We start from the raw sequence: 96,042 nt of genomic DNA, 5'->3' as shown, positions 1-96,042 counted from the left end.
CCGCGGCGGCGCCGTAACGGCCCCCCCGCCCCTTCGGTAGTGCCGGCCGCTGGCCGGCAACCCGATCACCATCGTGATCACGCGCAGCCGGCCAGCGGCCGGCTCTACCACCGGCGGGTCAACCGCCTCTGCTTCGGTAGTGCCGGCCGCTGGCCGGCAACCCCATCACCCATCGTGATCACGCACAGCCGGCCAGCGGCCTCTGCTTCGGTAGTGCCGGCCGCTGGCCGGCAACCCGATCACCATCGTGATCACGCGCAGCCGGCCAGCGGCCGGCTCTACCACCGACGGGTCAACCGCCTCTGCTTCGGTAGTGCCGGCCGCTGGCCGGCAACCCGATCATCCATCGTGATCACGCACAGCCGGCCGGCGGCCTCTGCTTCGGTAGTGCCGGCCGCTGGCCGGCAACCCCATCACCCATCGTGATCACGCACAGCCGGCCGGCGGCCTCTGCTTCGGTAGTGCCGGCCGCTGGCCGGCAACCCCATCACCCATCGTGATCACGCACAGCCGGCCAGCGGCCGGCTCTACCACCGGCGGGTCAGATGTCGGTGTGGTGATGCGGCACGGCGGCAGGCAGCGGGTCATGCCCACCCACGAAGTGACGCACCACGGGGGCACGCTCACCGCGATGCAGCTCCCGCAACACTTCCTGGATGGCCTTGTCATCAGCGGTGATGCGTTCGTGCTGGCGCAGGTGCTCCAGCCACGACGGGGTCACGAAATACTCCAGGTGGATGCCTGGACTGGCCACGTCCTCGACCACGCCCCAGACCACCGCGCCATCGCGGCGGCGGATCGTGCCCAGCGCGCGCATCTGCGACTGGAACGCGGCACGATCAGCACCGTCGATGCGGTACTCGATGGTGACCAGCACCGGGCCGCGATCGTTCGACACCGGCACCGACAGCTCGGGCGCGGGCCAGTGCCCGGCCGGACGCAGGTTCAGATCCTCGGTGCCAGCAATCCGCACGCGCCACACCAGCAGTCCGCCGATCACCGCACCTGCGGCAGCCACCAGCAACGCCTGCTCCGGCGAGGTGCGCTGTGCCAGCGCGCCCCAGCTCAGGCCACCGGCCGCCATGCCGGCCGAGAACACCATGATGTACAGCGCCAGCGCACGCGCGCGTACCCATGCCGGCACCGCCGTCTGCGCGGCGATCTGCAGCGACGACAGCACGGTGATCCAGGCGAAGCCATTGACCAGCATCACAACCGGAAGCACGTACCAGCTGCGGGTCAGCGCCAGCCCGACCAGGCTGAGCGCCAGCGACAGCGTGGCCAGCAGCACCAGCAGGTCGCGATCCAGCTGCGCGCGCAGCTTCGGCAGCAGCAAGGCCCCGCCCACTGCACCGATACCGATGCAACCCAGCAGCATGCCGTACTGCCCCGCCCCACCCTGCATCTGGCCGCGCACCACCACCGGCAGCAGTGCATTCATCGCCGCAGCAAAGAAGAAGAAGCCCACCGACTTGATCAGCACGGCCTGCAGGCGTCCAGCGCGGCTGGCATAGCGCAGGCCCGCCTTCAAGCCGGCACCGAAACCTTCCGGCGGAAGGCTGGATTGCTTGGGATCACGCTTCCAGCCCCACACCACGAACAGCATCGCGGCAAAGGTGATGGCATTGAAGCCGAATGCCCACACCGCACCCAGCTGCGCCACGATCACGCCACCAATGGCTGGGCCGATCGAGCGGGCGATGTTGATGCCGATCGAGTTCAGCGCCACCGCCGAGGCCAGCATCGGCTGCGGCACCAGCTCGGACACGATCGCGGCCTGCGCCGGCATTGCCATCGCTGCACCGCAACCCATGCAGAAGGTCAGCAGTACCAGCAGCTGCGGAGTCAGCATGTCCATCGCAGTCAGCGCCGCCATCACGGCCGCGACCAGCAGCATCCAGCCCTGGGTCGCCAACAGGTACCTGCGGCGATCGACGATGTCGGCCAGCGTTCCGGCGGCGAGTGCCAGCAGCACGATCGGCACCGTGGTGGCCGACTGCACCAGCGCCACCATCAACGGCGAACCGGTACGTTCGGCCATGACCCAGGCGGCCGCCACGTCATTGACCCAGGTGCCGATGTTGCTGGCCAGGATCGCCAGCCAGATCGAGCGGAACATCTGGATCTTCAGCGGGGACCAGGCACCTGCGGCCTGTGCGGAGGGTTGCGACGCGTTTGCGTTCACCATTGCCATGCTCCAACGATCGAGGCGAACAGCGTGTCCTGGCCGCCGGCCTGCTTCAGTGCAGGACCGGCATCGACCCAGGCCAGCTGCAGCTGCCATTGCCAGTGTTCGCTGGCCTGCCAGCGGGTTTCGGATTTGTATTGATTACCGATGCGGCGCGCGCCACCGGCACTGCCTGGCAACGCCACCAGCGGCGCCGGCGTGGTGTAGACCGCATCGGCGCGACGATGCTTCCAGGCCATCTGTACGCCCAGCTCCGTCGTCACCGCGTCGTGCAGGCGCAGGGTCAGGGTCGGCTGCACGTCCATCAGATTGGCCGGGGCCAGCAGGCTGGCCTCGCTGAAGTAGGCCGATTTCGGGAACAGCGCATTGAAGGTCCCCAGGCGGCCGTCACGCGGATTGCCATCGCCACTGGCGATGTCGGCCTTCAGCCCCAGACGCGGCTGCAGCGGCAGCTCCGCCCAGCGCCAACCGGTATCGGTAGCCAGCGTCCAGGTGCGAATGTCGAGGTTGCCGGTCGCGGTGCGCAGTTCACCGCCCTGCGCCACCAGCTCGCTGTTCCAGTCCAGTGCACCGGCCTGGCCGAACCAGCGCGCACCCAAGGTCTGCCGCCGCTCGATGCCGGAACCCGCCGCGAAGCGTGCGCCTTCGCGGCGGTAGTCCAGCAGATACAGATCCCACTGCCCCGCGCCCTGCCCGCGTGCCGTGGTGGCATAGGCACCCCACAGGTGGGCACCGTGCTCCCCGCGATCATCAAAGGCACCCGGCCGGTTCTCCACCGGTCGCAGTGCCATCAGATCAAGCGTGCCGAGGCGGCCCTTCCAGCCCAGGCGCGCACCATCGAAGGCCAGGCGGATGTTCGGCCCATCGCGCACCGACAACAGTCGTGAGCTTCCGTAGCCGGCTTCCTGCCGACCGAGTTGCAGGTGGAAGCCGCCGCGCTGCCAGCGCCAATACGCCTGCTGCACGTCCAACGCGCTGCGGTCGGTGCGGCCGGGTCCGCCGGCCCTGCCATTCTCAGCATGCACGCCCAGCTGCAGCTTTGCCTGCCAGCGGTCCTCCACATAGGTGGCCGAGGCCAGCGCACGCAGCAGGCCATGGCCATCTTCGCTGCCACCAATACCGAACCGGGTCGGGTCGTAGTACAGGCCACGCACGCGCAGTGAGGCATCCCACTGCAATTGGCCGTCACCGGCGTCAGTGCAGTGGCCACCCTCGCAGGCCAGCGCCAGCGATGGCACGGCCAGCAGCGCCAGGCTCAGAACGCGAAGCACGAGCATCCCATCGCGCCCCAGAACGCGGTCAGGTCATTGGTCGGCGCCGCGTGCTGCGCGGCATGCCCGTGCGCACCGTGGGTACTGCAGGCCACGCCGTGATGGCGGCGATGGGTGGTGGCCAACCCGGTGGCCGCACCGCCGACGTGGTAGCCACCGAACCGGTTGACCGGCGACCAGTCCGGCATCGCCGGCGGCAGCTGCGGCGCCAGCCCTGCATAGTCGGCATCTGCATGCACGATGCGTCCGCCGACCACGGTCAGCACGCTGGTGATGTCGGCGATCTGCGCGTCATCCACGCGGAAGAAGTCGGCCGAGAGCAGGATGAAATCAGCCAGCTGACCGGCTTTCAGCGTGCCCTTCACCGCTTCGTCGCCGGAGAACCAGGCGCTGCCCTGGGTCCACAGGCGCAGCGCCTGCTCGCGTTCGAGCAGGTTCTCATCGCCATACAGGGCCAGACCGCCCACGGTGCGCCCGGTCACCAGCCAGGACAACGCCACCCACGGGTTGTAGCTGGCCACGCGGGTGGCGTCGGTACCGGCACCGACCGGTACGCCTTCGGCCAGCATGCGCTTGACCGGCGGTGTATGCCGCGCGGCCTGCACGCCATAGCGCTCGACGAAGGCTTCGCCCTGGTAGGCCATGCGGTGCTGCACGGCAATGCCGCCACCCAGCGCACGGATGCGTTCGATGTTGCGCGGGGTGATGGTCTCGGCGTGGTCGATGAACCAGTGCAGGCCATCGAACGGCACCTCGCGGTTGACCTGTTCGTACACATCCAGGATGCGGGTGATGCTCTCGTCGTAGGTGGCGTGGATGCGGAACGGCCAGCGCTTCTCGACCAGCAGCTTCACCACGTCGTGCAGTTCCGGCTCAAGCTCCGGCGGCAGTTCCGGGCGGGGCTCGTTGAACAGTTCGAAGTCGGCGGCGGAGAACACCAGCATCTCGCCGGCACCGTTGTGGCGCAGCAGGTCATCGCCCTGGCGCGGCTGCAGGATCTCGCTCCAGCCACGGAAGTCATCCACTTCCCTGCCCTTGTTCTGGGTGAACAGGTTGTAGGCAATGCGCACCGTCAACTGATCATCGCGGTGCAGCTGCTCGATGACCTGGTAATCCTCGGGATAGTTCTGGAAGCCACCGCCGGCGTCGATCACCGAGGTGATGCCAAGCCGGTTCAGTTCGCGCATGAAGTGGCGCGTCGAGTTCGCCTGGTACTCGATCGGCAGGCGCGGTCCCTTGGCCAGCGTCGCGTACAGGATCAACGCATTCGGCTTGGCCAGCAGCAGCCCGGTCGGGTTGCCCAGCGAATCGCGCACGATCTGCCCGCCCGGCGGATCCGGCGTGTCCTTGGTGTAGCCGCAGGCGCGCAGCGCGGCACGGTTGAGGAGTGCGCGGTCATACAGGTGCAGCAGGAACACGGGTGTATCCGGCGCGATGTCGTTGAGCTCCTGCAGGGTCGGCAAGCGCTTCTCGTTGAACTGCGCGGCAGTGAAGCCACCGACCACGCGTACCCACTGCGGCGCGGGCGTGCGGTCGACCTGGGCTTTCAGCATGTCCAGGGCGTCGCCCAGCGAGCGCAGGCCGTCCCAGCGCAGTTCCAGGTTGTAGTTCAGGCCACCGCGGATCAGGTGGGTGTGGCTGTCGTTGAGGCCGGGCAGCAGGCGCCGGCCCTGAGCATCGATCAAGGTCGCTTCATTGCCCCAGCCACGCATGATCTCCTCGTCGCTGCCGACGGCGACGATGCGGCCTTCCTGCACGGCCAGGGCCTGCGCATGCGGCTGCTGCGGGTCGAGGGTGGTGATGCGGGCATTGCGGATGACCAGCGTGCTCATGCGACGCTCCTTGGAAGTGGAATCGAGTGCGGCACCGGCACGACCGGCCAGGCCCAGCGCAACAGCGGCGCCGCTGGCCAGCAGCACGTTGCGGCGGCCGTGATCGAGGGGACCGTGACTCATGCGAGGTCTCCCGGAAGGCGATGGACGTCCAGTGCCCAGGTGCCGGGCCCGGCCAACGCGATGGCCAGCAGTACCGTGGTCCACATCAACGGGTACTCACTGCCACCGCGCATCCAGAACCAGCCCCTGGGCAGGGCCAACAGGACGGTGAAGCCGATGAAAGCAGCCGCTGCAAGCGCGGCGATGCGGGTCTGCCATCCCAGCAGCACGGCCAGCCCGGACAGCACCTGCAGCAGGGCCAGCAACAGCGGCAACGGTGCCACCGCTGGCAGCCCGAAGCCGCGCAGCTCGGTAGCGAAGCCGGACAGCCCCGGTCCACCGAACCAGCCGAACAGCTTGCCCAATGCGTGCGGCAGCAGGAAGCCTCCTGCCGCCACGCGCAGCATCAGCAGGGCCAGGTCGAGGCCATGGCCAGCCAGCATGCTCAGTGCCCGCCTTCCTGCGCGCCGAACATGCGCTTGGCGTACTGGATGCCGATGCCGTAGCCGCCGGCATGGTCGCGGGCAATGCCGGTGGTCAGGTCGTAGGTTTCACCGCGTGCCCAGTCGCGCTGCAGTTCAAGCAGGTACTGCACGCTGGTCATCGGCACCGCGCCGGCCTGCACCATGCGGGTGATCGCACGCTCGTGCGCTTCTTCGCTGACATCGCCGCAGGCATCGGTGATCACGTAGACCTCGAAACCCTGCGCCAGCGCCGACAGCGCCGGCCCGACGATGCAGACGCTGGTCCAGAGGCCCGCAAGCACCAGGCGGCGCTTGCCGATGCGGTTGATCTCATCGATCACCGGCTGGTCTTCCCAGGTATTCATCGAGGTGCGGTCGAACACCGGCTGGCCAGGGAAGATCTGCGGCAGTTCCGGGAACATCGGGCCGGAGAACGACGCTTCTGCGACCGTGGTCAGCACCACCGGCACATTGAAGCCCTTGGCCCCCTTGCTGATCAACGACACGTTGTTGCGCAGCGCGGAGATGTCGATGGTATGGGTAGCGAATGCCATCTGTGACTGGAAGTCGATCAGCACCAGGGCATGGTCGGTGGGCGACAACAGGGCCGGGGCGGGCGTGGCGGTGGCAAGGCTCATGGGTGGACTCCGTTGGAAACACGATCAGGTGGAAGCAACAGGGCTGCATCGCCGGCCAGGTACTGGCCGGGGCTGCAGCCGGTCTCGGCGCGGAAGCTGCGGACGAAATGGCTCTGGTCGAAGAAGCCGAGCTGCTGCGCCAGGCAGGACATCGGCAGGTGCTGGGCCGACAACAGCTCGCGCGCACGTTCGATACGGCGACGGCGTACATAGCGCAGCGGGCTGGCGCCGGTACCGCTGCGGAACAGGCGCACCAGATGGAAGCGACTGACGCAGGCGACGGCCGCCAGTTCGGTGACCCGCAGCGGCTGTGACAGGTGTTCATCGACATAGCGCAATGCACGCTGCAATGCGGCGACCTGCTGCGGCGCCAGTGAAGCGGCGGGCGGATCAGGCGGAAGGATGGTGGCCATGCGGGACGCCGCGAAGGGATGCCCCATGGTGCGTGACCCCTGCGTGATGCCCTACCCCCGTCGGTCGAGGCCAGCACCTACCCGAATGGGGGAGGCCGACGGCCGAGCAGGCGGCGCCCGAACAACCGCGCATCCAGTGAATAGGCGCCAGGCCCCAGCGCCAGCAAAGCCAGCGGCAACACCACCAGTGGCCACGGCAGTGCCTGTGCATACAGGCCCAGTGTTGCCGGCACTACCGCCAGCGGCGTCAATACGCCCAGTGCAAGCATCACCACCGCCAGCAGGCATAGCGCCGACAGCCAGCCCGCGTGCGTGCCCGGCGTGCACAATGCAGCGGCCACGCACAGCCGCAGCCACAGCAGGCCGATACCCGGCCCGCGGTCGGGGAACATCACGAACAGGCGCTGCATGGCCGGACTCCACAGGACATGCCGGCGTGATAGCCGACCACGGCACCAGGCGCCTACCCCGTTCGGGTCACCCGCGGCTGCCCCGCACCTGCCAGAATGCGCGCCATGCATGGCCGCCCCTTCCCGTTCCTGCGTCGCCTGCCGGCGCTGCTGGCGTGCCTGCTGCTGTGGACCGCCCTGCCCGCCCTCGCCGTGCAGCGGCCGGCCGTGAGCAGCGGGTTGCCCGGCTACGAGCACACCGCCTGGCGGGTCGGCCAGGGTGCACCCGGTGACATCTGGGACATCAGCCAGGACCGTGACGGCCTGTTGTGGTTGGCTACCGGTTCAGGCCTGTACCGATTCGACGGACGTCGCTTCGAACGGCAGGCGCCACCGGCTGGCACCCGCTACCCGTCCACCAACATGGTCACGTTGGAACACAGCGCCGATGGCGCACTGTGGATCGGCTACTTCCAGGCAGGCATCAGCCGGTTCGCGCGCGGCCAGCTGTACAACTACGGCCGCGGCCAGGGCGTGCCGGTTGGCGTGGTACCGCACTTCAGCCAGGACCGCGACGGCCGGATGTGGGCAGCCATCAATGGAGGGCTGCGCGAGTTCGATGGCCAGCGCTGGCAGCCGCTGCCCGCAGACACGGGCGTTCCGGAACACCGCGTGCAATGGGTGCTGCACGACAGCCGTGGCACCTTCTGGGTACTGGCCAACCTCAGGATCTGGATGCGTCCTGCAGGCCAACCGCGTTTCGAGGACACCGGCATTGCTGTATCCCAGATGGCGACGCTGACCGAGAGCCCGCAGGGCGAAGTCTGGCTGGCCGACCGTGTGCGCGGCACCTCGCCGCTGGCCAATGCGCAGGGCCTGCTGCCGGACAGCGAACGCGAAGCGCGACGCCTGCCGGACCTGGTCGCCGCACGCCTGCAGTTCACTGCCGACGGCGCGTTATGGGCCACGATGAGTCCGCATGGCGGTGTGGCCCGGGTCACGTTCGACGGCAGCCGCGCCGTGCGCATGGAGCGCTTCGATTCGCCGCACGGGCTGACCGCCACCTCGGCCGTGCCGATCATCGCCGACCGCGAAGGAAATCTCTGGGTCGGCACCAATCTGGGCCTCAACCGCTTCCGCGTGCGCAGCGTGCACACGCTGGCGGTCGGCCCCAGTGATCCCTATCGCTCGCTGGTGCGGGCCAGCGATGGGCGTGTGTACGGCTACGGCGAGGACCTCAAGCCGTACGACCTGCGCCGGCCACTGCTGGAAGGCAGCGCCGCACAACTGCAGGCGGCCGCGCGCCGGGCGCCCACGCCGATCTGGCAGTTCGACTGGGTCAACCTGGCACGCACGGTGGCAGGCCACACCACGCTGATTCCGCTGCCCGAGCCCTTCACCGGGCAACCGCTGCATGCCCTGCTGTTCGCCGATGACGACCAGGCCTGGGTCTGCACCGGTGAACGTGGCGTGCTGCACTATCTGCACGGCCAGTGGCAGCGCGAAACGCGCCTGCCCGAACAGGCCTGCTCATCACTGGCGCTGGATGCCAATGGCCAGCTGCTGCTCGGCTATGCCGACGGTCGGCTGCGCAGCATGGACGCGACCCGCATCGAAACCTTCGATGCCAACCACGGGCTGTTGGTCGGCCCGGTCACCGCGCTGCTGCACCACCAGGACCTGTTGCTGGTGGCCGGTGAGGCCGGGCTGGCCGCCCGCCTCGGCAATGGCCGCTTCATGCCGGTCAACACCGACATGGCCGGCGTGCTGGAGGGCATCACCGGCATGGTTGCCGATGCGCACGGTCACCTGTGGCTCAATGGCAGTCGTGGCCTGGTCCGGTTGGGGAGCGATCAGTTGCGGCGGGCGCTGCGTACCGGGCAGCCGGTGACGCCACGCCTGTTCGATGCGGTGGATGGCATGCCGGGCATCGCCCTGCAGAGCGGACCGATCCCCACCGCCGTGCTGGCCGACGACGGCCTGCTATGGCTGGCCACCAACCAGGGCCTGGCCTGGCTGGACACCACCCGGTCGCACGTCAATGCGATGGCTCCCAGCGTGCGCATCGGCGACGTGCTGCATGGCAGCGAACGGCAACCACTGCGGGACGGCCTGCGCCTGCCGGCCGGCACCAGCCAGCTGCAGATCGACTACGTGGCGCTGTCGCTGGCACGCCCGGAACGCAACCGCTACCGCTATCGCCTGTCCGGCGTTGACGATGGCTGGCAGGACGCGGGCAGCAGCACCCGCGCGTATTACACCAACCTCGCGCCAGGCAACTACCGGTTCGAGGTGGAAGCCGCCAATGAGGACGGCATCTGGAGCACCGCACCGGCCAGCCGCAGCTTCCGCATCGCGCCTACCTTCATCCAGACCGTGTGGTTCAAACTGCTGTGCACCGCCGCCGTGCTCGCACTACTGGTGCTGGCAGTACGCATCCGCAGCGGGCAGCTGGCCGCGCTGTTCCGTGCGCGCCTGCAGGAACGCAATGGCGAACGCGAACGCATCGCGCGCGACCTGCACGACACCCTGCTGCAGGGCAGCCAGGGCCTTATCCTGCGCCTGCATGCGATCAGCCAGTCACCCCAGACCCCCGAGCCGGTGCGCAGCCAGCTGGAGTCGGCGATGCAGCTGGCCGAGCGCAACCTGGCCGAGGGCCGCGAGCGGGTCAATGCGCTGCGCGAGGGGCCGTTCGCGGGTCACGACCTCGCTTCGGCACTGGCCGATGTGCACGCCGAGTATGCCGGGCACGGCACCAATCCGCTGCGCCTGACCGTGGAAGGCCCCCACCCACCGCTGCAGGCCGATGCCGCCGAGGAAGTGTTCCTGATCGGACGCGAGGCGATCCGCAACGCGCTGCGCCATGCCAATGCCAGCGCCATCGAAGTGGAGCTGTCCTACGGCACGCGGTGCTTCCTTCTACACGTACGCGATGATGGCGTGGGCATCGCCGACGAAAATGCCGGCCATGGCCATTGGGGCCTGCAGGGCATGCGCGAGCGCGCGCAGCGCCTTGGCGCGGAACTGCAGCTGTGGACCCGCCCCGGGCTGGGGACCGAAGTCGCGCTGGCAGTTCCCGCCCGGCGCCTGTATCACCACCGCCCATCACGTTGGCGCTGGCCCTGGAGTAGAACGAGCCATGACTGAAACCCCTGCCCCGATCGGCGTACTGGTGGTCGACGACCACCCGCTGCTGCGTGACGGCCTGGCCGCCCTGCTGGGCGCACAACCCGATCTGCGCCTGCTCGGTGAAGCCGCCGACGGCGAGGAAGCCATCGCACACTATCAGCAGCTGCAGCCGGACGTGGTGCTGATGGACCTGCAGATGCCCCGCCTGGATGGTGTGGAGGCCATCGTGCGGATCCGCGCAATGGACCCGCGCGCGCGCATCATCGTGCTGACCACCTACCGCGGTGACGTACGTGCGGTGCGGGCGTTGCAGGCCGGCGCCAGCGCCTACCTGCTGAAGGACATGCTGCGCCACGAGCTGGTCGACACGATCCGCATGGTTGCGGGCGGCCGGCGCGCGCCGATTCCACCAGCGGTGGCGGCGAGCATCGCCGCGCATGTGGTGGAAGACCGGTTGTCGCCGCGCGAGACCGAAGTGCTGCGGCACGTGGCCGGTGGCCTGTCGAACAAGCGCATCGGCGAGCGCATGCAGATTTCAGAGCAGACGGTGAAGGCGCACATGAAGAGCCTGATGGACAAGCTGGGCGTGGGCGATCGCACGCACGCGGTGACCCAGGCGCTGCGGCGCGGCATCATCAGCCTGGACGACAGCGGGCACGATTAAGGGGTTGTTCGGCAGGGCTTGCAGCCCTGCACTCGCGGTAGTGCCGGCCGCTGGCCGGCAACCTCAACAGCAAAATCAAAAGCGGGCTCTCCGTGGGATGGCGCGGCGGTGTCGGAGTGCGGGGACGCTGCAAGTACGTCCCTGTAAGCTTGTCAGCCGCATCCATGCGGCTGACACCCCGCAATCGGTCCCACCCCGCCTGCCTACAGTAAACCCGCTGTTTGTGCTGTTGCCGGCCAGCGGCCGGCACTACCGCGGGTGCAGGGCTGCAAGCCCTGCCAAACACCCCCCTTACTTCAAGCGCAGCAGCAGGCTGCCGCCCGCACACACCACTGCCAGCCAGGCCACGCCGTGCCACCCCCACTGCGCCAGCGCCAGGCTGCCCAGCGCACCGCCGGCGGCCATGCCGATGAACATGCCCGTGAACAGCAGCGCATTGAGGCGGCTGCGGGCCGGCGGCACCAGGCCATAGACCAGCGTCTGGTGCGCCACCAGCGCTGACTGGAAACCGAAGTCGAACAGCAGCGCACTCACCACCAGCAGCGGCAGCAGCGCGGCGGCCGGCAACCAGGCTTCGGCCAGCAGCAGCCCGAAACCCAGCAGCGCCACTGCGATCGCCAGCCGCGCCACGGCATGGCAACCCAGGCGATCGGCGAAACGTCCTGCAAACGGCGCAGCCAATGCGCCGGCCGCACCGGCGATACCGAACGCACCCGCCGCCGCACTGCCCAGGCCCAGGCGGGCATGCAGCATCAGCGCCAGCGTCGACCAGAACGCGCTGAAGCCCACTGCCAGCAACGACTGGCTGGCCACCGCACGGCGCAGCTGCGGCTGCTCGCGCCACAACGCCAGCAATGAACCCAGCAACGCCGGATAGCGCAGCGTGCTGGTCGGTGCGAAACGCGGCAGCGCACGCGCCATCAGCGCGCCCATCGCCGCCACCGATACCGCGGCCAGTACGAACTGCGTGCGCCAACCCCATGCTTCAGCCACCACGCCACTGACCACGCGCGACAGCAGGATGCCGAGCAGCAGGCCGGTCATCACCCGGCCGACGATCTGACCGCGCTGTGCATCCGGCGCCAGCACCGCAGCGGCAGGCACGATGTCCTGCGCCAGCGTGGCCATCAGCCCGACCAGCAGGCTGGCCATCAGCAGCCCCGGCAGGTGCCCGGCCATCGCTGCGGCGCCAAGTGCCAGTGCCAGCAACGCGGACTTCAACAGGATCAGGGTGCGGCGGTCGAAGCGGTCGCCCAGCGGTGCCAGCAGCAGGATGCCCAGTGCATAGCCGAGCTGGGTCAGGGTCGGTACCAGGCCGGCGGCGCGCTCGCCTGCGCCGAGGTCCTGAGCGATCAGGCCCAGCATCGGCTGGCTGTAGTAGAGGGAGGCGACCGAGAAGCCGGCGCCGGCCGCCATTGCCAGCACCAGCGGGGTGGAGGGTGCGGTCACGGGCGCGGCGGCGACGGATAGCGAAGGGGTAGACATGGGGGAGTCCGGTGGAGGAAGTGGACGTATCCTGCCGGTATTCGCCAAACGTCTGTAGTAGGCTTCATTACATATTCTTCATACGCCATACGCATGAATGACCTCGCAACCGGTGCGGATCGCCTGGATCTGCTGCGCACCTTCCTGCGCATCGTCGATGCCGGCAGCTTGTCTGCCGCGGCCGTGCTGCTGGGCACCACCCAGCCGACAGTCAGCCGACGCCTGCAGGCCCTGGAGCGACAGCTCGGCCTGCGCCTGCTGCAGCGCTCCACCCACGGCCTGCAGCTGACCGAGGATGGCCTGCGCTGCCAGCGTCATGCGCAACGCGTGGTCGACGAATGGGAGTCGCTGCAGGCCGAACTGCACGGCGAACCGGAAACGCTGCGCGGACGCCTGCGGGTGATGGTGCCGCACGCGTTCGGCCAGGCACAGCTGCTGCCGACCATGCTGGCATTCCTGGCCCAGCACCCGCAGCTGAGCCTGGAGTGGATCCTGGAAGATAGGCGCCCGGACTTCATCGCAGAAGGCATCGACTGCGCGGTGCGGGTGGGACCGGTCGACGAACCGCGCATGGTCGCACTGCCGCTGGCCGAAGTGCCGCGCATCGTCGTGGCGGCACCGTCGCTGGTGCAGTCCACCGCGATCAGCACACCAGAACAGGCACAGGCACTGCCATGGATCTCACTGGTCACCTACTACCGCGAACGCCTGTTGCTGCATGACGCACAGGGTCGCGCGCATACGCTGTCGATCAGCCCGCGCCTGCTCAGCGACAACCTGTTCGTGGTGCAGCAGGCTGCACGCGCCGGGCTGGGCGCAGCGGTGGTCTCGGCCTGGCTGGTGGCCGACGACCTCGCACAAGGACGTCTGGTGCAGCTGCTGCCGGACTGGCAGGCGCCGGCACTGCCGGTGCATGTCGTGTTTCCTGCTGCGCGCCAGCAGCCGCCGCGGCTGCGCGCCTTCATCGATGCGATGAAGGCCGCACTGCCGCAGCTGCATGGCATGCGGCCGGCACCGCGTTAGGCCAACGGCCGCGTCATCCACGCATGGCGTGGATGCCGTCCAACCCCATAGGGTCGGATCCCTTCCCGCCGGGAAGGGCTCTGACCCTGTCGATCACTGCCTCTTCGCCGCCTCGGCATTCCACGCCGCCACCTTGGCCTTGGTATCAGCCAACATCTTGTCCAGCGCAGCGCGGTCATACACGCTGCCGCGCAGGATCACGCTGTCGATTTTTTCCGTGGCGGCAATGTCCTGCAGCGGGTTGGCGGTCAGCAGCACCAGATCGGCGGCCTTGCCCTGCGTGACACCACCGTAGCGGTCCATCTGGCCGAACCAGGCCGGGCCGGAACGGGTTGCGGCCGACAGCGCCTGCGGTGCGCTCAGGCCCTCCTTCACGAACAGCTGCAGCTCCTGGTGCAGGGCGATGCCCGGGAAGTTGAACGAGTTGAGGAAGCCCGCATCGGTACCGGCGATGATCGTCACGCCCGCCTCCTGCAGCAGCGGCAGCACCGCGGCCAACTGGTGGTACTGCGCGTGGCGCGCTTCAATCTGCGCCGGCGTGGCCTTGGCTGCGCGGTCCACGCGCCACTGGTAGGTCGCGCGCAGGCCAGGGCCGATGTAGGCCAGGTACGGATCGTTGGCGTGGTCATCCTGGTCAAGGAAGTCGAGGATGCGGCCACCGTTGAGGGTCGGGGTCACGAATACGCCGCGCTTTGCGAAATCACGGTAGGCATGCATCGCAGTGTCACGGTCGAAGCTGGCGTCGAGGCGCCGGTTGGCTTCGGCACGGTCGATGCGGCCGGCTCCAAAGTCAGCGGCGATCTGCGCCTCATCCTTGCTGCCGGCCTTGAATGCGTAGTCCAGATGCTCGATCGAAGCCAGGCCGGCATCGACCGCCTGCTCCACGGTCAGTGCCATCGGAATATGTCCCGAGGCTTTGAAGCCGGCCTTTCGCGCAGCGCTGGCCGAGTACAGGAACAGTTCCGGCTTCAGCGTGCTGTCGGTGATCTTCACGAAATCGACCTTGTCGTGCTGCAGGCGGGTGATCGCCTTGTCGACGTCGGCCTTGCTGCCCACTTCGATCGTGCCCTTCCAGACCGGCTTGATGCCTTCGATCTTCGCGCCGGAACTGAGCAGGCGCGGGCCGAACAAGGTGCCCTTGGCGATCTCGCCACGCCACTGCAGCACCTGCTCGGGCAGGTCGCCGGAGCAGTCACGCACGGTGGTGATGCCGTGCGCGATGTACAGCGGCAACAGCGCCTTGTTCTCTTCGATCAGCGCCGGACCACCACCGAAGTGCACGTGCATGTCCCACAGGCCCGGAATCAGGTACTTGCCCTTGGCATCGATCTGGCGGGCCGCACTCCATTGGCTGCGCAGCTGCGCGTCCGGGCCGACGGCGACGATGTCCTCGCCACGGATCACCACGCTCTGCCCGGCCAGGGTGCTGGCGTGCTCGACATCGACCACGGTGGCATTGCGGATCAGCAGGTCGGCGCGCTCGGCGGCAGACGCCGACAGCGGTGCTACCGCAAGGAGGATGGCAAGGGACAACGGACGGGAACGGAACATGGACAGCATCCTGATGGGCACGCCCAGCGTGCGGGTGGAAGGGGTTTGCATTCAACGCACCGCGCCGTGCTGGCGCAGCAGGGTCTCAATTCCGGTATAGCCGCGCTGGCGCGCGTGCGCCAGCGGCGTCACGCCGTCGCCGTCGGCAAGCTCCGGGTCGGCACCGGCCTCCAGCAGCAGCTGCACGATCTGCACCTGGCGCGCACCGCCATCGCCAAGCAGGATCGCTTCCAGCAGCGCGGTCCAGTGCAGCCGGTTGACATGGTCCACCGCCACACCGGCCCGCAGCAGCGTGCGCACAGTGGCGACGTGACCGCGCTCGGCGGCCGGAATCAGCGCGGTACCGCCATAGCGGTTGGTGCTGCGCAGATCGGCGCCATGCGCCAGGGTCATCGCCAGGATCTCGTCCAGGCCGCGCGCACCGGCGTACAGGTAGGCGCTGTCCTGCAACGCGTCCTTGGCGTTGACGTCTGCCCCGGCCTCGATCAGCTCACGCGCGGCATCCACGTTGTTGCCATGCGTGGCCAGCAGCAGCGCGGTGCGGCCCTGGCCATCGCGCGCCTCCAGCGTGGCGCCATCCTCGATCGCCTGTCGCACCGCATCGGCGTCGCCGCGGCTGGCGGCATCCCGCAGGCGCGCGTCTGCGTCGGCCCTGGACGTGGCGGTGCAGGCAGGGGTGACCATGGCCAGCAGGCACAACAGCAGCACGCGCGTGAACGGCGCAGGCCAACCAGCGGAATGATGGACGCGCATGACAGTGTCTCCTCATGTCCGTCGCCACGGAACGCCGTGCGACGGTAGCAACAGCCGGGCATTGCCGGCCCCTGCCCTGCATGGTAGAAGTCGGCCTGGGTATCCAGAAGTGAAATGTTCAAATGCAAGACAGTGCCAAATCGAATAGAACCCTGTTCGAACTGGACCTGCTGCGGGCGCTGGTGATGGTGGCCGACTGCGGCAGCTTCACCACGGCGGCCACGCGCCTGCATTCGACCCAGTCCACGGTCAGCCAGAAGGTGCGCCGGCTGGAGGAACTGGCCGGGCATCGCCTGCTTGAACGCGGCCATCGCGACGTGCACCCCACCGATGCCGGCCACACCCTGCTCGGCTACGCGCGGCGCATGCTCGACCTGAACGAGGAAATGGCGCAGGCGCTGGCCGGTGCGACGGTGGAGACCGCGGTCCGCATCGGCGTGCCCGAGGATTTCGTCAACGCGCAGACCACGCGCATGCTGGCCGCCTTCAGCCGTCGCCACCCGCAGGTGAAGCTGGAGATCAGCAGCGGCCTCAGCCGCGACCTGGCGCAGGGCTTCGACCACGGTGAGCTGGACCTGGTGCTGGTCAAGCAACGCCGCAACAGCCGCCAGGCGGTGCATTGCCGGCGCGAGCCGATGCACTGGATCGACAGCCTGCGCAGCAGCTGCCTGCAGCAGGACCCGCTGCCGCTGGTCACCTTCCCCCCGCGCGGGCTGTACCGCGACGAGATGATCCATGCCGTGGAAGCGCTGGGCCTGCGCTGGCGCATCGCCTTCACCAGCTCGTCGCTGAGCGGCATCCAGGGCGCGGTGGCCGATGGCATCGGCATCAGCCTGCTGCCACGCCGCGCGGTCAGCCGCGAGCACCGCCTCATCGATGGCGAGCGCGAGCTGCCGGTGATCGACAACTACGAGATCGGCCTGCTGCATCGCGCGGACGCCGATGATGCCGTGCGCGCACTGGCCAGCGAGCTGTGGCGGCAGGTGCAGCGCGAACCGGACTGACCACGGTAGATCCACGCCATGCGTGGATGCCTTTCGCGCATCACGCATCGAAACATGGTCACTCCGGCCCTATAGCGGGCAACAATCGCCTCGTAGAGTGCCTGTTGTTTCCGTGCTCCACGGCGCCTGCCATGTCCGATGAAATCCCCACCCGCTTCGATCCGCTGCCTGCGGCGCTGCAGACGCATCTGCAGCACCAGCGCTCGCTGATCGCCGCGCGCGTGGCGGCCGGCTTCCCGACGTTGCCGGTGCAGTGGCCGCTGGCGGCCAGCACACTGCAGCGCGTGGTCGATGCCGAGCTGATCGACCGTGCCGACTGCGATGGCTGGGAAGCGCTGGGCGTGGCGTTCGGTGACACCCTGGCCCAGCGCGTGCCGGGTCTGGCCTGGATGCAGGTCACCGATGCCTGGGGCATCGATGCGGTGCTGCGCTATGCCGACAGCAGCCTGCAGATCGGCGCCAGCACGCTGCTGCTCAAGCGCGTCGAACAGGGCGAAGTCATCGACATCGCCCATCTGCTGGCGTGGCTTGAGGAATTCGTTGCCACCCGCGCCGACGATTACGTCTGAAAGGCCGCCGAGCATGGCTCGGCACTACAGGGGATTGCGTGGCGTGGATCTACAGCCAGCGGCCGTCGACCACCACGCGGCGTTCCATGGGCACCCCAGCCACGGCAGCAGGGCCGTGGTCGGCACGCACCGCCACGAAAGTGGCTGGCTGGCCTTCGGCAATACCATGCTGCGGCAGGCCGATCGCCTGCGCGGCGTGGGTGGTGACCATGTCCAGCGCCAGCATCAGGTCGGCATCGGTGTAGAAGCCGGACCGGTAGCCCAGCAACATCGCCCGCTGCAGCAGGTCGCCGTTACCGTACGGCCACCAGCAGTCACGGATGTTGTCGTTGCCTGCGAACACGCGCACACCGGCATCATGCAGCGCGCGCAGCGGCGGGAACGGATGATCGCCCGGCGCGTTGCTCATGATCGCCACACCCGCCGTGGCCAGTGCTTCGCCCACCTGCAGCGCGCGCGCCAGCGGCACTTCGCCCAGCGAATAGGCATGGCTGACCGCAACCCGCCCCTGCAGGCCGGCGGCCCGCGTCCGCGCTGCGATGCGCAGCAGCTGGGCCAGGCCGGTTTCGCCGGGCTCGTGCAGATGGATGTCCAGCTGCACGCCGTAACGCTCGGCCAGGCCGAACAGCAGCGCCAGCTGGCCTTCGGCATCACCATCGAGCGTGGTCGGGTCGATGCCGCCGAGCACCTCCACGCCCGCGGCAAGCGCCTGCTCCAGTACGGCGGCGGTGCCGGGACAGGACATCACCCCGGCCTGCGGAAACGCCACCAGCTGGATCCGCATGATGTCGGCGCAGCGCAGTGCCGCCTCGCGCACCGCTTCGAGATGGCCGAGACCGGTGCTGCCGTCGATATCGACATGGCAGCGCATCGCCACCGTACCGAAAGCACTGCATTGGCGGATCAGCGCCTCGGCACGGTCCACCATCGCTGCCGCACCCGCCACCGCCGCCTTCTCCACCGCCAGCCGCTCACGCAGGCTGTTCACCGGCTGGTGCGGGTGCCAACGGTCGCCGACGAAGCTCTTGTCGAGGTGAATGTGGCCGTCGATCAGCCCGGGCAGCACCGCGAAGCCCTGCAGGTCGACGCATTCCGCCCCTTCGACCGGCGTGGCCTCGCCATTGAGCCCGCTGATGCGGCCATCACGGACATGGAAATGCAGTGGCGCACCGTCGCGGTCGACACCGCCACGGACGAACTGGAGGGTCATCGGGAACTCCCGGAATGCCAAGAATGGCGCCATCGTGCGCCTCGCCGCAGCCATCGGCCAACGAAATATCTGGATGGCACGCATTCACGAGAACGATGACTGCCCTGCGACAACCGGTCGCAGCCACGCCGTGCACACCCCTGAACGGGTAACATGGGCGCCTGTTTCCGCTGTGATGCCGCATGGGCCCGTCCGACCGCCACGATCGTCTCCGCCGCTGGCAGGCCGCGTCCCTGCTTGCCGCCGCCCCGATCGCCAGCCTGTCCGCCACCGATGCAGCGGCTGCCGCGCCGCTGCAGTCGCCGCCGGGCCAGCAGCGCATTGCCCCGGCTGCACTGGTCGAGCGCCTGCACCAGCGCGTGCTGTCCGGGCAGAGCGCCACTGCCACGCTGGAACACTGGTGCGCCGAGCACGGCCTGGCCGAACAGGCGCGGGTGCGCGCAGTGCGCGTACACGGCCAGGACAAGCCCGCGCCCGCCGACGTGCTGCAGGCGCTGGGCGTGAAGCCGGGTGCCGACCTGCGCTATCGCCGTGTGCAGCTGGTCTGCGGCAGCCGCGTACTGTCCGAGGCCGACAACTGGTACCTGCCTGGCCACCTCAGCCCGGCCATGAACCAGGTGCTGGACAGCACCGATGAACCGTTCGGTCGCGTGGTCGGCCCGCTCGGTTTCCAGCGCCAGACCTTGGCCGACCAGACGTTCTGGCCGCCGCGGGGCGAAGGCGACCGCGGCGTGATCCTGGAGGTGCGTGCCCTGCTGCGCGACCGCCAGCAGCAGCCTTTCAGCTACGTCATCGAGTCATACCTGCTGCAGGCGCTTCCGTAACGCGCCGTGGCGCCGGTCATCCGCCGGTGCTACGGGCCCGCGATGCCGTTGGCGGCCGGGTCCACCGAGAACACGAAACGCCCACCGCGCTGGTCCCTGCCCCATGTCATCGGCGCGGTGGTAAGGCTGTAGACCGGGGCCGCCTTGTCCATGCCGATCGCCTCGGACCAGGCACTGAAATCCTCGTCGGTACGGCTTCGGATCTCGCCAACACACAGGCTGTAGCCACAGGCGAAAGACACCAGCGTGCCGTCGTTGCCGATGCGCCGGGTCGCGGCCGTCCTGTAGAGCCGGGTCAGGTCCTGCACTTCCGGGTGACCGGCTGCATCGCGCTCGAACTGGCTGATCACCTGCGCGAAGGCCTTGTCGGAACCCAGCACCGCCTCGCTCTTCTGTGCGGACACCGCACCCTCGTTCAGCAGCATGCGCTCGCCCTCGAGGAAGTGACCTTCCGGTTGCGCGAGCCCAGGGGCAGCCGTCGTGGTACTCGATGCCGTTGGCACGCGCGCTGATACAGCATCGGTCGCGGGGTTGGAACGGGACGGCGCAGGCGCGGCATTGGCCACCTCCGCGGCATCCTCCACGCTGGCCGCCTGCCTGCCACTGCAACCTGCAATGGCCAGCACGGCAATCACGCTCCACCCCCTGACATCCATGCGCATCCTCCTCCGTGTATCGCCACAGCATGCCACGTGCGCGACGGCAGCACGGATGCACTGCACAAAGAAAAGCCCGGCAATGCCGGGCCTTTCGTTCGCCTGCCGGATCAGCGGAACCGGTAGTCCAGCTGCACCCAGTACTGGCGGCCATACGGGTCGTAGTTGCCGACCGGGTAGAACGGCCAGCCGCCACCGTTCTTGTCCGCCGGCGGGCGGCTGTCACGCAGGTTGTTGACGATCACGCCCACCGACAGGTTCTCGCCGAACTGGCGGAACACGCTGGCGTTGTAGGTCATGTACGGCGCGATGCGGCCACTGCCATCGGTCTTCGGCAGCGAGCCGAAGCGGTTGCCGTACAGCGTGGTGGTCCAGTCACCCTGGTTCCAGGTGATGCTGCCGTTGGCCTTGCTGCGCCACTGGTAGTCATCCAGCGAATTGCGGATGTCACGCTCCGGATCATCGGAGAACTGCCGGTATTTGTGCTCCAGCACCACGGTGTAGGCCAGGCGCGTGGTGAAGCGGCCATAGCGACCGGCATCGAAACGCCAGTTGCCCTTCAGGTCCAGGCCGCGAACCGATTCAGAGGCGGCGTTGATCGGGTTGATCAGCACACGGGTCACCTGGTCCGGCTGCACGGTTGCATTGGACGGGTTGCGGATCACACGCGACAGCGCGTCCCGGCACAGCGGTGAGCCGATGTCACGCGCTTCGCCACCCAGCGTCTTGCCCAACCGGCAATCGGCCTCGTCGCGCAGGATGCGGCTGGTATCGAGGCTGGTCACCTCGTTGTCGATGCGGATGTCGTAGTAATCGGCACTGAAATCCAGGCCAGCCAGCGGCGACCAGACCACGCCGAAGCCATACGACTTGGCCGATTCCGGCTGCAGCTGCGGGTTGGCACGGTTGCTGTAATCGATCGACAGGCCGTTGTAGTCGCAGTTGTCATACGACTGGCCTGCGGTGCGGCAGCGCCAGTAATCAGTCATGCCCGGGTTGTAACCACGCGTCTCGGTCGCGAACACGTAGTTCATGTCCGGCGCCCGGAAGCTGGTGGCAGCGGTACCACGGATCAGCAGGCTCTCGATCGGGCGGAACTCGACGCCGAAGCTCCAGGTCGCCTTGCCGATGTGCTCACCACCGGCACGGTACTGGTCATAGCGCCCGGCCAGGGTAGTGGTCAGCGACTGCAGCAGCGGCAGCTGCAGCTCCACGCCGGCAGCATAGCGGTCGCGCTCGCCACCGGCACCAATACCGGCGCTGGTGTTCCAGAACTCGCCGGTGCCCAGGCGCGGGTCCGGTCGATTGCGATAGCCCTGGCTGCCAGCCTCGACCACCGCGGCCAGCGCCGCGTCGCCACCGGGCAGTGCGAACAGCCGGCCGTTGACGCTGGCGCTGAAGGTCTGCAGCCACGCCGCGTTGCGGCTCTCCTGGTAGCCGGACAGGCTCTGGTACTCGTTCGGGCTCAGCGGCTGGAACAGGCGCGCGGGATCCGGCGCATAGACCTCTACGCCATTGCGCACGCCCAGCTTCGGGCCCAGCAGGTATTCGTTGATACCGGCCAGCAGCACCGGGCGGCGGGTGCGGTTCTCGTAACGCGAACGGCTGTAGACCGCCTCATAGTCCCAGCCACTGTCGCCGATCTGGCCGCGCGCGCCGACGTTGAATGACCACGAATTTTCCAGGAAGCGGTTGGCATTGCGCGGCAGGCCACCGATTTCCTCGGGCGCAAACCGGCGGTACCAGCTTTCCAGGTTGCCGGTGGTCTGGTTGTAGAAGTAGTTGCGGGCCGAGGTCCAGGTGGGCGCACGGGTGTTGTTGGTGATGCGTGCGCTGCCCACGGCCAGATCGGCGAACAGGTCGGTGGTCTCGTTGACGTGGAAGGTCAGCAGGCCGTAGCCGTTGAGGTTGCGCTTCTCGGTCTGCACCGTCCAGTAGCTGGCGGCGGCCTCGTTGCTGCCGCAATACCAGCCCTGGCGCGGGTTGAAGGCACGGAACACGCTGCCGCCATAGATATCCGACGCCGCGTCGCAGCCATTGGCGCCCGGATCGATGTTGCGACCGGTAGCGGCGTTGCGGCGATACGCGATCGCGGTCGCCTGCGGCGCCTTGCCGGCGGGGTCATCATCCAGCGAGTCCATGAAATCGCGCTGGCGCGCATGGATCGCCTTGCGCACGTCGAACTCGAAGCCGAACAGGGCATCCCAGCGCTCGCCGGAACTGCCACCGACGACCTGCGCGCGCTGGTTGTCGCCACCGCCCTGCTGGGTGCCGCCGGCCCGCACGTTCACGTCCACACCCTCAAAGCGGTCCTTGAGGATGATGTTGACCACACCGGCGATGGCGTCGGAGCCATACACCGCCGACGCACCGGCCGCCAAGACCTCGATGCGCTCGATCAGCGCACTGGGAATGTTGGCCAGGTTGACCACGTTCACCGAGCCCTCGTAGGCCAGCGGGTAGTCGGCCTGGCGGCGGCCGTTGACCAGCACCAGCGTGCGGTTGGGGCCAAGGCCGCGCAGGTTGATGGTGTTGGCCGCCGGAGTGAAGGTGTTGCCGAAGTCCTCACCCTGCACGTTGCCGGTGTTTTCAGTCAGGGCGCTCAGCGCGTCGAACGCGTTGCGGTAGCCCTGCGCGTCGATCTGCTCGCGGCTGATCACGGTCACCGGCGACGGCCCTTCGACACTGGCGCGCGGAATGCGCGAGCCGGTGACCTTCACTTCCTGCAATGAGGTGGGTGCGCTTTCCTGCGCGAAGGCCGGCGACGACACCAGCATCAGGGACGACAGCGCGAGCACCAGCGGACGCGGGCGCAGCGCCTTGTGGGAGGCAGACATGGGCTTCCTGGGGGAGTTGGACGGGTGGTATGGGACCGGAGGCCTGCGCGGCGCATAACGATCCCGTAACGAAAGTGTCCTGAATGGATGGTTTCAACGGAAATGACCAGCCCTGATGGACTTATGCCTGAACCGAATCAGGCTCCGCCCGGTGATCGTCGCGTTTTTGCAATCTTTTGAATGGTCTGGCGAACCGGGCATTGCCATCGTTCCGGGGATGATGACCCCGTACCCCACATCCCTCCTCCCCCCGCTGCGCCCTGTGTCGCGCCGCCATCTGCTGCAGCTGCAGGTGGCACCGGTCACCCTGCGCCCGTTCCAGCGGGCCGATCTGCCGGCCTGGCGCCTGTTCGATGACCGCCGCCGGCGCGGCCGCCGCCATCCGGCCGGTATCGACGAAGAAGCCCGCTTCCTTGCCCACATGCATCGCTCGCGGCTGGAGCAGGACAACGACCAGCTGCTGCTGGGTGTTTTCGATGACGAGCACGGCACTGTCCTGGACCAGCTGCATGTCCGCCTGCAGTCCCTGCATACGCGCTGCGCCGAGCTTCTGTCGCTGCAGCACTGGCACCCGCACGTGGATGCAGCGCTGCGCGCGCTGTGCCCGTTCCTGTTCGAGGATGTGGGCGTGCACCGCCTGTTCGTGATGCTGCCACCGGACTGCAGTGACCCGTTCGCCACTGCGCTGCACGCCTTCGGCTTCGAGCACGAAGGCCTGTTGCGCGACCATCATCTGGATCTGGATGGCTGGCAGGACCGCCAGCTGCTGGCGCTGACTGCACCGGTCTGGCGCAGCCGCCAGCAGCCACCGGGTTAGCGGACCCGCTCCAACGCGTCGCCTGCGCCGGTCAGCACCGAGCAGGCGTGGTCCTGCAGTTCTTCGGCGCTGGCCTCGTTGCCGGTGCCGGCGTCCACCCGGGTCGCCAGCAGGATGAAGCCCGGGGCGCCCTGCACGGCGTCCCGGCCGGCCACGACCAGGCTCCACTGACCAACATCGTCCACGCCTGCGAGGTCGTAAGCCAGCAGATTGAGCGGATTGGCGGTCAGTTCCGCGCCCGCCAGCAAGCGTGCCTGGTATTGATGGCCGCGCAGCAGGACCGGCAGCGGTGCCCAGCGGCTGCCGAGGGCGGCAGCATGCGTGTCCAGCGCCTGCAGCACGTCGGCACGCAGGCAATCCACGTGGATATGCAGCTGGTGCTGCGAGCGGCCGTGCGGCGAGTTCAACGCCAGGCTGGCGACGTTGCGCGGCAGCGGTTGCCGCAAGGCCTGTTCGGTGTGGCTGCGCGCCTGCCAGGCGGCAGCGAAGTAGTTCGGTGCACCACGCTGGTACAGGCTGCGGCTCTCGATACCGCTGACCTTGTCCAGCGGCATCAGCAGGAACTGGTAGTCGCCGTGCGCATCCTTGACCAGCACATCGCGGCGGTCTGCGGCCGTCTCCACGCGCAGGCAGTCGCCGCGTGGACCTTCGGCGCCCCGGCAGTCACGTTCGATCAATCGCCACAATGCATCGGAATGGGCCGGCGGCGGCGGCGCACTGGCACAGGCGGACAACAGCAGCAGGGACGACAGCAGGAAGGGGCGCAGGGACACGGCAACGACTCACGGAGCAGGCACGGCAGACAGCGCCGCGCTGCATTCTAGCCAGTGCGAAGCTGCAATCAGTAGGTGCCGAACGGCACTTCAACCACGATCGGGGCGGCACCCTCGCCGGCCTGCAGGCTGTAGCGGTCCAGCGCCCCATCGTCATCGGCGTGCGGCTGGCGCTGGAAATGCAGCGGGTAGCGGGTGTCCCCCAGGCGCACGGCGCTGCCGTCGGCCTCCAGCGCGGCACCTTCCGGAATCAGCAGCCCGCCCAGGTCACTGTACGCGCCAGGCACATCGGCGAAGCTGTAGTCGGCCAGCTCGTCAACCCGCTGCATCGCATAGACGTGCGGCACATAGGGACGTGCGGAGCTGCGGCCATTGCTCAGGTCGGTCACCCAGGCCTGCGGCAGGTGGTACTGCTCGCGCAGCGCGGCCACGCCCAGCGAGGGGCTGGCCACCTGCAGGCAGCACACCGTGCGCTTGCCCTCACGGTCAAGAATGGCGAAACGGTCACCGCGGGTGGCCGCCTGCGGCAGCATGGCGAAGGCCAGGTTACGCTGGGCCGGCGCGTAGCCGGATTCGGTCTGCAGGTTGCGCCAGGCACCGAATACCGGGGTTTCGATCGGCGCGGGTTCCGGATCGGCAGCGGAGGCGGCAAACGCTACGCCCAGCAACGACAACACCAGCGCCGTCATCGTCTTGTCCTTGCCGCGGAAACTGCCTGCCGTCATACCGTATCCAACACCTGCGCCGGAAAGGCCCGGCCTGCCCGCTGGCGTATTGCCAGCCATTGCTCCCACTATGCAATGACCACGCTGTGCCGGCAATGACCGGGGTGCTGACGCCTTTCGCACGCTCGGTGCTATCGTTCCCGCCATCTTCCCCTGCGCAGGAGCGCTCGCATGTCTGCATTCCGTCTATCCCTGTTGCTGCCGGCCTCTGCCCTGCTGCTGTCGGCCTGCGTCAGCACCCCTGGCCCGGAAGTCAAAGGCAGCGGCCGCTGCGACGCCAGCCAGCTGGGCTGGGCGATCGGCCAGCCGGCCAACGAGCCCAACATCCGCCGCCTGTCCCGCGAGAGTGGTGCCGGCCTGGTCAACCCGATCGGCCCCAGCACCATCACCACCAAGGACATCCGCCAGGACCGCCTGCGCGTGTTCGTGGACAAGGACAACATCATCACGTCCACCCGCTGCGAGTAAGCGCCGCCACAGGCTTCTGTAGAGCCGAGCCCACGCTCGGCTGCTCTCTGGTCGGGCCACGCGAGAACCCGAGTCGAGCATGGCTCGACGCTACATTTCAGGGTCCGGTATAGCCGGCACAGTCCGGCAGTGCCTGGTCCGGGTGGAACATCCCCGCCCCGAAGCGGAACAGCCGCGTGTAGGTACACGCCGGGTCCTGTTCGATGCGCAGATCCTGCTTCTTCAGCGGCCCCCTGGCCAGCGAATCGTCGAAGCGCGAAACACCGGCCGGGTACCGGGTCGCCACGGTCTGGTAGCGCAGCACTGGCATGCCCTCGGCAACCGTATCCAGCGCCAGCTTCGCCGAGAACCCGTATTCGTCGTGGCAGGCACCGGCGCGCTGCTTGATGTCCTGCTCGCTGAAACAGGCGCGGATCATCGCATTGCCCAGCCATGGCACGGTCAGCACGTCGTCGTCCACCTGGATGTCGTCCTGCAGGTGACGCACGCGTGCCAGCTGCAGCGTGGACGCGTCGGCACCTCCACCGGAGTACATGGTGCTGAACTTGACGATGCCACCCACCAGCACATTCTGGCGGGCGCGCTGCTGCGGGTCGGTCACCGGTTCATCGCTGCCCACGCCAGGGGCCAGCCTCACGATCCATGGCCACAGCGACAGCTCGCTTTCCTGCGGCACGTCGATGCTGACGTGGTAGGTGTGCGGCTTGCCCTGGCCCGGTGCCTTCTCAAGCACTTCCAGCACGGTCGGCCGGTTACCCTCCTCGGCAACCGGCTGCACGCGTACGCACCAGTTGCCGTCCCGCGTGCAGTCATAAAGCCCCGACGGTCCAGTCTCTCTCGCGATCAGTACCTGTCCCAGCGGCTCCATCACGTTGCCGGCGGCATCGCGCTGCTGCGGCAGGATCGCGCTCTGGGCCAGCGCCAGCAGCGGGGTCGCCAGCAATGCAGTGCACAGGGTGGCGCAGACGGCGGCGGTGGGCATGGATGGCTCCTGCGGATGGGCTTCCGATGGTAACCGTTGCCCGGGCGGCGTCGAGCCATGCTCGTCTGCTGTCTGTCGGCAGGAGCAGCCGAGCATAGGGTCGGCTCTACATCATCCGCAATCGCAGCCACCCCAGCCCTTGGCTTTCGACGTCTGGCCAATGCCCGGATTGAACGTATTGCTCGGGTCCAGCTGCCTGTAGAACCCGGCCAGCGCCGGCTTGGCCGGGTACAGGTGACCGACATTGTGCTCGGCCGGGTACTCGGCACCACGCTGGTCCAGCAATGCCCACATTGCGTGCTCAATCGCCATCGGGTCTTCACCCTTGCGCGCGATGTAGTCCTGGTGGAACACGTGGCACAGGAAGTGCCCGTAATACAGCTTGTGCAGCAGGCGGCCGTCGATATCGGCCGGCAACTGCTCGAACCAATCGGCATCATCTCGGCGCAGGGCAATGTCCAGCGCCACGATGTCCTGCACCTGCCCGCGATGCACTTCGCGGTAGCGCACCGCGGCACCGGCCACGGCGAAGCGATGCAGAAACGCCTTGCGCCCCTCCTCGGCCGTGCAGTGGAAAAAGCCGCCTTCGTGCCCGGCGAAGAAGCCGCGCAACCAGGCCTCGGTTTCCGCAGCGTCCTGGGCAGAGACCTTCAGCAACAGGTGATGCTCGTAGCGCTGGCGGAACTCGCCCATGCGCTTGGGCAGGTGCGAGGGCAGCAGGCCGGTCAGAACCTGCATCACCCGGTCAGTCACCCCACGCAGGCCCAGCCGTTCGAACCAGCCGTCGACGCGGCTCTTCAATGCGAACGCGGCAGGTACACGTGCGGTGCCGAGGCGATCGATCAGCAGGAAGCTGTCCTTGCCGTAGCGCTCGCCGATGTCATAGGCATCGCGGTGGATGTACTCACCGGCAATCGGCAGGCGCTCGAAGCCGGTCAGCAGCTGGCGCCGGATCGCCGTGAGGCTGTCGGTGCGGTTGCTGCCGATGTAGAAGACTTCGGCGGCCTCCTTTTCGAAGGTATCCAGGCGCACCGCGAACACCGCCAGCTTGCCGGCCGAACCGGCAGCCTCGTAGTGGCGGCTGGGATCAGCATTGAAGCGCGCCGGGGTATCGGCGTCGACCTTGCGCACTTCGTCGGCGTAGCGCGGATCGGAGGCTGCGCGGCCGTCGCCGTCCCCCACATCCGACGCACTGTAGTCGCCGGCCTGCAGGCGCTGCAGGATCTGCTCGGGCGTATCGCCCAGCGCGATGCCGAGATGGTTGACCAGCTGTAGTTGGCCCTGCGCATCGACCCGCGCGTACAGCGCCAGCTCGGTGTAGGCCGGGCCACGGCGCACCAGCGCGCCGCCGGAGTTGTTGCAGATGCCGCCCAGCACCGAGGCGCCGATGCAGGACGAGCCGATCACCGAATGCGGTTCACGGCCCAGCGGTGCCAGCGTCTGCTCCAGGCGGTCGAGCGTGGCACCGGGCAGGCACAGCACCTGGCGGCCTTCGTTCAACAGCTGGATGCCGGTCAGGCGCAGCGTACTGACCAGCACGATCGGCCGGCCGTAGTCATCGCCGTCCGGGGTCGAGCCACCGGTCAGCCCGGTATTGGCCGCCTGCAGGATGATCGCCGCCCCACCCTGCACCGCTGCCTGCAGCACGCGCCACAGTTCCAGCAAGGTACCCGGGCGCACCACCGCCAGTACCGGGCCATCGCCGAAGCGGTAGCCGCGACGGAAGCGGCGCGTGCCCTTGTCGCCGGTCAGCACATGGCGGCTGCCGACCGCGTCGCGCAACTGTGCCAGCACGGCATCGTGGCCACTCATGGCAGGCTGACCAGCGAATCGCGGCCGATGTCGGCGATGCGGCGCGCACCGGTCAGTGTCATCGCCACGCGCATCTCCTTGGCGATCAGGTCCAGCAGGTTGGCCACGCCGGCCTCGCCCTGCGCGGCCAGCGCATAGACGAAGGCACGCCCCAGCAGCACGGTATCGGCACCGAGCGCCAGCATCCGCACCACGTCCAGGCCGGTACGGACGCCCGAATCGGCGAGAATCTTCAAATCACCCTGTACCGCGTCGGCAATCGCCGGCAGTGCGCGTGCGGTGGACAGCACGCCGTCCAGCTGGCGGCCACCGTGGTTGGAGACCACGATGCCATCGGCACCGAACCTGACCGCATCACGCGCGTCATCCGGGTCGAGGATGCCCTTGATCACCATCGGGCCCTTCCAGAACTCGCGGATCCACTCCAGGTCCTTCCACGAAATGGAGGGATCGAAGTTGCTGCCCAGCCAGCCGATGTAATCCTCCAGCCCGGTCGGGTTGCCACGGTAGGTGGAGATGTTGCCCAGGTCATGCGGGCGGCCGAACAGGCCGACATCCCACGCCCAGTGCGGATGGGTGATGGCCTGGCCGATACGGCGCAGCGAGGCGTTCGGGCCGCTCATGCCCGAGTGGGCATCGCGGTAGCGCGCACCCGGCACCGGCATGTCCACGGTGAACACCAGCGTGGTCACGCCCGCGGCCTGTGCCCGCTCCAGCGCATTGCGCATGAAGCCACGGTCGCGCAGCACGTACAGCTGGAACCACATCGGCCGTTGGATCGCCGGTGCCACTTCCTCGATCGGGCACACCGATACGGTCGACAGCGTGAACGGGATGCCGCGGCTGTCGGCCGCGCGCGCCGCCTGCACTTCACCGCGCCGGGCATACATGCCGGTCAGGCCGACCGGCGCCAGCGCCACCGGCATTGCCAGCGTTTCGCCGAACAGCTCGGTTTCCAGGCTCAGGTCGGACATGTTGCGCAGGATGCGCTGGCGCAGCGCGATGTCGGACAGGTCGGAAACGTTGCGCTTCAGCGTGTGCTCGGCATACGCGCCGCCATCGATGTAGTGGAACAGGAACGGCGGCAGCCGGCGTTGCGCTGCAGCACGGTAATCGGTGGAGGCGGAGATGATCATGGGGTCAACCGTGTGGGGAAGGCAGACGCGAGGCCCGCGCACGCCGGGCTTCGTTGTCATCGAGCGTGCGCAGCGTGGTGTGCACGAACTCGAGGTGGGCATGCGCGGCGGCGCGCGCGCGTTCGGGGTCGCCGGCCAGCACCGCGTCCATCATCTCGCGGTGCTGGTCGGACAGCGGCGAGAAGGTCCTCGCCGAGGTGTAGAGCTTTTCGCGGCTCTGCGAGATGTTGGTCTGCAGCAGTTCGAACAGGCCGCGCATCACCTGCAGCAGCACCAGGTTGTGCGAGGCCTCGGCGATGGACAGGTGGAAGGCCGCGTCAGCCTCCGCTTCACCGGTGGGGTCGTCCTTGCCGTGCGCGTCCATCATGGTCTGGAAGGCCTGCGCGATGCGCGTGCGGTCCTCGTCGGTGGCACGCAGGGCCGCATGCCAGGCGGTGGCGCCTTCCAGCGCATGGCGGATCTCCAGTACGTCGAAGCGGTATTCCGGGTCGCCCTGGAACAGCGGCAGGTACGGCGCCAGCGGTTCATCCAGCGCCTGCCGCGCGCGCGCCGCCGGTTCGGCCACGTAGGTGCCGCCACCGACCCGTGCGGTCAGCAGGCCTTGGCTGGCCAGCTGCGCGATGGCCTCGCGCAACGCCGTTCGCGAGACCCCCAGCTGCAACGCCAGGGTGCGTTCGGCCGGCAGCCGGTCGCCCGGCTGCAGCCGCTGGTCCTGCACCAGGCCGCGCAGCTGCGCGGCCACCTTGTCCGAGATACGTTGCGTGCTCATGGCGCCATTGTGGCCCGAAGCGCGTAACAGGGGGTCAGGCCGCGCGGCATGGCTCAGGGAATCATCCAGGTCAGCCAGTAGGCCTGGGCCAGGGTGATCAGGCCGACCATGGTGGTGAAGACCAGGCTGTGCTTGACCGTGAAACGGAACAGGTCCGATTCCTTGCCGGCCAGGCCAACCGCCGCGCAGGCAATGGCGATCGACTGCGGCGAGATCATCTTGCCGGTGACACCGCCGGTGGTGTTGGCCGCTACCAGCAGCACGTCGGACACGCCGATCTGCTGTGCGGTGGTCGCCTGCAGCGCCGAGAACAGCGCATTGGACGAGGTGTCCGAGCCGGTCAGGAACACGCCCAGCCAGCCCAAGAACGGCGAGAAGAACGGGAACGCGTCTCCGGTGTGCGCCAATGCCAGCGCCAGCGTTGCCGACAGGCCCGAATAGTTGGCGATGAAGGCGAAGGCCAGCACCATGCCGATCGAATAGATCGGCATGCGCAGCTCACGCACGGTTTCACCGAAGGTCTGCAGCGCCGACCGGGCCGGCATGCGCAGCGCGATGATCGCGATCACCGCCGCGAGGATGATCGAGGTGCCGGTGGCCGAGAACCAGTCGAACTTGTAGACCGCCTCGTAACTGAGCGGCGCGTCCACGATCGGCGGCATCTTCTGCACCCTCTGGTCCAGGCCCGGCACCGGGAGCTTCAGCACCCAGCTTTCCAGCGGGCCGCCTGCCGCGAACAGCGACTTGAACGGCTTGATGCTCCACAGCGTGACCATCGCGGTGAGGATCAGGAACGGCGACCACGCCTTGGCGATCTGGCCGACGCTGTAGCGCGGCGCCTCCAGTGCCTGTGCGGCCGCCTCGGCGCTGGTTTCGGTATCGAAGCGGAAGATCCGTACCGGCTTCCAGCGGCGCAGGAACAGGGTCAGGCAGACCAGCGACGCCAGCGAGGCGGTGATGTCCGGCAGTTCCGGACCGATGAAGTTGGAGGTCAGGTACTGCGCGATGGCGAAGGAGCCACCGGCCACCAGCACCGCCGGCCAGGTTTCCTTGATGCCACGCCAGCCATCCATGATCGCCATCATCCAGAACAGCACGATGACGGTCAGGAACGGCAGCTGGCGGCCGGCCATCTGGCCGATCTCGAAGGCATCCAGGCCGGTGACCTGCCCGGCCACGATGATCGGAATGCCCATCGCGCCGAACGCCACCGGCGCGGTGTTGACGATAAGGCACAGGCCGGCGGCGTACAGCGGCTTGAAGCCCAGCCCGACCAGCAGCGCCGCGGTAATCGCCACCGGCGCACCGAAACCGGCCGCGCCTTCCAGGAAGGCACCGAAGGCGAAGCCGACCATCAGCATCTGCAGGCGCTGGTCTTCGGTCACCGACAGGATCGAAGCGCGGATGATGTCGAACTGACCGGTCTTGACCGAGACCTTGTAGAGGAACACCGCGCCGATGATGATCCAGGCAATCGGCCACAGGCCGTAGACGAAGCCGAAGCCGGCCGCGCCCAGCGCCTGGCTCAACGGCATGCGGTAGAACAGCAACGCCACTCCAAGCGCGATGGCCACGGTGATCGTGCCGGCCAGCCAGCCTTTCATGCGCAGCACGGCCAGGGCTACGAAGAAGAACGCGATGGGCAGCAGCGCGATCAGGCTCGACAACCACAGGTTGCCGGCGGGGTCGTACAGGTGTTGCCAGGGCTGCATGAAGACTCTCGACTGGATGCGGAAGGTGCCCCACCGCAGGCGGTGGATCGCCGTGGCTGTCGATTATTGGTCGCACCAATAATGGTTTCGATCAGACCACTTGCAGCGGATTTAACCGCCACTCCGGCGAGGAACCTATTAGACCATAGGGCTAGATGCCATATTGGTCCGACCATTTAGTCCGCATGGTAGTGCCGGCCGCTGGCCGGCAATTCGAGATTCCCTACGAGATCCGTTTCTCCAACCGCCGCATCACCGCCAGCACCAGCACGCACAGCACGCTCACGCCGATGGCAATCACGTACTTGCTGATCCCCACCGCAATCCCGATGGCCGCCGCCATGATCAACGAGCTGGCCGTGGTCAGGCCGCTGACCTGGTCCTCGCGTGACCCACGCAGGATGGTGCCAGCGGCAACGAAGCCGACACAGGCCACCACCGCTTCGATCAGGCGTACCGGATCAACCTGCAGCAGGTCGCGGTAGCGCTCCTGCTGGAAATGCTCGGCCACCGAGTCGCCAAGGCCGACGATCAACGCGGCGGCCCCTGCGATCAGCATGTGCGTACGCAGGCCAGCGGCGTGCTTGCCCATCTCGCGCTCGACGCCGAGCACGCCGCCGAACAGCATCGCTGCGGCAACGCGCAGCAGGATCGAGACATCCTGGGTAAGTTCCATGGGAAAGCTCCGGAATTTTCCCGGAGCGTCGCGCGGCGATCGTGGGACGGCGGTGAAGGCGATGGCACGCCTTCTTCACCGCACGCATTCCTCCACGCATGGCGTGGATCTACTGACCGCATTCGCTCACTGCGCCAGGTAGCCACCATCGATGGCGTAGTACGCGCCGGTCGCGAACGACGCATCGTCGCTGGCCAGCCAGGCCACCAGCGCCGCCACTTCCTCGGCCGTACCCAGCCGCTTCAAGGCGTGACGGCCTTCCAGCGTGGCGCGCACCTTCGGGTCCATCTTCTCCAGCAGCGGTGTGCTGATGAAGCCCGGGCCGACCGCGTTGACACGAACGCCATCGGCGGCATGTTCCCAGGCGGCGGTCTGGGTCAGCCCGACCACGCCGTGCTTGGCCGCCGCATAAGCGGTGGAACCGGCATACCCCACCTGGCCCAGGATCGAGGCCATGTTGATGATGCTGCCGCCGCTTCCAGCGGCTCGCATTGCCCGGATCTGCGCACGCTGGCACAGGAACACGCTGGTCAGGTTGACGTCGATGACCCGCTGCCAGCCATCAATCGGATAGTCACCGCTGCTGGCGGCGGGCCCGCCGATACCGGCGTTGTTGACCGCCACATGCAGGCCGTCGAGTTCCTTGATCGTGCGCTGCACCGCCGCCTCCACCGCTGCATCGTCGGTGACGTCCAGCGCGATGCCAATCGCCTGTGCACCGGCATTGCGCAACTGCGCCACGGTGGCATCCACCGCATCCTGCTTCAGGTCCCAGACCGAGATCCGCGCGCCGGACGCCGCCAGGGTCTGCGCCACGGCCAGACCAATGCCGGACACGCCGCCGGTCACGATCGCGGTCTTGCCGGTGAGTTGGTAATCAATCATCTGCGTTCTCCATCAGTGGGGGTATCGAAGTGGCCTGCAGCAGCCAACCACCCCACCCTACGCGCATTCCTGTGATGGCCTGGCTGACACCGCGTCTACGGGCGATCGTTCCAGCCATGAAACCTCAACTCAAGTTGATGTATGGAATTGCGTACGGATATGCATGCAAAACGCCAGCGTATGCTCGGCGGCATTTTCACTTTGGCCGTAATCGTCAATCGTTTTGACCCTATTGGAATCAAAAGCGCGCGAATCGAGGCGACAATGGGAAACGTTTCCAGTTCCTTCGACACACTCCATTCAACCTGGCGTTTCCCCAGCCATCCAGAGTGCCCACGCCACTGCTTCCCAGCATGCCTGCGCGGGTAACGACCGGATCTGCATCTGCGTTGCAGAGCGCGTGGGCGAGGTAATGCCAGCGTCCACCTCCAAAGTACGTGCCGAGCGATGTCCCGATACTTCACTTTTGCCGATTACCGCCGCTTCGGCCACCGTCATGGCTTCGATTACCGCGCTGACCCGGAACACCTGCGCGACGACCAGTGGGCCGGCCATGGCGAGGTCAACGAGCAGTTCCTGCGCGGCGGCATGAGCCTGATCGCCTCCGACGTCCATAATCGCTTTCCTTATGTTGCGACCGCCCAGCAGAGTCCCGGCCTGGCCATCCGCGTGATGCTGCAGGGCCAGGTCGATGTGCGCATTCCGCGACGCGGTGGTTTCACCCTGCGCGCCGGCACGGCGATGACCGCGCACCACCGCGAGCAGGTCGAGATGACCGGTGCGCATCCCGGCGAAACGCGCATGCGCGGCGTCAGCGTCATGGTGCCCGGCCAGATCGATCCGGATCTGTTCCATCTGCCGCAGCTGGAGACCGCGCTCAACAGCCACCTGGAATGCCGCCACTGGGGCATTCCGCATACCCTGCTGCCGGTACTCGGCCAGTTGTTCGACAGCCCATGGGAAGATGGCATCGACGCCTTGTGGCGCGAGGGCGTTGCTCTGCAGCTGCTGGCCGTTGGCCTGAAGGCTGAGGATCTGCAGACCGACCATGTACGAACGCTGCGGGCCGGCCAGCGCGAGCGCCTGGAGCGCGTGCGTACCTACCTGCATGACGACCCCAGTCACGCCCACAGCCTGGTCGAGCTGGCCCAGCTGGCCTGCATGAGCCCCAGCTCGCTGCGCCGTCATTTCGCCCAGCAGTACGGCTGCTCGGTGTTCGACTACCTGCACGAGCAGCGCATGCGCCACGCCGAACAGGGCCTGCGCGAGGACGGCTGGACGGTCGAGCAGGCCGCCGCCGCCAGCGGCTACCGCCACCCCAGCAACTTCGCCGCGGCATTCCGCAAGCGTTTCGGCCTGGTCCCCAGCCGCTGGCGCACGGGCCCTTCGAAGGTGGGGTGAGGATCCCCGCTCCGGTAGGTGTCGATCTTGGTCGACACGCTGCTGCGCCATCGTGGATGCCGGCCAGCGGCCGGCACTACCGCAGCCGCCTGAATCGACCTGCCATGGCTCCGCTCTGGTGGGTGTCGACCTTGGTCGACACGCTCCCGCGCCATCGCGGATGCCGGCCAGCGGCCGGCACTACCGCAGCCGCCTGAATCGACGTGCCATGGCCCAGCCTTGGTAGCTGTCGACCTTGGTCGACACGCTCCCGCGCCATCGCGGATGCCGGCCAGCGGCCGGCACTACCACGTGCTGCCGGGCCATGCCCGGCGTTATCCTCTCCGCCTCAATACACCGGCAGATCGATGTAGCTCGCCTGCGCCGCGCTGTGCCAGACCCGCTGCGTGGCCTTCTGGTAATCGCCCGGCTTGGCCAGGTAGATGTTCGGCACGTAGGTCTGCGGGTTGCGGTCGTACAGCGGGAACAGGCTGGACTGCACCTGCACCATCACCCGGTGGCCCTTCTGGAACGTGTGGTTGGCGTTGGGCAGGTCGAAACGGTACGGCAGCACCTGGTTGGCGGCCAGCGGCTTCGGATCGCTGAAGCTTTCGCGGTAGCGGCCACGGAAGATCGCCAGCGACACCGGCAGCTCGTAGCCCCCCATTTCCGGCGTCGACGCTTCCTGGTCCGGATACACGTCGATCAGCTTCACCACCCAGTCACTGTCGGTGCCACTGGTCGAGGCCTGCAGGTGCACTACCGGCGCGCCGCCGATGCGCAGCGGCGCGGTCAGCGGTTCAGTGATGAAGGTCAGCACGTCCGGGCGACCATCGACAAAGCGCTGGTCCTTGACCAGCCAGGTGGTCCACATATCGCGGTCACCGAAGCGGACCGGACGCGGCACGAACGGCACCGGCTTGGCCGGGTCGGACACGTACTCCTCGAAGTCCCCCTCGCCCGCCGCCGGCGCCTGGAACGCCAGCTTGCCGCCGGCCCGCAGGTACAACGGCTTGCTGCTGGCAGCACAGCCCTTGTCGCAGCTGCGCGGCCAACCCTTCAGGCGATCCCAGTGGTTTTCGCCAGTGTTGTAGACCAGCACCGGCGGCGTGTCCGCCTTCGGCGCACCGTCCACCAAATACTGGTCGAAGAACGGCTTGAGTACATCACGGCGGAACTGCAGCGCGGTATCGCCATCGAACTTCAGCGCGCCCAGCTCACTGCCGCTGTAGTTCACCTGGCTGTGCCGCCACGGCCCCATCACCAGGTAATTGCGGTTGTTGCCGCTGTCGCGCCCTTCCATTGCCTGATAGGCGTGGTTGGCGCCCCACATGTCCTCCTGGTCCCACAGGCCCTGCAGCCACATGGTCGGCACCTTCAACGGTGTTTTCGCCATCACCGCGTCCAGCGCCTGACCCTGCCAGAAGCCGTCATAGGCCGGGTGCTCGACCAGCTTCTTCCACCAGGTCAGCTGGTCCACGCCGGTGAAGCGCGCGTAGTCGCCAGCCGAACCGATCCGCAGGAAAGTGCTGTAGTCGTCATAGCCGAGGCTGGGCAGCGGCGTACCCTTGCCGCGCTTCTCGGTCTGCATCGCGAAATAGTTGAAGTTGACCTGGCGGAACGCACCGTAGTTGAGCCAGTCGTCGCCCATCCAGCCATCGACCATCGGGCTCTGCGGTGCGGCCACCTTCAGCGCCGGATGCGGGTCGGTCAGCGCCATCACCACGGTGAAGCCCTCGTACGACGAGCCGAGCATGCCGACCTTGCCATTGCTCTCCGGCACGTTCTTCACCAGCCAGTCGATGGTGTCCCAGGCGTCGGTGGAGTGGTCGACTTTGGTGTTGTTCAACGGCCCGCGCAACGGCCGGGTCATCACGTAATCGCCTTCGGAGCCGTACTTGCCACGGATGTCCTGGAACACGCGGATGTAACCGCCGTCGACGAACACCTCGTCGCCCTGCGGCAGCAGGTCGCGCATGCGCGGCGAATCACTGCGGCTGGCGCGGCCAGCGGCATCGTAGGGGGTGCGGGTCAGCAGGATCGGGGCATTGCGGGCGCCCTTGGGCACCACGATCACCGTATACAGCTTGGTGCCATCACGCATCGGCATCATCACCACGCGCTTGTCGTAGTCACGACCGACATCGGGAGCAACGAAGGGCTTGCCGCTGATGTCCGGGGTCATCGGCGGGGTATCGGCGGCCAGCACGGTGCTGGACAGGCAAAGGGCAATGGCTACAGCGACGGCACGCAAACGCATGGACAACCCCTCCCGGCAGGAAAGCCTCAAGCCTACTCCTGCCTTGAGCCGTGAGGTGTGGGCGGGCTTTGCATTCTGCGGCGGATGCAGGCAGGACTGATGGCACATGTGCCCGCGGTGCCGCCGCGCTCGCCAACGACCGGTAGTGCCGGCCGCTGGCCGGCAACTTCATGATCCTGGGGCACGTTACGCGGTTGCCGGCCAGCGGCCGGCACTACCGGTCAGGCCATCGGCACTTCGTGCAGCGCCAACCAGCGCCAGCGACCCTGCTCCCGCCGCAGCACGGCCAACGATTCGCGCCGTGTGGGCTGGCCGCCATCGAGCGAATGCCCTTCGCGATAGCGCAGCACCGCCAGCGGTGACAGCGCATCCACCGCCTGCACGGCTTCGATGGAAATCTGCAGCCCTGGACGCGCGCCATGGGCACCCGCGAACAGTGCCTGCACGGCATTCCGGTCCAGCCTGCGACCCGCGATGCCGACCATGCTGAAGTCCGCGCAGAAATGCGCCATCAGATCGTCCAGCGCGTCGGTGCCGACGTCGGCACGGAACCAGGCCTGCAGTTTGTCGTGCAGGTGGTGGATTTCATGTTCTGCGGTGGTAGCCATCAAGTGTTCTCCGGTTGCGAAAGGGTGATCCTCTGCGGCCGACGCAACAGCGCCAGGGGCAGCAGGGTAAGTACGGCGGCCAGACCCAGTGCCATGCCGGTGGCATGGGCCGGCAGCCATTGCATGGCCAGTGCCAGCACCATCGCGATGGCCGCGGTGCCGAGGCAGAAGCTGAGCTGGCGGTTGAGGTTCCAGAGGGCACTGGCATCGCCCAATGCTTCGCCCTCGACCCCATGGAAGGCCAGCGTCTGCGCGGTGCTGCTGCACAGGCTGCCGCCGGCGCCCATCAGCGCGAACAGCAGCCCGGCCAACGCGAAGGCCGGCTGCGGCAGCATCGCCATCAACAGCAGGCCGCTGGCCTGCAGGAGCATGCCCATACGCAGTACCGTGGCCGGGCCGAAGCGCGCCAGCAGGCGCTTGCTGGCCGTGATCGCAATGGCCGAGGCCAGCGCCCAGGGCAGCATCAACGCGCCGATGCGTGCCGCGCTGTAACCGGCCTGGTGCAGCTGCAGGGTACTGACCAGCTGGCTGCCGATGAACACACCCGGCACTGCCAGATACACCAGCATTGCCAGGCGCAGCCCGCGATGGGACAGCAGCGACCAGCGCAGCAGGGGCTGCGCCTGCCGACGTGCGTGCCGCAGGTGGGCCGCCGCCAGCAGCAGCGCGACCAGCAGCAACACGGCACCGGCACCGCGATGTCCGGACTCGCCCAGCCAGGTCAGCGCCAGCAGCAACGCGCCCAGCGCCAGCATCGCGGTAGACAGCGCATAGGCCTGCAGGCGCGGCGCACTGCGCGCGCCATCGGCCGGCATCCAGGCCAGCACCAGGCCGATCGCCACCACCGCCAACGGCAGACTGGCCCAGAGCACGCCGCGCCAGGACAACCACTGCACCAGCAACCCGCCCAGCGCCGGCGCCAGTGCCGGCACCAGCAGCGCCACCAGCAGGATGCGGCGGGTCAGCGCGCCACGCTGGTCGGACGTGCATTGTCGGTACGCTGCCGCCTGTGCCACCGGAATCAGCAGGCCACCGGCCAGCCCCTGCAGCAGGCGCCAGCCCAGCAGCCAGCCGATACCCGGTGCGGCGCCGGCCAGCACAGCGGCAACCGCGAACAACAGCAACGCCACCAGCAGCAGGCGACGCTCACCACAGCGCGCGGCCAACCAGGGTGCCAGCGGAATCACCACGCTCAGGCCCAGCATGTAGGCGGTGCCCACCCAGGCCAGGGTGCTGATATCGGCGTGCAGCTCCGCTGCCAATGCCGGATAGGCCACCGTGGCGATGAACATGTTGACCAGATCCAGGGCGAACACCAGCAGGAAGATCGCCTCATGGCGCAGGCGGGGGGACGGCATCGGCGGCGCTCCAGCAGGGAAGCGGGCAGCATGCCGTGCGGGCCTTGTTGGAAAAACACGACAGCAACTGCAACACTGTCAAATCCATTTTGACAATGAATTGCCATGGTCAGCCTCGATCGCTTCGATATCTTCCGCGCCGTGGTCGAGGCCGGCAGCCTCACCGCAGCAGCCGATCGGCTCGGCCTCAGCCGTGCGGTGGTCAGCTTCAACCTGAAGCGGCTGGAGCAGGAGCTGGGCGTGACCCTGCTGTTGCGCAGCACCCGCCACCTGGCCCTGACCGAGGCCGGCGAACAGTTCCTGCAGCACTGCGTGCAGGCGTTGGACGCCGCACAGGCAGCGATCGATGCCGCGCGGCGCGACCAGCACCAGCTACAGGGTGTGCTGCGCCTGACCACCACCCCGGAGTACGCGCAGCTTCGCCTGATTCCCGCACTGGAAGCCTTCCGTGCGCGGCATCCGGCGCTGCAGCTGCACCTGTCGACCTCACCGGCACCGGCCGACCTGATTCCCGAACGCTTCGATCTGGCGATCCGCCTCGGCCGCCTGCCAGATTCAGGGCTGCATGCCAGCGAACTGGAACGGCATCCGCTGTGCGCGGTGGCCGCGCCCTCGTTGCTGGCCCGGCTGCCCTCCGCGGATGCAGCCGATGACCCGGTGCAGCTGGGCACCCTGCCCCGCCTCGGCTACCCGCGCCTGGCCGACGTGCCGGTGGTGGCGCCGGATGGCAGCGACGCCCTGTTTGCCACCAACCCGGGCAATGCGGTGGCGCGCGTAGATGGTGCCAGCAGCCTGCGTGCCTTCGCCGTGGCCGGCGCCGGGGTCACCGTGCTGCCACGCTGGCTGATCGAGGACGACTTGGCCCAGGACCGCCTGCGCCCGGTGCTGCGCCAGCACCGCTTCCCGCAGCAGAGCGTGTACGCGGTCTACCCGCACAGCACGCAGCCCTCGCCGAAGGTGCGGCAGCTGATCGATTTCCTGCGTGGGTGGTCTGAAAGCGGGCGCGGGTAGCCTCCTGCGGCCAATCGCCAGGCCGCAGTGAAGTTACAGAGGGTACGAGCCTCCACGAACATCGCCAACCCAGCTATCGAACAAACTCCCCGGTGTCAGATCGTCACTGTGTGAGAACTTTGGTTCACACGACATTTTCGCCCGCATCTCATTGCTCCCCACAACGTAGTGAATGCGGATCTCAGTAGGCATCTCAGCGCCGAACTCATTGCACTTTTCTTCAAGCGCATCTATTTCATCCAGCCCAGCATCAAGCACCCAAGCCAAGCTCTCATTCAACGAGTCATACATCCCACCTCCAGATTTTCGGACGTCATTCAGCTGTTCCTTCTCCACCACAGAACCGTTAAGTCTGTAGAAGAAATCAAACATTGAAATCCCATCTTCACTCGCAACGAAGATGAATACTTCGTCAGGCGTCGCACCGGCATAATCGAGCGCGAGTCGAACCATGCTCGCCTGAGCGTCTGAAACGTGTTCCTCAAAGATCTTGTTCATTGTTCGATCCTCGTAGCACTCGCTTGAATTGGCACTGACACTGAGTTGACCGAGTGAGTGCGCTCCGTGCTGCTCGGCTCGAGATCACACCTGCTGCAGCCTTCGCTGGGCTGACGCCGCCACCATCTCGTCAGGGTCACCCGTTAGCAGCTCCAGGACCTCCCTGGATACCTTTGGATTGCAGGCGATTCGGTGACGGACGCTTGCATCGGAATCCCTTGCAAGGCTTGACATCAATGCTGGATCCAGCCGGCGCTTGCTCGCAATTTTCCAGCGGACATCTACGTCATCGCTGGCAGCCAACTGCTCGATGATGGCTAGGGGAATCGTTTTGTTTCCGGCAACGCAACGCGCCAGCTCCGGATAGGTCGACAGGATATCGCGCCACGTCTGATCGTCAGCGTGCCGCAAAGCGAACGAGGTATCCGACTCGTTTTCACACAACCGTTTGAATTCCCATGCGCTCGCGATCATTCGCTGGCTCTCCTGCGCCAGCCTTCCAGTATTGGCTGACCGGCAATTGACCTCCAGTGGCAGAAGCGACATGACTATCCGCCCCGGCGCCTGCTGTTCCATCGTCCGCCGGGCATGGCCCGGCGAGCGCAGCGGCACCCCACAAACAGAAACGGCCCCTTTCGGGGCCGTTCCTTCAAGCATCAACAACCCGCAGTATCAGCGCAGCACCTGCTCTACCAGCTGCACGTCCACCGTCTGCAGCGGCTCGGCCGCATTGCGCGACAGCTGCACCTGGTAGGTGCCGCTGTCGATCTTCCACTGGCGCGCCTGTGCATCGTAGTGGGCCAGGGTCTTCGGCTCGGCTTCGATGCGGATGCGGCGCTGTTCGCCCGGCTGCAGGTTCACCTTGTCATAGCCGATCAGGCGGATCGGTGTGGTGCTGCCAGCCGGAAGCTTCAGGTACAGCTGGGCCACGTCGGCACCGGCACGCTTGCCGGTGTTGCGGATGTCGACGCTGGCGACCAGGCGCGAGCCCTCCACGCTCACCTTCAGATTTTCATAGGTGAACGAGGTGTAGGACAGCCCGTGGCCGAAGGCGAAGGTCGGGGTCAGGCCCTTGGCCGCCATCCACTTGTAGCCGACGTTGGCGCCTTCGATATCGAAATCGAACACATCACCGAACGGCTTGGCCGGCTTGAAGCCGAGGCCGTCGATGTGCGGGCGTGGCAGCTGCGATTCGTCCGTCACCCAGGTCACCGGCAGGCGGCCGGACGGATTGGCCTGGCCGGTCAGCAGCGCGGCGATGCCTTCGCCACCACGGATGCCCGGGTACCAGGCCTGCAGCATCGCCGGCACCTGCGCCAGCCACGGCGTGCGCACCGGGCCGTTGGTTTCCAGCACCAGCACGGTCTTCGGGTTGGCCTTGGCCACTGCCGAGATCAGGGCATCCTGGTTGTCCGGCAGCTGCATGTCCGGCAGGTCCACCGATTCGGCGGCCCACTGGGTGGCGAACACGATGGCCACGTCAGCCTGCGCGGCGGCCTTGGCCGCAGCGGCGGCATTGGTCCCGTCCACATACTCGATGGTCGCGTCCGGGCGCGCCGCACGCAGCGATTCCAGCGGCGAGGACGGGTGGAAGATCACCGGGCCCGGCCAGGTGGTCGGCATCACGCCCGGCACCGCATTGGTGCCCTTGGCGGTCACGCCCACCATCGACGAACCACCGCCACCGATCACGCCTTTGTCGGCATGGCCGCCGATGATGACGATGTGCTTCACGCTGTCGGCCAGCGGCAGCAGGTTGCCCTCATTGCGCAGCAGCACGCTGCCTTCTTCCACCGTACGCTGGGCGACGGCGAAACCGGCCTCGGCATCGACCTTCTGGTGCTGCGGCGGGTTGTCGAAGTTGCCATGCAGGAACATCGTGCGCAGGATGCGCGCCACCATGTCGTTCAGGCGCGCCTGCGGCACCACGCCACCGTGCACGGCCAGGCGCAGCGGTTCGTCGAAGAACACCGCCGCGTCGAACACTTCACCGGCCGACTGTTGATCGAGGCCGGCCAGCGCCGCCTTCGAGCCACTGTGCACGCCACCCCAGTCGGACATCACGAAACCGGGGAACTTCCATTCCTGCTTCAGCACCTGGTTCATCAGGTAGCCGTTCTCGCAGCCGTAGGTGCCGTTGATCTTGTTGTACGAGCACATCGCCACACCGGGGCGACCGGCTTCAAGCGCGATCTCGAAGGCCAGCAGGTCCGACTCGTGCATGGCCTGTTCGCCGATGCGCACGTCGTGGAAGTTGCGGCGGGTCTCCATGTCGTTCAGCGCGAAGTGCTTCATCGAGGAGATCACGTGCTGGCTCTGCACGCCCTGGATCAGCGCGCCAACCATCGAGCCGGCCAGCAGCGGATCTTCACCGGCATATTCGAAGTTGCGGCCGTTGCGCGGGTCGCGCTGCAGGTTGACGCTGCCCGACAGCAGGATGTTGAAGCGCTGCTGCCATGCCTCGCGGCCCATCGTGGCGCCACCGGCGAAGGCGACTTCACGGTTCCAGCTCGATGCGGTGGACGGGCCCGACGGCATCGCCGTGGCGAAATCGCCCGGGCGGATGCCACCCGGATTGGTCACGCCGACGCCGGCATCGGCCGATTGCTGCGACGGAATGCCCAACCGCGCCACGCCCGGCACGAAACCGGCCGAACCGACTGCGCCTTCCGGCAGCGGGCCACCGTCCTTGCCCAGCCCGAAGTAGCTGTGCAGCATCTGGAACTTCTCATCCTCGGTCATCGCCTTCAGCAGCAGCGCAGCGCGCGCGTCGGCGTTGAGGGTGGTGTCCATCCACGGCCTGTCGCCATGCGTGTCGGCGGCGTAAGCCAGGGTCAGCAGGGTGGCGCGCAGGGTACTGCCTTCCACCTTGAACGGCGCACTGCTGGCGGCCTGGAAGCCATCGCTGAAATAGCTGGCATCGGCTTCCAGCGCGACACGCGCCGGATCGAAGCCTGCGGCCTTGGCCGATTCACCGGCCACCGCGCCGAGCAGCACCGCCGGTGCACCCAGCCGCGAACGGGTGACCAGCGCCGGCAGCTGCGCCGCACCTGCACCGGCATCGGTATAGACCGCCACGGTGTGGCGGCCATCGTCCAGGCGCAGGTAGTTCAGGCCCGGCTGGTCGGGGCCGGATTCAGCGGCGATCGGCAGCCGGGTCAGCACTGCCTGGCCGCGCTGGGTCTGGCCATCGTCCTTGCCGGCAGCAATGAAGCGGTACTCATAGCCCAGGCCATCGGCCAGCACCTGCAGCGGATCGACCTGGCCGATGCCGCGCTGCACCTGGCGCACGCTCACCGCGTCCACCTGCAGGGTCTTCAGCTGGGCGGCCAGGGCCGGCATCGCCTCGGCGGTCGGGGCCTGTTCCAGGGTCAGCACAGTGAACGCGGCAGGGTCGGCCCAGGCCGGGGCGGCCAGTGCGGCAGACAGGGCCAGGGACAGTGCAAGCGGCTTTGTAAACGTTTTCATCGGCAGGCGTAATTCCGTTGCCAAGGCAATCGGTCCAGGGAAAGTGCCGCCGAAGGGTGCAGCGTTCATGCCGCGCAGGGGTTGCCAGGCAACGTCCCGCAGGCCGATGGACGGGCCGGTCTGCGCGCGGGACCCTCCTCCCGGCGTGACAACCTGCCTGCCCGGGCCGCGCAGGGCGACCCAATCCTGTGAAGATTGTGCGAGGGCGTTCACACCTGTCAACAGGACCTAAGTCACAGGGGCAACCCGGCCAGCGGTTATCAGGCCATCACTGGCGGTCATCAGTGCGCCGCGCGGGCCTGCCGATAATGGAGATCCCTGGCCACGAACCGAGCCCATGACCGTCCACCGCGACTTCGACCATCTCTGGCGTGACCGCTGCGATACGTCCAGCCAGCGCGCGCCGCGCGTGCTGATCCGGGTGTTCGTGGCCCCCGGTGAGCTGGAGCGCAGCGTGGCGTTCTACGAGCAGCTGCAGGGCGTGGTGGCCGATGCGGGGTTCCCGTTTCCGGAGGCCGGCCTGCGTCTGGCGATGGTCGGGGCGTTCCTGTTGATCGAGGGCAGCGAGGCGGCGCTGGCGCCGTTCACTTCGACCACGGGGACACTGCTGGTCGATGACGTTCGGCCCTATCACGACAAGCTGGTCGCGGCTGGCGCCGAGATCATCTTCCCGTTGCAGGTGGTACCGACCGGGGCGGCGTTCAACGCGGTACATCCCGATGGGACGGTGGTCGAGTACGTGCATCACCGGCCCGACCCGCACGGGCGGTGAGGGTGCGCCCGGCACCCGCGGTAGTGCCGGCCGCTGGCCGGCAACCTCAGAAGCAACAGCCGAAGCAAAAGCGGGCTTCCTGTGGGATGGCGGGGTGGGTCCGGTTGCGGGGGACGCCGTGAATCCGTCCCTGGAGGCTCGGTCGCGCCATCCATGGCGCTCACGCCCCCGCAACCGGACCCACCCCGCCTTCGACAATTCGCCGCAATCTGCAGTAGATCCACGCCATGCGTGGATGCTCTTCGATCAATCGTCGAATTGATCGATTTCGATGGAGATTCATCCACGCATGGCGTGGATCTACAATCCCTCCATGTCCTCCCCTGCCCTGCCCTGGAATGGCACGTTGCTGCTGGATGCGCACGCCGCCGTGCTTCACGGCCATGCCGGTGACAGCGCCTCGCATGCGCACTACGCCCATCAACTGCTGTTGAGCGACGGTACGCCCTAGCAGATCGAAGTCGATGGCGTACGGCAGCAGGGCCAAAGGCTGTGGCTGCCCTCCTTCCAGACGCACGCGATCCTGTCGGCGCCGGAAGCAGGCTGCACGGTGTTCCTCGAACCCGCGCATGCCGATCCCGCACAGATCCAGCAGCACCTGCACGTACTGCCGGGCAACGTGCTGGAACTGCACGACTGGCTGCCACGACTGAGCCGCCCGCAACCGCTGGACCGCCGCGTGCAGGCGGCGTTGGCCCGTATTGCCCAGCACCTGCCCGGCCCGGTGCCGGCCGCCGATATCGCCGAGGCGGCGCACCTGTCGACCAGCCAGCTGCACCGGCGTTTCCAGTCCGAGCTGGCGGTGACCCTGCGCGGCTGGGTGCTGTGGCAACGGTTGCGCCGCGCGCTGATGCATCATCTGAGCGGTCACAACCTGACCGACAGTGCGCATGCCGCTGGATTCGCCGATCTGGCCCATCTCTCGCGCAGCCTGCGCCGCATGTTCGGCATCGGTGCCGCGCAGCTGCAGGGCCTGCAGCTGCACGCGGCCTGACATGTTCAATCATTCGCGCCTGCGCAGGCCTTCCGGCAACTCCGGCACCTCGCCATGCGGCAATTCGCGGAACGGCGCCAGCAGCTGCCCCGGATAATCGCGCGGATAGTCCGGTTGGCTGCCGATGCCAAGGTCGCGTTGCTGCAGCCGATAACCCGGCGCATCGAAGGCGGTCCCCAGCAGATGGTCCCAGGCGGTCAGGAACAGGCCGAAGTTGACGTCGCCAGCGGTGCCGTAACGCATGTGGTGGAAGCGGTGCAGCGGCGCCCAGGCCATCACCCGGCCGAGCACGCCGGGACGCATGTCAACGTTGGAGTGCTGCAGCAGCAGCTGGATGGCAATGGCGAAAGCCAGCACCGCAGCCACCGGCATCGGCAGGCCCAACAGCAGCAGCGGCAGCACGCCGCCCACCGCTTCGGCCGCCTGATGCAGCGGGTGTTTCATCAGCCCGTTGAAGCCGTACATGCGGGTGACGCTGTGGTGCACCGCATGCAGCCGCCACAACCAGCCGATGCGATGGCTGGCGTAGTGCACCAGGGTGATGCCGAGATCAGCGCAGACGATGGCCAGCAGCACCTGCAGCGCGAATGGCCACTGCACCGGCCACAACTGCCACGGAATGATTGCCGCCAGCAGCGGCACCGCCGCGATCGACAGCAGGTTCAGGCTTTCGTTGACCAGTGCATGCAGGGTGTCACGCAGGCTGTCGCCGTGGTCGTGGTTGAACGCGGGGTCGTACGGCCAGGCACGCTCGGCGGCGAACGAGACCGCGATGGCGGCCGCCAGCAAGGCCAGCAGCCACAACGGATCACCGTGGCAATGGCCGACCCAGACGACGGCAGTGGCAACGAAGCCCAGCAGGAACAGCGGGGCATACAGGCGGAGCATCCAGTGCTTCATGGGCAACCCGGAAAGTGAGGGGCCTGCATGCTGGCGCCGCGTATGGGGTGCTGGCTTGAACAAACGACGCAACCCGCACGCACCGGGTAGACGCCGACCTTGGTCGGCGCCGCGTTTCCCACATCCACGCATGGCGCGGCTCTACAATGGCGCCCTCATCGCGCCCGGGGCCGGCATGGATTCCTTCAACCTGATGCGTGCCTTCCGCCGCATCGTCGAACGCGGCGGGCTGGCCCGCGCTGCCGAAGACCTGGGCATGTCGCCGGCCGGCCTGAGCAAGCAGCTGCGCACGCTGGAAGCGCATCTGGGCGTGGTACTGCTGCAGCGGACCACGCGGCGCATGAGCCTGACCGAGACCGGCCACGCCTATTACCGTGAATGCTGCCGCCTGCTCGACGAGCTGGACGCATTGGAACGTGGCATCGCCGAACAGCGCGGCGACGTAGCCGGGCGCCTGCGCGTCAATGCGCCGCAGTCGTTCGCACTGAGCACGCTGTCGCCGCTGCTGCCGCGCTTCCTGCAGCAGCATCCACAGCTGTCGCTGGACCTGGTGATGGAAGATCGCCTGCTCGATGCAGTCGGTGAGGGTTTCGATGTGTCGCTGCGGCTGCGTGCCGAGCTGGATGATTCACGCCTGGTGGCGCGCCGGCTGGCGTCGCTGCAGCAGGTGCTGTGCGCGGCCCCGTCCTACCTGCGGCAGCATCCGGCACCGCAGGCGGTGGACGATCTGCAGGCGCACAGCGTGCTGGCCTACAGCCTGTCCGACTCACCGGGCAGCTGGCCGCTGCTCGGCCCCGATGGCCAGGTGACGATCACCCTGCCAGCGCGCGTCACCGTCAACAACAGCCTGCTGCTGCGCGACCTGCTGGTGGCCGGCATGGGCATCGGCGCCCTGCCCTCGTTCCTGGCGGCACCGGCACTGGCCCGTGGCGAACTGCAGCAGGTGCTGCCCGACCACCGCTATCCGCCGCGCTTCGTGCATGCGGTCTACCCGACCTCGCGCCACCTGCAGCCCAAGGTGCGTGCCTTCATCGATTTCCTGCACGCCGAGCTGCCCGGCTGCGCCGGCCTGGATTCGTAACCGCCAGCGAAAACTGAGCTGCCCGCGGCGTGCTGTTTCGGCCACGCCGCGCTGCCTAATCTGCCGCCTCCCCTCTCACCGATGGCAGGCAGATGTCTTCCGTTCCTTCCCCCGCCACCGCCGCGCCGGTGGTCGATTTCTTCCACGACGTGGTCTGCGGCTGGTGCTTCGTGCTGGCCCCGCGCCTGCAGCAGGTCTCGGCCGAACTCGGCATCCAGGTGCGCCACCGCAGCTTCGTGCTGCAGGACTCGCGCGCGCAGATGGTCGAGGTGTTCGGCTCGATGGGGCGCGCCAAGGCGATCATCCTGCGCCACTGGACCGACTGCGCCGCGCATGAAGACACCGCGCGCATCGATATCGAAGGCATGCGCGCACAGGACTTCGAGTATCCGTCCGGCTGGCTCGGCGCACTGGCCTGCCAGGCCGCCGGCATGCTCGGTGGCAACGACGCCCATGGCGCGATGTTTGATGCCGTGCAATGGGCGCACCTACACCAGCACCGCAACATCGGCGACGCCGAAGTACTGCTGGATATCGCCGAATCGCTGGGCCATCCACGTGGCGCCTTCGCTGACCACATGCGCAGCGACGCAGTACGCCAGCGCGTGCAGGCCGATCGTGCCGAAGCCGCTGCCCTCGGCATCCGTTCCATACCCACCGTGATCGGCGGCAACGGCCTGCGCCTGCAGACCCTGCCGCTGCCACACCTGCGCCAGGCCCTGGCGCCTTTGGTCGCGGCCTGAGCCGCACCCTCCCCCACCCTGCAAGGAGATTCCCCATGACCCCACGTACCCTGGCCACCGCGCTGGCCCTGCTGCTGGCCGGCACCGCCGCTTCCACCACCGTGTCCGCACACGAACGCGTTCCCTCCGGCCAGCAGGTCGGCACCAGCCCCTGGGGGCCGAAGGACGAGATCGGCCGCCTCAACCTGATCACCGAAGCCTCGCGTGCGGCGATCCTGTCACGGGTCAGCGGCGGCAAAGCCTATGACCTGGCCACCGAATACTACGTCGGCATGCCCAGCTGGCAGGATGCCGGCGACCCGCACTACCAGTTCTGGATGACCCACACCCCGCGCGGCACGGTGATGGACGACCCGATGGGCGTGGGCGAGACCATGAACCTCACCCGCAGCTACACCGGCACCGCATTCTCGATGTACAGCCACACCGGCACCCACATCGATGCGCTGAACCACTTCGGCATCCACGGGAAGATCTGGAACGGCTTCGAGGCCGACAAGCACCTCGGCGACCGTGGCTGGAATGTCACCGGCATCGAGAAGTTCCCGCCGCTGATCGCGCGTGGCGTGCTGATCGACGTGGCCGCCGCCAAGGGCGTGGACATGCTGCCTGACAGCTACCGCGTCACCCGCCAGGACCTGAAGGATGCGCTGGCACGCCAGAAGGTGAAACTGCAGCAGGGCGACGTGGTGCTGATCCGCACCGGCCGCATGCGCCTGTTCGAGCAGCCCAGGGCCTACATGGCCAACCCGCCGGGCATGGGCCTGGACGCGGCGCGCTTCCTGGTCGAGGACAGCGGCGCGATGATCGTCGGTGCCGACAACCTCAGCTTCGAGACCTTCCCCTCGGAGGTGTCCGACGACTACGTGCCGCTGCACACCTACCTGCTGGCCCAGCAGGGCGCGCCGATCATCGAGCTGGTGGCGCTGGACGAACTGGCCCGCGACAAGGTCTACGAGTTCGCCTTCATCGGCGGCCCGCTGAAGATCCGCGGCGGCGATGCCGCGCCGCTGCGCCCGGTGGCGCTGCCGGTGCGCCCGTAACCAGGGCCTGTGGGTGCTGACCTTGGTCGGCACTCCTTCCCCCCTTCAGCAACCTGAAACCGGACCCTCCGATTTTATTAGTAATTCTACTCACAAGGCGAGTAGCATGTCTGGTCTCAGCCCCTGATACCGGCCCGTCGATACTCGCGCCATGCCCGCTGTTTCCGCCCGTTCCTGCCGTTTCCAGCCCGCCCGGCGCCTCCCCTGGAGGGCCGGCTGATGGGTGCCGTCGTCGCCCTCGACCGGCTGCTGGACGGGCGCCAGCTGTGGCGCGGCCCGGCCCGCCAGGGGCCGGCCAGCGACCACCTGGCCAGCGGCCACCCGGCACTGGACGCACGCCTGCCCGGCGGTGGCTGGCCCACCAGCGGGCTGTGCGAGGTACTGCAGGCGGCGCCCGGGGTGGGTGAGCTGGCGCTGGTCTGGCCGGCGCTGGCCAAGCTGAGCCTGCGTGACCGCCCGATCGTGCTGGTCGCCCCGCCCTATCGCCCGCATGCCCCGGCCTGGGCGGCAGCCGGGCTGGACCTTGCCCAGCTGCAGATCATCCACGCCGCGCCGAAACAGGCGCTCTGGGCCACCGAGCAGTGCCTGCGCTCTGCCGCCTGCGCGGCGGTGCTGTGCTGGCCACACCAGGCCGACGATCGCGCCCTGCGCCGGCTGCAGGTCGCCGCCGACAGCGGCCAGTGCCTGGGCTTCGTGTTCCGCGAGGCGCAGGCGGCGCGCAATCCCTCTCCGGCCAGCCTGCGCCTGCAGCTCGACCACGGCCAGGTGCGGGTGCTGAAGTGCCGAGGCGGCCTGCCGCCGGCGCAGCCGTTGCCGCTGGCCATCGCCCACTGAGGCCGCGCCATGCACTGGGCCTGCCTGTTGTTGCCGCAGCTGGCGCTGGACAGCGTGCTGCGCCTGCAGCCGGATCCGCAGCGCCCACTGGTGCTGCTGCAGGGGCCGGCACAGCGTCGCGTACTGCGTGCGGTCAGCCCGTCGGCACGCGCAGCCGGGCTGCGCCCGGGCATGCTGCTGTCGGCTGCGCAGGTGCTGGTGCAGGACATGCACCTGCACGATTACGATCCCAACGCCGAACAGCACACCCGGCAGCTGCTGGCCAGCTGGGCCTACGCCTACAGCTCCCAGGTCAGCCTCGATTTCCCGCATGCACTGGTGCTGGAGATCGGCGCCAGCCGCGCCCTGTTCGGTGACTGGCTGACGATCCAGCAGCGGCTGCGCAACGAACTGCACGAACTCGGCTTCCGTCACCGTCTGGTGGCCGCACCTACCCCACATGCCGCGCGCGTGCTGGCCAACGTCCACGACGGCCTCGGCATCGATGCACAGCAACTGCCGGCGGCGCTGGCGCAGTTGCCCCTGCCACGCTGCGGCCTGCCCAACGAGGCGGTGACGGTGCTCGGCCGCTCCGGCCTGCGCACGCTGGGCACAGTGCTCGAGCTGCCGCGCGACAGCCTGGCCCGGCGCTTTGCCCCCGAGGTCCTGCAGCAGCTGGATGCACTGCGTGGGCTACCCACCGCGCCACTGCGCTACTACCAGCCACCGGACCGTTTCGATGCACGCATCGAATTCGAGTACGAGATCGAATCCAGCCAGGCCCTGTTGTTCCCGCTGCGTCGCCTGCTGCTGGACCTGGCCGCGTTCCTGTGTTCGCGCGATGGCGGCGTGCAGCGCTTCGACCTGCATTTCGAGCACGACCTGCTGCCGGCCAGCGTGCTGACCATCGGCCTGCTGGCACCGGAACGCGATCCCGCGTTGCTGTTCGAGATCGCGCGCAACCGCATGGAAGCGTTCGCCCTGCCGGCCGGCAGCCGCGCACTGCGCCTGCAGGCCGAACAGCTGCCACCGTTCGTGCCCGCCGCGCGCGACCTGTTCGACACCCGGCCGGCACAGGCAATGCCCTGGAACCAGCTGCGCGAGCGCCTGCGTGCGCGGCTGGGTGATGATGCCGTGCAGCCGCTGGCGGTGCAGGCCGACCATCGCCCCGAACGCGCCAGTGGCACCCAGCCACCGGCCAAGCCCCCGTCGTACTGGCCGCTGCGCCCTGGCTGGTTGCTGGACACCCCGCAACCGCTGCGTGATCCGCGGCTGCGCATCGTCACCGGGCCGGAGCGGATCGAATCGGGCTGGTGGGACCAGGCCGACGCGCGCCGCGACTACTACGTGGTGGAAACCGCACACGGCCAGCGCGGCTGGGCTTTCCGTGAGCGCAACGATCCGCATGCGCCGTGGATGCTGCACGGCTGGTTCGGCTGAGCCGCCATGCACAGCGAACTGCCCGGCTACGCCGAACTGCACTGCCTGTCGGCCTTCAGTTTCCAGCGTGGTGCTTCGATCGCCGAAGAGCTGTTCGCGCGCGCCGCCGGCCAGGGCTACCGCGCGTTGGCGATCACCGACGAATGCTCGCTGGCCGGCATCGTGCGTGCCTGGCAGGCGGCGAAGGCGCATGGCGTGGCGCTGATCGTCGGCGCCGAATTCCAGGTCGAGGACGGACCCAAGCTGGCCCTGCTGTGCACCGACCAGGCCGCCTATGCCGGGCTCTGCCAGTTGATCACTACCTGCCGGCGGCGCGCGGCCAAGGGCGAGTACCGTTGCCTGCGCGAGGACCTGCTCGGCCTGCCCGACGGCCTGCTGTGCCTATGGCTGGACCGGCAACCGGCGGCCACCGATCTGGAACTGCTGCGCGCCGGCTTCGGCGATCGCCTGTGGCTGGCGGTGGAACTGCACCACGAACACGACGACGCACGCCGCCTGCAGCAGCTGCAGGCCTTCGGCGAACGTCACCGCCTGACGCTGGTCGCCAGTGGCGATGTGCACATGCACGTGCGACGCCGCCGCGCCCTGCAGGACACGCTGACCGCGATCCGCCATCGTTGCAGCGTGGCCGAAGCCGGCTGGCGCCTGTTTCCCAACGGCGAGCGCCACCTGCGCCCGCGCACCGCGCTGGCCCAGCTGTATCCCGCCGAACTGCTGGCCGAGACCCTGCGCATCGCCGAACGCTGCCACTTCACGCTGGAGCAGCTGCAGTACACCTATCCACGCGAACTGGTGCCGGAGGGCCACGATCCGGACAGCTGGCTGCGCGTGCTGGTCGAGCGCGGCATCCCGTGGCGCTGGAAAGGCGGCATCGAACCAGCACAACGCAAACAGATCGAGCACGAACTGGCGTTGATCAGGCAGAAGAACTACGCCTCCTACTTCCTCACCGTGCAGGACATCGTGCGCTTCGCACGCAGCCAGAACATCCTCTGCCAGGGCCGCGGCTCGGCGGCCAACTCCGCGGTGTGCTTCGTGCTGGGCGTGACCGAGATCGACCCGGCGCGCAGCAACCTGCTGTTCGAGCGCTTCATCTCCGCCGAGCGCGACGAGCCACCGGATATCGACATCGACTTCGAACACGAGCGCCGCGAGGAAGTGCTGCAGTACGTGTTCAAGCGCTACGGCCGCGAGCGCGCCGCCTTGACTGCGGTGGCGATCAGCTACCGCGGCCGCAGCGCGATCCGCGATGTGGCCCGTGCACTCGGCCTGCCGATGGACCAGGTCAACGAACTGGGCGCGGCGATGGACCACTGGGGCGGCCACGTACCACTGCCGGAGACCCTGCGCGAGCGCGGCTTCGATCCGGAAACACCGCTGATGCGGCGGCTGCTGGCACTGACCACCGAGCTGATCGATTTCCCGCGCCACCTGTCGCAGCACCCGGGCGGCTTCGTGATTTCCGAGCACCCCCTGTCGACCCTGGTGCCGGTGGAAAACGCGGCGATGGCCGATCGCACCGTCATCCAATGGGACAAGGACGATCTGGATGCCACCGGCCTGATGAAGGTCGACTGCCTGGCGCTGGGCATGCTCACCGCCATCCGCAAGTGCCTGGCAATGCTGCAGCAACATGGCCTGCACAGCGGGCGCATGGATGCGATCCCCGACGAGGACACCCCGACCTACGACATGATCAGCGCCGCCGATACCATCGGCGTATTCCAGATCGAGTCGCGCGCACAGATGGCGATGCTGCCGCGTATGCAGCCGCGCAATTTCTACGATCTGGTGATCGAAGTCGCGATCGTGCGCCCTGGCCCGATCCAGGGCGACATGGTGCACCCCTATCTGGAGCGGCGCCGGATCCTGCGCGAACAGGGACCGGACGCGTTGAACGACCCGGACAACCCGCTCTACCCACCGCAGCTGGAACGCGTATTCGCACGCACGCTGGGCGTGCCGCTGTTCCAGGAACAGGTGATGCAGCTGGCAGTGGAAGCGGCCGGCTACACGCCGGGCCAGGCCGATGCCCTGCGCCGCTCGATGGCGGCATGGAAGCGCCGTGGCGGCCTGGAACCGCATCGCGAGAAGCTGCTGGCCGGCATGCTGAGAAACAACTTCAGCCGCGAATACGGCGAGCATCTGTTCGAGCAGATCAAGGGATTCGGCGATTACGGCTTCCCGGAAAGCCATGCTGCCAGTTTCGCCCTGCTGACCTATGCCAGCTGCTGGCTGAAGTGCCATCACCCGGCCGCGTTCACCGCCAGCCTGATCAACAGCCAGCCGCTGGGCTTCTACAGCCCCGACCAGCTGCTGCAGGACGCGCGCCGGCACGGCATCCGCGTGCTGCCGGTGGACGTGCGCCACAGCGGCTGGGACTGCTCGTTGGATTTCAGCAAGGGCCCGGCGGCGATCCGGCTCGGCCTGCGCCTGATCGATGGCTGCAACGAACCCGTCGTGCAGGCCATCATGCGCGAACGTGCGCAGCGCCCGTTCGACGATGTGGGCGACCTGTGCCAGCGCACCGCACTGGACCGCCGCCAGCAGGGCCTGCTGGCCGATGCCGGTGCACTGCGTGGGCTCAGTGGCCATCGCCATCGTGCACGCTGGGATATCTCCGGCGTGGAAAACCGGCTGCCACTGTTCGACCAAGCCCGCGCCACTGCCGAAGCCCGCGTGCCGTTGCCCCTGCCCAGCGCCTGGGCGGACATGCAGGCCGATTATCGCAGCACCGGCACCACACTTGGCCGCCACCCGATCTCGTTCCTGCGCGCGCAGCTGCGCAGCCGTGGCTGTCTGGACGCTGCACAACTGGCCGGGCATGGCCATGGCCGTCGCGTGCGCATCGCCGGCCTGGTACGCATGCGCCAGCGCCCACAGACCGCCAGCGGTGTCACCTTCCTCACGCTCGAGGATGAGACCGGCATGGTCAACGCCGTGGTCTGGCGGCACCTGGCCGATCGCCAGCACCGGGTGCTGGTCGATACCCAGCTGATGCAGATCGATGGCCGCCTGGAACGCGTCGATGGCGTCCAGCACGTCATCGTGCAACGCATGCATTGCCTGGATGAACTGCTGCAGGGACTGCGCAGCCACAGCCGCGATTTCCACTGACGCCGGGAATCACCGCGTAACGGCCACTGGGTGATGTCGAGCAGGTAGAGGTAGAGTCGACTGTCAGTCGACTTGCGCGCGCCAGCGCGGGAATCTCCGTGATCTGATCGAACAGCAGTCGACTGACAGTCGACTCTACCCATCGCCTTTTGCATCCGCTATCGTCGGCACATCCAAGGAAGGACCACCCGATGCCCCGTGCGCTGCTGCTGACCACCCTGGTGGTCTCCACCCTCGCCCTGCTTGTTTCCGGCTGGACCGCCTGGAACCTGCATCGCAGCCAATCGCCACAGCGCATCATCGAAGCACGCGGCCTGGTCATCCACGATGCAAGCGGCCAGCCGCGGGTGATCCTCGGCGCACCGGTCCCCGACCCGCTCAGCCAGGGCCGCACCCAGGGGCCGCGTGCCACCGCCCTGTCTGGCCTGATCCTGCTTGGCCCCGACGGTTCCGAGCGTGGTGGTTATGGCACCAGCGACCGCGGCGGCGAAGCCCTGCTCACCCTCGACGATGCCACCGGCACTACCGAAGTATTCAAGGTCGTCGCCAACCCGGATCGCGGCGCCAGCCTGATGGTCAAGCACCAGAACAACACCGGCGCCATGCTCACCTCCTGGCAGGGCAAGCCGGAGCTGATGTTCGTCGATGACAGCGGCCAGTCCTACTACGTGCGCCCTGGCGCCAACGCCGCGCCCTGATCGGCTTCTGTAGCGTCGAGCCATGCTCGACGCTACACCCCGCACACGGCCGCCAGGTCATCGGCCAGCTGCCGCAGCTGCGTCGTCCCCAGCGCCGCACAGGTGATGCGCAGGCCATGTCCCGGCGCCGCCACCGCGAACACTTCGCCCGCCCGCACATGCCATCCGCGCGAAGCCAGTGCCAGCACCTGAGGATGGCTGTCAGCCGACAACGGCAGCCACAGGTTCAATCCCTCCATTGGCAGCGGCGTCGGCATGCCACGCGCGCGCAGCAACTCCTGCAGCGACTGCAGGCGCTGCTGGTAACGCTCACCTGCCGAGGCGATCTTCGCCCGCTGCGTTGCCGACGCCAGCACCGACGTCGCCGCATCCTGCAGCAGATGACTGACCCAGCCGGTGCCGGACGCCAATCGCAGCCGCAACCGCATCGCGGTTTCTTCATCGCAGGCCAACCAGGCCAGGCGCAGGTCGGGGCCGAGCGGTTTGGACAACGAACGCAACAGCGCCCAGCGCCGGCCATCCAGCGGCAATACCGAGTGGTAGGCCTGCTGCGAAAGCAGCGCGTAATGATCGTCGACCAGCACCGCCACCTGCGGGTAGGCCGCCAGCAGCTGGCGCAACGCCCGTGCCCGCTTCGCATCCAGGCTGGCCCCGGTCGGGTTGTGCGCACGCGGGGTCAGCAGCACCGCGCGTGCACCGGCCTCCAGCGCCTGCCGAAGTGATTCGACCTGCATGCCATGCGCGTCCACCGCCACCGGCAACGGCGCGTGGCCCACGGCATTGAGCACATTGAGGCTGCCGAGGAAGCACGGATCCTCCACCGCGATGCGATCCCCCGGCAGCAGCCAGGCCGCCAGCAGGCGTTCAATGCCATCGACCGCGCCATGGGTCAGCTCCAGCGCATAACCCGCCGGGCAGTCCGCATCCAGCGAGGCGCGCGCCAGCGCCTGCAACCTCAGGTCGACCGTGCCCACGCCATACAGCCGCGGTGCGGCCGGGGCCAGGCGCAGGTTCGGCAGCAGGCGCGGATCCGGATTGCCACCGGCCAGGTCCTGCAGCGCCAGCCCGGGCGTACTGCCCTCGCGCGCCAGCGGCGGCGGCAGGCCACGCACCACCGTGCCGCGGCGGCCCGCCGTGCTGGCCAGGCCCGCCGCATCCAGGCGCTTGTAGGCAGCGGCCACGGTGTTGCGGTTCACGCCCAACTGCTCGGCCAGTTCACGCACCGGCGGCAGCACGCTGCCGGCCGGCAAGCGGCCCTCGCCGATGCCCTCACGGATGCTGTCGAAGATCGACTCGGCACTGTGCCCGGTGATTTTCATTTTGTCCTATGCCAAAATATCTCTTGTCCTGTGCCAGTGTATCCCACCCTGGCCGCCCTGCATTGAAGGTGCCCGCATGCCCCTTGCCGCCGCCGACTGGCCCGTCGCCCAGTCCGTTGAACAGATCGCCACCAACCTGGTCACGGTGCGCCAACGCATCGCCGATGCCTGCGCCCGCGTCGGCCGGGACCCGGCCAGCGTGCGCCTGCTGCCGGTCAGCAAGACCGTCGATGAAGCCCGCATCCGCATGGCGGTGGCCGCAGGCTGCCACGAACTTGGCGAGAACAAGGTGCAGGAGGCACAACGCAAGGCCGAAGCGATGGCCGACCTGGGCGTGCACTGGTCGGTGATCGGCCATCTGCAGACCAACAAGGCGCGCTACGTGGCACGCTTTGCCAGCGAGTTCCAGGCGCTGGACAGCCTGCGCGTAGCCGAGGCCCTGCAGCAGCGCCTGCAACTGGAAGAGCGCACCCTGGATGTGTTCGTGCAGGTCAACACCTCGGCCGAACCCAGCAAGTACGGACTGGAACCCGACGCGGTCGAGGCCTTCGTGCAACAGCTGCCAGCCTTCGATCGCCTGCGCGTGCGCGGCCTGATGACCCTGGCCATCTTCACCCCCGACGTCGAGCGCGTGCGCGCCTGCTTCGTGCGCCTGCGCGAACTGCGCGACCAGCTGCAACGCACCGCCCCGCCCGACCTGGACCTGTCGCAGCTGTCGATGGGCATGTCCGGTGATTTCGAAGTGGCCATAGAGGAAGGTGCCACCGTGGTCCGCGTCGGCCAGGCCATTTTCGGCGCCCGCGCCACCCCGGACAGCTTCTACTGGCCGAACAGCGGAGCCCCGGCATGAAGCACGCGGTTGTCCTGCAGCACGTTGGCTTTGAAGACCTCGGCACCCTGCAGCCACTGCTGTTGGCGCAAGGCTGGCAGCTGCAGCTGCTGCAGGCCGGCGTCGATGCGCTCGATGACGCCGAAACCGCCGACCTGCTGGTCGTGCTGGGCGGTCCCATCAGTGCCAATGACACAGGGACCTACCCCTTCGTCAACGACAGCATTGCCCTGCTGCAGCGCCGGCTGCAGCGGCAGCGGCCTACCCTCGGCATCTGCCTGGGTGCACAGCTGATGGCGCGCGCACTCGGTGCCAGTGTCGCTCCCAGTGGTGGCAAGGAAATCGGCTTTGCGCCACTGCTGCTGACCGATGAAGGCCAGCGTTCTCCGCTGCAGTCCCTGCAGGGCATTCCGGTACTGCATTGGCATGGTGAGGCGTTCGAACTTCCGGCCGGCGCACGCCGCCTGGCCAGCACGCCGGCCTGCCGTCACCAGGCGTTCGCCATCGGCAGCCACGCATTGGCCCTGCAATGCCACCCGGAACTGGATGCCCGCCAGTTCGAGCGCTGGCTGATCGGCCACACGCTGGAGCTGGCCCAGGCCGGCATCGATCCCAACGACCTGCGTGCGCAGGCGCGTCGCTATGGCGCACCGCTGGCAGCGGCCGCCACCGCGATGTTCGACCATTGGCTGCAGGATCTGCCGGAGACACCGCAATGAACTACCGATTGCAGATCCACCGCGATGGCGCCCACTGGGGCCACTTCGACTGCAGCGGCCCCGATGCCCTGCAACGCATGGACGCCATTGCCGCACAGCTGCCTGCCGATCAGGGCTTCCAGCTGAAACGGCAGAAAGGTGTCGGCGAAGAGCGCATCCTGTCCAGCAATGCCGATGGCCTGCGGGTACTGGCTTCGCAGATCCAGTACCGCGACATCTGACCCGATGGTAGTGCCGGCCGCTGGCCGGCATCCGGATCTTCCGGCCAGCGGCCGGCACTACCGCGGCTGTTCGCCCGCGTGCAAAGCTTCACGCATGTTGACCCTGCAACGCGGCAACCACCACGGACTGCTCATCGCCCCGCGCTGGCCCTCCACCCGCATCCAACTGGAAGAAGAGGTACTGCAACGCCTGCTCGACGCGCAGGCGATGCTGCCTGCCGGGTTGCGCCTGCTGCTCACCCGTGGCTTCGAACCCGGCCACAGCCGTCTCGGCGGCTTCCGCCGCGCGGTGCGATGGCTCGGTATTGCAGTATTCCGCACCTGCTATCCACAGCGCCGCGATGAGATCGATGCCATCTTCGGAGCCAACGGCCACGACATCAATGGCCGTCATATCGATGTTTCACTGGTACTGCACGGCAAGCGGCTGCGGCTGCTGCCCCTGGGCGTGTTCACCCCACCGCGCTGGCAGGATCGTCGCGTCACCCACCATGCCGAAGCGGTCGCGCGGGTGAAGCGCAGCCTGCAGCACTGCGGCTTCGAGCTGCACCACAATCCCACCGAAGCGCTGCAGATCCACTGCGACTATCGCCCGCGCTGACACCGCGGTGACCCATGCGTGCCGTGCTTCGCGCCATAGATGCAAATGCTTCTCTTTTGCTGTAAGGTGCAGCCGCTGCCCTTGCCGCCGCGGGCTGTTCCCTTTCCCAGTTGTCGCCCGCCCCGTGTCCACGCCTGTCGAACCGACGGATGTCGCGCAGCTGTGCGCGGCCCATTACCGGCCGCTGCACGCCCATGTCCGCCGCAAACTCCCGCAACGCAGTGACGCCGATGACGTCGTCCAGGAAACCTGGCTGCGTGTCGTCAAAGTCGCCGCCAGCGGCCTGCTGAGCAACGGCCGCGCCTATCTGTACCGTGTCGCCCACAACCTGATCGCGGATCACTACCGGCAGCGCCAGCGCCGTCGCGAAGAGGTACTGGATGACACGCAGCTGCAGGCCATCGCCGATCCTGCACCACTGCCCGAGCAGCGACTGCTCGACGCCGAACAGCTGCGCCACCTCGACGCGATCGTCGCCGCGCTGCCACCGCGCTCGCGCCAGGTGTTCCTGCTGGCGCGGGTTGAACAATTGGCGCTTGCCGAGATCGGGCGCCAGCTCGGCATCAGCCGGCAGACTGCGCACGGCCATCTGCTGCGCGCCCTCGTCGCCCTGCAGCAGGTGCCCGGCGCATGAGCCAGGACGCGATCGCGCGTGAAGCCGCACGCTGGTGGCTGGACGGGCACGACGGTGACCGCGACGAGAACGCGTTCGACCAGTGGTACCAGGCCGACCCCCGACATGCCGCGCAGTACCAGTATCTGCAGCACCTGTGGCAGGCAGGCGCGACGCTGCCCAGCCTGCAGCGGCAACAGCAGCGCAGGCAACGCCGTCGCCTGCGCGAAGCCGGCATTGCGGTTCTGTTGCTGTGTGCGCTGGGTCTCTACAGCCGCCATGCCTCGCCGCCGGTGGCGCAGGTACTGCGTACGGCCGCTGGCGAGATCCGCAATGAGACCCTTCCGGATGGTTCGCATGTCCTGCTGTCACCCAGCAGCGAAGTGAAGGTGCGCATCGATGGGCAGCGCCGCCAGCTCCAGCTGCAGCGTGGCCAGGCCTGGTTCCAGGTCGCCGCCGATGCCGACCGGCCCTTCCAGGTACACACTCCGCAGGGCACCGTCACTGCACTGGGGACCGCATTCGATCTTGCCGTGCAGGGCAACAGCAGCGTGGTCACCGTTACCGAGCATCGCGTGCGCGTGGACAGCGGCAACGCCAGCATGCTGGCCAACGACGGCGAGCAGCTGCGCTTCGATGGGCAGTCAACAGCCGATGCAACAACCACCGCCCCGGGAACACTGGCCTGGCGCGAACGGCGCCTGCACTGGGTCTCGGCCCCGCTGGCCGACGTCACGCAGGGCCTGGACCGCTGGCACGGCGGGCACACATGGGTCATCGGCGAGCAGCTGCGCCAGCAGCCGGTCACCCTGCTTGGCAGTGCCGACGGCGCAGCCAGCAACCGCGACCAGTTGGCCACTCAGTTGCAGGTGCGCGTGCTGCGCCTCGGCGACGGCGTACAGGTGTGGCTGCCGCCACGCAGGGAACGGCGTGATGGACCCTGACATCCGGCCTGCGGCTGCGTCTACCCAGGATGACGACGCTCTGCGTCAGCCCCTGGAGCCCCCGATGCTGTGCCCCCGCCCCCTTGTCCTCGCCCTGTCGCTGGCCTGCGCCAGCACCGTTCCCCTGCTGCCAAACAGCGCCCACGCGCAGGCCGCCACTCGAAGCTACGATCTGCCCGCCCAGCCACTGGCGGCCGCGCTGGACGCCTACAGCCGGCTGACCGGTGTCGATCTGGTGATCGGCGCGGCGCTGCCCCCAGGTCATTCGGCGCCTGCGCTGCGCGGTGACTTCGACGATGCGCAGGCCCTGACGCGCCTGCTGGCAGGCAGCGGCCTGCGCCCGCGCTTCGTGGATGCGCGTCGTGCCGCCCTGGAACCGGCGCCGGCCGAACGCGCCGATGGCAGCCGCCGCACCGGCCCGCTGCGGGTGCAGGGTACTACCGCACACGGCCAGGCACCGGGTGCCGGCGCCAGCCAATATGTACCGGCCACCCGCGATGGCTTTGCGCCCTCGGTCGGCAGCGAGCGCGTGGCGATGGCCGAACGCCAGGAAGGCAACAGCCTGCTGCGCTCGATGCCTGGCACCCACAGCTTCCATTCGCGCAGCCAGCCGGGCCTGCAGGTCAACATCCGCGGCATGACCGGTGCTGGCCGGGTCAACACCATGATCGACGGTGTCACCCAGACATTTCGCAACAATGCCGGGCATGGCTCGGGTGGTCCGTTCGCCTATGTCGATCCTTTCCTGCTGGCCGGCGTGGACGTGCAACGCGGTGCGGTCGCCGGTGGTGATGGTGCGGGTACGCTGGCCGGCAGTGCCAACTTCCGCACGCTGGATATCGACGATCTGCTCGGTGAGGGCCGTGACTGGGGCCTGCGTGCAGGCTATCGCCACGGCAACAACGGCTACGGCAGCGGCCGTACCTTCGCCGGTGCCTGGCGCCACAGTGAAGAGGGTGGCGACCGCCAGTTCGGCCTGCTGGCCGCTGCCAGCAGCAGCCGCAGCAGCGAATACGCGACCGCGCGTGGGCAGAAGAACAACGCCGACCCGGGCAGCCAGCAGCCCAGCAGCTGGCTGTTGAAAGCACGCCTGCAGCCCAGCGACCAGCACCGGCTGGACCTGAGCCACATGCGTTACGAAAACGACTTCTACCACAACTACCCGTGGCAGATTTCCGCGCGCAACCAGCGCGCCAGCTACCACTACACACCCTATTCGCCGTGGATCGACCTGCGTGCAACCTTCGCCGGCAACAAGACCCGGCTGTTCTATCCGCCAGTGGAGGATTCCAGCTACATCGGTCGCCGCACCCACAGCAGCCTGAGCAGCTGGACCGTGGACAACACCAGCCGCTTCGACATCGGGGCACTGCAGGCGCGCTGGAACACCGGCATCAAGCACCAGTCGGACATCTATGTGGCCGACACCCCCGTCCTGCGCGGTGCCAACCCGCAAGGTCGCAGCCAGCTGGACAGCGTGTTCAGCACGCTGGAGCTGCAGTACGACATCTACGCGCTGACCGCCGGCCTGCGCCAGGACCGCTTCGGCATCCGTGGCCACATCCCGGTGTGCTCGGATGTGCCCGGCCAGTGCGCGGAGATCAACGGTGGCGGCATCGACGTGCGCCATACCCAGCGCGCACTCAGCCCCAGCCTGGCGGTATCGTGGCAGCCCACCGACTGGCTGCACCTGTTCGCAGAAGCCTCGCGTACTTCCCGCCCGCCGCGGGTGCAGGAGATGTTCTTCGAGAAGATCCCGCTGGAAGGCATGAGCGATGCCGATGGCGTGGGCGCCAACCCGTTCCTGCGCCGCGAGCGCTCGCGCAACCTGCAGTTCGGTGCCAACCTCAGCACCGACTCGCTGCTGGTCGACGGTGACCTGGCACAGCTGCGGATCACCCGCTTCGACAACCGCATCCGCGACTACATCAAGCCGCAGTACCTGCTGATCGTGCATCCGCCGGAAGTGGAACCGTTCGTGGTGCCGATCGACAGCGATCCGCAACTCACTGCCTGGACCGATGCGCTGGACGTGGACGACTTCAGCACCACCACGCGCTGGATGAACCACCCCGGCGTGGTGCGCATGCGCGGTATCGAACTGGAAGCGCATTACGCCAGCGAGCACTACCACGCCACGCTGAGCTGGACCCGCTCGCACACCAGTGCGCCGGCCATCGAGTTCGTCAACCTGGAAGACATCACCGCCCTGCCCGACCGCTACTGGACGCTGGACGTGGGCGGCCGCTGGTGGCAGCAGCGCGTGCAGGCCGGCCTGCGCGCCGAGTACTCCGGGCCGACCGAGGAAGGCTACGACTTCTTCCAGACCCGCAAGACCGGCGGCACCGGCGTGCTGCTCGACTTCTACGCCAGCTTCAAGCCCCAGGCCAACACCACGCTGTGGCTGAACATCGAAAACCTGCAGAACAAGGCCTATGACAACAATGCCTCGATCGACAGCATCTTCAGCCCGATCCTGGACCGCGGCAACGGCCGTGGCCGTACCGTCTCGATGGGCGTCAATGTGGCGTTCTAGCCGTCGCTGGCTGCCCGTATGCCTGCTCGCGCTGGCGACCGTGGCCAGCGCGCAGTCGATGCCTGGCTCAGTGATCGACCTGGCCAACGGCCGGCACCTGGACGAAGCCGCGTTCGTGGCGCGTGCGGCGGACGCCCGGAGGCTGATGCTGGGTGAGCGCCATGACCTCGCCGGAGACCACGCCGCCCAGCGCTGGCTGCTGCAGGCGCTGCAGCGGCGGCGCCCGCAGGGTTCGCTGGTGCTGGAAATGATCGCCAGCGAGCGCCAGCCACGCCTGCAGCGGGTGCAGCGCTGGCTGGCCAAGGGCAACCAGGCCGAAGGTGCACGCCTGCAGGAACTGCTGGAATGGGATACGCGTTGGCCGTGGACCGCGTATGGCGGGCTGGTACAGGATGCTGCCGATGCAGGCACGCCGCTGTTCGGCGGCAACCTGTCGCGTGCCGAGGTCAACGCGCTGCTCGCGTCCACCGAGGGCGTGCGGTTCCCGGTGGCCGCTGCCCGCCAGCGCCTGTCGGCGGTGGTGCTGGCCCAGCACGCAGACGCAGCACCGATGCTGGAAGGGATGCTGGCCGTGCAACAGGCCCGCGACACACGCATGGCACAGGTGCTGCTCGATGCGCCCGCGCCGGTGCTGCTGGTAGCGGGGCGCTGGCATGTACTGCGCGGTACCGGGGTACCGGGCTACCTGTCACCGGCTACGCCTGCGCTGGTGATCGCATTGGCTTCGCCGGGTGAAACCGTGGATGCGGCGGATGCCGATCTGCTGTGGGTGCTGGACGATGAGTGAGCGCGGCCAACACTGGCAGGCGATCGCGATCACCGCCGTCCTGCACCTGCTGCCCTTGCTGCTGTTGGTGCACTGGGTGGCAGCGCCGCCGATGCTGCCGCCGCCGGAGCAGGACGTGCGCATCAGCCTGCGCCTGCTGGCGCCGGCCACGCCGCCACAGCCCGTAGAGGAGCGCCAGGCCGACACCCCCAGCCAGGCGCAGCAGGCGCGCGCATCGCAACCGGCAAAGTCGCCCCCGCCACCGAAACCCACCGCCGCGCGCGAGGGCGAGTTGGCCGCCAGCGAAACGGGCGGGACGGGTCGAACGCCGCTGCCGGTCGCCCCGCCGGCGGCCGCGACCGATGCCAGTCCCGCACCGGCATCGATCACGGCCGCTCCGCCCGCTCCAGACGCGCCACCGGCGGACTTCCAGGCCGGCGCCGCCAGCGACCAGTGGGAAGCCCGCCTGATGGCGCGGCTGGAGCGTTACCGCTATTACCCTGCCGCCGCACGCTCGCGCCGGCAGCAGGGCACTGCGTGGGTCAGGGCCAGCATCGACCGCGAAGGCCGCCTGCTGGCTCTGCGGCTGGAACAGTCCAGTGGCCAGCCGATGCTCGATGACGCTGCGCTGCAGACCTTCCGTCGCGCGCAGCCGCTACCGCCCATTCCCGATGAACTGAAGGCACCACAGGAACTGGTGGTGCCGGTGGAGTACTACCTGCGCTAGGCGGCGTAGGCCTCCGCCTCGATCTCGAACAGCATGCCGTCCAGCGCCAGTCGCGGCACCGGGATCAGCGTGCAGGTGGGCGCCGCACGGTTCGGCCAGCGTCGCCGCACCTGGTGGGCAATGATGCCCAGCCGGTCCTCATCGTGGCCGACCACCAGGATGCGCAACCGCGCCACATCAACCAGGCTTGCCTGCGCCGAGCGCAGCGCGGTCTGCAGGTTGTCCAGCGCCTGCCCGACCTGGTCTTCGAAGCTGGGCGAGAGACGGCCCTGCGCATCTTCACCGCCCTGCCCGGCCACGTGGATCACCCGTGCCGGCAGGCGCACCACCGCCACGTGTGAGTAGCCGTTGGCCGAAGGATCGTAGAGGCCCGGTGGATTGAACAGCTCCAGCAGGCCATGGCTGAAGTCCGGTGTGGTCAGCAGGTTCATGCCGCGCGCCTCGTGGGGGTTGCCGGCAGTCTGTGACCTCAACCCCGGTTGAGGTCAAACGGATCCGGTGCAACAGACCGGTCTGCCACGCGCAACGATCACGCGATCCCGTGGAATCGAGCCTGCTCGACTTCCGCTGACGAAAAGCAGTCGAGCTATCTCGACTCTACAGAAGCGTGGTCACGTCCACGCCGGATCTGCGGTGAAATCGATGGTCAGCCAGAACGTGCTGCCCCGAGCATCCATCCTGACCGCGATCTCATCACGCATCGCATCGACCTCGCCCACCGAGCCCAAGGGCGTAGCCGGATCGGCCAGCACATGGATCTCGATGAAGCGCATCCGCCCCATCTTCGCCACGTGGCTGGTGAAACCGGCATAGCCACGCTCGGCCACGAATGCCTGCATGACCTGCTGCACGCGCCGGTCCAGATCATCCGGCGCCACCTGGAGTACTTCGCGCATGGCCTTCCACGCACTGCGCGCCGGTACCGGCAGTACCGCCAGGCTGATCAATGCCAGCACGATCGAATCCAGGTACGGCACCCAGTGGTGCCACTCACCGCCATGCAGGACCAGTGCCAGTACGAAGGCCAGCACTACCGCCAGGCTCATCAAGCCACCCAGCAGCCAGCCCCGTACATCCAGCCACAACAGCGCCGAGCGCAGGCGCCGCGCCCGCTGGGCGACGAACGCCGCCATCGCCAGGTTGCTGGCACTCAGCAGCGCCGCCCACCACAGCGCGGGCCCGAATTTCACCTCGTGTCCGCCCGTGGTCAAACCGATCACCGCGTTGGCCAGCGCATACACGCAGGCCAGCGACAGGATCACACCGCCCAGCGCCTCGACCATCGGCTCCAGGTGCCAGTAGCCGTACTGGAAGCGCGGGCTCTGTTCCCGCGCCACCAGCCGCAGCACCGACAACGACACCAGGGTCAGGGCAACGTCGACCAGGCTGTACACACCGTCGAACAGGATGGCCTGCGATCCCACCAGCAGGCCACCGCTGAAGCCGACCACGCTGACCGCGATGGTGACCCCGATCGAGAACTTCAGGATGCGTTGCTCGCGCGCGGTATCCATCGTTCGCCGAAGGGCCGACCGTCGCCGGTCAGGCCTTCAGTACCTCCACCTTGTACGAGGTCACATCGCCCTCGTTCTCGATGATGAGCCCGTGCACGTCCGACTCGAAGCCCGGGAAGCGGGCATTCTGCTCACGGGCGATGCGCAGCGACTGGATGATCGGCTCATCGCTGTCGCCAAAGCGCTCGCCCGGCATGATGGTCGGAATGCCCGGCGGGTACGGCACCAGCATGGTCGCGGCGATGCGACCACTGACCTGCTCGATGTCGACCCGCTCGATCTCGCCCTTCACCAGGTGGTTGTAGGCATCGGCCGGGGTCATCACCGGGGTTGGCAGATCCACGTACATCTCGCGCATCACCTTGGCCACCGCGAACTCCTGGTTGAACGCATGCAGCGCGTCGCACAGGTCACGCAGGCCCCAACCGGCGTAGGCATTCGGGTAGTCGGCGGCCAGCGTCGGCAGTGCCTGGCTGAGCGGCGCGTTGCGGTCGTACAGTTCCTTGAACGCCATCAGTTCGGTGACCAGGGTGCTCCACTTGCCCTTGGTGATGCCCATCGAGAACAGGAACAGCACCGAGTACAGGTTGGTCTTCTCCACGGTGATGCCGCGGCCCCACAGGAACTTGCTCAGCACCGCCGCCGGAATGCCCAGCTTGCCCATGCTGCCGTCCATCGCCAGGCCCGGGGTCAGCAGGGTCACCTTGATCGGGTCGATCAGAACATAGTCATCCACCAGGTTCTCGAAGCCGTGCCAGTGCGCATCCGGCTGCAGGTACCACTCCTCGCGCTTGGCCACCATCGGTGCCGGCGTATCGCCCTTGTCCAGACTGCGCTCGACCTGGGTCGGTTGCCACACGCTGAACCACCAGTCGTCGCGGCCGAGATCATCGCGGACATGCAGCATCGCGCGGCGGAAGGCGATCGCCTCGTCGTGCATTTCCTGTACCAGCGAACGGCCGGCATCGCCTTCCATCATCTTCGACGCCACATCGCAGGCCGCGATAACCCCGTAATGCGGGCTGGTCGAGGTGTGCATCATGAACGATTCGTTGAAGCGCTCGGCATCCAGGTCGCGCTGCGCCGAGTTGCGCACGTGGATCATCGAGGCCTGCGAGAACGCGGCCAGCAGCTTGTGCGTGGAATGCGTGGTGAAGATGATCGCATCCTGCTCGCGCGGCTTGCCCTTGGCCATGCCGTAGTGGTTCTCGTAGAACGGATGGAACGCAGCGTAGGCGTACCAGGCTTCGTCGAAATGCAGGAAGTCCACCGCGCTGCCGATCTCGTCGGCGATCTTCTCGGCGTTGTAGCACAGGCCATCGTAGGTGGAGTTGGTCACCACTGCGATGCGCGGCTTGGAGCCGGCCTTGTAGGCCTTGCTGGCCAGCGGGTTGGCGGCGATACGCTGCTGCAGCGACTCGGGCGTGAACTGGTCCAGGCTGATCGGGCCGATGATGCCATGCGCGTTGCGGCTGGGGGTGAAATACACCGGCACCGCGCCGGTCATGATCAGCGCGTGCAGCAGCGACTTGTGGCAGTTGCGGTCGACGAACACCACGTCGCCGCGGGCCACTGTGCCGTGCCAGACGATCTTGTTGGCGGTGGAAGTGCCGTTGGTGACGAAGAAGGTATGGTCGGCACCGAAGTTGCGTGCGGCCTCGTTCTCGGCGTCCTTGATCGGACCAGTATGGTCAAGCAGCGAACCCAGTTCCGGCACCGAGATCGACAGATCGCTTCGCAGCGTGTTCTCGCCATAGAACTGATGGAACGCGCGGCCGACCGGCGATTTGGTGAACGCCACACCGCCCGCATGGCCCGGCGTATGCCAGGAATAGTTCGACTCGGCCGCGTGATGGATCAGCGCCTTGAAGAACGGCGGCAGCAGGTTCTTCATGTAGTCTTCGGCCGCGCGCATCACCTGTCGCGAGATGAAGCTCTTGGTGTCTTCGAACAGGAAGATGAAGCCGTGAATGTACTTGAGCAGCTTGCTCGGCACCTTCTCGATGGTGCGGCGCTCGCCGTACAGGAACACCGGCAGGTTGGCGCGGCGCGCGCTCTGCTCGCGCAGGAAGGCGGTCAGGCGCTGGAACTCGCCATCCACCTCTTCGCTGCCATCGATCGAGATCAGCACCGCCGACGCCGCCACGTAGGTGCGGGCACCGGCACGGGCATCATCCAGGTTCAGGCCGCACAGCACGCGCTGGTCGTTGCTGCGCAGCTCTTCCACCAGGGCGCGGATCAGGATGCCGCCGATGCGCGGCGACTCGTAGTCGTTGTCGATGACAATGACCGGGTAGTCCAGGGACTTGAAGTACACGTTGATTCTCCTTGTCTAACTCAGGAACGCCGGGCGCCGGCGCTGATCGCCGAGGCCTCGCGGGCGCGCTGCCGCTGCTGGCGGCGCTCCTCGCTGAAGAAGGGATAGAACACGGTGATGAACAGCACGAACAGGAACGCGTACTGCACGATGGTTCCCGACGAGCCGTAGATCGCCCACAGGCAGTAAACGACGGTCAGGCTGGTCAGGGTCCAGAACGCACCGGTGTGGACCAGGGTGTGCGAGCGCTCGACCACGAAGTAGCAGGCCACGCACGAGTAGATGTAGGGCAGCAGGGTCAGCACCACCGCCGCCGATGTGATCACGTCGAACTGTGCCGACGCGGTTTCCGACGTGGAAGTGACCAGCACCGCCAGGGTCATCAGCACGGCCACGATCAGCACACCCTTGACCGGCACGTCGTCCTTGTTGGTCTTGCTGAAGATGCTCGGGAACAGGCCGTCATCGGAGGCCGCCTTGGCGCTCTGCGCGGTCAGCAGGATCCAGCCGCCCAGCGAACCGGCAGCGCCGATGAAGGCACACAGGCTGACCAGCGCACCGCCCCAGCCACCGACGGCCTTGGCGGCAGCCAGTGCGAACGGCGCATCGGAGGTCTGCAGTTCGCCATTGGGCACCATGCCCATGATCACCGAGGAGCTGGCGATATAGGCGATGGCAGCCAGGAACACGCCGGCCAGGGTGGCACGGGCCACGTTCTTTTCCGGGTTCTCGACCACACCAGCGGTGACCGAGGCCGACTCGACGCCAATGAAGGCCCACAGCGTCAGCGCCGCGGCGCTGGAGATCGCGCCGAAGTTCGATTCGCCGGACACGTTGTAGGCGCCCTTGAAAATGTCGGCATCGAAGAAGAACCAGCCGAAGATGGCGATGCCCAGGATCGGCACCAGCGCAAAACTGGTGGTGACGGTCTGCACGCGGCTGACGAACGCCGGACCGATCACGTTGGCGAAACTCAGCGCCCACACCAGGATCAGCACCGCGATGCAGCGCACCAGCGGCTCGGACAGGATCGGGAAGAAGTAGCTGAAATAGCCCACTGCGGCGATCGGAATGGCGACGTTGCCGATCCAGTTGGCGAACCAGTAGATGGTGTTGGTCTGGAAGCCCATGTAGGGCCCGAACCAGTCGCGCGCATAGGCGTACGGGCCGCCCGCCTTGGGTGCCAGCTTGCCCAGCTTGGCGAACACGAAGGCCAGCAACAGCGCACCGGCGGTAGTGATCAACCAGCCCCAGATCGAGGCGGTACCAATCTTGGCCAGGCTCGATGGCAGCAGGAACACGCCTGAGCCCATCATGTTGCCGGCGACGAGGAAGGTGGCTCCGACCACCCCGATTTTCTTTGCTTCTGCCATGACGATCTCCGGTACTGGCATGAGCCCGGCAGCACCGGGCGTGGGGACGGTTGCGCTGGCGTACGACCGCTGGCGCCTATTTGATGAAGTTGTATTGCAGGCTGCCCTGCACCCGGACCGTGTCGCCGCGTGCGCCGCCCTGCTGTTCCAGGCGGCCGTACAACAGCTCCATGCCCATCGTCCAGGACGGCGCGGGGCTCCAGATCAGGTTGAATACGCCGTACCGGCTCTGTCGGAAGGCATCGGCCGCCAGTGCGGCGTTCCGCTCCAGGGTCAGCTGGCCGAAGATCAGGTTCGATCGCCACAACTCGGACCAATAGTGGGTATAGCCGACGAAGCCGCCGTGCAGGTCCAACGCGTCGAGGCGGCCATCGGCACCGACCACCGCGTCCAGCCCGGAGCCGGTCAGGTCGGCGGTATAGCGGCTGAGGCCGCGTCCTCCCAGCGCACCGAACAGCAGCAGGTCGCGCTCGCCCACCGAGGCCGAGCCACTCAGCTGCAGGCCGCCGGCCATTCGCCGGTCGCGCTCGCCATCGCCGTCATAGGCCAGGCTGCGCGCCACCGCGCCCACCTGCAGGTGGCCCCAGTCGCGCTCCATGCGCGCGGTCACGGTTACGTCCGGCAGACGGTTCACCGCAGCCCGCTCATCACTGGCACCGGCAAGTTCAGTCTTCGGGCCTTCGGCCGCCACGGTCAGCGTGTTGCCCTTGCCCATCGTGAAGCTGTGGTGGATGCCGGCCACCAGCAGATAGCCGGCGCCGCCCGGCCCGGCGAAGTCCAGCGTGTCGGGCAGGCTGTCCGGGTCCATGAAGCTGGAGTAGCCATAGCCGGCATAGGTATTGCCGAGCTGTCCATAAGCATGCCGCAGGCGGAACTCGTAGCCATCGCTGCTGCCGAAGAAGTCGTTCTCCAGATAGAAGCGCAGGTTGCCGTGCGTGGTTGGACGCCGCGCCTCGAAGCTGAAGCGGGTCTGCTTGGCGTGGATGTTGAAGTTGGAGACATCGCGGTGGCTGCCGCCCACCGGCATCGACGAGGGAATGAACTGATCCTCGTCGCCGGCCGCGCGCGAATCGGCGATGGCATCCAGCTTGGCGTAACCGCCGATGCGGATCACCGTATCAGTGCCGGGTATGGCAAAGAACCCCTTCAGATCCGGGTCGGTCGGGCCCGCCGCACTGTCCGGTCGCGATGCCGCAGTGGACGGATCAGCGACCGAATCGCGCTGCGGCAGTACCGGCTGCGCCACACCCGGCACCTGGGTGCGATGGATCACGTCGGAAGGAGCGGCAGAGGCCATCGGCGCCATTGCAGGCGCGGCTGTTGCCTGCGCAGGCGCAGCATCGCGCTGCTCAAGCCGGTCCAGCCGTTGCTGCATGCCTTCCAGCGCCTGGCGCATGGCGGCCATCTCGCGCCGCAATGCCTGCGCATCCTCTGCATCACCCTGTTGAGCGTACGCCGGCGTGATCGCCAGTGCCCCCAGGCATGCCAGACTCAGTACGGCCAAACGCATTGCATCCTCCCCTGACGAACACTCGCATCACGGTTCCGGAGCGCATGCATGCGCCGCCCTGGCTTCGCGTTGCCGTTGCTGGAAATGCGGGTACTGCGTCGACGACATTGGCCAGCCTGCGCACGGCAGGCAACAGGACGATGACACTGCCCCGCCTGCACCCATGTCGACTCCATCAAGGCCGCGCTGCCAGAGAGGTGGCGACCGCAGCGGACTGGGTAACAAGCACAGAGTGAGAGTGTCGTGAATGGCTGTGCCGGCCGACCCTGATCAGGGCGTGGCGAGCGCGGCATCCATCGCGCATTGACGCTGTATTCCATGCGTCAAAGGCTAGTCTGTTTGTCGCTTTTGGCCTTGATTGGAATCAAGGCACGATGCTTGATCTCAGTCACGATTCAGACGTGACGACGAACAGACAATGCGCAAGCGGTTGTGTTCGCCTGGGGCAGGAACGCAACAGGCCCGCATGTCACCATGCGGGCCTGTGGTCTACATCATCATGCAGGCGTGGATCAGCGCGGACCAAGCACCGTCTGCAGGTCGTCGCCCTGCGGCAATCCGGCCCGGCGCTGCACCTGGCCCTGTGCATCCTGGAACAGGATGCCCGGGGTGCCCTGGAACCCCATTTCCAGCATCAACACCTGGTTGGCGTCGAGCTTGCCGGCGATCTCGCGGCTGATGTTCGGCAGCGCTTTGATGCCGCCACGGTCGAACTGGTGTTCGTTCTCCAGCAGCGCCGCGCTCGGATCACGTGCGGACAGGATGGCTGCGGCCTTGGCCGGACTGTCCTCGCGGATCACACCCACCATGATGTGGCGCAACTGTACCTTGCCGGCGTCGACCCACGGACGGGCCGCCTCCCAGAACTTGTGGCAATACGGGCAGTTGGCATCGCTGAAGGTATAGACCACACGGGGCGCGTCGGCCTTGCCATCACGTACCCAGGCGCTGGCTTCGAGCTTGGTCCACATTTTGGCCGACATCGGTGCGGCAACCAGCTTCTCGACCGCTTCGGCAGCCACATCATTACCTTCGGCATCGAACAGGCTGCCCACCAGTACGTGCTTGCCATCGGCCGTGACATAGGCCGCTGCAGGCTGCTGCCCTCCCACCACGCCAGCAAAACCGCGCAGGCCGTCCGGCGCATCGAATTCGGCAACGACCTCGAAGCCGTGCTTCTCGATGCCCTTCAGCACGGCTGGACGGTCGCCCTTGGCGGCAGATGCCGGAGCAGTCGTCGCCGACGCCGTAGCGGCCTTGCCCGGCGGCGTCTGTGCCTGGCTGCAGGCGGCCAATGCCAGCATGACCGGCAGCAGGAGCACCGCCGGGGCGGTGCGCAGGGAAATCGACAACATGGGAACTCCGTAGTGAGATGCCCGCGCAGGCTACCGCAGCCGGCGCAGTTTGTGTTCAAGGCCGGCTGCGGTCAGTTCGCCCAGGTGCAGTTCACGCAGGCGCCCATCGGCACCGAAAAAGAGCGTGGAAGGATACGCCTGAATGCCGAGCACGGTGGAAGCAGCAGCGTCATCATCCAGCAGCACGTTGCCCAGCATCAGTCGTTCGCCGGCGAGGAAACCCTGGACCTCATCCAGGGTTTCGCCCTGGTTGAGGAATACGAACTGCACGTCATCATGTGCCAGTTGTGCCGTCGCCAGCACCGGCATCTCACGGCGGCAGGGCCCGCACCATGTGGCCCACAGATTCAGCACCAGCGGCTTGCCGCGGAACTGCTGCAGATTGATACGATCGCCTTGAAGGTCCGCCACCTGCAGCGCCGGCAATGGCATCTGCCGCCCCTGCCATGCCGACAGCAACTGGCCACCAGCGACCCAGAACAACACGCCTACCAGTGCGCTCGTCAGCACCGGTGCACGCAACTGACGCCACGGCCGCAGACGCCATAATCCCCACGACAGCCCGGCCACCAGCACCACCATCAGGTGATAGCCACCATCGGTGACCTGCAGAATGCTCCAGGGCTCCGAACGATAGAGCGCGAAATTCAGCACAACAAAACTGACACGACCACACAGCAGGCCGATCAGCAGCATGTCCAGCACGATGCCTGCTGCCGACGGCAGCGGCATTCCCACTGCCCTGCGCGGCCAAAGACGGGCAACGGTCATGGCCAGCAACGAGCACATCAGGATCAACACCACCGGCATCGGTACCGGTCCAACACTCGACATCAGCCCACCTGTTCAAGTTCCACTGCCTGCATGGTCAAAGCGTCACGCCCAGGTTGCAAGCGCTCGCCCGCCCCCCATGGTCAGGCCGCACTGCGCCCCAACTGCATTCCGGGGGACGCCTGCAGGCCGCGCAGACTTCCGGCCACCGACGGCATCAACGGTCGCTCCCGCCGCTTGCAGTTGACGTGGCGGCGATAGTTGGCCGGTGTCATGCCCACGATGCGGAGGAACAGTCGCCGGAACGCGCTCTGATCAGCGTAGCCCACCCCCCAGGCCACCTCCTCGATGCCTGCGCCCTGCTGCAGCAGGGTCTGCGCCTTGGCAATGCGCAGCCGTTGGCAGTATTCGATCGGCCGCAGACCGGTCGCTCGGAGGAAGCGCCGCTGCAGGGTGCGCGGTTCCAATCCGGAAACCTCGCAGATTGCGGCCAGAGTGGCTCCTCGTGCCGCAGTGGTATGCAGCCAGCGCTGGGCCTTCAGTACATCGCGGTCACCGTGGGCGAAGTTGGCACTGAAACGCTCAAGATCCTGCTGGATTCCTGCGGGCACGACGATCCCGAGCTGTTGCGCGACCGCGCTCGCCACGCCCTGCCCGTGCAGCCGGTACAGCAAACGCAGCCCGAGGAAACGCCAGGCCTGCGATCCGCCAACCGTCAGCAGATCGCCATCGTCGACCAGCGCCCGCTCACTGGGCACCCAGCTCACCGCCTGCGCCTGCAACCCTGGATGTCGCCCCAGATCGGGGCCGCTGACCGTTCTTCCGGCCAGCAGTCCCGCACGGGCCAGTACACCGACCCCGTCGCTGGCAGCAGCCAGCAGGCTGCCCCCGTCATAATGGGCCCGCAACCAGTCCAGCAGGACCTCTTCGGCGCGCAGACAGGCTCCGGGGCTGATCTGGCCGGGAACCGCGATCACCGCGGGAATGGCGGCGTCGAGCATTTCAGCACCCGCGATGCGGTGTACACCGGTCTGGCTGGCGGGAACGATCCAGCGGGTGACAAGCACACGCTTGAAGGGTCGGCGCTGCTGTTGGGCCAGGCGGTTGGCGACATGGGCCATTTCGGCCAGCACAGAGGCGGCGGAGGGGTCCCCTCCCGGATATTCGACCACCGCAACCTCTACGAATGCTTCGTTCCTGACTCCCTCCACAGACCACCTCCTCGGTTCGTTGCAGGCCATCGAACGGCCGGTTCAGGCGAAGGGTAGGAACAGGCCCATCTGCGGGGCTATGAAGAAAGTTGCAAAGTGGGCTGAATGCGCGCACCGAGCTGAAGCCTTGACTCTCGACCAGACTCCAGGCTTCACAATGGCCGGCAGGATCCGCAGGAAAGCTGCCATGAACATTGGACAACTGGCCCGTCAGGCGGGCGTGCCGATCGATACGGTCCGCTATTACGAACGGCAGCAGCTGCTGCCGACGGCGGCGCGCTCGGCCGGGGGTTACCGCATCTTCGGCGAGCCGGATCTGCGCCGGCTGCGCTTCATCCGCCGCGCCAAGGCACTGGGCTTCAGCCTGGAGGAAATCGGAGAACTGCTCGCGCTCAGTGATCACCACCAGCAGGACATGGGCAGCGTGCGTGACACCGCGCAGGCCCGCCTGCAGGACATCGCACAACGGATGGCCGAACTGCAGCGCATGCACATCGCGCTGTCGCAGCTGGTCGACGCCTGCCCCGGCCATGGCGCGCTGGACCAGTGCCCGATCCTGGCCGCTCTGACCGACGACACCACCGCCGCAGGCGACTGACATCGGCTTCGCAACACGCGTGAAGAAAAGTGCAACAAATGCTTGCCAACCCCCTGGGGCAAGGCTATTATTTCGCTCCTCAGCGACGTGGGGCCATAGCTCAGCTGGGAGAGCGCCTGCATGGCATGCAGGAGGTCAGCGGTTCGATCCCGCTTGGCTCCACCAATCTTTCGGCATTAGGCCGTCGAAAGGTCGCTAAAGAACATTGATGAGAATTGCGTCCCCATCGTCTAGAGGCCTAGGACATCACCCTTTCACGGTGGCGACCGGGGTTCGAATCCCCGTGGGGACGCCACTCATCACGAACAACGAGGACCCGGCCGATAACCGGGTCTTTTTTGTTCACCGCCTACCGGTATTCAGGGTGTGGCGTTGCGGTTCCCCTGCCCTCGTGGCTGCGGTTGAACCGGAACGAAAAAAGTTCAAAAAAGACTTCCACAAACGTGAACACGCAGGTATGATAGGCGGCTCGGTAACACGGGGCCATAGCTCAGCTGGGAGAGCGCCTGCATGGCATGCAGGAGGTCAGCGGTTCGATCCCGCTTGGCTCCACCACTTTCGACATTAGGCCGTCGAAGGTTCTACAACTTGAAGTTTTTCGTGCGTCCCCATCGTCTAGAGGCCTAGGACATCACCCTTTCACGGTGGCGACCGGGGTTCGAATCCCCGTGGGGACGCCAGTTTCAAAACGGACTCTGCTCCCGGCAGATCATCCGGAGTTTCATGGGGCCATAGCTCAGCTGGGAGAGCGCCTGCATGGCATGCAGGAGGTCAGCGGTTCGATCCCGCTTGGCTCCACCACTTCGACATTAGGCCGTCGAAGGATCTACAACTTGAAGTTTTCGTGCGTCCCCATCGTCTAGAGGCCTAGGACATCACCCTTTCACGGTGGCGACCGGGGTTCGAATCCCCGTGGGGACGCCAATTCTTGAAAACCCTGGCTTCGGCCGGGGTTTTTCTTTGCCTGGGATTCCCGGGAAGGCCCTGTCCACGCATGGCGTGGATCTACTGCAGGGCCGGGATGGATCCGGCGGCCGGTTGGCCCAGTAGATCCATGCCACGCATGGATGGCCTCAGCCTGAACACAGCTCAGAACCGGCGATACATCCCGATCGATGCAGGTGCGGTGGGTGCGAAACCAAACTGCGCGTACAACCGGTGCGCTTCACCATCGGCCAGAAGGCTGACGTATGCAGACGGCGGCAGGTTCGCCTGCATCCAGCCATCCAGGCGACGCATCACTTCCTTGCCCAGGCCCTGCCCCTGCAGGCGCGGCAGCACCGCGATATCACAGACCTGCAGGTGGCACCCACCATCGCCGACGATGCGGCCCATCGCTACCAGCTCATTGCCCTGGTAGGCGCACACGCCATACAGGGTATTGGGCAGCGCGCGTGCCGCCGCCTCCTGGCTCTTGGCACTGAGGCCCGCCAGCACACGCAGCTGGCAATAGTCTTCGACCGTGGGGACAGCCTCGCGGAACTGGCAGCTGACGGAATCATTCATGCGGTATCTCCCTGTAGGTCGGGCTATCCTGCCGCATCCACGTCGCAACGACTGCGACCCAGGCCTGCAGAGTTCCCATGTGCTATTCCGCCCTGATCCGCGCTGACTACGCCAAGCTGGTCCGCGAGTTCGGTGCCATCCTGTCGCTGGAGGAGTTCGCTGAGCTGTACGCGCACGATCCCGGCAAGAAGCGGCCGAAAACCCCCAAGGCCATGGACGACGGCTTTGCCGGCGCGCGCACCGAACAGGGTCGCGACATCGTCGCGAAGATCCAGCAGTGGCATGCGCAGGAACGCCAGGCTCTGGAGGCGGAGCTGGCCCGCCAACGCGAGCGCCGCGATATCGCCCACGCGACGCTCGCCATCCGCCCTACCCAGAAGGCACGCAACGACCTGCGCGTGGCCGGCAACCGCATCGAGCGCGCCCAGGCCCGGCTTGAGGACCTGCACCGGGTACAACTACTGCCGCGCGACAACCGCATTTTTCCCGGCACCTACGCGCCGGTGATGGTCAGCGAGAGCGGTCGACGGGTGATCAAGCCGATGCGCTACCAATGCCGGCTGCCGGACAAGCCGGCACGCAACGACGTGCTCTACCCCGGCACCTACAACGCACGACGCGACAGCCTGGAAGGCTATTGGCGCGGCGCGTTCGGCCTTCGCCACGGCGTTGTCGTGGTGCAGGCGTTCTATGAGCACGTACCACGCCACGCGATCGCAGGGCGCGCGCTTGGCGCCAGTGAAAAGGAACAGGATGTGGTGCTGGAGTTTCGCCCGGACCCGCCCCGCGACCTGCTTCTGGCCTGCCTTTGGGCGGAATGGGAGGGACCGGAAGGACGCCTGCTCTCATTCGCCACGATCACCGACACCCCGCCACGCGATGTCGCCGCGGCAGGTCACGATCGAGGCGTGATACCGATCCGCAGGGAGCATCTCGATGCGTGGCTCAACCCCGATCCGGACAACCTGGCCGGGCAGTACAGCATCCTCGACGACCGCGAGGACATCCGTTACCTGTACGAAGAGGCCGGCTGAAGCGCCGTTCTCACGCCGTTGCGCTGGAACGGCCCACCGCACGGCTCAGCGCCCGGGTCAGGTCCGCCGACAGATACGGCTTGACCAGCAGTACTCCGGACAGCATGGACTCGGGCAGCTGCTCAGCCAGCATTCCGGTGGCAAGCACGAACGGTACGCCTCGCGCCGACAATGCTGCCGCCACCGGCTCGCTGGTCTCGTTGCGGGCCAGGCGATAGTCCAGCAGGGCCACATCGGGGACCGAGTCTTCCAGCACGCGCAATGCTTCAGCCACGCTCGCCGCCAACCCGACCACGGTCGCGCCGGCATGCACCAGCTGCATCTGCAGCAAGGCTGCGCTCATCTCGTCGTTCTCGACCACCAGCACCCTCAGGTCCTGCAACACTGTCATCGGCTATGGCTCCTGGAGGCATTCAAGCCGGCGCAGTATAGCCATCGCAGAGCCGATGCCGACAGGAAACGCCTCGATCTGCCTTGCCCCTATGAAAGCCCTGCCCTCCTCGGTTACACTCACACGCTGCCTGCCGGTGTGGCGGAATGGTATACGCAGCTGACTCAAAATCAGCCGGGGGTGACCCCATGAAGGTTCGAGTCCTTTCACCGGCACCACAGCATCAAAGGCCAGGTCCATGACCTGGCCTTTTGCTTTTCAGGCGATGCAGGCCCATGTAGCCGCTCCGGTGTCACTGTGCTGACGCAAAACTGCGACCGTTGACAGGGTTGCCGCAAGACGTAGTGCACACTTTTCTTGCCAGCCTCACGTACATCTGCCTATCGTGATCCCGCCGGATCCGGGGGTGGGGGACTGCATGACGTTGCGTGCTGCACTGTTTTTTCTCGTCACGCACGCGCTCGTCATTGCCTTTGTCGGCCCGCAGGACCCGGTCGGCTCCTACCTGATGCTGATCACCGCCCCGCTGCTGGCTGCACTGGCCTGCGTACGGCGTGCACGTGTCAGCCAGGCGGCCTGCCAGTGGCGACTGCTCGGCGCGGCCGTCGGCCTGTTCTCTCTCGCGCTGCTGGCGCTGCTGTACCGCAATGTGGCCGGCCTCGCCCCTGCGCAGATGACCGCCTCAACACTGATCCTGTACGTGTTCTACCGGATCCCCCTGACCTACGTCGCTGCAAGCCCGGGCGGCGGGAACCGCTACATCCGTGCGGTGGACCTCGGGATCATTGCCCTGCTTTGGCTGCTGTACTACCTGCATGCGCGGGCCATGGCGCCGCTGAACACCGCCTTGTGGACGCAGTGCCTGAACACCATGAGCGGCGTGCAGAACAGCCTGGTGTTCTGCTTCGCACTGATCCGTTTCCTGGCCGAGGACGATCCGGACCGCCGCGATTTTTTCCGGACGCTGACGATCTACGCGCTGGGCTACTTCCTGCTGGCCTTCTACATCAATACCTATCAGCCGCAGGTGCCCGACGGCAATTGGGGCGACCTGCTGATCAGTGGACTGTTCGTGCTGCTGGCCACCCTGGCGGGCAGCCATCGTCGCTGCCCGGCAGTGGAGGTATCCCGCAGCCTGCGGCGCATCGTCGATGCCGGCGTACCACTGATGCTGCCCTTGCTGCTGATGCTGGTGGCGCTTCTGGTCGCGCGCCTGCAGCCGACCCTGGCCACGGTCGGCTTCATCGGCTCCCTGCTCGGCTATGCGCTGCGCAGCGTGCTGAGCCAGATCGAGATCCAGCGCCAGCGCGATGAACTGGAAACGCTGGCGCGGCGCGATCCGCTGACCGGACTGGGCAACCGGCGCAGCTTCGATGAATCGCTGGATCGGGCCCACCGCCGCGCGCGCCGCCAGGACCAGGGCCTGGCGGTACTGATGATCGACATCGACCACTTCAAACGGCTGAACGACACCTACGGCCACCCGGAAGGTGATCGGCGCCTGCGTGCCGTCGCCGGCATCCTCGATGGCTGCCTGCAACGGGGCGACGATCTGCTGGCCCGCTATGGCGGCGAAGAGTTCATCGCCGCCCTGCCCTCGCCCGATGCCACCCACGCCCTGGGCCTGGGCGAACGGCTGCGCGCTTCGGTCGAAGCCGCAGCCCTGCCCGCCCCCGTGGCCACCGTCACCATCAGCATCGGCGTGGCCTGGCAGGCACCCGGCGAAGACGGCGATCCGCGCGGCCTGGTCGAACGCGCCGACCAGGCCCTGTATCGCGCCAAGCATGCCGGTCGCAACTGCGTACGCGGCGAGACCGAAACCAAGGAAGAACAGTCCGGTCGCCGCGCCTAGACCGCATGCAGCGCCGCCGCTCCGTGCCGGTGCCCGGCACCGCCCTGCAAGCGGAAGCTGGCCACCGTCTGCAGCAGCTGCGCCGACTGCTCTTCCATGCTGCGTGCTGCCGCCGACGCCTCCTCGACCAGGGCCGCGTTCTGCTGGGTGCCCTGGTCGATCAGATCGACGGCATGGTTCATCTGCTGGATGTCGTCGCTCTGCTGCTGCGAGGCAGTGCTGATTTCGGTCATCAGGTCGCTCACCCGGCGCACGTTGGTCACGATCTCGTCCATGGTGCGGCCCGCGCTCTCAACCTGCGCCGTACCGGCACCCACATTGGCAACCGACTCATCGATCAGGTGCTTGATCTCCTTCGCTGCGCTGGCCGAACGCTGCGACAGCTCGCGGATCTCGGTGGCAACCACGGCAAATCCACGGCCGTGTTCACCGGCACGCGCCGCCTCCACCGCTGCGTTCAGCGCGAGAATGTTGGTCTGGAAGGCGATGCCGTCGATCACCCCGATGATGTCGACGATGCGCCGCGACGAGGCATTGATCACCGCCATCGTCTCGACCACCTCATGCACCACACTGCCGCCGCGCGCAGCGACATCGGCGGCTCCACCGGCCAGCTGGCTCGCCTGGCGCGCGTTGGTGGCGGTGCGCTGCACGGTCTCGGCCAGGCCCTTCATCGACACCGCGGTTTCCTCGAGCGAAGCCGCCTGCTGCTCGGTGCGCTGCGAGAGGTCGCTGTTGCCCTGTGCGATTTCAGTCGCGCCGACCGCGATGGTGTCCGCGGCGAACTTGATCTGGCCGATGATCGCGGCCATCGCCTCGACCAGCGAATTCACGCCTTCGCACAGTTCGGCGATCGAGCCATTCTTGTCGGCGGTGGCCACGCGCTGGGTCAGATCGCCCTGCTTGGCCGCGGCCACCACCTCGCGGGTCTGCGCCACCGCGCGCTGCATGGCCTGGTTTTCATGCACCTGCGCGGTGATGTCGGTGGCGTACTTGACGACCTTGAACGGCTTGCCATTGAGGTCCAGGATCGGGTTGTAGGATGCCTGGATCCAGACCTCACGCCCGCCTTTGCCAAGGCGCCGATACTGGCCGGCGTCGTATTCGCCGCGCCCCAGTTTCTCCCAGAACTGGCGATATTCGATGCTGCTGCGATGCTCGGGCTCGACAAACAACGAATGGTGCTGCCCGCGCACTTCGTCCAGGCTGTAGCCGGTGGCGGCCAGGAAATTGTCATTGGCCGACAGGATGCGGCCATCCATGCTGAACTCGATCACCGCCTGCGACTTGGTGATCGCGGCCAGTTGCCCCGCCGAGTCGGCCGCCTGCAGCTTCTGCGCGGTGATGTCGGTCGCGAACTTGACCACCTTGTACGGCCGCCCCTGGCGGTCCAGTACCGGGTTGTACGAGGCCTGGATCCAGATCTCGCGCTGGCCCTTGCCGAAGCGGCGGTACTGTCCGGCGTCGTATTCGCCGCGCCCCAAGCGCGCCCAGAAGTCGCGGTATTCGGCGCTGCGCGCCAGCTCGGGGTCGACGAACACGGAATGATGCTTGCCCTGGATCTCCTCCAGCCGGTAGCCCATCGCCTGCAGGAAATTGTCATTGGCCTGCAGGATGGTGCCGTCGAGCGCGAACTCGATGACGGCCTGCACGCGATGCAGCGCGGCCACCTGCGCTTCCAGCTCGGTGCGGTCGGTCATCGCCTTCTCTGTGCCGGTGCGTTGCTGCGGCGCCAGTACGCCAAGCAGCGCACGCCACGGCGACCAACGGGTGTGCAGCTCGGCCGGCGCCTGCGCGCCTGCCGTGAAGCCTGGAATAAGCATTGTCTGATCCTCGGTGTCCGGTAAGCGGTTGTGACCCGACGGGCGGGATGCCCGGCGGCAACATCAGTTGCCAGGGACTACAGGTGCCAACGGCACCTCTCGAGCGACTGCCAAGAACGTCTGCTGCGGGTGCGATCGGCATCTGGGAGCGGCGGAACACACTGCGCGGACCGCCCATCGGGGGCAGCCTGGGGTCCTGCGGCGGGTGACTGGAGCGGGATCCAGAGGGAGTATCGGCGATGCCGTCAGCCGCTTTAGCGGGATTCCGCGACGTCCGTCGCAACTCCGTGCATTGCAGCCGGAATGCGGTAGACGATTGCCGTGTACTTCACGCCCTGCTCACGTGCTACAGGCAGTCCCCCGAGGGACTCAGCGAGGGAACGGCTGGACCGGTTCTGCTCGGCCACCGGATAGCGGAACGCAGCACAGCGCAGGCGCCCTGAGGCGGCCGACCACACCGCCGCCACGGCTTCGCGACCATAGCCGTGCCCATGCATCATTTCTGCGATCCAGATGCCCAGTTCGGGTTCTGCGTCACGGGCTCGATGCAGGCCTGCCAGGCCAAGGAATACACCGGGGCGTGAACGGCCGGAGGTGCAGCCGCGGGCTGTCGATGGTCCAGTCGTCGGACGTCATGTTCTGCATTGCCTGGGCGCTGGGTACAGCATCGCTCAGCAGAAGGATGCAGCTCAAGGCAAAAAGGTTTACATGACCAATGCGGGATTCCGCGGCAGGAGAATATGACCAGCATGAAGGTCCCGCAGGATGCTCATCGACATGGAGATCGCATGTTCCCTCGCTTTGCCAGCCTTCTCTTCCTGGCCGTGTGCAGCAGCAGCGCGCTGGCCAACGACACCGCCTATCGACCGGCCTTCCACCCGGACCAGCTGAAGGGACCGCCCGCAGGGCGCCCGAACGAAGTGCTGGTGCTGGGCAGCCCGCACCTGTCCGGCCTGCCGGAGACCTTCACGCCGGCGATGCTGGAACCTCTGCTGCAGCGCCTGGAAGCCTGGCGGCCCACCGCGATCGCGGTAGAGAACCTGTCCGGCCTGCAGTGTGACTTCATGCGCCGCAATCCAGCCCGATACGCCGAGAGCGTAGCGGACTACTGCGTCGATCCGGCACCGGCGCAGGCCGCCACCGGCCTGGACGTGCCCAGCGCCAACGTGGAGATGGAACGCCTGCTTGCGGATTGGCCGAAGGCGCCAACCGCCGCCCAGCGACGCCGACTGGCCGCAGTGTTCCTGGCTGCGGGCGAGAGCAGCTCGGCAGTCGTCCAATGGCTGCGGCTGCCCAGGGAAGAGCGACGTGCTTCGGATAGCCTGACACCGGAACTGGTGCGGTTCCTCGACACGCGCATGGCGCGCCGCAACGAGGCCGGCCTGGTGGCCGGCGTCCTCGCCGCGCGCCTGGGGCTGGAGCGGCTGTGGGCAGTCGACGACCACACTGCGGATTCGCCTACACCGGAATCGCAGCAGAAGGCCTACGCTGCCGCCATACGCGGTGCCTGGGACAATTCCTTCGTCAAAGCGCGCAGGGCGGCCGATGAACGACTGGAAGCCAATCTTGCTCGACCGGATGGGTTGCTCGCGATGTATCGCGCCTACAACGCACCCGAGGCCGCGATGCTGGCCTTCAACAGCGATTTCGGCGCGACGCTCGTGGAACCCTCGCCGGAAGGCTTCGGCCGCAACTACGTGGGCTACTGGGAAACCCGCAACCTGCGCATGGTCGCCAACATGCGCGACGTGCTCGGCCAGCACCCGGGCACCCGCATGCTGACCATCGTCGGTGCCTCGCACAAGGGCTACTACGAGGCCTACCTCAACCAGATGCACGATGTGCAGCTGGTCAGTGCAGACGCAGTATTGCGTTGACGGGATGGGTGCCGGCCACCCACCGGCACTATCCTGCAGGGCCCCATCCAGAGGCGCCTGCATGCTCAAGGTCATCGCCGAAGACTTCATCCATCCCGATGCCGTGGACACCGTGCTTCCGCTGTACCGGGAACTGGTCGCGTGCACGCAGCGCGAGCCGCTCTGCCTTGGCTATGAACTGTTCGTGGACCAGAAGGATCCCGGGCACTTCGTCTTCATCGAGCAATGGCCGGACCGCGCCGCCCTGGACATCCACTGCGCCAGCGAACATTTCCAGCGGCTGGTGCCGCAGATCAATGCCTTCCAGCGCGCGCCATGCCGGTTCCTGCTGATGGATGCTGCGCCTCTGTAGTGCCGGCATCAACGCGACGGTGATCCCGGCGTCTGTGCCGCCACAGCACCAGGCTGGCCGCCACCGTGCACGCCAGGGTGAGGGCCAGCAGCGCCACCACGCTCGCCTGCAGCACCGGCAACATTGCCTGGGCGAGACGGTCCTCACGCACCTCCTCCAGCCGGAGCCCGGCCGCCAGGGCCAGGCACCAGCCAACCATCGCCGGGGCGTAGGCACGCACCGCCATCGGGTTGCAGACATTCATGGAATCACCTGTAAGAGAGGATGTGCGCGCAGTATTTGCGCCCGCCCTCTCACAGGCTGAGATCAGCCCTCGACGACCTCGGAATCATCGCCCGGCAGCTCACTGGCCTCGCCCTGCACCTGCACGTTGTTGCGGCCCATCGCCTTGGCCCGGTAACACTGGGCATCGGCCGCGGCCACCGCCTGATCCACGCTCATCCCCCCGGCCAGCGGCGCGATGCCGATGCTGGCCCCTACCCGCAACCGGTCCTGGTCCCACGGAATCGACAGCGACGCCAGGGTGTGCAGCAGCTCGCCGCCAATGCGCGCTGCACGACGCGGCGTGCAACCGGACAGGATCACCGCGAACTCATCGCCGCCCAGCCGCGCCACCACATCCGAATCGCGCACCCCGTGACGCAGAACGCTGGCCACCGCCCAGAGCACCGCATCGCCAGCCAGATGGCCCCAGGTATCGTTGATCGGCTTGAACCGATCCAGATCGATGTACATCAGCGACGCGGCCTGGCCGGTACGTTCAACACGGGTGATCGCCTGCTGCAGATGCACCTCGAAGCCACGGCGGTTGCTCAGTTCGGTCAGCGGATCGATCTCGGCCAGATGACGCGCCTCGCGCTGGCGGGCACGCTGCTGGGTATCGTCGCGCAGCACCCAGACCGCGCCTCGCACGTGGCCCTCGTCATCGCGCAACCAGGCGCGGGTCAGGTCCACCGGCACCGTGGCGGCACCCAGGCGCAGCAGCAGGTCGGCATGCAGGTCGACCGCATTGCTGTCCGGATCCAGCAGTACCGACACGTCCAGCACCGAACCCGGCGCGTATTCGGTGGTCAGCGCCAGCACATCCTGCACCTTGTGTCCGGCCAGCGACAACGCGCCATCGCCGGCCAACATGCGTACTGCAGCGGCATTGGCGTAATCGATACGGCCATCGAGGCTGACGCTCAGCACCAGGTCGGCCACGGCATCCAGGGTGATGCGGCTGCGCTGTTCGCTCTCGAAAAGCCGCTGCTCGCTGCTGCGCTGGGCGGTGATGTCCTGGATCTGCGACACGAAATGCAACGGCTCGCCATGCTCGTTGCGCACCAGCGAGACCGACAATCGGGCCCAGATGACCTTGCCATCGCGATCGAGATAGCGCTTTTCCAGGTGGTAGTGGCTGCGACGCCCGGCCAGCAGGTCCTGCACCAGGGCCAGGTCGGTCTGCAGGTCATCAGGATGGGTGAGACGCTGGAAATCCACCTGCAGCAGCTCTTCCCGCGGATAGCCGAGGATCCGGCACAGCGCATCGTTGACGTCCAGCCATCGCCCTTCCAGTGACACCAGCGCCATGCCCAGCGCAGCCGAGGTGAACGCACCGGCGAACTTCTCCGCGGACAAGCGCGCTTCGGCCCTCGCCTGCAGGATCTCGGTGATGTCGATGGCCATCCCGACATAGCCGATGCGTACACCGTCGGCACCGTCCATGCGGCTGATCGAGAGGCGTACCTGGCGTGGCTGGCCGTCCTTGCGCAGCAGCGTCCATTGCCGCGAATAGGTCTGGCCATCGGCACGCGCACTGAGTGCCTCGAACACATCTGGCAGTTGGCCATCGGCATCGGCCAGCGGTCGCAGCCAGGCATTCAGTTCCTGCGGATCGTGGAAGGCATCCAGCCGGCGCTGGCCGACCACATCCGCCGCGCTGTAGCCCAGCAGGCGTTGCGCGCCCGTGTTGAACAGGGTGATGGTGCCATCGATATCGGTGGCGATCACCGCCACCTCGTCGGAGGCATCGACCACGGCCTGCAGGCGTTGCCGTGTTTCGGCCGCATCCTGTCGGGCCTGCTGCAGCTCGGTCACGTCGGCATGCGCGCCGGCCATCCACAATGGCTTGCCCTGCGCGTCCCATTCGAAGACGCGGCCACGGTCCTGGATCCATATCCACTGGCCATTCTTGTGGCGCATCCGCAGCAGGCACGCGTAGTTGTCGGTGCGCCCCTCGAAATGCTCGTCCAGTGCCGCGTCCGACAGCGCTATGTCATCGGGATGGACCAGCTTCAGGAAGGTCTTCTGGCAGACCGGCTCCAGCTCTTCCAGGCGGTAACCGACAATCTCGGCCCAGCGCGCGTTGACCCGCATCTCGCCGTTCTGCACGTTCCATTCCCAGGTGCCCGCGGCGGTGCCATCGATGATCATCGCCAGCCGCCGACGCTCTTCGGCCAGCGCCTGCAGGCGGCGCTCCAGCAACCCGTTGCCGTTGGTGCCCTGGCCCGCCATCACCGCTGCCCCCGGCCCGCGCAGGCAGGCAGCGGCCGCAGCGCGACGCTGCAGACCTCAACGAAGACGACGGGTCCTGCTGGCGTCATGGCCCTCCCCAGCGACAGCGGGGTGGCCGGACGCCTCCCCTCAAGCGCAAGTGTGCGCAATCACGGGGAAAATCGACAAGTCCCCCGCCACGAATCAAGCGTGACGGGGAACACGGTCCTCAACTACGCTTGGCGCGGGCGAAGGCCTCGGCCAGGGCGTTGTTGGCCAGGGGCGCGGACGCGGCGGGACGGCCGCCATTGCCCTGGCCCCGGATCGGCCCGCGGTTCTGGCCGCCTGCATCCCGGCGTGGACCCTGCCCATGGCCGCGCTCATCACGCTGGCCCGGGCGGCTGGTGGCCTGCCCGGGGGTATCGTCCAGGCGCCGGGTCAGGGCAATGCGCTTGCGCGCCACGTCCACCTCCAGCACCTTCACCTTGACGATATCGCCAGCCTTGACCACGTCACGCGGGTCCTTCACGAAGGTGTCGGACAGCGCCGAAATGTGGATCAGGCCGTCCTGGTGCACGCCGATATCGACGAAGGCACCGAAGGCCGCCACGTTGCTCACCACGCCTTCCAGCACCATGCCTTCGCGCAGGTCCTTGATGTCCTCCACGCCTTCGGCGAAGCGCGCAGCCTTGAACTCCGGACGCGGGTCGCGGCCCGGCTTCTCCAGTTCCTTCAGGATGTCGCGCACGGTCGGCAAGCCGAAGGTGTCATCGGTGAACTGCTCGGCCTTCAGGCCACGCAGGAAGCTGCCATCACCGATCAGCGCCTTGATCGGGCGTGCGGTGCTGGCCACGATGCGCTCGACCACCGGATAGGCTTCGGGGTGCACCGCCGAAGCATCCAGCGGCTGGTCGCCGTCGGCGATGCGCAGGAAGCCGGCGCACTGTTCGAAGGTCTTCTCGCCCAGGCGCGCGACCTTCAGCAGATCCTTGCGGCGCTTGAACGGGCCGTTCTCGTCACGATGGCGCACGATGTTCTCGGCCACCGTGGCCGACAGGCCGGACACCCGCGACAGCAGCGCGGCCGATGCGGTGTTCACGTACACGCCCACAGCGTTCACGCAGTCCTCCACGCGCGCATCCAGCGCCCGTGCCAGCCGGTACTGGTCCACATCGTGCTGGTACTGGCCGACACCGATCGCCTTGGGTTCGATCTTGACCAGTTCGGCCAGCGGGTCCTGCAGGCGACGCGCGATCGACACCGCGCCACGCAGCGACACGTCCAGCCCCGGGAACTCCTTGGCCGCGAACTCGGAGGCCGAGTACACCGAGGCGCCCGCCTCGCTGACCACGACCTTCTGCAGCTTCGGGTTGGCGGCAGCCTTGATCGCTTCGCCGGCCAGCTTGTCGGTTTCGCGGCTGGCGGTGCCGTTGCCGATCGCGATCAGTTCAACGTTGTGCTTGGCGCACAGTTGCTTGATCGTCTGCACCGACTGGTCCCACTGGCGACGTGGCTCATGCGGGTAGATGGTGTCGGTGGCCACCAGCTTGCCTGTGGCATCGACCACGGCGATCTTGCAGCCGGTGCGGATGCCCGGGTCCAGCCCAAGCACGGTCTTCGGGCCCGCCGGTGCGGCCAGCAGCAGATCCTTCAGGTTGTCGCCGAACACCGCGATGGCCTCAGCCTCGGCCTTCTCGCGGGCCTGGTTGAACAGGTCCAGCAGCAGATGGGTGTGCAGCTTGGCGCGCCAGGTCAGGCGGCAGGCGTCCAGCAGCCAGCGATCGGCGGCGCGGCCCCGGTCGGCGATGCCGGCCCTGCGCGCCACGCGGCCTTCGGCGTACTGGTGGCCGGCCTCGGCATCGCTGCCCGGGTCCAGTTCCAGGAACAGGATCTCTTCGCGGCGCGCGCGGAACAGCGCCAGCAACCGGTGCGAAGGAATCTTCGCCAGAGATTCGGCATGTTCGAAATAGTCGCGGTACTTGGCGCCTTCGGTTTCCTTGCCCTCGGCCACGCGGGCACGGATCACGCCGGTCTCTCCCAGCCAGGTGCGCAGCTCGCCGACCAGCGCGGCGTCCTCGCCCCAGCGCTCCATCAGGATCGCGCGCGCACCTTCCAGCGCGGCCTTGGTGTCGGCCACGCCCTTGTCGGTGTTGACGAAGGCGGCGGCGAAGGCCTGCGGATCCTGCGTGGGGTCGGCCAGCAGTCCATCGGCCAGCGGCTCCAGACCGGCCTCGCGGGCGATCTGGGCGCGGGTACGGCGCTTGGGCTTGTACGGCAGGTACAGGTCTTCCAGCCGGCTCTTGGTGTCGGCGGCCAGGATGTCGTTGCGCAGCTCGTCGCTGAGCTTGCCCTGCTCGCCGATGCTGGCCAGCACCGCCGCACGGCGCTCCTCCAGCTCGCGCAGGTAGGTCAGCCGGGTTTCCACATTGCGCAGCTGGGTGTCGTCCAGGCCCCCGGTCACTTCCTTGCGGTAGCGCGCGATGAACGGAACGCTGGCGCCCTCGTCGAGCAGGCCGACGGCGGCGCGCACCTGGGCGGACTGGGCACCGATCTCGTCGGCGATGGTCTGGGCGATCTGCTGGGCGAGCGCGCTCTGGGCGTTCTTGGCGTCGTGCATTGCTTCAGGTCTGTGCCGCGGTACGGGAAGATCCCATTCTGGCAATCCACGACGGAGCCGGACAAGGCATTGACAGGGGGCGAGGTTCAGCGGCGGGGCCGGAGTGGACGCCGGCATCCTGGCGGAGAGAGGGCTCGGACTGGCCCTGGGCTGGGATGCCGGCGCGGGCGCGCGATGGTGGGCGCGCCCTGCCGCGTGTTGCGAAGGTCAGCGGTAGTGGCGGGCGGCGCGCTGCATGACGATCTCGTCACGCATGCCTTCCAGGGCCATCAGGCGGACCTTGCCGACACCCTGCAGTTCCATGAACCGCTCCGTGTAGAACTCCGGCCCCAGCGCGGTGTCGGCGCGGGATTTGCTGAAGCCGTAGGGCACCACGCCCTTCTCGCCATCCTTGCTACCACCGACATAAAGAACGATTGCCATGTGATGTATTCCTCCAAATTGCTACTGCGTACTGCACTCGATGAACGATGCTGCGAGCTCATCGAGGGAGAGCTTACCGCGTCGAACCTGACTGGAACGTCACGAAGGCTAATGACGATCGGTTGCATGCAGATGACTGCGGGATCGCAGCAGAATGCTTACGGATCTTTAACTTCCGGCTAACGAATCCGTGGGGGATTCCCGCCAACGGCGCAGCCCCTCGTGGTGGTTTGGTTGTTCGCGGAAAGCTGGTTTCCCGGGGGCTGGCCGGGAGGGTGGGTAGTGCGGGGACGCCGTGAACCCGTCCTTGGGGGCTTGGCCGCGGCATCCATGCCGCGGACACCCCGCCCCACCCACCCTCCCGGCCGCTGACAGGTTCCTGATGCCTGCCTCCCCCCACGGAAAAGAAAAAAGAAGATCAAAAGCAAAAACGGCTTGGCCGGCTGATTTGTTGCTTCCTGTAGAGACCAGCCAAGCCAAGCCATGCCCCGCTCGCGAGCAAGCGCAGCGCGCGACCCGCTTCTGCTGTTCTATTTCTTCTCCGTGGCTGGACGCGCACGGAAACTGTCATGGGCCGGGCGGGGTGGGTTCGCGGGACCGTTGGCGCCATGGATGGCGCCATCGAGCCCCCAGGGACGGGTTCACGGCGTGTCCCGCGAACCCACCCCGCCCGGCCCAATCGCATGAAACGCATTCCGCGACCACCCACGAGGGGCTGCGCCGTTGGCTGGAAACTACGGCCACCAGCCACGCCCGAACCGGGCGAAATGATCGGCCGCCCGTTCGAACGGATTGCGCGCACTCACCCCGCCGCACAGCAGGTACACCGGCAGGTACAGCGGGCCCAGCACCATGTACTGGTACACGTGCGCCCGTTCGTGATCATCCAGCCGGATCAGCGGCTCCACGCCCCACCCTGCCTGATGCGCATAGGTGCGGCAGGAAATGCCCAGGTCATGGCCGGTATGCAGGATCACGTTCCCCAGAGTGATCGCCCCGCCTGGCCCCCACGGCCAGCGGTCGAACACCAGCGCGCAGTCACGGCCGCTCCAGCGCAATGTCGCGCCGCCGAGCATGCCGGCCAAGCCGCCGATCACGCCGAGCAGAGAATTGGGTGACGTCCACACCGCGCCCAGCACCTGCAGCGCGCGCAGCCAGATCAGCCAGGGCGTTGCTCCAGTCTTCAATCGGCCTCGTTGGGGATCAGGAGCCACAGGATCAGGTAGACCAGGATGCCAGGGAAGGCGGCGGAGGCCAGCGAAACCAGCACGTAGATCACCCGCAGCAGGGTCGCATTCCAGCCGAAGCGATGGGCAATGCCGCCCATCACGCCGGCAATCATGCGGTCGTTCAATGAACGCGACAGCGTTTTGGGCGTGGTGTTCATGGCGGCAGCTCCGGGAAACGGACAAGGCAGTCGAACATGGCTCGACTCTACACTGCCCCCATGTCTACGGCGTGCGGTGGCGCAGGGCCTGCAGGCGTGCGCCGAACCAGGCGGCTGCGGTCTGTTCAGGCTGCCCCGGACACTGGATGCGGTAGGGTTTGCCACTCATGCTGCTCTGGCTGGCAGCGCGCTCGATGAACTGCTCGGCGCTGTCCACCATGCCCTTTTTCAGCAGGTAATCGTACTTGCGCTGCAGGTGCGCGCGCGCGTCGCTGCCGTCGTACCAGCTGCCATTGCGCTGGAAACGGCACTGGGAGCCATCCAGGCTGGCGATCAGCTGGGCGATCTCCCGGCGTGCATCCGTACTGGGTGCGGCGTGGGCAAGTGGTGCTGTCAGCAGTGCCGTAAGAATCAACAAAATCCGGTACATCATCACCCCCAAGTCAGTCGAGCATGGCTTGACTCTACAGATCGCGCGCCTTCAACCAGCCATCGATCGTGGCCGGTACTTCGCGCTGCGCGCGGCCGGAAACGTAGATACCAATATGCCCACCACGGAAACTGGACTCGGTGTAGTCGTCCGTGCCCAAACGCCCGCGCATCGCGCGCGAGGCATCCGGCGGCACCAGATGGTCCTGCTCGGCATAGATGTTCAGCACCGGCAGCGTCACCTGCGACAGATCCACCGCTTCCTCGCCGATCCGCACCGTGCCGTTCACCAGCCCATTGCCCTGGTAGAACTGCTTGATGAAATCGCGGAACGCCTCGCCCGCCAGGTCCGGTGAATCGAAGATCCACTTCTCCATGCGCAGGAAATCCTCCAGCGCGGCCTTGTCATCGAGGATGTCGAGCAGGCCGACGTACTTCTGCACGTTCAGGCGGAATGGCTTGAGCATCAGGTAACTGGCATTCATCAGGTCGGCCGGGATGTTGCCCAGCGTGTCGACCAGCAGGTCCACGTCCACCTGCCGCGCCCAATGCGAGAGCATGTTGTCAGCCGTCTGGAAGTCGACCGGGGTGACCATGGTGATCAGCTTGCCCAGCTTCTGCCGGCGCAGCGCGGCGTAGCAGAGTGCGAACACGCCGCCCTGGCAGATACCCAGCAGGTCCACCGGGCCACCACTGCGCGCACGCAGCGCATCGACCGCGCCGTCGATGTAGCGCAGCAGGTAGTCCTCCAGGGTCTGGAAGCGTTCGGACCGGTCCGGGTAGCCCCAGTCCAGCACGTACACGTCCTGGCCCAGCGCCAGCAGCTTCTGCACCAGCGAACGGTCGGCCTGCAGGTCGACCATGTACGGCCGGTTGACCAGCGCGTAGACGATCAGCAGCGGCGTGCGCCGGGTCGGTGCCTGTTCGCCGACGAAGCGGTACAGCACCACCTTGCCGTCACGCCAGACTTCCTCGCGCGCGGTCACGCCATAGTCCACGTCTTCCACCTGCGGCAGCAGCTTCAGCCCTTCCATCAGCTTGCGCTGCATGGCCAGGGTTTCCTGCATCAGGTCATCGGCGTTGAAGCCCAGCGGTCCTTTCATCGGTCACGCGCCCGAGTGGAAGCGCGAGACGCAGCCTTCTTCGCAGACACCTTCTTTGCAGGCGCCTTCTTCGCCGGCGCGGCCTTCTTCGCGGCTTTGCGCGCGGCCGGCTTCACCTTCGCCGGTGCCGGCTGCGACACCGGATCGACCGCGGCGGTCCCCGCCAGCACCGCCACCTGCGCCTGCAGGCGACGCAGGCTGCGCTCCAGTTCGGCAATACGGCGATGCGCGGCGTCCATCTCGCTGCGGGTCGGCAGGCCGATACGCTCACTCATCTGTTCCACCTCGCGCTGCAGGCCGGCGCGCAGGCGCATCTGCGCGTTGCCCAGCGAGGCGTACACCTGCTGGAACGGTTCGGACATGGCGACCTTGGCGTAGGCCTCCTCGGCCACTTCGATCCACAGGTCGAACATCGCGCGGGCGCTGGTCAACTGGCTGCCGGGCTGTTCGTGCTCGGCCAGACGCTGCTCGAACAACGCGAAGGCCTCGTCCAACGCCTGCCTGATCTGATCAACGTAGGCGCGCGAATGCTGCTGGTACTCCTCCTGCGCCCGCAGCAGGGCCTGCCAGCGCGCCTGGTGCTCGCGGCCGGGGCCGAACGCCGGGCTCTGCAGCCACGGGCCCGCCTGCAGCTGGAACTGCTGCAGCCATGCGGCGAAGTCGGGCACGGTGGCGCCGGCGTGGGTGCTGCCACGGGCGCCCTGCAGCATCCACTGCAGCATACCGTCGCCTTGCCCCTGCACCGCCTCGCGCCAGGCCTGGGCCACCTCGGCGCTGCTGGCATCGCGGCCGGCGAAACGCGCGGCCACTTCCTGCATGGTGCCGTACCAGCTGCCGGCCTGTTCCCGGAAACGGCGCACGGCATCTTCCGGGGCGCCCTGCCCCTGTTCGGGCAACAGTTGGCTCCACCAGTCGAACAGCCGTTGCCAGCTGCCGGGGTCGCCGCCGGCCGGTGCACCGGGCGTGCTCGCGTGGCGCAGCGCATCGCCCCAGGCACCGAAGTACTGCCGCGCCAGCGTTTCGAAATCGCTGCTGCCGGCGTCGTGGGCCGAGCTGGTCATCGCAGGCCTCCGCAGGGCTGGCTCATGGCTTGGGGATACGCAGGGTCTTGCTGATCATCAGCGACCCGGACAGGGCGAACAACAGCACCATCGGGTGCAGCTGCCACGGGCCGATCTGCCACTGGCCGAACCAGATGTTCTGGCCGATGGCATCGGTACCGGCGGCAATCGCCAGTACGATCACCAGCACCAGGCTGGTCGGGATCGGGGTGCCCTCGAAATACGTGACCTTGCCCTCGTCGCCGGCCAGCGCCTCGGCAGTGACGTTGTAGCGTGCCAGGCGGCTGACACCGCAGCAGACGAAGTAGCTCAGCACCAGCCAGTCCCAGCCGCCCTGCATGCCGCAGGCATAGGCCAGCGCCGCCGGCGCCACGCCGAAGGAGATCACGTCCGACAGCGAGTCCAGCTCGCGGCCCAGGGTGGAACTGGACTTGCGCCAGCGCGCGATGCGCCCGTCGAGCGCGTCGAAGATGAAGGCCAGCGGGATCAACGCCATGCCGAACAGCAGGTAGCCACGCTCGCCGTCCTGCAGGAAGCGCATCGCGGCAAAGACCGCACCGGTGCCGCAGAAAGCATTGGCCAGGGTGAACCAGTCGGCCAGCTGGAATTCGCGCAGCATCGAGAAGTGACGTTTCATGGGGTCTCACGGAGCATCAAGGCCCACAGGTTACCGCGAGCGCCGCCGCTGGCGACAGCACTGGCAGGACCCGCCTTCACCGCTCCCTCACCTGCCCTCACCAGCGGTGAATTTTTCACCACCCATCTTGACAGCCTAGGGGGGTGGCGCCTGTCGCGGCTTATCCACAAAGTTGCCCACGCGTAATCCACACCCCCTGTGGACAACCAGATCTCACCGACTGCGACGCTGGACATTTCCTCATCACCCGGAAGCGGGGTTTCCCTACTTCCCAAGCCACAGGGTCGGCGCTATGGTCACCGGCGGACCCGCCGCCGCCACGTCCGAAACTCTGCAACGGACGATGATGATGCTGGATGCTCCCACCCTGGCCGCACAGCTGCGGCAGCCCCACGGCGAGGCCGCGCTGGCGGTGGCCGACTCGATGAACCGCAGCAACGGCGCACTCAACCTGGCCGCAATCGGGCTGCTGGCCGTCGGCGCCGGCGAACGGGTCCTGGAGGTCGGCCCGGGCAATGCGGCCTTCGCGCCACTGATGCTGCAGGCCACCGACAGCCACTATCTGGGCATCGAGCTGTCCACGGCCATGGTCGAGGCCGGCAACCAGCGGCTGGCCGACGCCGGGGTGGCCGAACGTGCGGCGATGCGACACGGCGACGCCCATGCACTGCCGGTCGCCGATGCCGCGATGGATGCCGCGCTGGCGGTCAACACCCTGTACTTCTGGCCGAACCTGGCCCCGGTGCTGGACGAACTGGCGCGGGTGCTGCGCCGGGGCGGCCGCCTGTGCCTGGCCTTCGGCGATGCCAGCTTCATGCGCAGCCTGCCATTCGCCGCCGACTTCCAGCTGCATGAGCTGGACGCGGTGGAGCTGGCGCTGCGGGTATCGGGCTTCCGCGTCTCGGCCTGGCGCAGCCACCGCGAATCCGCAGCCGGCAATGACGGCCAGACCCGAGAAAAGCACTTCCACCTGCTGCTGGCACAGCGGCACTGAAGTGATAGAGCCGGCCTGCACCCGGCCGCCAACGAGCAAAACAGAACACCTGCATCCGCGCCGGATGCGATCCGACCGAGTGGTAGAGCCGGCCGCTGGCCGGCTGCTCCGTCCATTGCGGATTGCCGGCCAGCGGCCGGCACTACCCAGCCTGCACCCGCCGCCAGCGAACAAAACAGAACACCTGCATCCGCGGCGGATGCGATCCGTCCGAGT

85 protein-coding genes, 7 tRNA genes and 1 pseudogene are annotated in these 96,042 nt (G+C 67.3%); 41 read left to right on the top strand and 52 right to left on the bottom strand.

Annotated elements, in window-relative coordinates:
* Window positions 1–541: 541 nt before the first annotated feature.
* The 7 genes from AC5P6X_RS19985 to AC5P6X_RS19955 all read right to left on the bottom strand — a co-directional run bounded on the left by AC5P6X_RS19985 (window position 542) and on the right by AC5P6X_RS19955 (window position 7,318).
* Complete coding sequence (locus tag AC5P6X_RS19985) at window positions 542–2,188, bottom strand: MFS transporter (protein WP_187757579.1); 1,647 nt, start codon at window positions 2,186–2,188, stop codon at window positions 542–544.
* The gene (locus AC5P6X_RS19980) at window positions 2,182–3,465 is read right to left on the bottom strand and encodes an alginate export family protein (RefSeq protein WP_108270432.1); all 1,284 of its coding nucleotides are present in this window, start codon (window positions 3,463–3,465) and stop codon (window positions 2,182–2,184) included. Before AC5P6X_RS19980 ends, AC5P6X_RS19985 begins: the two co-directional genes overlap by 7 nt.
* Window positions 3,444–5,291 carry an amidohydrolase gene (locus tag AC5P6X_RS19975; protein WP_171039736.1) on the bottom strand — a complete coding sequence of 616 codons (1,848 nt, stop codon included), beginning with the start codon at window positions 5,289–5,291 and terminating at the stop codon, window positions 3,444–3,446. The genes AC5P6X_RS19980 and AC5P6X_RS19975 overlap by 22 nt, the downstream gene beginning before the upstream one ends.
* A 119-nt stretch (window positions 5,292–5,410) precedes the next feature.
* On the bottom strand, window positions 5,411–5,836 hold the full coding sequence (locus tag AC5P6X_RS19970) for a DoxX family protein (protein WP_005410009.1): 426 nt from the start codon (window positions 5,834–5,836) through the stop codon (window positions 5,411–5,413).
* Window positions 5,837–5,838: 2 nt separating this feature from the next.
* The gene (locus tag AC5P6X_RS19965; RefSeq protein ID WP_005410010.1) at window positions 5,839–6,495 is read right to left on the bottom strand and encodes a hydrolase; all 657 of its coding nucleotides are present in this window, start codon (window positions 6,493–6,495) and stop codon (window positions 5,839–5,841) included.
* Window positions 6,492–6,935, bottom strand: coding sequence for a helix-turn-helix transcriptional regulator (locus AC5P6X_RS19960; RefSeq protein WP_059034680.1), 444 nt, complete (start codon window positions 6,933–6,935; stop codon window positions 6,492–6,494). The genes AC5P6X_RS19965 and AC5P6X_RS19960 overlap by 4 nt, the downstream gene beginning before the upstream one ends.
* 50 nt (window positions 6,936–6,985) lie before the next feature.
* The gene (locus AC5P6X_RS19955) at window positions 6,986–7,318 is read right to left on the bottom strand and encodes a hypothetical protein (protein WP_005410012.1); all 333 of its coding nucleotides are present in this window, start codon (window positions 7,316–7,318) and stop codon (window positions 6,986–6,988) included.
* A 96-nt stretch (window positions 7,319–7,414) separates the two neighbouring features.
* Here AC5P6X_RS19955 and AC5P6X_RS19950 point away from each other — a divergent pair, with 96 nt between their 5' ends.
* Window positions 7,415–10,444: a sensor histidine kinase gene (locus AC5P6X_RS19950; protein WP_108270430.1), complete on the top strand. Its 3,030-nt coding sequence runs from the start codon at window positions 7,415–7,417 to the stop codon at window positions 10,442–10,444.
* Window positions 10,437–11,090 carry a response regulator gene (locus tag AC5P6X_RS19945; RefSeq protein ID WP_012480561.1) on the top strand — a complete coding sequence of 218 codons (654 nt, stop codon included), beginning with the start codon at window positions 10,437–10,439 and terminating at the stop codon, window positions 11,088–11,090. Before AC5P6X_RS19950 ends, AC5P6X_RS19945 begins: the two co-directional genes overlap by 8 nt.
* A gap of 291 nt (window positions 11,091–11,381) precedes the next feature.
* Here the strand turns inward: AC5P6X_RS19945 and AC5P6X_RS19940 are convergent, their stop codons facing one another.
* Window positions 11,382–12,575, bottom strand: coding sequence for an MFS transporter (locus AC5P6X_RS19940; protein ID WP_108270429.1), 1,194 nt, complete (start codon window positions 12,573–12,575; stop codon window positions 11,382–11,384).
* Between the two features lie 93 nt (window positions 12,576–12,668).
* On the opposite strand from AC5P6X_RS19940, the gene AC5P6X_RS19935 reads away from it, so the two are divergent.
* The gene (locus AC5P6X_RS19935) at window positions 12,669–13,598 is read left to right on the top strand and encodes a LysR family transcriptional regulator (RefSeq protein ID WP_049451846.1); all 930 of its coding nucleotides are present in this window, start codon (window positions 12,669–12,671) and stop codon (window positions 13,596–13,598) included.
* A gap of 93 nt (window positions 13,599–13,691) precedes the next feature.
* On the opposite strand, the gene AC5P6X_RS19930 is transcribed toward AC5P6X_RS19935, so the two are convergent.
* Both AC5P6X_RS19930 and AC5P6X_RS19925 read right to left on the bottom strand, forming a co-directional pair.
* Window positions 13,692–15,149, bottom strand: a complete 1,458-nt coding sequence (locus AC5P6X_RS19930) for an amidohydrolase family protein (RefSeq protein WP_108270444.1) — start codon at window positions 15,147–15,149, stop codon at window positions 13,692–13,694.
* A 51-nt stretch (window positions 15,150–15,200) separates the two neighbouring features.
* Window positions 15,201–15,902: an ankyrin repeat domain-containing protein gene (locus tag AC5P6X_RS19925; protein ID WP_005410019.1), complete on the bottom strand. Its 702-nt coding sequence runs from the start codon at window positions 15,900–15,902 to the stop codon at window positions 15,201–15,203.
* A 122-nt stretch (window positions 15,903–16,024) separates the two neighbouring features.
* Between AC5P6X_RS19925 and AC5P6X_RS19920 the strand changes: the two genes are divergently transcribed.
* Both AC5P6X_RS19920 and AC5P6X_RS19915 read left to right on the top strand, forming a co-directional pair.
* Window positions 16,025–16,906, top strand: a complete 882-nt coding sequence (locus AC5P6X_RS19920) for a LysR substrate-binding domain-containing protein (RefSeq protein WP_049451843.1) — start codon at window positions 16,025–16,027, stop codon at window positions 16,904–16,906.
* A gap of 131 nt (window positions 16,907–17,037) precedes the next feature.
* On the top strand, window positions 17,038–17,475 hold the full coding sequence (locus tag AC5P6X_RS19915) for a DUF3806 domain-containing protein (protein WP_049451840.1): 438 nt from the start codon (window positions 17,038–17,040) through the stop codon (window positions 17,473–17,475).
* A 49-nt stretch (window positions 17,476–17,524) separates the two neighbouring features.
* On the opposite strand, the gene AC5P6X_RS19910 is transcribed toward AC5P6X_RS19915, so the two are convergent.
* A complete protein-coding gene (locus AC5P6X_RS19910) occupies window positions 17,525–18,685 on the bottom strand; it encodes an amidohydrolase family protein (RefSeq protein ID WP_108270428.1) in 1,161 nt (386 codons plus the stop codon).
* A 182-nt stretch (window positions 18,686–18,867) separates the two neighbouring features.
* Here AC5P6X_RS19910 and AC5P6X_RS19905 point away from each other — a divergent pair, with 182 nt between their 5' ends.
* Window positions 18,868–19,509 (top strand): hypothetical protein, encoded by a 642-nt coding sequence (locus tag AC5P6X_RS19905; protein ID WP_049451837.1) that lies wholly within the window; start codon window positions 18,868–18,870, stop codon window positions 19,507–19,509.
* 29 nt (window positions 19,510–19,538) lie between these two features.
* On the opposite strand, the gene AC5P6X_RS19900 is transcribed toward AC5P6X_RS19905, so the two are convergent.
* Both AC5P6X_RS19900 and AC5P6X_RS19895 read right to left on the bottom strand, forming a co-directional pair.
* Window positions 19,539–20,165 carry a hypothetical protein gene (locus AC5P6X_RS19900; RefSeq protein WP_088437077.1) on the bottom strand — a complete coding sequence of 209 codons (627 nt, stop codon included), beginning with the start codon at window positions 20,163–20,165 and terminating at the stop codon, window positions 19,539–19,541.
* Between the two features lie 110 nt (window positions 20,166–20,275).
* Window positions 20,276–23,002, bottom strand: coding sequence for a TonB-dependent receptor plug domain-containing protein (locus tag AC5P6X_RS19895; protein ID WP_099604771.1), 2,727 nt, complete (start codon window positions 23,000–23,002; stop codon window positions 20,276–20,278).
* A gap of 217 nt (window positions 23,003–23,219) precedes the next feature.
* Between AC5P6X_RS19895 and AC5P6X_RS19890 the strand changes: the two genes are divergently transcribed.
* On the top strand, window positions 23,220–23,819 hold the full coding sequence (locus AC5P6X_RS19890; protein ID WP_033833900.1) for a GNAT family N-acetyltransferase: 600 nt from the start codon (window positions 23,220–23,222) through the stop codon (window positions 23,817–23,819).
* On the opposite strand, the gene AC5P6X_RS19885 is transcribed toward AC5P6X_RS19890, so the two are convergent.
* Entirely contained in the window at window positions 23,816–24,592 is a 777-nt protein-coding gene (locus AC5P6X_RS19885; RefSeq protein ID WP_099529725.1) for a CDP-diacylglycerol diphosphatase, read from the bottom strand. The genes AC5P6X_RS19890 and AC5P6X_RS19885 overlap by 4 nt on opposite strands.
* A gap of 68 nt (window positions 24,593–24,660) precedes the next feature.
* Window positions 24,661–25,317 carry a decarboxylase gene (locus AC5P6X_RS19880; RefSeq protein ID WP_099604933.1) on the bottom strand — a complete coding sequence of 219 codons (657 nt, stop codon included), beginning with the start codon at window positions 25,315–25,317 and terminating at the stop codon, window positions 24,661–24,663.
* Between the two features lie 171 nt (window positions 25,318–25,488).
* On the opposite strand from AC5P6X_RS19880, the gene AC5P6X_RS19875 reads away from it, so the two are divergent.
* Window positions 25,489–25,785, top strand: coding sequence for a hypothetical protein (locus AC5P6X_RS19875; protein WP_005413768.1), 297 nt, complete (start codon window positions 25,489–25,491; stop codon window positions 25,783–25,785).
* A gap of 97 nt (window positions 25,786–25,882) precedes the next feature.
* Here AC5P6X_RS19875 and AC5P6X_RS19870 read toward each other — a convergent pair whose 3' ends face one another.
* The 7 genes from AC5P6X_RS19870 to AC5P6X_RS19840 all read right to left on the bottom strand — a co-directional run bounded on the left by AC5P6X_RS19870 (window position 25,883) and on the right by AC5P6X_RS19840 (window position 33,757).
* A complete protein-coding gene (locus AC5P6X_RS19870; RefSeq protein WP_099604932.1) occupies window positions 25,883–26,767 on the bottom strand; it encodes a hypothetical protein in 885 nt (294 codons plus the stop codon).
* A gap of 111 nt (window positions 26,768–26,878) precedes the next feature.
* Complete coding sequence (gene dld, locus AC5P6X_RS19865; protein WP_099604931.1) at window positions 26,879–28,579, bottom strand: D-lactate dehydrogenase; 1,701 nt, start codon at window positions 28,577–28,579, stop codon at window positions 26,879–26,881.
* A complete protein-coding gene (gene lldD, locus AC5P6X_RS19860) occupies window positions 28,576–29,715 on the bottom strand; it encodes an FMN-dependent L-lactate dehydrogenase LldD (RefSeq protein WP_099604930.1) in 1,140 nt (379 codons plus the stop codon). Before lldD ends, dld begins: the two co-directional genes overlap by 4 nt.
* A 4-nt stretch (window positions 29,716–29,719) precedes the next feature.
* Complete coding sequence (lldR, locus tag AC5P6X_RS19855; RefSeq protein ID WP_099604929.1) at window positions 29,720–30,484, bottom strand: transcriptional regulator LldR; 765 nt, start codon at window positions 30,482–30,484, stop codon at window positions 29,720–29,722.
* Between the two features lie 53 nt (window positions 30,485–30,537).
* Window positions 30,538–32,196: an L-lactate permease gene (gene lldP / locus AC5P6X_RS19850; protein WP_099604928.1), complete on the bottom strand. Its 1,659-nt coding sequence runs from the start codon at window positions 32,194–32,196 to the stop codon at window positions 30,538–30,540.
* Window positions 32,197–32,419: 223 nt separating this feature from the next.
* Window positions 32,420–32,872 (bottom strand): MgtC/SapB family protein, encoded by a 453-nt coding sequence (locus AC5P6X_RS19845; protein ID WP_005413774.1) that lies wholly within the window; start codon window positions 32,870–32,872, stop codon window positions 32,420–32,422.
* 126 nt (window positions 32,873–32,998) lie between these two features.
* Window positions 32,999–33,757: an SDR family NAD(P)-dependent oxidoreductase gene (locus AC5P6X_RS19840; RefSeq protein WP_060380112.1), complete on the bottom strand. Its 759-nt coding sequence runs from the start codon at window positions 33,755–33,757 to the stop codon at window positions 32,999–33,001.
* 447 nt (window positions 33,758–34,204) lie between these two features.
* Here AC5P6X_RS19840 and AC5P6X_RS19835 point away from each other — a divergent pair, with 447 nt between their 5' ends.
* Complete coding sequence (locus tag AC5P6X_RS19835; protein ID WP_329757004.1) at window positions 34,205–35,158, top strand: helix-turn-helix transcriptional regulator; 954 nt, start codon at window positions 34,205–34,207, stop codon at window positions 35,156–35,158.
* A gap of 328 nt (window positions 35,159–35,486) precedes the next feature.
* Here AC5P6X_RS19835 and AC5P6X_RS19830 read toward each other — a convergent pair whose 3' ends face one another.
* From AC5P6X_RS19830 to AC5P6X_RS19820, 3 genes are all read right to left on the bottom strand, one after another.
* A complete protein-coding gene (locus tag AC5P6X_RS19830) occupies window positions 35,487–37,397 on the bottom strand; it encodes a CocE/NonD family hydrolase (RefSeq protein ID WP_099604927.1) in 1,911 nt (636 codons plus the stop codon).
* 221 nt (window positions 37,398–37,618) lie between these two features.
* Window positions 37,619–38,005, bottom strand: a complete 387-nt coding sequence (locus tag AC5P6X_RS19825; RefSeq protein ID WP_108270426.1) for a DUF4440 domain-containing protein — start codon at window positions 38,003–38,005, stop codon at window positions 37,619–37,621.
* Window positions 38,005–39,363: an MFS transporter gene (locus AC5P6X_RS19820; RefSeq protein ID WP_049451819.1), complete on the bottom strand. Its 1,359-nt coding sequence runs from the start codon at window positions 39,361–39,363 to the stop codon at window positions 38,005–38,007. The genes AC5P6X_RS19825 and AC5P6X_RS19820 overlap by 1 nt, the downstream gene beginning before the upstream one ends.
* A 105-nt stretch (window positions 39,364–39,468) precedes the next feature.
* On the opposite strand from AC5P6X_RS19820, the gene AC5P6X_RS19815 reads away from it, so the two are divergent.
* On the top strand, window positions 39,469–40,374 hold the full coding sequence (locus AC5P6X_RS19815; protein ID WP_049451818.1) for a LysR family transcriptional regulator: 906 nt from the start codon (window positions 39,469–39,471) through the stop codon (window positions 40,372–40,374).
* 33 nt (window positions 40,375–40,407) lie between these two features.
* Here the strand turns inward: AC5P6X_RS19815 and AC5P6X_RS19810 are convergent, their stop codons facing one another.
* The 3 genes from AC5P6X_RS19810 to AC5P6X_RS19800 all read right to left on the bottom strand — a co-directional run bounded on the left by AC5P6X_RS19810 (window position 40,408) and on the right by AC5P6X_RS19800 (window position 44,340).
* Window positions 40,408–40,872 (bottom strand): hypothetical protein, encoded by a 465-nt coding sequence (locus tag AC5P6X_RS19810; RefSeq protein ID WP_049451816.1) that lies wholly within the window; start codon window positions 40,870–40,872, stop codon window positions 40,408–40,410.
* Between the two features lie 84 nt (window positions 40,873–40,956).
* The gene (locus tag AC5P6X_RS19805) at window positions 40,957–41,529 is read right to left on the bottom strand and encodes a hypothetical protein (RefSeq protein WP_329757003.1); all 573 of its coding nucleotides are present in this window, start codon (window positions 41,527–41,529) and stop codon (window positions 40,957–40,959) included.
* 15 nt (window positions 41,530–41,544) lie between these two features.
* On the bottom strand, window positions 41,545–44,340 hold the full coding sequence (locus tag AC5P6X_RS19800; protein WP_099604921.1) for a beta-glucosidase family protein: 2,796 nt from the start codon (window positions 44,338–44,340) through the stop codon (window positions 41,545–41,547).
* A 337-nt stretch (window positions 44,341–44,677) separates the two neighbouring features.
* Between AC5P6X_RS19800 and AC5P6X_RS19795 the strand changes: the two genes are divergently transcribed.
* Together AC5P6X_RS19795 and AC5P6X_RS19790 are read left to right on the top strand one after the other, a co-directional pair.
* Window positions 44,678–45,112 (top strand): VOC family protein, encoded by a 435-nt coding sequence (locus AC5P6X_RS19795; RefSeq protein ID WP_021204492.1) that lies wholly within the window; start codon window positions 44,678–44,680, stop codon window positions 45,110–45,112.
* A 289-nt stretch (window positions 45,113–45,401) separates the two neighbouring features.
* Window positions 45,402–46,106: pseudogene (locus AC5P6X_RS19790) on the top strand (helix-turn-helix domain-containing protein).
* Between the two features lie 9 nt (window positions 46,107–46,115).
* Here AC5P6X_RS19790 and AC5P6X_RS19785 read toward each other — a convergent pair.
* Entirely contained in the window at window positions 46,116–46,994 is an 879-nt protein-coding gene (locus AC5P6X_RS19785; RefSeq protein WP_227843662.1) for a sterol desaturase family protein, read from the bottom strand.
* Window positions 46,995–47,136: 142 nt separating this feature from the next.
* On the opposite strand from AC5P6X_RS19785, the gene AC5P6X_RS19780 reads away from it, so the two are divergent.
* From AC5P6X_RS19780 to AC5P6X_RS19750, 7 genes are all read left to right on the top strand, one after another.
* The gene (locus AC5P6X_RS19780) at window positions 47,137–48,087 is read left to right on the top strand and encodes a LysR family transcriptional regulator (protein ID WP_181453421.1); all 951 of its coding nucleotides are present in this window, start codon (window positions 47,137–47,139) and stop codon (window positions 48,085–48,087) included.
* 92 nt (window positions 48,088–48,179) lie between these two features.
* Window positions 48,180–48,830: a DsbA family oxidoreductase gene (locus tag AC5P6X_RS19775; protein WP_108270423.1), complete on the top strand. Its 651-nt coding sequence runs from the start codon at window positions 48,180–48,182 to the stop codon at window positions 48,828–48,830.
* A 35-nt stretch (window positions 48,831–48,865) separates the two neighbouring features.
* Complete coding sequence (locus tag AC5P6X_RS19770) at window positions 48,866–49,873, top strand: cyclase family protein (RefSeq protein WP_012480589.1); 1,008 nt, start codon at window positions 48,866–48,868, stop codon at window positions 49,871–49,873.
* Between the two features lie 219 nt (window positions 49,874–50,092).
* A complete protein-coding gene (gene imuA / locus AC5P6X_RS19765) occupies window positions 50,093–50,707 on the top strand; it encodes a translesion DNA synthesis-associated protein ImuA (protein ID WP_005413787.1) in 615 nt (204 codons plus the stop codon).
* A 9-nt stretch (window positions 50,708–50,716) separates the two neighbouring features.
* Entirely contained in the window at window positions 50,717–52,126 is a 1,410-nt protein-coding gene (locus tag AC5P6X_RS19760) for a Y-family DNA polymerase (RefSeq protein ID WP_049402509.1), read from the top strand.
* 6 nt (window positions 52,127–52,132) lie between these two features.
* A complete protein-coding gene (locus tag AC5P6X_RS19755; RefSeq protein WP_262091270.1) occupies window positions 52,133–55,243 on the top strand; it encodes an error-prone DNA polymerase in 3,111 nt (1,036 codons plus the stop codon).
* 191 nt (window positions 55,244–55,434) lie between these two features.
* Window positions 55,435–55,941 carry a hypothetical protein gene (locus tag AC5P6X_RS19750; protein WP_005410054.1) on the top strand — a complete coding sequence of 169 codons (507 nt, stop codon included), beginning with the start codon at window positions 55,435–55,437 and terminating at the stop codon, window positions 55,939–55,941.
* 32 nt (window positions 55,942–55,973) lie between these two features.
* On the opposite strand, the gene ptsJ is transcribed toward AC5P6X_RS19750, so the two are convergent.
* The gene (gene ptsJ / locus AC5P6X_RS19745) at window positions 55,974–57,260 is read right to left on the bottom strand and encodes a MocR-like B6 salvage transcription factor PtsJ (protein ID WP_108270421.1); all 1,287 of its coding nucleotides are present in this window, start codon (window positions 57,258–57,260) and stop codon (window positions 55,974–55,976) included.
* Window positions 57,261–57,336: 76 nt separating this feature from the next.
* Between ptsJ and AC5P6X_RS19740 the strand changes: the two genes are divergently transcribed.
* From AC5P6X_RS19740 to AC5P6X_RS19700, 9 genes are all read left to right on the top strand, one after another.
* On the top strand, window positions 57,337–58,110 hold the full coding sequence (locus tag AC5P6X_RS19740; protein ID WP_005410056.1) for a YggS family pyridoxal phosphate-dependent enzyme: 774 nt from the start codon (window positions 57,337–57,339) through the stop codon (window positions 58,108–58,110).
* Complete coding sequence (locus tag AC5P6X_RS19735; protein ID WP_005410057.1) at window positions 58,107–58,808, top strand: glutamine amidotransferase; 702 nt, start codon at window positions 58,107–58,109, stop codon at window positions 58,806–58,808. Before AC5P6X_RS19740 ends, AC5P6X_RS19735 begins: the two co-directional genes overlap by 4 nt.
* The gene (locus AC5P6X_RS19730) at window positions 58,805–59,029 is read left to right on the top strand and encodes a hypothetical protein (RefSeq protein ID WP_005410058.1); all 225 of its coding nucleotides are present in this window, start codon (window positions 58,805–58,807) and stop codon (window positions 59,027–59,029) included. Before AC5P6X_RS19735 ends, AC5P6X_RS19730 begins: the two co-directional genes overlap by 4 nt.
* Window positions 59,030–59,123: 94 nt before the next feature.
* A complete protein-coding gene (locus AC5P6X_RS19725; RefSeq protein WP_108270420.1) occupies window positions 59,124–59,630 on the top strand; it encodes a hypothetical protein in 507 nt (168 codons plus the stop codon).
* A gap of 124 nt (window positions 59,631–59,754) precedes the next feature.
* Window positions 59,755–60,264 (top strand): RNA polymerase sigma factor, encoded by a 510-nt coding sequence (locus AC5P6X_RS19720; RefSeq protein ID WP_012480592.1) that lies wholly within the window; start codon window positions 59,755–59,757, stop codon window positions 60,262–60,264.
* The gene (locus AC5P6X_RS19715) at window positions 60,261–61,187 is read left to right on the top strand and encodes a FecR family protein (protein ID WP_108270419.1); all 927 of its coding nucleotides are present in this window, start codon (window positions 60,261–60,263) and stop codon (window positions 61,185–61,187) included. The genes AC5P6X_RS19720 and AC5P6X_RS19715 overlap by 4 nt, the downstream gene beginning before the upstream one ends.
* A 64-nt stretch (window positions 61,188–61,251) precedes the next feature.
* Window positions 61,252–63,723 (top strand): TonB-dependent receptor, encoded by a 2,472-nt coding sequence (locus tag AC5P6X_RS19710; protein WP_164221533.1) that lies wholly within the window; start codon window positions 61,252–61,254, stop codon window positions 63,721–63,723.
* Window positions 63,710–64,510, top strand: coding sequence for a ChaN family lipoprotein (locus AC5P6X_RS19705; RefSeq protein ID WP_099606040.1), 801 nt, complete (start codon window positions 63,710–63,712; stop codon window positions 64,508–64,510). Before AC5P6X_RS19710 ends, AC5P6X_RS19705 begins: the two co-directional genes overlap by 14 nt.
* Window positions 64,503–65,216: an energy transducer TonB family protein gene (locus AC5P6X_RS19700; protein ID WP_059034705.1), complete on the top strand. Its 714-nt coding sequence runs from the start codon at window positions 64,503–64,505 to the stop codon at window positions 65,214–65,216. The genes AC5P6X_RS19705 and AC5P6X_RS19700 overlap by 8 nt, the downstream gene beginning before the upstream one ends.
* Here AC5P6X_RS19700 and AC5P6X_RS19695 read toward each other — a convergent pair.
* From AC5P6X_RS19695 to AC5P6X_RS19660, 8 genes are all read right to left on the bottom strand, one after another.
* The gene (locus AC5P6X_RS19695) at window positions 65,213–65,647 is read right to left on the bottom strand and encodes a RidA family protein (RefSeq protein WP_005410065.1); all 435 of its coding nucleotides are present in this window, start codon (window positions 65,645–65,647) and stop codon (window positions 65,213–65,215) included. The genes AC5P6X_RS19700 and AC5P6X_RS19695 overlap by 4 nt on opposite strands.
* 180 nt (window positions 65,648–65,827) lie before the next feature.
* The gene (locus AC5P6X_RS19690; protein WP_329757001.1) at window positions 65,828–66,730 is read right to left on the bottom strand and encodes a cation diffusion facilitator family transporter; all 903 of its coding nucleotides are present in this window, start codon (window positions 66,728–66,730) and stop codon (window positions 65,828–65,830) included.
* A 28-nt stretch (window positions 66,731–66,758) separates the two neighbouring features.
* Window positions 66,759–69,047, bottom strand: coding sequence for an Orn/Lys/Arg family decarboxylase (locus AC5P6X_RS19685; RefSeq protein WP_099606041.1), 2,289 nt, complete (start codon window positions 69,045–69,047; stop codon window positions 66,759–66,761).
* A gap of 20 nt (window positions 69,048–69,067) precedes the next feature.
* A complete protein-coding gene (adiC, locus tag AC5P6X_RS19680) occupies window positions 69,068–70,420 on the bottom strand; it encodes an arginine/agmatine antiporter (RefSeq protein WP_099606042.1) in 1,353 nt (450 codons plus the stop codon).
* 76 nt (window positions 70,421–70,496) lie between these two features.
* Window positions 70,497–71,930 carry a DcaP family trimeric outer membrane transporter gene (locus tag AC5P6X_RS19675; protein WP_329757000.1) on the bottom strand — a complete coding sequence of 478 codons (1,434 nt, stop codon included), beginning with the start codon at window positions 71,928–71,930 and terminating at the stop codon, window positions 70,497–70,499.
* A 512-nt stretch (window positions 71,931–72,442) separates the two neighbouring features.
* A complete protein-coding gene (gene dsbG / locus AC5P6X_RS19670) occupies window positions 72,443–73,285 on the bottom strand; it encodes a thiol:disulfide interchange protein DsbG (protein ID WP_005410070.1) in 843 nt (280 codons plus the stop codon).
* 30 nt (window positions 73,286–73,315) lie between these two features.
* Entirely contained in the window at window positions 73,316–74,119 is an 804-nt protein-coding gene (locus AC5P6X_RS19665; protein WP_049451717.1) for a TlpA disulfide reductase family protein, read from the bottom strand.
* 80 nt (window positions 74,120–74,199) lie between these two features.
* On the bottom strand, window positions 74,200–75,267 hold the full coding sequence (locus AC5P6X_RS19660) for a GlxA family transcriptional regulator (RefSeq protein WP_005410072.1): 1,068 nt from the start codon (window positions 75,265–75,267) through the stop codon (window positions 74,200–74,202).
* Between the two features lie 187 nt (window positions 75,268–75,454).
* On the opposite strand from AC5P6X_RS19660, the gene AC5P6X_RS19655 reads away from it, so the two are divergent.
* The 7 genes from AC5P6X_RS19655 (at window position 75,455) to AC5P6X_RS19625 (ending at window position 76,789) form a co-directional block, all read left to right on the top strand.
* Window positions 75,455–75,865, top strand: a complete 411-nt coding sequence (locus AC5P6X_RS19655; RefSeq protein ID WP_005410073.1) for a heavy metal-responsive transcriptional regulator — start codon at window positions 75,455–75,457, stop codon at window positions 75,863–75,865.
* Between the two features lie 89 nt (window positions 75,866–75,954).
* A tRNA-Ala gene (locus AC5P6X_RS19650) sits at window positions 75,955–76,030 on the top strand.
* Window positions 76,031–76,084: 54 nt separating this feature from the next.
* A tRNA-Glu gene (locus AC5P6X_RS19645) sits at window positions 76,085–76,160 on the top strand.
* 184 nt (window positions 76,161–76,344) lie between these two features.
* Window positions 76,345–76,420: transfer RNA gene (locus AC5P6X_RS19640), tRNA-Ala, on the top strand.
* 49 nt (window positions 76,421–76,469) lie between these two features.
* Window positions 76,470–76,545: transfer RNA gene (locus AC5P6X_RS19635), tRNA-Glu, on the top strand.
* Window positions 76,546–76,590: 45 nt separating this feature from the next.
* Window positions 76,591–76,666, top strand: a tRNA-Ala gene (locus AC5P6X_RS19630).
* A 47-nt stretch (window positions 76,667–76,713) separates the two neighbouring features.
* A tRNA-Glu gene (locus AC5P6X_RS19625) sits at window positions 76,714–76,789 on the top strand.
* 165 nt (window positions 76,790–76,954) lie between these two features.
* Here the strand turns inward: AC5P6X_RS19625 and AC5P6X_RS19620 are convergent.
* Window positions 76,955–77,371: a GNAT family N-acetyltransferase gene (locus AC5P6X_RS19620; RefSeq protein ID WP_005410074.1), complete on the bottom strand. Its 417-nt coding sequence runs from the start codon at window positions 77,369–77,371 to the stop codon at window positions 76,955–76,957.
* A gap of 77 nt (window positions 77,372–77,448) precedes the next feature.
* Here AC5P6X_RS19620 and AC5P6X_RS19615 point away from each other — a divergent pair, with 77 nt between their 5' ends.
* A complete protein-coding gene (locus tag AC5P6X_RS19615; protein WP_049448866.1) occupies window positions 77,449–78,405 on the top strand; it encodes an SOS response-associated peptidase family protein in 957 nt (318 codons plus the stop codon).
* Between the two features lie 10 nt (window positions 78,406–78,415).
* On the opposite strand, the gene AC5P6X_RS19610 is transcribed toward AC5P6X_RS19615, so the two are convergent.
* Window positions 78,416–78,796: a response regulator gene (locus tag AC5P6X_RS19610; RefSeq protein ID WP_005410076.1), complete on the bottom strand. Its 381-nt coding sequence runs from the start codon at window positions 78,794–78,796 to the stop codon at window positions 78,416–78,418.
* A gap of 132 nt (window positions 78,797–78,928) precedes the next feature.
* Here AC5P6X_RS19610 and AC5P6X_RS19605 point away from each other — a divergent pair.
* Window positions 78,929–79,014: transfer RNA gene (locus tag AC5P6X_RS19605), tRNA-Leu, on the top strand.
* Window positions 79,015–79,214: 200 nt separating this feature from the next.
* Window positions 79,215–80,648, top strand: coding sequence for a GGDEF domain-containing protein (locus AC5P6X_RS19600; RefSeq protein WP_088436254.1), 1,434 nt, complete (start codon window positions 79,215–79,217; stop codon window positions 80,646–80,648).
* On the opposite strand, the gene AC5P6X_RS19595 is transcribed toward AC5P6X_RS19600, so the two are convergent.
* Window positions 80,645–82,471, bottom strand: a complete 1,827-nt coding sequence (locus tag AC5P6X_RS19595; RefSeq protein ID WP_088436255.1) for a methyl-accepting chemotaxis protein — start codon at window positions 82,469–82,471, stop codon at window positions 80,645–80,647. The two genes, AC5P6X_RS19600 and AC5P6X_RS19595, sit on opposite strands and share 4 nt — an antisense overlap.
* Window positions 82,472–82,725: 254 nt before the next feature.
* Window positions 82,726–82,986, bottom strand: coding sequence for a GNAT family N-acetyltransferase (locus AC5P6X_RS19590; RefSeq protein WP_322888701.1), 261 nt, complete (start codon window positions 82,984–82,986; stop codon window positions 82,726–82,728).
* A gap of 273 nt (window positions 82,987–83,259) precedes the next feature.
* On the opposite strand from AC5P6X_RS19590, the gene AC5P6X_RS19585 reads away from it, so the two are divergent.
* The gene (locus tag AC5P6X_RS19585; RefSeq protein ID WP_049448872.1) at window positions 83,260–84,348 is read left to right on the top strand and encodes a DUF5694 domain-containing protein; all 1,089 of its coding nucleotides are present in this window, start codon (window positions 83,260–83,262) and stop codon (window positions 84,346–84,348) included.
* A gap of 61 nt (window positions 84,349–84,409) precedes the next feature.
* Window positions 84,410–84,700, top strand: a complete 291-nt coding sequence (locus AC5P6X_RS19580; protein ID WP_005410081.1) for a putative quinol monooxygenase — start codon at window positions 84,410–84,412, stop codon at window positions 84,698–84,700.
* Here AC5P6X_RS19580 and AC5P6X_RS19575 read toward each other — a convergent pair.
* The 10 genes from AC5P6X_RS19575 to AC5P6X_RS19530 all read right to left on the bottom strand — a co-directional run bounded on the left by AC5P6X_RS19575 (window position 84,642) and on the right by AC5P6X_RS19530 (window position 94,832).
* Entirely contained in the window at window positions 84,642–84,944 is a 303-nt protein-coding gene (locus AC5P6X_RS19575) for a hypothetical protein (protein ID WP_080353056.1), read from the bottom strand. The genes AC5P6X_RS19580 and AC5P6X_RS19575 overlap by 59 nt on opposite strands.
* A gap of 62 nt (window positions 84,945–85,006) precedes the next feature.
* Window positions 85,007–87,196, bottom strand: coding sequence for a PAS domain S-box protein (locus AC5P6X_RS19570; protein ID WP_005410083.1), 2,190 nt, complete (start codon window positions 87,194–87,196; stop codon window positions 85,007–85,009).
* 208 nt (window positions 87,197–87,404) lie between these two features.
* Window positions 87,405–89,792 carry a Tex family protein gene (locus tag AC5P6X_RS19565; RefSeq protein ID WP_329756999.1) on the bottom strand — a complete coding sequence of 796 codons (2,388 nt, stop codon included), beginning with the start codon at window positions 89,790–89,792 and terminating at the stop codon, window positions 87,405–87,407.
* Window positions 89,793–89,999: 207 nt separating this feature from the next.
* A complete protein-coding gene (locus AC5P6X_RS19560; protein WP_005410085.1) occupies window positions 90,000–90,215 on the bottom strand; it encodes a hypothetical protein in 216 nt (71 codons plus the stop codon).
* 734 nt (window positions 90,216–90,949) lie between these two features.
* Entirely contained in the window at window positions 90,950–91,402 is a 453-nt protein-coding gene (locus AC5P6X_RS19555; RefSeq protein ID WP_149501209.1) for a hypothetical protein, read from the bottom strand.
* On the bottom strand, window positions 91,399–91,602 hold the full coding sequence (locus AC5P6X_RS19550; RefSeq protein ID WP_005410087.1) for a PspC domain-containing protein: 204 nt from the start codon (window positions 91,600–91,602) through the stop codon (window positions 91,399–91,401). Before AC5P6X_RS19550 ends, AC5P6X_RS19555 begins: the two co-directional genes overlap by 4 nt.
* 64 nt (window positions 91,603–91,666) lie before the next feature.
* The gene (locus AC5P6X_RS19545) at window positions 91,667–92,035 is read right to left on the bottom strand and encodes a YfeK family protein (RefSeq protein ID WP_088436213.1); all 369 of its coding nucleotides are present in this window, start codon (window positions 92,033–92,035) and stop codon (window positions 91,667–91,669) included.
* 31 nt (window positions 92,036–92,066) lie between these two features.
* Window positions 92,067–93,134, bottom strand: coding sequence for a class III poly(R)-hydroxyalkanoic acid synthase subunit PhaC (gene phaC, locus AC5P6X_RS19540; protein ID WP_005410089.1), 1,068 nt, complete (start codon window positions 93,132–93,134; stop codon window positions 92,067–92,069).
* Entirely contained in the window at window positions 93,131–94,195 is a 1,065-nt protein-coding gene (gene phaE / locus AC5P6X_RS19535; protein WP_049449955.1) for a class III poly(R)-hydroxyalkanoic acid synthase subunit PhaE, read from the bottom strand. Before phaE ends, phaC begins: the two co-directional genes overlap by 4 nt.
* A gap of 22 nt (window positions 94,196–94,217) precedes the next feature.
* On the bottom strand, window positions 94,218–94,832 hold the full coding sequence (locus AC5P6X_RS19530; RefSeq protein ID WP_014647547.1) for a CDP-alcohol phosphatidyltransferase family protein: 615 nt from the start codon (window positions 94,830–94,832) through the stop codon (window positions 94,218–94,220).
* Between the two features lie 343 nt (window positions 94,833–95,175).
* Between AC5P6X_RS19530 and AC5P6X_RS19525 the strand changes: the two genes are divergently transcribed.
* The gene (locus AC5P6X_RS19525; protein WP_049449956.1) at window positions 95,176–95,826 is read left to right on the top strand and encodes a class I SAM-dependent methyltransferase; all 651 of its coding nucleotides are present in this window, start codon (window positions 95,176–95,178) and stop codon (window positions 95,824–95,826) included.
* The last annotated feature ends 216 nt before the right edge of the window (window positions 95,827–96,042 follow it).

The sequence above is a fragment of the Stenotrophomonas sp. YJH_SMC_40 genome, assembly GCF_059368615.1.
Note: the sequence above shows the minus strand (reverse complement) of the source record. Positions and strands in the feature narration are given on the sequence as shown.

Bases quoted from the DNA above. Each gene is read 5' to 3' on its own strand.
- AC5P6X_RS19985 (WP_187757579.1), bottom strand. From the start codon at position 2,188: ATGGTGAACGCAAACGCGTCGCAACCCTCCGCACAGGCCGCAGGTGCC.
- AC5P6X_RS19980 (WP_108270432.1), bottom strand. From the start codon at position 3,465: ATGCTCGTGCTTCGCGTTCTGAGCCTGGCGCTGCTGGCCGTGCCATCG.
- AC5P6X_RS19975 (WP_171039736.1), bottom strand. From the start codon at position 5,291: ATGAGCACGCTGGTCATCCGCAATGCCCGCATCACCACCCTCGACCCG.
- AC5P6X_RS19970 (WP_005410009.1), bottom strand. From the start codon at position 5,836: ATGCTGGCTGGCCATGGCCTCGACCTGGCCCTGCTGATGCTGCGCGTG.
- AC5P6X_RS19965 (WP_005410010.1), bottom strand. From the start codon at position 6,495: ATGAGCCTTGCCACCGCCACGCCCGCCCCGGCCCTGTTGTCGCCCACC.
- AC5P6X_RS19960 (WP_059034680.1), bottom strand. From the start codon at position 6,935: ATGGGGCATCCCTTCGCGGCGTCCCGCATGGCCACCATCCTTCCGCCT.
- AC5P6X_RS19955 (WP_005410012.1), bottom strand. From the start codon at position 7,318: ATGCAGCGCCTGTTCGTGATGTTCCCCGACCGCGGGCCGGGTATCGGC.
- AC5P6X_RS19950 (WP_108270430.1), top strand. From the start codon at position 7,415: ATGCGCGCCATGCATGGCCGCCCCTTCCCGTTCCTGCGTCGCCTGCCG.
- AC5P6X_RS19945 (WP_012480561.1), top strand. From the start codon at position 10,437: ATGACTGAAACCCCTGCCCCGATCGGCGTACTGGTGGTCGACGACCAC.
- AC5P6X_RS19940 (WP_108270429.1), bottom strand. From the start codon at position 12,575: ATGTCTACCCCTTCGCTATCCGTCGCCGCCGCGCCCGTGACCGCACCC.
- AC5P6X_RS19935 (WP_049451846.1), top strand. From the start codon at position 12,669: ATGAATGACCTCGCAACCGGTGCGGATCGCCTGGATCTGCTGCGCACC.
- AC5P6X_RS19930 (WP_108270444.1), bottom strand. From the start codon at position 15,149: ATGTTCCGTTCCCGTCCGTTGTCCCTTGCCATCCTCCTTGCGGTAGCA.
- AC5P6X_RS19925 (WP_005410019.1), bottom strand. From the start codon at position 15,902: ATGCGCGTCCATCATTCCGCTGGTTGGCCTGCGCCGTTCACGCGCGTG.
- AC5P6X_RS19920 (WP_049451843.1), top strand. From the start codon at position 16,025: ATGCAAGACAGTGCCAAATCGAATAGAACCCTGTTCGAACTGGACCTG.
- AC5P6X_RS19915 (WP_049451840.1), top strand. From the start codon at position 17,038: ATGTCCGATGAAATCCCCACCCGCTTCGATCCGCTGCCTGCGGCGCTG.
- AC5P6X_RS19910 (WP_108270428.1), bottom strand. From the start codon at position 18,685: ATGACCCTCCAGTTCGTCCGTGGCGGTGTCGACCGCGACGGTGCGCCA.
- AC5P6X_RS19905 (WP_049451837.1), top strand. From the start codon at position 18,868: ATGGGCCCGTCCGACCGCCACGATCGTCTCCGCCGCTGGCAGGCCGCG.
- AC5P6X_RS19900 (WP_088437077.1), bottom strand. From the start codon at position 20,165: ATGGATGTCAGGGGGTGGAGCGTGATTGCCGTGCTGGCCATTGCAGGT.
- AC5P6X_RS19895 (WP_099604771.1), bottom strand. From the start codon at position 23,002: ATGTCTGCCTCCCACAAGGCGCTGCGCCCGCGTCCGCTGGTGCTCGCG.
- AC5P6X_RS19890 (WP_033833900.1), top strand. From the start codon at position 23,220: ATGATGACCCCGTACCCCACATCCCTCCTCCCCCCGCTGCGCCCTGTG.
- AC5P6X_RS19880 (WP_099604933.1), bottom strand. From the start codon at position 25,317: ATGACGGCAGGCAGTTTCCGCGGCAAGGACAAGACGATGACGGCGCTG.
- AC5P6X_RS19875 (WP_005413768.1), top strand. From the start codon at position 25,489: ATGTCTGCATTCCGTCTATCCCTGTTGCTGCCGGCCTCTGCCCTGCTG.
- AC5P6X_RS19870 (WP_099604932.1), bottom strand. From the start codon at position 26,767: ATGCCCACCGCCGCCGTCTGCGCCACCCTGTGCACTGCATTGCTGGCG.
- dld (WP_099604931.1), bottom strand. From the start codon at position 28,579: ATGAGTGGCCACGATGCCGTGCTGGCACAGTTGCGCGACGCGGTCGGC.
- lldD (WP_099604930.1), bottom strand. From the start codon at position 29,715: ATGATCATCTCCGCCTCCACCGATTACCGTGCTGCAGCGCAACGCCGG.
- lldR (WP_099604929.1), bottom strand. From the start codon at position 30,484: ATGAGCACGCAACGTATCTCGGACAAGGTGGCCGCGCAGCTGCGCGGC.
- lldP (WP_099604928.1), bottom strand. From the start codon at position 32,196: ATGCAGCCCTGGCAACACCTGTACGACCCCGCCGGCAACCTGTGGTTG.
- AC5P6X_RS19845 (WP_005413774.1), bottom strand. From the start codon at position 32,872: ATGGAACTTACCCAGGATGTCTCGATCCTGCTGCGCGTTGCCGCAGCG.
- AC5P6X_RS19840 (WP_060380112.1), bottom strand. From the start codon at position 33,757: ATGATTGATTACCAACTCACCGGCAAGACCGCGATCGTGACCGGCGGC.
- AC5P6X_RS19835 (WP_329757004.1), top strand. From the start codon at position 34,205: ATGTCCCGATACTTCACTTTTGCCGATTACCGCCGCTTCGGCCACCGT.
- AC5P6X_RS19830 (WP_099604927.1), bottom strand. From the start codon at position 37,397: ATGCGTTTGCGTGCCGTCGCTGTAGCCATTGCCCTTTGCCTGTCCAGC.
- AC5P6X_RS19825 (WP_108270426.1), bottom strand. From the start codon at position 38,005: ATGGCTACCACCGCAGAACATGAAATCCACCACCTGCACGACAAACTG.
- AC5P6X_RS19820 (WP_049451819.1), bottom strand. From the start codon at position 39,363: ATGCCGTCCCCCCGCCTGCGCCATGAGGCGATCTTCCTGCTGGTGTTC.
- AC5P6X_RS19815 (WP_049451818.1), top strand. From the start codon at position 39,469: ATGGTCAGCCTCGATCGCTTCGATATCTTCCGCGCCGTGGTCGAGGCC.
- AC5P6X_RS19810 (WP_049451816.1), bottom strand. From the start codon at position 40,872: ATGAACAAGATCTTTGAGGAACACGTTTCAGACGCTCAGGCGAGCATG.
- AC5P6X_RS19805 (WP_329757003.1), bottom strand. From the start codon at position 41,529: ATGCTTGAAGGAACGGCCCCGAAAGGGGCCGTTTCTGTTTGTGGGGTG.
- AC5P6X_RS19800 (WP_099604921.1), bottom strand. From the start codon at position 44,340: ATGAAAACGTTTACAAAGCCGCTTGCACTGTCCCTGGCCCTGTCTGCC.
- AC5P6X_RS19795 (WP_021204492.1), top strand. From the start codon at position 44,678: ATGACCGTCCACCGCGACTTCGACCATCTCTGGCGTGACCGCTGCGAT.
- AC5P6X_RS19785 (WP_227843662.1), bottom strand. From the start codon at position 46,994: ATGCTCCGCCTGTATGCCCCGCTGTTCCTGCTGGGCTTCGTTGCCACT.
- AC5P6X_RS19780 (WP_181453421.1), top strand. From the start codon at position 47,137: ATGGCGCGGCTCTACAATGGCGCCCTCATCGCGCCCGGGGCCGGCATG.
- AC5P6X_RS19775 (WP_108270423.1), top strand. From the start codon at position 48,180: ATGTCTTCCGTTCCTTCCCCCGCCACCGCCGCGCCGGTGGTCGATTTC.
- AC5P6X_RS19770 (WP_012480589.1), top strand. From the start codon at position 48,866: ATGACCCCACGTACCCTGGCCACCGCGCTGGCCCTGCTGCTGGCCGGC.
- imuA (WP_005413787.1), top strand. From the start codon at position 50,093: ATGGGTGCCGTCGTCGCCCTCGACCGGCTGCTGGACGGGCGCCAGCTG.
- AC5P6X_RS19760 (WP_049402509.1), top strand. From the start codon at position 50,717: ATGCACTGGGCCTGCCTGTTGTTGCCGCAGCTGGCGCTGGACAGCGTG.
- AC5P6X_RS19755 (WP_262091270.1), top strand. From the start codon at position 52,133: ATGCACAGCGAACTGCCCGGCTACGCCGAACTGCACTGCCTGTCGGCC.
- AC5P6X_RS19750 (WP_005410054.1), top strand. From the start codon at position 55,435: ATGCCCCGTGCGCTGCTGCTGACCACCCTGGTGGTCTCCACCCTCGCC.
- ptsJ (WP_108270421.1), bottom strand. From the start codon at position 57,260: ATGAAAATCACCGGGCACAGTGCCGAGTCGATCTTCGACAGCATCCGT.
- AC5P6X_RS19740 (WP_005410056.1), top strand. From the start codon at position 57,337: ATGCCCCTTGCCGCCGCCGACTGGCCCGTCGCCCAGTCCGTTGAACAG.
- AC5P6X_RS19735 (WP_005410057.1), top strand. From the start codon at position 58,107: ATGAAGCACGCGGTTGTCCTGCAGCACGTTGGCTTTGAAGACCTCGGC.
- AC5P6X_RS19730 (WP_005410058.1), top strand. From the start codon at position 58,805: ATGAACTACCGATTGCAGATCCACCGCGATGGCGCCCACTGGGGCCAC.
- AC5P6X_RS19725 (WP_108270420.1), top strand. From the start codon at position 59,124: ATGTTGACCCTGCAACGCGGCAACCACCACGGACTGCTCATCGCCCCG.
- AC5P6X_RS19715 (WP_108270419.1), top strand. From the start codon at position 60,261: ATGAGCCAGGACGCGATCGCGCGTGAAGCCGCACGCTGGTGGCTGGAC.
- AC5P6X_RS19710 (WP_164221533.1), top strand. From the start codon at position 61,252: ATGCTGTGCCCCCGCCCCCTTGTCCTCGCCCTGTCGCTGGCCTGCGCC.
- AC5P6X_RS19705 (WP_099606040.1), top strand. From the start codon at position 63,710: ATGTGGCGTTCTAGCCGTCGCTGGCTGCCCGTATGCCTGCTCGCGCTG.
- AC5P6X_RS19700 (WP_059034705.1), top strand. From the start codon at position 64,503: ATGAGTGAGCGCGGCCAACACTGGCAGGCGATCGCGATCACCGCCGTC.
- AC5P6X_RS19695 (WP_005410065.1), bottom strand. From the start codon at position 65,647: ATGAACCTGCTGACCACACCGGACTTCAGCCATGGCCTGCTGGAGCTG.
- AC5P6X_RS19690 (WP_329757001.1), bottom strand. From the start codon at position 66,730: ATGGATACCGCGCGCGAGCAACGCATCCTGAAGTTCTCGATCGGGGTC.
- adiC (WP_099606042.1), bottom strand. From the start codon at position 70,420: ATGGCAGAAGCAAAGAAAATCGGGGTGGTCGGAGCCACCTTCCTCGTC.
- AC5P6X_RS19675 (WP_329757000.1), bottom strand. From the start codon at position 71,930: ATGCGTTTGGCCGTACTGAGTCTGGCATGCCTGGGGGCACTGGCGATC.
- dsbG (WP_005410070.1), bottom strand. From the start codon at position 73,285: ATGTTGTCGATTTCCCTGCGCACCGCCCCGGCGGTGCTCCTGCTGCCG.
- AC5P6X_RS19665 (WP_049451717.1), bottom strand. From the start codon at position 74,119: ATGTCGAGTGTTGGACCGGTACCGATGCCGGTGGTGTTGATCCTGATG.
- AC5P6X_RS19655 (WP_005410073.1), top strand. From the start codon at position 75,455: ATGAACATTGGACAACTGGCCCGTCAGGCGGGCGTGCCGATCGATACG.
- AC5P6X_RS19620 (WP_005410074.1), bottom strand. From the start codon at position 77,371: ATGAATGATTCCGTCAGCTGCCAGTTCCGCGAGGCTGTCCCCACGGTC.
- AC5P6X_RS19615 (WP_049448866.1), top strand. From the start codon at position 77,449: ATGTGCTATTCCGCCCTGATCCGCGCTGACTACGCCAAGCTGGTCCGC.
- AC5P6X_RS19610 (WP_005410076.1), bottom strand. From the start codon at position 78,796: ATGACAGTGTTGCAGGACCTGAGGGTGCTGGTGGTCGAGAACGACGAG.
- AC5P6X_RS19600 (WP_088436254.1), top strand. From the start codon at position 79,215: ATGACGTTGCGTGCTGCACTGTTTTTTCTCGTCACGCACGCGCTCGTC.
- AC5P6X_RS19595 (WP_088436255.1), bottom strand. From the start codon at position 82,471: ATGCTTATTCCAGGCTTCACGGCAGGCGCGCAGGCGCCGGCCGAGCTG.
- AC5P6X_RS19585 (WP_049448872.1), top strand. From the start codon at position 83,260: ATGTTCCCTCGCTTTGCCAGCCTTCTCTTCCTGGCCGTGTGCAGCAGC.
- AC5P6X_RS19580 (WP_005410081.1), top strand. From the start codon at position 84,410: ATGCTCAAGGTCATCGCCGAAGACTTCATCCATCCCGATGCCGTGGAC.
- AC5P6X_RS19575 (WP_080353056.1), bottom strand. From the start codon at position 84,944: ATGAATGTCTGCAACCCGATGGCGGTGCGTGCCTACGCCCCGGCGATG.
- AC5P6X_RS19570 (WP_005410083.1), bottom strand. From the start codon at position 87,196: ATGGCGGGCCAGGGCACCAACGGCAACGGGTTGCTGGAGCGCCGCCTG.
- AC5P6X_RS19565 (WP_329756999.1), bottom strand. From the start codon at position 89,792: ATGCACGACGCCAAGAACGCCCAGAGCGCGCTCGCCCAGCAGATCGCC.
- AC5P6X_RS19560 (WP_005410085.1), bottom strand. From the start codon at position 90,215: ATGGCAATCGTTCTTTATGTCGGTGGTAGCAAGGATGGCGAGAAGGGC.
- AC5P6X_RS19550 (WP_005410087.1), bottom strand. From the start codon at position 91,602: ATGAACACCACGCCCAAAACGCTGTCGCGTTCATTGAACGACCGCATG.
- AC5P6X_RS19545 (WP_088436213.1), bottom strand. From the start codon at position 92,035: ATGATGTACCGGATTTTGTTGATTCTTACGGCACTGCTGACAGCACCA.
- phaC (WP_005410089.1), bottom strand. From the start codon at position 93,134: ATGAAAGGACCGCTGGGCTTCAACGCCGATGACCTGATGCAGGAAACC.
- phaE (WP_049449955.1), bottom strand. From the start codon at position 94,195: ATGACCAGCTCGGCCCACGACGCCGGCAGCAGCGATTTCGAAACGCTG.
- AC5P6X_RS19530 (WP_014647547.1), bottom strand. From the start codon at position 94,832: ATGAAACGTCACTTCTCGATGCTGCGCGAATTCCAGCTGGCCGACTGG.
- AC5P6X_RS19525 (WP_049449956.1), top strand. From the start codon at position 95,176: ATGATGATGCTGGATGCTCCCACCCTGGCCGCACAGCTGCGGCAGCCC.